The organism is Lelliottia amnigena (assembly GCF_019047465.1).
Classification (GTDB): Bacteria; Pseudomonadota; Gammaproteobacteria; order Enterobacterales; family Enterobacteriaceae; genus Enterobacter; species Enterobacter amnigenus.
This window is the reverse complement of record NZ_CP077236.1, coordinates 3,453,006-3,566,592: the sequence shown is the minus strand read 5'-3', so window position 1 is coordinate 3,566,592 and position 113,587 is coordinate 3,453,006. Positions and strand designations below refer to the sequence as shown.

The window sequence follows — 113,587 nt, the reverse complement described above, 5'->3', positions numbered from 1 at the left end:
AAAGTGGATGCGCGTCTGCATCACATCATGCTGGATATTCACCACGCCTGCGTTGAGTATGGCGGTGAAGATAAGCAGACCAACTATGTGCGCGGCGCGAATATCGCCGGATTCGTGAAAGTGGCTGATGCGATGATTGGGCAAGGTGTGATTTAAGATTAGTTGGTGCGCTCTGATGCACTCACCTCACCCCTCTCCCACCGAGAGAGGGGGAAGACATTAAAAACGGCAGCCGAGGCTGCCGTTTTACTTTTACCTTGGGCGGTCTCGAGCCATCTCCCCAACCCCCTCCCACGGGAGAAGGAGAAGGAGAAAACACTAAAAATGGCAACAGGGATGTCAGGCCGCACTCTTTTTCTTTTTGAACGGTTTCTTCGCGCCGCCCGGCGCTACCATTCCTCTGAAATTTTTCACCGGCGTCGTTCGCGCCTGATTAATCAGGTCAAATAATGTTCCCACCAGCGGCTGCATAAAGTCCTGGTAACGGCACTCTTTTTCACTGATTTTGGTCAGGATCGATTCCCAGTGCGCCGTCATATCCGGTCGTGCGGCCAGCTCCGGCAGGGAATGAATCAGCGCGCGGCCCGGATCCGTTGACTGGATATAGCGGCCTTTCTTGATAAGAAAACCGCGTTTAAACAGCAGTTCGATAATTCCCGCACGCGTGGCCTCAGTGCCTAATCCGTCCGTCGCACGCAGGATCTTTTTCAGATCTTTATCCTGCACAAAACGGGCGATTCCGGTCATGGCGGAGAGCAGCGTCGCATCGGTGAAGTGGCGCGGCGGCTGAGTCTGACGCTCAATCACTTCACCTTTTTCGCACAGCAGCTCATCGTTTTTCGCGACCACTGGCAGCGGCGTGCCGTCGTTTTCTTCGTCGCGCTCTTTATTGCCCAGCAGCGTTCGCCAGCCGGCTTCGGCCAGGAATCGCGCTTTCGCGACAAACTTCGCTTTGGCAATCTCCAGCTCGATAACGCATTTGCGGAACATGGCGTCGGCACAAAACTGCATCAGATACTGACGAGCCACCAGCTGATAAACCTTCGACTCGTTTTCGGTCAGATTAACGTTGCTGGCGCGCGCCGTCGGGATAATCGCATGGTGGGCATCGACTTTTTTATCATCCCAGCAGCGATTACGTGTTTCCAGATTGACAGCAGGCTGCGGGAGCAGATCCGGCGCGTGGATGCCAATCGCATTCAACACCGCGTGACGCCCGGCAAAATGTTCTTCCGGCAAATAACGGCTATCCGAACGCGGATAGGTAATCAGCTTGTGCGTTTCATAAAGCTTCTGGCAGATATCGAGGACATTTTGTGCGCTCATGCCGTAGCGTTTGCCCGCTTCAATCTGTAATGCCGAAAGCGAAAACGGTAGCGGCGCGGGTTCTGATTCCCGTTTATCGTTATAGCTGGTGACGAGCGCAGGCTGACCGGTAATGCGGTTAACCACGTGATCCGCCAGCGGACGATGCAACAAACGCCCTTCTTCATCCTGATACGGCTCACAGGCTTCGCTTGGCTGCCAGACGGCGACAAAACGCTCGTCCTTTGGCGTCACGATATGCGCTTTCACCTCAAAGAAATCTTTCGCCACGAAGTTCTCGATCTCTTCGTCACGGCGCACCACCAGTCCCAAAACAGGCGTTTGCACCCGGCCAACCGAAAGCACACCCTGATAGCCAGCGTTGCGCCCTAAAATCGTATACGCACGGGTCATGTTGATGCCGTACAACCAGTCGGCACGCGCACGGGCCAGCGCCGAGACGCACAGCGGGATAAATTCGTTATTAGAACGCAGGCGAGAAATCGCGCGCTCAACGGCCTGCGGATTGAGATCGTTTATCAGACAGCGCTGCACTTGCTTGCGCTTTTCCGGTGCCAGCTCAAGATAATCGAGCACTTCATCCACCAGCAGTTGCCCTTCGCGATCCGGGTCACCTGCATGGACGATTTCAGCGGCGTCGTGCAGGAAACGCTTGATCACATTGAGCTGTTTTGTAACCGACGGGCGCGGCTGTAAACGCCATTTTTCCGGCACGATAGGCAGGTCGTTAAGGTTCCAGCGCGCGTAGCGGCTGTCATAGGCGTCCGGCTGGGCCTGTTCAAGCAGGTGCCCGATACACCAGGTCACCACCTGCCCGTTTCCGCACTCAATAAAACCGTCACCCTTGCGATGTGGCTTGGGCAGCACATCCGCAATGGCTCGGGCCAGACTCGGCTTTTCCGCAATATACAACCGCATCGAATTAACGAATCTCAATCATCGGACGGCCGCCGCGAGCCGTTACCAGCTCACCGATCGCGGTCAGGGTGATACCGAATTCTGCGGCCGTGGCTTTGACTTCAGCTTCCGATTCTGGCGTCACCGCCAGCAGAAGACCGCCGGACGTTTGCGGATCGCACAGCAGATCGCGCCATTCGGCAGGCATTTCGCCCATCAGATGTCCGTAGCTGGCAAAGTTACGCTGCGTCCCGCCAGGAACCGCGCCTTGCGCGATGTACTCTTCAACGCCCGGCAGCTTTGGAATGTCCTGATACACAATTTGCGCCTGTACGCCTGCGCCCTGACAGACTTCGCTCAGATGACCGAGCAGCCCAAAACCGGTAACGTCGGTCATCGCTTTCACGCCGTCAATATTGGCGAATGCGGCACCCGCGAGGTTCATCTGGCACATCACTTCCGTCGCAAGGCCAACATGTTCTGGCTTGAGCAGCGATTTTTTCTCGGCGGTGGTCAGCACGCCAATCCCCAGTGGTTTGGTCAGGAACAGTTTGCAGCCCGGCTGCGCGGTGCTGTTGCGCTTGACGCGTTCCGTCGGGACGATGCCGGTGACGGCCAGACCAAAAATCGGCTCCGGGGCGTCGATGGAATGGCCACCCGCCAGCGCGATCCCCGCCTGCTGACAGGCAAAGCGCCCGCCCTCAATCACTTCGCGAGCAATTTCCGGCGCAAGGGTGTTAATCGGCCAGCCCAGGATGGCGATCGCCATGATCGGTTTACCGCCCATCGCAAAAATATCGCTGATCGCATTGGTGGCCGCGATGCGCCCAAAATCAAACGGGTTATCGACGATAGGCATAAAGAAATCGGTCGTGCTGATAACGCTTGTGCCATTGCCTAAATCATAAACCGCCGCATCGTCACGCGTTTCATTACCGACAAGCAGGTTTGGGTCGACAAACTTCGCCTGTTCGCTGTGCAGAATGGTCTCCAGCACCTTAGGGGAAATTTTACAACCGCAACCTGCTCCGTGGCTGTATTGCGTTAGACGAATGGTTTGCTCGCTCATGGACATCTCCTGTCATTGCTGTGGCGCTATGGTAGCGCTCATTCCTTAAAGAGGTAAGTCTGACTGTCTGAATTCTGGCGCGGATGCGCAGAATCCAGACAGTTTAGTGTGATTATCAGAAATGGGTGACGAACGGCGTGGCGTCGGGCACGGAAACGGTGGTGGACGCTTTCAACTGTGGCGTGCCGAGATAGAGGAAACCGACGATTTTATCGTGTTCGCCGCAGGACAATCCCTCGCGAACAACCGGGCTGTCGGTCAACGGACCGGTGCGCCAGATGCCGTTAAAACCCTGCGCGACCGCCGCCATTTGCATGGCCATCACTGCGCAACCCGCTGACATCTCTTGTTCCCAGACGGGTACTTTATGTCCGGCCTGACATTTTGCCACCACGGCGATAATCATTGGCGCGCGGAACGGCGCGCTACGGGCTTTATCAATGGCCTTGTCGTCTTGACTGGCGGCGATTGCCCCTTTCTCGAGTAAAGCACTGAAGCGCTCACGCCCTTCACCTTCGATAATAAAGAAATGCCACGGCTGCAGCGTACCGTGGTCCGGCGCGCGCATACCGGCCTGCAGAATGCTGTCCAGCTGCTGACCCGCAGGCGCGGGTTCGGCCAGGCGCGAAGCGCTACGACGGTTAACAAGCAGTTCAAGTGCGTCCATTGGTTAACTCCTGTCTTCAAAATTGCTCACAAAATTAACACGGCAGCAGATTTTGTTACAGCGTAGTGGGCGATTCCTGCTGACAAGTGGCGGTTGGGTCATTACGATAAGCCCACATTGCCGTCCAGTCGCGACGGAACAGTCATTTTCTGGTTAGGGAGTACACATGCGAACCCTTTGGCGAATTTTTGCCGGTTTCTTTAAATGGACGTGGCGGCTGCTCAATTTTGTCCGCGAACTGGTGATGAACGTGTTTTTCATCTTCCTGATTCTGGTCTGTGTAGGCATCTGGATGCACATCAGCAGCAGCAACCAGGCGCAGAATTCCGGACGTGGCGCGCTGCTGCTGGATATCACCGGCGTGATTGTCGACAAACCGTCCGCCAGTAATCGTCTGGGGGTGATTGGTCGCCAGCTGTTTGGTGCGACGTCCGATCGCCTACAGGAAAACTCCCTGTTCGATATCGTTGATACCATTCGTCAGGCCAAAGACGACCGCAACATCACCGGGATCGTTCTGGATCTGAAAAACTTTGCCGGCGCCGACCAGCCGTCAATGCAATATATCGGTAAAGCCCTGCGCGAATTCCGCGACAGCGGTAAACCGGTGATTGCGGTGGGCGATAGCTACAGCCAGGGGCAATATTATCTGGCGAGCTTTGCCAACAAAATTTGGCTTTCCCCACAGGGTACGGTTGATTTGCACGGGTTTGCGACGAACGGCCTGTATTACAAATCGCTGCTCGAGAAGCTGAAAGTGACCACGCATGTCTTCCGCGTCGGCACCTATAAATCCGCCGTTGAACCGTTTATTCGCGACGATATGTCTCCTGCCGCGCGTGAAGCCGACAGCCGCTGGATTGGCGAGCTGTGGAATAACTATCTGACCACCGTTGCCGCTAACCGTCAGGTCACCCCTGAGCAAATCTTCCCGGGCGCGCAAGCGATGCTGGATGGGCTGCAAAAAGTGGATGGCGATACGGCAAAATATGCTCTGGATAACAAACTGGTCGATACGCTCGGATCCAGCGCAGATATCGAAAAAGCGCTGACCAAACAGTTTGGCTGGAGCAAAGAAGACAAGAATTACAGCGCGGTGAGCCTGTATGACTACACCACGAAGAAGCCGAGCGAAACGGGTGATAGCGTCGCCGTGGTCTTCGCCAATGGCGCCATCATGGATGGCGAAGAGACACCGGGCAACGTGGGAGGGGATACCACGGCATCGCAAATCCGTGAAGCGCGCCTCGACCCGAAAGTGAAAGCGATTGTTCTGCGCGTCAACAGCCCTGGCGGCAGCGTCAGTGCGTCTGAAGTGATTCGCGCTGAGCTGGCCGCGGCGCGTGCTGCTGGCAAGCCGGTCGTGGTCTCAATGGGCGGTATGGCGGCATCCGGCGGATACTGGATCTCCACGCCAGCCAACTACATTGTGGCAAACCCAAGCACGCTGACCGGTTCTATCGGCATCTTCGGGGTGATCAACACCGTAGAAAACAGCCTGGATTATCTGGGTGTGCACACGGATGGCGTTGCCACCTCGCCACTGGCCGATGTGTCTGTGACCAAATCGCTGCCGCCGGAAGTGTCGCAGATGATGCAGTTGACCATCGAGAACGGCTATAAGCGCTTTATCACGCTGGTGGCGGAATCACGTAAGTCAACGCCAGAGCAGATCGATAAAATTGCTCAGGGCCACGTCTGGACCGGTCAGGATGCGAAAAGCAACGGTCTGGTCGACAGCCTGGGTGATTTTGATGACGCCGTCGCGAAGGCCGCCGAGCTGGCGAAGCTGAAACAGTGGCACATTGCGTATTACCAGGATGAGCCAACGTTTATTGATATGGTCATGAACGGGATGTCCGGTTCAGTACGCGCCATGCTGCCAGCCGCCATTCAGGCGTATCTGCCAGCGCCTGTGGCGACCGCTGCGAGCGTTGTTAAAGGGGAAAGCGACAAACTCGCCGCCTTTAACGATCCGCAAAACCGTTACGCATTTTGCCTGACCTGCGCAAACGTACGCTAACCTCGTCCCCTCTTCTCACGAAGGGGGGATTTTTCTTTGAAGCTTAAGAACACACCATCATGCAGAAGAAATCGATTTATGTAGCGTATACCGGCGGTACGATCGGTATGCAGCGCTCAGAAAATGGCTATATCCCTGTCTCCGGTCACCTGCAGCGCCAGCTCGCGCTGATGCCAGAGTTCCATCGCCCGGAAATGCCTGACTTCACCATTCACGAATACGATCCGCTGATGGACTCGTCCGATATGACGCCAGAAGACTGGCAGCATATTGCGGACGATATTAAAGCGCATTATGACGATTACGACGGTTTCGTGATCCTGCACGGCACCGACACCATGGCGTTTACCGCGTCCGCGCTCTCCTTCATGCTGGAGAATTTGGGTAAACCGGTGATCGTCACGGGGTCGCAAATCCCGCTGGCGGAACTGCGCTCCGACGGGCAGATCAATTTGCTGAACTCCCTGTACGTGGCGGCAAATTACCCGATTAACGAAGTGACGCTGTTTTTCAACAATCGTCTGTATCGCGGAAATCGCACCACCAAAGCCCACGCAGACGGGTTCGACGCTTTTGCTTCGCCAAATCTGCAAGCGCTGCTGGAAGCGGGTATTCATATCCGTCGCCTTGGCACCCCGCCTGCCCCACACACTGCGGGCGAATTGATTGTCCATCCGATCACCCCGCAGCCGATTGGCGTGGTGACGATTTATCCCGGAATTTCAGCTGACGTGGTGCGCAACTTCCTGCGTCAGCCGGTCAAAGCGCTGATCCTGCGCTCTTACGGTGTGGGCAATGCGCCGCAGAACGGTGAATTCCTGAAAGAGCTTCAGGAAGCGAGCGCGCGCGGTATTTTGGTGATTAACCTGACGCAGTGCATGTCTGGCAAGGTCAATATGGGCGGTTATGCCACCGGCAACGCGCTGGCTCAGGCCGGAGTGATTAGCGGATTTGATATGACGGTCGAAGCCACGCTGACTAAACTTCACTATTTACTCAGTCAGGATCTGGACGTGGATGCGATGCGCAAGGCCATGATGCAAAACCTGCGCGGCGAGCTGACGCCGGACGAATAAGGAGTTTTTAATGAAACAACGAGCCCTGCTGCTGGTCGATCTGCAAAATGATTTTTGCGCCGGCGGCGCACTGGCTGTCGCTGAAGGCGACAGCACCGTTGATGTGGCTAATGCGCTGATTGCCTGGTGTAAAGCGCGCGGTGAGGCAGTGGTTGCGAGCCAGGACTGGCATCCTGCGGATCACGGCAGCTTTGCCAGTCAGCATAACGCGGAACCGTTTTCTCAAGGCGAACTCGACGGGCTGGCGCAAACGCTCTGGCCGGATCATTGCGTTCAGCAAACGGAAGGCGCACAGCTGCATCCGCTGCTCAATCAGCACGCCATTGATGCGGTGTTTCATAAAGGCGAAAATCCCTTAATCGACAGCTACAGCGCCTTTTTTGATAACGAACATCGCCAGCAAACTGCGCTGGATGAATGGCTGCGTCATCATGAGGTAGGCGAGCTGATTGTGATGGGGCTGGCGACGGATTACTGTGTAAAATACACCGTGCTGGATGCGCTAAAGCTCGGTTATCGGGTCAACGTCATTACCGATGGCTGTCGGGGCGTGAATCTTAACGCGCAGGATAGCGCGCTGGCATTTATGGAGATGTCCACGGCTGGCGCGACGCTCTATACGCTGGCGGACTGGCAAGAGACCCAGGCTTAACGTTTAATCCGCGGTGTCGTAATACGATATCGCTGTTTCATTTTTCTATGAGGTATGTCGTATGGCTTTTATCCCAAAAAATTATGCCCGGCTGGAAGTCGGTTATCGGGAAAAGGCGCTAAAACTCTTTCCATGGGTCTGCGGGCGCTGTTCACGTGAATTCGTCTATTCGAATTTGCGCGAGTTGACCGTGCATCATATCGATCACGATCACAGCAATAACCCGGAAGATGGCAGCAACTGGGAGATGTTGTGCCTGTACTGCCACGATCATGAGCATTCGAAATACACCGAAGTGGATCTGTACGGTTCAACGGTTGTGGCAGGAGAAGATGCGCAGAAGGACGTGGGTGAAGCGAAATACAATCCGTTTGCCAATCTAAAAGCGATGATTGACAAGAAATAACCCAGACTGCCTCTCCCTCCCGTCACGTGTCGAAAACCATTCAGGAGGGAGGGATTGCCATATTGGCTGAGTCGTGCGAGGGATCAGGATTTAAAGGTCGCAATCGGTTTTGGCGTAATGCCAAAATCTTCTTTCAGCTCGCGCTTGCTTTTCATCACCATCTGACCCTGCGTGTCAATCGTCATGTGCTGAGCGTCATTGTTGTTGCGCGCCTGCCATAACATCACCAGTTGCAAACTGTTCTCTTTTTGCTCTGCCGTCAGCGCCACGCCGTCCGGCCATTTTCCTAATTCAACTGCCGTCACCAGACGCTGATAAACCTCTGGCGTCATACTGTTGATCATGTCATCGATATTCATGAAAAATCCGCTCTGAAGGAATAATTTGCTGAATCGTTTCTTCAGCCTTTGGTCTGGTCGCCATTTTCATCGTCTGAGAAGCTCATCGAAGCCGAATTGACGCAAAAACGCTCGCCCGTTGGCTGTGGGCCATCCGGGAACACATGCCCGAGGTGCGCATCACAGTTCCCACAGCGGATTTCGGTGCGCTGCATACCATGGCTGGAGTCGGTAAGGTAACGGATGGCTTCGTCACTCACCGGCTCGTAAAAGCTTGGCCATCCGCAGCCAGAATCGTATTTTGTTTGTGAGTTAAACAGCGGGGCATCGCACACCAGACAGTGATACACGCCATCCCGCTTATTGTGCAGCAAACGCCCGGTAAATGGGGGTTCGGTCCCGTGATTCTGCGTCACGTAGAACTGCATTTCAGTCAGATTTTTTTTCAGTTCATCAGGGTTATGTTGATTCGACATTGCTCATATCTCGCTGTTGAAACAGACACGTTTTACCGAGAATTCTAACAAAACATTAACACTGAAGTGTGAACTTTTGTTCTAAACTTATGCGTTGCGGTTCAGCAGTCAGCCAATTGTGATCTTTCTCACATATTTATCCTGATGGCCCTTTAAAATCCCGCGCGCAGCCCCCATGTGGTTGCTAGCTCAAAAGGAAAGTGAGGCGGTCAGTCGCACAAAGGTTATGCGCAGGATTGATTTGTCGCAATGATTGACACGATTCCGCTTGACGCTGCGTAAGGTTTTTGTAATTTTACAGGCAACCTTTTATTCACTAACAAATAGCTGGTGGAATATATGACTATCAAAGTAGGTATCAACGGTTTTGGCCGTATCGGCCGTATTGTTTTCCGTGCTGCTCAGGAACGTTCTGACATCGAGATCGTTGCAATCAACGACCTGTTAGACGCTGAATACATGGCTTACATGCTGAAATACGACTCAACTCACGGTCGTTTCAACGGCACTGTAGAAGTCAAAGACGGCCACCTGGTTGTTAACGGTAAAACTATCCGTGTTACCGCAGAACGTGACCCGGCTAACCTGAAGTGGAACGAAGTTAACGTTGACGTTGTTGCTGAAGCAACGGGTCTGTTCCTGACCGACGAAACGGCGCGTAAACACATCACTGCGGGTGCGAAGAAAGTTGTTCTGACTGGTCCTTCCAAAGACAACACCCCGATGTTCGTTAAAGGCGCAAACTTCGAGAAGTATGCTGGCCAGGATATCGTTTCTAACGCATCTTGCACCACCAACTGCCTGGCTCCACTGGCTAAAGTTATCAACGACAACTTCGGTATCGTTGAAGGCCTGATGACCACTGTTCACGCAACTACCGCTACTCAGAAAACTGTTGATGGCCCGTCTCACAAAGACTGGCGCGGCGGCCGCGGCGCAGCTCAGAACATCATCCCTTCTTCTACCGGTGCTGCTAAAGCTGTAGGCGTTGTACTGCCAGAGCTGAACGGTAAAATCACGGGTATGGCATTCCGCGTTCCAACTCCAAACGTGTCTGTTGTTGACCTGACCGTTCGTCTGGAAAAAGCAGCGTCTTACGAAGAAATCAAGAAAGCAATCAAAGCGGCTGCTGAAGGCCCAATGAAAGGCGTTCTGGGTTACACCGAAGACGACGTTGTATCTACCGATTTCAACGGCGAAGTATGCACTTCCGTGTTCGATGCTAAAGCAGGTATCGCACTGAACGACAACTTTGTGAAACTGGTTTCCTGGTACGACAACGAAACAGGTTACTCTAACAAAGTACTGGACCTGATCGCTCACATCTCCAAATAAGTTGAGATGAGAATCTGATCCAAAAAGGCGACTTCGGTCGCCTTTTTTTATTTCTGAATAAAAGACAGAGGATTGCGTAATGATTCACAAAATTTTTGCTCTTCCGGTAGTCGAACAACTTACCCCTGTGCTTTCCCGCCGTCAGATTGATGAAGCGGATATCATCGTTGTCGACCACCCGCGCGTTAAGGCTTCTGTCGCGCTCAACGGTGCGCATTTGCTCTCCTGGAAACCAGAAGGCGAAGAAGAAGGCCTGTGGCTGAGCGCGGCAACATCCTTCAAAAAAGGCGCGGCGATTCGCGGTGGCGTACCGATTTGCTGGCCGTGGTTTGGTCCTGCTGCTCAGCAGGGTCTGCCCGCTCACGGTTTTGCCCGTAACCAGCAGTGGACGCTGAAAGCGCATAATGAAGATGACAACGGTGCCGTCCTGACGTTCGAACTGCAAAGCAACGAAGAGACCCGTGCGCTGTGGCCGCATGACTTCACGCTGTTTGCTCGCTTCAAACTGGGTAAAACCTGCGAAATCGAACTGGAAGCTCACGGTGAGTTTGAAACTGCCTCTGCTCTGCATACCTATTTCAACGTCGGCGACATTACCGAGGTCAACGTCAGCGGCCTTGGCGATACCTATATCGACAAAGTGGATAACGCGATAGAAGGCAAGCTGAGTGATGGCATCCAGACCTTCCCGGATCGTACTGACCGCGTTTATCTGAATCCAGAAGCGTGCAGCGTGATCCACGATGCGAAGCTGAACCGCGCGATTGAAGTGATCCACCAGCATCACAGCAACGTAGTGGGCTGGAACCCTGGCCCAGCGCTGTCTGTCAGCATGGCGGACGTGCCGGATGATGGCTACAAAACGTTCGTATGTGTCGAAACCGCTTGCGTAACTGCGCCGCAGAAAGCGAGCGCCGACAAGCCGTCTCGTCTTGGTCAGACGATTAAGATCGTGAAACGCTAACGATCGTCCCCCTTACCCGCAAAGTGAGGGGGAAACTGTTAGACCACGTCTAATGACGTTTTGTGGTCTGGGGCTGGAAACGCATGATCCAGTTTTAGTAACTCTTCCGCTGAAAGCGCAATCCTCAACGCTCCCGCATTTTCCGTCACATGTTCAAGAGTTGCGGCTTTCGGGATCGCCATTACGCCTTTATGGCTAATCACCCATGCCAGCAAAATTTGCGCAGCACTTGCTTGATGATTGCGAGCAATATCGTTCACGACGGGATGATTCATCAGACCCGAACGCAAACGCCCGGCCTGAGCAAGCGGACAATACGCCATAACCGGCATGTTCTGCTGCTGACACCAGGGAAGCAGATCGTATTCAATGCCGCGAGACGCCAGATGATAAAGCACCTGGTCTGTTGCGCAGGCCGTACCGCCCGTCACGCTCGCCAACTCCTGCATGTCGTCGTAATCCAGATTCGAAACACCCCAGCGGCCAATTTTGCCCTGCTGCTGCAATGCCTCCATCAGTTCGACGGTTTCATCGAGACCAAAATTGCCGCGCCAGTGCAGCAAGTACAGATCGATATGATCGGTTCCAAGACGGCGCAAGCTGGCATCACAGGCGGCGATCCCTTTTTGTCCGCCGGCATTCCACGGATACACCTTGGAAACCAAATACACTTTTTCGCGCTGGCCTTTGATTGCCTCGCCCACCACCTCTTCAGCGGCGCCGTCAGCGTACATCTCAGCGGTATCAATCAGCGTCAGGCCAAGGTCAATGCCCGCTCGCAGTGCATCCACTTCGTTGCGACGCTGACTGGCATTTTCTCCCATGTACCAGGTTCCCTGCCCAATCGCGGGGACCGTCAAGCCTTCGGCAAAGGTCACGATTTTTTCACTCATTCGTCTCTCCTGTTTTCTCTGCACCACCGTAAAACAAACGGGGCGCAAGCGCCCCGTTGTGATGCATAAAATGCACTGTATAAGTGCGCAATCAGAAACTGTAAGTCACACCCGTTGAGAACAGACCGGACCAGGACTTGTCGACCATTGGGCTGTCTTTAACTTCATCGCTCACACGGGAATAACGAGTGGTGGCGTACACATTCCAGTCACTGGCGAATTTATAGCTCGCGGTCAGTTCCAGGTAAGGGCTCCAGCCGTCGTCCGCATCGTAACTTTTCAGGCCGCTGCGATTCGACTCTTTATGAGACACCCCATAATAGTAGTCGTTGTAGTTTTCGCTGCTGTAATCCACGCCGATGCCTGGCGTCAGCGTCAGGCCGCCGTTCGTATAACGGTAAAGCCACGCCAAATCCCAGATGAAACCGTTGCTATTGTCCAGCGTGTCGCCCGCAATCGAGGTGCGAAGGAAACCATATTGGGTGTTATGAACGTAGGAAAGCCCCGCCATCATGGTGCTTTTGCGTTTATCGAGCTGGCGTAGGGCGCGGCTGTCGCTGTCGCCCGGCTTAAAGTGCATCGGATCAAAGTAGGCCATGACAGAGAGCTTATCCGCCTCGTCATTCCACAGATAGTAACCGCCGCCAAGACCACGGAACCAGAAGTTGTCACCTTCATAGGTAATAACCGGGACCGGGTAAACGTCACGATCATACTGTTTGTATGGGCTATTGATCACACCCACGCCGGCGCCGAGGGACATTTTACCTTCAGCGTGCACGGTGCTCGCAGCGGTGGCGACAAGAACGCCCAATGCAAGAAGTTTGAGTTTGGTCACAATCCATTCTTTCCTGTAGTCAAATAATCAGCGCTTGAAGTGTAACCGCCCTTGCTAAACATCCCAAAATTTTTTGCCTGCTAATGAGTTTGATTAACCGATTATTTTCATTGTTTAAGATGACCGGCTCCTTTCAATTCTGTGACGCCTGGATGAAACCTGACATTTTATGCTTATTTCATCGGCTAATTATTCGGATGAGTTATTGATATGTCATTGAAATTAGTTTTTGCAGGCATGCAAGTTTTGCAAATGCCATCTACGCTTAATTTTAAGAAGATGAATGCCTGAACACCCTGCGGTTGTGAGCGTCAGACCTGGCACACGGGTTGCTGCTTAGACAGTGAGATGCGACGGTTTTTCTTCCAGGAGCCTCCACTATTCATACGAACGGCTCTTTTCCTGTGCTAAAAACGAAAGGACGGCATGCCATGAATATATTCGATCACTATCGCCAGCGCTACGAAGCTGCCAAGGACGAAGAGTTCACACTGCAGGAGTTTCTTACCATTTGTCGGCAAGATCGCAGTGCCTATGCTAATGCGGCAGAAAGGCTATTGATGGCTATTGGTGAGCCTAACATGGTCGACACGGCGCTCGAACCACGGCTCTCCCGTCTCTTTTCGAATCGTGTAGTTGCACGATACCCCGCGTTTGAAGAATTTTACGGCATGGAAGATGCCATCGAGCAGATTGTTTCTTACCTGAAACACGCCGCTCAAGGCCTTGAAGAGAAGAAACAGATCCTTTATTTACTGGGTCCGGTGGGCGGCGGTAAATCGTCCCTGGCGGAACGACTGAAAGCGCTGATGCAGCGCGTACCGATTTATGTGTTGAGCGCCAACGGCGAACGCAGTCCGGTCAACGATCACCCGCTGTGCCTGTTCAATCCGCAGGAAGATGCGCAGATTCTGGAAAAAGAATTTGGCGTTCCGCGCCGCTATCTGGGCACCATCATGTCGCCATGGGCGGCAAAACGCCTGCACGAATTCGGCGGTGACATCACCAAGTTCCGCGTGGTGAAAGTCTGGCCTTCAATTCTGGAACAGATTGCGATCGCGAAAACGGAGCCTGGTGATGAGAACAACCAGGACATCTCTGCGCTGGTCGGTAAAGTCGACATTCGTAAACTGGAACACCACGCGCAAAACGACCCGGATGCCTACGGCTATTCCGGTGCGTTGTGCCGGGCAAACCAGGGCGTGATGGAATTCGTCGAGATGTTCAAAGCGCCGATTAAGGTGCTGCACCCACTGCTGACGGCCACGCAGGAAGGGAACTACAACGGGACAGAGGGTATCTCTGCCCTGCCGTTCAACGGGATCATTCTGGCGCACTCGAACGAATCAGAATGGGTGACGTTCAGAAATAACAAAAACAACGAGGCGTTCCTTGACCGTGTTTACATTGTCAAAGTGCCTTATTGCCTGCGGATCTCCGAAGAGATCAAAATTTACGAAAAACTGCTCAACCACAGTGAGCTGGTGCATGCGCCTTGTGCCCCAGGGACACTGGAAACCCTGTCGCGCTTCTCGATTCTGTCGCGTCTGAAAGAGCCAGAAAACTCCAGCATTTATTCAAAAATGCGCGTCTATGACGGTGAAAGCCTGAAAGACACCGATCCGAAAGCGAAGTCCTATCAGGAGTATCGCGACTACGCCGGTGTCGACGAAGGGATGAACGGATTGTCCACGCGGTTCGCATTTAAAATCCTCTCCCGCGTGTTCAACTTCGATCACGCTGAAGTGGCGGCCAACCCGGTACATCTGTTCTACGTGCTCGAACAGCAGATCGAACGCGAGCAGTTCCCGCAAGAGCTGGCAGAACGCTATCTTGAGTTCCTCAAAGGCTATCTGATCCCGAAATACGCCGAGTTTATCGGCAAAGAGATCCAGACCGCCTATCTGGAATCCTATTCCGAATACGGACAGAACATTTTCGACCGTTACGTCACGTATGCGGATTTCTGGATTCAGGATCAAGAATATCGCGATCCGGATACCGGTCAGCTGTTTGACCGCGAATCCCTGAACGCAGAGCTTGAAAAAATTGAGAAGCCTGCCGGGATCAGTAATCCGAAAGACTTCCGTAACGAAATCGTCAACTTTGTCCTGCGTGCCAGAGCGCATAACAGCGGACGTAATCCGAACTGGACCAGCTACGAAAAACTGCGCACGGTTATTGAGAAGAAAATGTTCTCCAATACCGAAGAGCTGTTGCCGGTCATTTCGTTCAATGCCAAAACCTCAACCGACGAGCAGAAAAAACACGACGATTTTGTCGACCGCATGATGGAGAAAGGCTATACCCGCAAGCAGGTGCGTTTGCTGTGTGAATGGTATCTGCGCGTGCGTAAATCGTCATAACAGTCCAGAAAATTGCCCGGCAGTTCTGCTGTCGGGCTAACAAAATAGGTAAACCGTAAGCCGGACAGACGCCGTTTTTCCGGCCTTACGGGGACCGCATAAAGTTGGCAAATGCAGTACGGGGGGCTTATGACCTGGTTTATTGACCGGCGTCTTAACGGCAAAAACAAGAGCACGGTGAACCGCCAGCGCTTCTTGCGCCGTTATAAATCGCAAATTAAACAGTCGATCTCCGAGGCCATCAACAAACGTTCAGTCACCGATGTTGATAGCGGCGAGTCCGTCTCAATCCCGACGGACGATATTAGCGAACCGATGTTCCATCAGGGACGTGGCGGCCTGCGCCATCGCGTCCATCCGGGCAACGATCACTTCGTGCAAAATGACCGCATCGAGCGCCCACAGGGTGGCGGTGGCGGGTCCGGAAGCGGTCAGGGGCAAGCGAGTCAGGACGGTGAAGGTCAGGACGAGTTTGTCTTCCAGATCTCAAAAGATGAATATCTCGATCTGCTGTTCGAAGATTTGGCGCTGCCAAACCTGAAAAAAAATCAGCACCGTCAGTTAAACGAGTACAAAACCCACCGCGCGGGGTATACCGCCAACGGTGTTCCGGCCAATATTAGCGTGGTCCGTTCGCTGCAAAATTCGCTGGCCCGACGCACAGCGATGACGGCAGGGAAACGTCGTGAGCTGCACGAGCTGGAACTTAGCCTGAAAACGGTTGAGAACACTGAGCCTGCGCAGCTGTTGGAAGAGGAACGGCTCCGCAAAGAGATCGCTGAATTACGCGCAAAAATCGAACGAGTGCCGTTTATTGACACGTTTGACCTGCGTTATAAGAACTATGAGAAACGTGCGGAACCCTCCAGTCAGGCGGTGATGTTCTGCCTGATGGACGTTTCGGGCTCTATGGATCAGGCCACCAAAGACATGGCGAAGCGTTTTTATATTCTGCTTTATCTGTTCCTGAGCCGAACCTATAAGAACGTCGATGTCGTGTATATTCGCCACCACACGCAGGCTAAAGAAGTCGATGAGCATGAGTTTTTCTACTCGCAGGAAACGGGTGGGACGATTGTCTCCAGCGCGCTGAAGCTGATGGATGAAGTGGTTAAGGAACGCTACGACCCGGCGCAGTGGAATATCTATGCTGCTCAGGCCTCCGATGGCGATAACTGGGCAGACGATTCACCGCTGTGTCACGAAATCCTCGCGAAGAAAATTCTGCCCGTGGTGCGTTATTACAGCTACATCGAAATTACGCGCCGCGCGCATCAAACGCTGTGGCGTGAGTATGAGCATCTGCAAACGATGTTCGATAACTTTGCTATGCAACATATCCGCGATCAGGACGATATTTACCCGGTGTTCCGCGAACTGTTCCACAAACAATCGAGTACCAGCAACACATAATATAACAGCCAGCATTGATTGCTGGCTGTTTTCTTAATGACTCACATTAATACAATCCAAGTTTTTATTAATCAGGATCGTGCAATTCCTTCCGCTCTGCTTGCCTTTATAAAGCGCCACATCCGCTCTTTCCATCACTTCTCGCAGTGCTTCACCACGATTGACACGCGTCAGTCCTGAACTAAAGGTAATTTTAACTCTGTGATCGCCTGCTACGGCCTCTGATGCCGCTATTACCCGGCGTATACGTTCTGCCGCCTCAGTTGCCTCTCTGTCACTGCCGGCCTGGAGCAGAATAATAAACTCTTCCCCTCCATAGCGATAAACAGATTCTGCACGCCGGATATTATTTTCCAGATTAAGGGCTAATGACCGCAAAACAGCATCTCCTGTTAAATGTCCGTAGTTATCATTAATCTTTTTAAAATGATCGACATCCAACAGAAGCAAATATAATCCCGCATCACCCAACTCGTCATTCATGCTGTCAAATGACTCATCAAGGACTCGCCTCAAGGGCAGACCGGTCAACGCATCATAGCTGGTACGTAGTTGAAGCAAGTGCCCTTTATAGCGAGACACTGAGGCTGAAAATACCAGTAGTGCCGTCTCGAAATCATCAAATGGTGCATTGCTGTGTCCGCCGTCCTCAATTGTTTTTATAAGCTGGCGACACATCTTATGCACATGAATGTGTTTAGTGTTAATATCAAGAAGATAATTCCTGCCCTCTTTATCATCTTGTAATTGCGTATTTAGCCAATAGCCAAAATCACAAAAATTATGTGCATCATCGCACGTCAGGTCTGATAATAAAACATCTCGCCGGGCAACAAACCGTAGTATATTTACCAACCATTTAAAATGTGCATCCGTCGAATGGTTCAACTCACGAATGGTCGTATCAATCTCTTTGAATTTCCGATTCATCACTACTCCTGGCACAAATTAATAACTGGCCAAAGAGTAACGAACTATGTATTTAGTTTTGTCAGAGCAGGTATATTTATAATTGGTTTTTTATGAATAACCTGTGCTAACGTATGAGTCCTGTATTCAAATATCACAAGCAATATAGCCATGTCGGAAATGATAAAAGATACAACAACCCACCAGCAACTGATCGCACTGCTAACGGAGCATGGCGCTCAATTTCGGGTTGTGGAGCATGAAGCCGTGGGGAAATGCGAAGCGGTGAGTGAAATTCGCGGTACCGATTTGGGCCAGGGGGCAAAAGCGCTGGTGTGCAAAGTCAAAGGTCATGGTGTAAACAGACACGTTCTGGCCATTCTCGCTGCCGATCAGCAGGCAGACCTGAGCCAACTCGCCAGCCATTTTGGCGGGAGTAAAGCATCGCTCGCCAGCCCGGCAGAAGTCGACAACCTCACCGCGTGCGTCTTTGGTGCAATTCCACCGTTCAGCTTTCATCCGCAGTTAACGCTGGTTGCCGATCCGTTGCTGTTTGAACGTTTCGACGAAATTGCGTTTAACGCGGGACTGCTCGAAAAATCAGTGATTATGAACACCGCCGATTACCTGCGAATTGCTCAACCTGAGTTGGTGACTTTTCGTCGATAATCTTGCAACGACTGGCACGTGTGTCAGTCGTGTTTCTCAAGAAATATCACGGAAGCCACAATAATCATCGCAATGGTAAAAAATGAGGACGATATAATCAGCGTCTCAATAAACATTTGATCGTGCATATTGATTCCTCCTTTTTTGCTCTGTCTATCCTTTTTACTGTCCCTTAATGACAGCGGCATGACACTATCAGGTCATTCTGATGAAAAATATGGCCGCAGTAACGATTCCGGAAAAAATAACTTCCTCGTCGCAACCTCAACGCCGATTTCCTTTATTCCGGCCGGTTTCCCGGCAACATGTCCCCTGGCGTTGATGTCCACATCGAAACGGGTAAAGCCCTTTTTTGAGTAAAGCCTCCTGACAGCGCACCGGGGAAAGTGTTAATCACGCATCTTCTGGCAACGGCATAAATAAAACTGATTTTTTGATAAAAGCCTTTTTAATCACGCCGTTGAAGGTAAAGTAAGCAGGCTTACTTTTTTTTGGCAAGGAACCCTTTATGTTTGACCCTACCCTGCTGATCCTGCTGGCTCTGGCCGCACTCGGCTTTATCAGTCACAACACCACGGTCGCGATTTCAATTCTGGTGCTGATTATCGTGCGCGTCACGCCGCTGAATACCTTCTTCCCCTGGATAGAAAAACAAGGCCTCACTATCGGGATAATTATTCTGACCATCGGCGTGATGGCCCCTATCGCCAGCGGCACATTACCGGCATCCACACTTTTACACTCCTTTGTGAACTGGAAATCGCTGATCGCCATCGCCGTGGGCGTATTCGTCTCGTGGCTCGGCGGGCGTGGTGTGACGCTGATGAGTTCCCAGCCGTCTCTGGTCGCCGGTTTACTGGTCGGGACCGTTCTGGGCGTGGCGCTGTTCCGCGGTGTTCCTGTTGGTCCGCTAATTGCCGCCGGACTGGTTTCACTGTTTATCGGGAAGTCGTAGACAGACTGGCGATATAGCGCCCCGGCGTTTGCCCCAGTCCTTTCCTGAACATCGTGATAAATGCCGTGGTGGAGTCATAGCCGAGTGACTGCGCCACCTGCTGGACCGATTTGCCGCTAATCAGCAATTGTAACGCGACGATCAGCTGCAGTTGATGCCGCCAGCGGCGAAAGCTGAGCCCTGTCTCCTTCACCACCAGCCGCGCCAGATTGCGCTCACTCATCGCAAAGTGGCTGGCCCATTGCGCCAGCGTCTGCCATTCGGCGGGTTGCTCCGCCATCGTGTTGCTCATCATGCGGATTTTCGGATGGGGTGAAACAGGGAGCTGCAGCTGCTCCTGCGGCTGCTGTGGGATTTCATCGAAGAGCACATCCGTCAGCCTGGACGTCGCGGGGAGCGCTAGCTGACCCGCTGTTTTGCTCGCCAGCGTCAGGATTAACTCGCGCACCAGCGGAGAGATTTTAAGCGTGCAGCAGCGATCCGGTAGCGTCACCGCGCCGGGTTCAATAAACAGGAAACAGAGCTGAGCCCCTGGCGTTGCCTTGTTACTGTGCACGATCTGGCCGGGTATCCACACCGCGTATTGCGGCGGTACCATCCACATGGCGTTGTCCACTTCGCAGGTAATCGCCCCACGCAGGGCAAGGATCAATTGCCCTTTACGATGCTGATGCCGCGGAATGCGTTGCTCGTCTTCCACGACGCGAATATGAAACGCCACTGCCGCATGGTGCTGGCTGTCTGGATCGTAGCCGTCGAGTCCAAGACCTAACATAATGTTGTCCGATATGAGCGATAATCTGTCATTTTAGCTTGATTCAAACACAACGGGAAACGGGTATGGTGTGCACTCGTTAAGAGGTAAGAGAAAATAATGACTACTGCCATCCCTTCCACCGGTAAAGATCGACTGCTGCTGATCGCCGGTATGCTGATGATCGCCACGACGTTACGCGTGACATTTACCGGTGCGGCCCCGTTGTTGGACACTATTCGTCACGACTATGGCCTGACCACTGCCCAGACGGGCCTGCTCACCACTCTGCCGCTGCTGGCGTTTGCCCTGATTTCGCCTCTGGCTGCGGGCGTGGCGCGTCGTATTGGTATGGAGCGCAGTCTGTTTATCGCTCTGCTGCTGATCTGCGCAGGCATTGGTATTCGCTCCCTGCCCTCATCCACGCTGTTGTTTGCCGGAACGGCAGTGATCGGCTGCGGGATTGCCCTCGGGAACGTCCTGTTGCCCGGCCTGATTAAGCGCGATTTTCCAGGCCAGGTTGCAAAGCTCACGGGCGCGTATTCCCTGACGATGGGCGCGGCGGCAGCGTTGGGATCGGCCATGATTGTACCGCTGGCATTGAGCGGCGCGGGCTGGCACGGAGCGCTTCTGGCGCTGATGATCTTTCCGCTTCTCGCTTTGCTCCTGTGGCTCCCGCAGTGGCGTCAGAAACACACCGCCTCGTTAAGCGGTGCGCGTGCGCTGCATAACCGAGGGATCTGGCGCTCACCCCTGGCCTGGCAGGTGACGATATTTTTGGGAATTAACTCGCTGATTTATTATGTGATTATCGGCTGGCTTCCGGCGATTTTACTCAGCCACGGCTACAGCGAAACGCAGGCAGGTTCCATGCATGGTTTGTTACAACTGGCGACGGCTGCGCCCGGTCTTGCCGTTCCGTTGGTGTTGCATCGGCTTAAAGACCAACGCGGCATCGCTGGATTCACGGCATTACTGTGCGCGGTCAGCGCGGCGGGGTTCTGGTTTGTTCCAGATCAGGCGATACTCTGGACGCTAATTTTTGGATTTGGGTCAGGGGCCACCATGATTCTGGGTCTCACCTTTATCGGGCTGCGTGCCGGATCAGCACACCAGGCAGCAGCGCTGTCAGGAATGGCGCAATCGGTGGGGTATCTGCTGGCTGCATGCGGGCCGCCGTTGATGGGTAAAATTCACGATGCGGCGGGAGACTGGCGCATTCCTCTTATTGCCTGCGCACTGGCAGCTGTGGTGATGGCTATTTGTGGTGTGCTTGCCGGACGCGACAGAGAGATCGCGCCCGACTAAAAACGATAAAAGGCAGGCTAAAGCGTCTGCCTTTTATCCGCGAGCGGCGTAAAGCATTGCCTGAACGAGAGGAACAGGTCGACCGGCCAGCGCACCGCGCTCATGCTGGAACAGCGTCGCCACAAAGAATGGATGCGTAACCAGTTCTACAGCCCGAATTTCTCCCTGCTCATCCCAGCCCGTCACGCGCATATCGCCGCTTTCCAGCTCTTGAGCGAACTCAGGGGATACGCCGTAATTGCAGTGATACCCTTCTTCAATCTCTTCCCGGCCGTAAGCCTTAGCAATCAGCGTATTCGCACGCAATTCAATGGTGTCCGTTTTTTCCACCAGCGAACAGGTCAGCGGCGCGATCATCATTCTGCCCTCACTGTCCGTTTCAGCATGTGCCGCATCATCCCAACCCAACACGTTGCGTGCATATTCAATTAACGCATGCTGGAATCCACCGCAGGTCCCCAGGAACGGAATGCTGTTTTCCCGGGCATAGCGTGCAGCGATAAAGGCGCCATCAACGTTCTTATAGGGGCTTGCAGGAACCAACCAGATTGCGTCGTAGCCGACTAAATCTTCGGGGCTGAGCAGCTCGGTGGTAGCGATCCAGTCGTAATCCGCTGTTATTTCCAGCACAGCGGCAGCATCATCGATGGCTAAAGGGATAGCCTGGTGAGCAATAACATCGTGGTTATAATCGCCAACAAGTGCAATGCGAAGCGTATCTTTTAGCGGGGAGAGTTCCATAAGAGGTTCCATATGCCAGAAAAATATTCAGGTAACATAAGGAACCTCAGCCTACCGATCTTTTGCCCGTATCACAATACCTTAAATTAGAGGGGGAAAAATGTGGTGTTATAGTGTGTTAGCGTATTTTCACCCCTTCTTTGGACCGACTTAAACCCAATGAAAACCATGATTCTGGTGAGCGCATGCCTGATGGGCCACAAGGTTCGCTATAACGGCAGTGAAAAGGCGCAAATTTCTGAAACGCTCCAGCGCTGGCAGCGGGAACACCGGCTGGTAACGCACTGTCCGGAGCTGGCCGCAGGGCTGTCAATTCCTCGTTTACCTGCCGAAATTGTGGCAGGCAATGGAAAAGATGTCATGGCGGAAAACGCGTGTATTCTGGAAAGTGATGGCACCGACGTCACCGGGCATTATCAACTGGCCGCCTGGCTGGCGTTACGCGCCGCACTGGCGTCAGATTGCAGCGCGGCGTTGCTCACGGACGGCAGTCCCACATGTGGCAGCGAGTTCATTTACGACGGCAGTTTCACTGGGCAGAAACACGCCGGAATGGGCGTCGCCGCAGCGCTCTTGCGCGAACACGGTATTCAGGTATTTTCCGATAACCAGCTCATGGAGCTTATCGCCTGGGTTGAGGAGAGAGAAAATGATTCAATGTAAACGCGTCTATGACGCATCGACCGAAGATGACGGATATCGCGTTCTGGTCGATCGGCTCTGGCCGCGAGGGGTTAAAAAATCTGACTTAGCGTATGACGAGTGGTGCAAAACGCTTGCGCCCTCCAGCACATTACGCAAAGCGTTTCACAGCGAGACGATTGATTTTGCGGCCTTCAGCCAGGCCTATCAACAGGAGTTGGCCGAGCATGAGGACGAAGGCAAACGTATCGCCGCGCTGGCGAAAAACCAGACCGTGACGCTGCTTTACGCGGCTAAAAATACCGAACAAAACCACGCACTGGTGTTAGCCGACTGGCTGCGGCACCGGTAATTTAGCCGAGCATAAGCTCGTCGAGCATTTGCGGGGCTTCGTCAGGCGTCAGGGGCATCAAATGTTCAGGGCGGATAAACGCGAAACCGTGTTGCTTATCAAAGGCATAAACATCACCGGTCACCAGCCAAAGGGCACGATCCGCCGTGGCAGGCAGCTCCGTCATGACCCCATTGACAGGATTCAGGAAACGCAGACCCGGCTGACAAAGCTCAAAAAGCTCAACGGATTTGCCGATATTACACCGCCCTGCGGACGTGCGGGCGCCAATAATCATTGCCAAACAACCCGGTTTTAACTGAAACATTCTTCTCTCGTGATGTACTCGCCCGCAGGCTAAGATAATTCCTAAAGAGAATTGTATCGCAATCAATTGCGGGATGTCACCTGGCTGGCGTCGGGTGATCGCGCCGGAACAGATCCCACTCATCCATCACTTCACCGCCCGGCAACTTGCATTCTGTGCGTATGCCCTGCGGACTTTGCACCGGAACCCGCTCTCCGCCTTTCTTCACGCAGTAAACGGCTGCTGGATTTGCCATACCAATTTCCGGCGGTTTTGGGGCTTCTGGCGGGGTAGAACAAGCGGCTAATGGCAGCGCCATTGCCAGTAACAGATATCGCATAAGAGTGTCCTTTCGAAAAAAAGAGCGCTAAGCGTAACGACTGAGCGGGGTTTTCTCCATGATTTCTCCATCAATTCTGCACTTTTTCGCCCTACAGTGAGCGCGTTCTCCCTGACCAGAGAACATCATTCCGTAATCAAGATGTCTTTGCCCCGCCTCACGCGCGGGGCCTTTTTCCCACCAAAAATAGCAGGCTCTTCTGCTGATATATTAAATTCTCTGTATTCATGTTTTACTACACCCACAGTCGAAAAATTCAGCATAGCATGCAGATACTGACGTCTTCTGCATGGGAGTCTACCCACGTCATGTCGGATATTATTCTTGCCCGTGTTTCAGAAACTCTCGCAACCGAACAATCACTCGAAAGCCTGGTACGTCAACTGCTGGAAATGCTTGAGATTGTCACCGAAATGGAATCGACCTATCTCACAAAAGTCGATATCAATGCACGTTTGCAGCACATTCTTTATGCCCGCAACAGTAAACAGATGCAGATCCCTGAAGGGCTGAGCGTCCCCTGGGGAGAGACATTGTGCAAACGGGCTATTGAGAGCCGTTGTTTTTACAGTGATGACGTGGCAGGACACTGGGCAGATTGCGATGCGGCAAAAACGCTGGGCATCACCACCTACATGAGTATTCCCATTCATCTGGCAGATGGTTCACTGTACGGTACACTCTGCGCCACCAGCTCGGAAAAGAAAACCTTGAGCCATCGCGGTGAACAGGTGTTACAGCTGTTTGCCGGTCTTATCGCGCAGTACATCCAAAAAGAGTCGCTGGTCATGCAGTTGCGCGAAGCAAACGCTGCGCTGATCGCCCATTCGTATACCGATGCGCTAACCGGGCTGCCGAATCGCCGCGCGATTTTTGAAAACCTCACCACCCTTTTCTCGCTCGCGCGCCATCTCAAACGCAATGCGATCATCGCCTATATCGATCTGGACGATTTCAAACTCATTAATGACCGTTATGGCCATGAGACCGGCGATCAATTTTTGGTTGAGGTCGGTAAGCGGTTAACCACGGGCCAAACGGAGGATGATATTGTTGGCCGATTAGGCGGTGACGAGTTCCTGGTGGCGTGTCTTAGCAAAGATAATAATGAAGCCGATAACACACAGGTGAATATTCTCAGGAAGCAGGTCAGTGCCTGTATCGCTGGAGAATATTGGTTGGGAAATGTGCATATCGTCTACCCTGGTGCCAGTTTAGGCATCGTCTCTGTCGATCCTTTACACATTGATGCTGACGGTGCATTACGCGCCGCAGATGCTGAGATGTATCGTGATAAAAAAGAGAAAAGCAAAACGCGCTTTCTCCCATCGGATTAACCCCGTAAACTCTGGCGACAAATAAACCCATAAGGTAATGTCATGCGGATTGGAATTGTGTTCCCGGTCGTTATTTTTATAACGGCAGTGGTCTTTTTAACGTGGTTTTTTGTCGGCGGCTACGCCGCTCCAGGGGCATAAGTGAGAAAGACAACCATCATTATGTTAATCATCGCCGTTGTGGCCGTCGCGGGCAGCCAGCTGGGCTGGTGGTGATCCAAACGCAAAAAGGCCGCCTGACGGCAGCCTTTTTGACATGTTCAATGCTTAACTTTTGATTTTTCTGTAGATAAACAGAACAACCAACGCACCAATGACGGCGACAGCAAAGCTGCCGAAGTTGAATCCATCGACTTTACCAAAACCGAACAAGGTGCTGATCCAGCCACCGACCACGGCACCAATGACACCCAGAATCACGGTGACGAAGAACCCACCGCCGTCTTTGCCAGGCATGATCCACTTCGCCAGAATCCCCGCAATAAGACCAAAAATAATCCAGGATAAAATTCCCATAGCTAGCTTCCCTCTCTGTTTGGTTTTTGTTACTAAATCAACAACACAGAAAAGGATAGCACAGGATCTCAGAAAGGAAATTTGTGATAGGCATCACAGTGACTGGTTGCGTATTTTATCGACAACAAAAAAATTATCCGCCACACAAAAGATGGGGTTGCATCTTTGGATGAGAAGAATTATCTTTCTCATTACTGAATAGTTGAGTAAAACACTCAGGTATTTAGTACGACATTGCTCACATTGCTTCCAGTATTTCTTGCCCACTTTTGGTGGGCTTTTTTTTGCCTTACGTTACCGATGTATCTCCCGAGGGTCATCAGCACGATGTCTGGGATGCATGATGTTGCAGATCGCCTCGGTACTGGGATAACGCAGACAAAAACACCTGCAAAACACTATTTAATTGAATTACCTGAAAAAACATAAACAACCCTCATCGTTAATATATACGCGTTAGGATCATCAACTTTTCGTCTCGAAAAGAAACCAAAATAAAACGTTAAACTTCATATTTTGGATTTAGGTGTGTTTTGTGGTCTATCTGAATCAAGCCTCCATTACCGCTGCCGATAATCACGTCAACTAACGTTTCATCGGCAAAGGGTACAAAGGAGTTTATTTTGAAAAATATTAAAATCAGGGTGGGGCTATTAATTGTTCTAGCATCTTTTACTTTAATGCTATTTCTCTCAAGCGGCCTTGGTCTCTATTTCCTGTGGCACAGTAACAGCGATATTCAAACGTTAAACTACAATGCCGCCGAACAAAAAGCGCTTAACTCTGCGCGCGATGCTATTTTGCGTGCGCGTATCATAATCGATACCGTGACTCAGGCAAAAATACATGGCGAGGATATCGACGAACCTGCTGTGAAAGCCAGTATTGAGAAAGAAATGCAATCTGCCGAGATCCAGTATCAGCAATTTGTTAAAATCCCGGGTCTCTCCACTACCCAGCCAGAACTGGGTGAAAGAATGCAAAACAGCTACGACCAACAAGTTAGTGTTATAAACCATAATGCGAGTTCTATTATCAATTCAGCAGGAGCGGAAGATCTTAAGCCAATCTATGCTGCGAACCGTAGTGCAACGCTTAAGGCGCGGCAGTCATGGGATAGCGAATACCAGTCCTATATCGATGCAACCCAGCATAATCTGACTAAAGTGATTAATTACAGCAACCGTTCTTATCATTTTGCGATACTTATAATGGTCAGCCTGCTGGCTATCGCCATCCTATTATTCATCTCTATCAACTTGTGGATGAGGAATGCATTAATTCGCCCTCTCAGTGAAGTGGCCCAACATTTCGAACACATTGGTAAAGGGAATTTAACAGCGGATATTCATGTCACCAGCTCGAATGAAATTGGTTTATTGTTCGCATCATTACAAACGATGCAGGCAGAGCTGAACTCTACCGTTGTCACTATTCGACAGGGGGTGGAGTCTATTAATATTGGTACACAAGAAATTTCTGCAGGAAATAGCGACCTGTCTCGTCGTACTGAAGAACAAGCCGCAGCCGTTGTGGAAACAGCAGCCAGCATGGAGCAGATTACCTCAACGGTGAAAATGAATACCGACAACGCGCTTCAGGCTTCGCATATGGTGCAAAACGCAGCAGGTATCGCAACCGCGGGCGAAGAACAAATGCAGAATATGATGCAGAAAATGGATGCCATCAGCCTGAGCGCACAGAAGATGGTCGATATTATCAGCGTTATCGATAGCATTGCATTCCAGACCAACATCCTGGCGCTGAATGCCGCGGTTGAGGCTGCGCGAGCTGGACAATCCGGTCGCGGATTTGCCGTGGTCGCCGGTGAAGTCAGAAATCTGGCGCGTCGCTGTACCGACTCTGCAAAAGAGATAACCGGTCTCATCAACGAATCCACGCTGTATATTCAGGAAGGGGCTGAGCTGGCAAACAGAACCAGCAAGACCATGCTGGATATCAGCAGTGCCGTCAGTAAGGTCAACGTGATGATGGACAACATTGCTTTAGCCTCACAAGAGCAAAGCCGTGGCGTGGAGCAGATTCGCGTGGCGATCACCCAGATGGATCACGTGACTCAGCAAAACGCAGCGTTAGTTGAGGAAGTGGCAACGACGGCATCGGGTGTGAATAACCAGGCAAACTTACTGACCCAGTCCGTGTCGATCTTTAAAGTTAAACAGACGTTTTAATTAATTTTTAGAAACAAAACGATTAACCCGGGAGCGAGCACGCTCCCGGATTCTCATCAAAAGTAGTGTGCAGTCAAATGGACTCAATGCTGGGCAATCTCTCCGGCGCTGTGTTTGGGTCCTAACCGCCCTGCTTCTATTAAGATTTCTTCGATCAATTCTTCAAGACATTCTCTTCCGTGGTGGTCGCAAATAAGATGCACCTGCCGAGAAATCTCATCCGTTTTCATGCCGTCACACAACGCTGATTTCAACATTACAGACGCCCATCGTTTCGCTTCAGAATGAGTCAGCATAACCCCTCCCACTGTTTGTTACCTCTCTAAGCGTAGCTGGCAGAAAAGGGTTCGGTGAATTTTTACACCGGCCAAGTGTGACACTTCTTTTCAAGCGAAACGCATTTCCAGCTAGCTTCCGTCGCTGCGAAGTGGGTTCATTTTTACCTCCCTGAACGCGTGATGAAATCAGAGGCATTTATCAGAATGATTTTTAAGCCTCATTTATCTGATGCGTTCTTGACTCTTTCAGCGTGACCAGTGAAAATGCTGTATATAAAAACAGTTATTGAGGTAAGTATGTTTGTTGAACTCGTGTATGACAAGCGTAACGTTCAGGGTCTGGTCGGTGCGAGTGACATCATTCTGAATGAGTTAACCAAACGCGTGCATCGTATTTTCCCCGATGCGATTGTGAAGGTTAAACCGATGCAAGCGAACGGCTTAAACAGCGATGCAAGTAAAAGCGATCGTGAAAAACTGAACCGTATGCTTGAAGAGATGTTCGACGAGGCGGACGCCTGGATGGTGATGGAATAGAGGTGACGGTTTGGGGAATTCCGGCGCAAAAAACGGGAACCGAGTCAGGGATGACCAGCCGGTGAGCCAGCTGGTCATCTAGGCGTTATTTCAGGTGTTCTTTCAGCTGGTAACCTGCCTGTCCAATAGCAGTCCGCACGGCAGGAACATCGCTCAGTGCGTTGAGCAGACCGTAATCATGGATTAATCCGTTGTAACGGGTAACCGTCACGTTTACACCGGCGGCATCCAGTTTGCGGCCAAAAGCTTCACCTTCATCACGCAATACATCAAATTCGGCCGTCTGGATCAGAGTGGGCGGCAGACCCTGCAGCTGCTCAGATGTGGCGCGCAGCGGTGAAGCAAGAATGTTATTACGATCGCTCTCTTTTGTGGTGTAAGCATCCCAGAACCACTTCATCATGTTGCGCGAGAGGAAATACCCGTTCTCGTATTGATTATAAGAATCGGTATTGAAATGAGCGTCAGTAACGGGCCAGAGCATAACGTCATAGCGTATTGCTGGCGACTTATGGTGTTTTGCCTGCAGCGCGACAGCTGCAACCATATTTCCACCAACACTGTTGCCAACCAGGGCCAGGCGTTTTCCATCGACGCCTATTTCACTTCCGTGCTCAGCTACCCAGCGGGTTGCCGCATAAGCCTGATTAATCGCAACAGGGAAATGTGCTTCCGGAGATGGCGTGTAGTTCACAAAAACGGCCGCCGCTCCAGACTCATTAACCAGATCGCGAACGAGCCGCTCATGCGTCGCGAAATCACCCAGGATCCAGCCGCCGCCGTGGAAGAACATAAATACGGGCAAGGTTCCCGTCGTGTTGTGAGGCTTCACAATAGTCAGTGATATTTCTTTGCCATCAACGCTGATTGTTTTTTCACTGACATCCGCGGCGGGCAGCTTCGCCCCTTTCTGCGCGTTGATCAACACCTGACGCGCGTCCTGAGGAGACAACTGCTCAATAGGCTTTCCTCCACCGCTGTTCAGGGCATTCAGAAACGCCTGCACGTGACGTTCTGGTTGAGGATCAGCGGCAAAGCTGTTGACTGAAATAGCTGCCATTGCAGCAGTCATTAACGCAGATTTAAGATTCATAGTACCGTCCAATTAAAATTGCTTGCTATTATATCGTGCACTATATATGTGCGCGATTTATCCGTCGTATTTCACCCTGCAAATACTACGCACGTTTAAAATGAAAAAGTGTTCCCCTACTCTGCCATTATTTTATTACATCATCTGGCGGAGAAAGGCCCCGGTCAATACAGAAGCCTTGGGCATCCTGGGAGACAATTGACTGAATTACAGACCCAGATCTGACAGGCTCGGATGATCGTCCGGACGACGTCCCAGAGGCCAATGGAACTTGCGCTCGCTTTCCTTAATAGGCATGTCATTGATACACGCGAAACGATGCTGCATCAGGCCATCTTCTCCGAATTCCCAGTTTTCGTTTCCGTAAGAACGGAACCAGTTACCCGAGTCATCGCGCCATTCATAGGCGTATCGGACCGCGATGCGATTACCGCCAAAAGCCCATAACTCTTTGATGAGACGATACTCGAGTTCTTTTTTCCACTTGCGCTCAAGAAACCCTTTGGCTTCTTCACGATTATTTGCAAACTCTGCGCGGTTACGCCATTTCGTGTCCAGAGAGTAAGCAAGCGATACCTTTTCCGCATCGCGGCTGTTCCAGCCATCTTCAGCAAGTCTTACCTTTTCAATCGCTGATTCGCGAGTGAACGGGGGAAGTGGCGGACGAGTTTGTGAATCAGACATGGTGGTGCCTCCAGTAAAATTGGATATTTCAGTGAGTATTTCATCTGTGGAACTCAGGTCTCTATTGCGAGACCTGTTTTAATAACAGCTGAGCAATATCTCGCGCATCATCTGCGGCGCTGTAATCGCCCATAACACGCGACAGGGTGATGGCACCTTCAATCAGTATCAGCAACTGCCTGGCCAGGGATGAAGACTGCTCGATATTCAGTTGCCCGGTGAGTTCGAGCGTGTAATCCAGTAATTTCTGTTTATGCAGTTTGGCGATCTGGCGAACAGGATCGGCACTGTCACCCACTTCACCTGCAGTATTAATGAACGCGCATCCGCGATAACCGTCTGACTCAAACCAGCCCTTAAGGACGGTGAATATATTCAGGATGCGGTCCTGCGGTGTATCCGCTTTGTCGCATTCAGCCCTGAACCACTCCATCCAGCGGAGATCACGCGCGTTCAGCGCTGCTGCCGCCACTTCGTCTTTGTTGGCGAAATAGCGATAAATGCTTTTTCTGGCCACGCCTGAGGTTTTCACCAGAAGATCCATGCCTGTCGCATGAATACCGTTCTGATAGATAAGCTGTTCAGCGGTAGCGAGAATTTTCTCTCGTGTGTTCATTGTGTTTTTGTTCATAGGATAATAGTAGAACGATCGTTCTACCTAATCAAGCACTCATTAATAAATCTTTTGATCTACAGGTGTGATCATCAATAAATGCGTTTTAAATCAATAGTTATACTGCTGACAGTGAGGCTTCGTATGATGATGCTGTTATAGCGGAGAGGCTGGATAAAAAATCTTGTGAAAAGAAAATAAGAAGAAATGTCGTGATGGAAAAAGGTCATCAACGCTGAGGCATACCCGGCACATAAGGGCTGTCTGAGAACGCCAGACTCTCTCTAACCGCCCGCTCCATCTGCCGTCTGTCGAGAATAATACAGGTACGCTCACCGGGTACGGTTATCTTGAACTCGTCATGTAGCGGCAATGGAGAGATCAAATACCATCGCCCTTTGAATAAAAGCCAGTTCACTTTAAACCTCAAATCATAAGCGCTGAGCGTAACCTGAGCCACAGCGTCCAGACGTTTTATCGGTGTCCTGCTTCGATGCAGGCGAGACGAGCTTTGAGCCCGTCCCATTGGGGGAGCGGTCAGGTTCGCTATGCATTCTTCCTGTTTCTGAAGGCCGCCACTTTCATGCGATTGCCACACGTCGCCATACTGCACCAGCGGCGGCGATGCGATTTACTCAAATCGTGGAAAAGTAAAATACAGTTATGCGCTTCACACTGGCGCACGAATTCAAATTTATCGCCAGTGACCAGTTTCACCAGTGCATCGGCAACGGGCCAGAGAAGGCTTGCGGGGCTATGACTGGCAGCATGAGAATCGACGTGATAGCGCTGAACATCCTCATCCCATTGCAGTCTCGTCAGAGGATGCCCTTTCTCAAGGATCCGGTTAATGACATCCAAATCTACCGCAACAGAGTTCATCGCTGCGTGCACGACAGCCCTTGAGGCATCACGGAGCTGGCGAGCTTCCGTTAATAATCCGGCGGGTGCCTGAGTGCCTTCTGAGACAAGGCCCGTCACGATCAGCCACTCTATGACGCTGTGATCGTTTTCAAAACAATCATGTCGATCACTCCCAGTCCCATATTCGCTGTTGATGAAATCCAGTGCGAGGTTATCGGCCAAAAAAAGAGGCGGGGAAGAAAGCTGTTTGGAATCCATAGTAATCCGTAACTCATAAAATAATTTTGACAGGTTACCAAATTTACTTGTAACCTTCAATTCCACACTTTAATGGTTACAAGAGGTTTGTCATGGCATCTTCCACCACCGGGCTTTCTGCTGCAGATAACGCATCAACCTCACCCGATCTCACTATTCATTACCGATACAAACAGGCAGGCAACGTCAAGGTTTTCTACCGTGAGGCAGGCGATCCGGCATCGCCTACCCTCCTGATGCTTCATGGCTTCGCGGGTTCATCATTTATGTTTCGCGACCTCATTACCCAACTGGCCGACCATTATCATCTGATTGCGCCCGATTTACCGGCCTTTGGTTTTACCGAAGCTCCGGAGAGAGGTGAATATGCTTATACCTTTGACCAGCTTGCTGAGACAATTGACCAGTTCACCCAAGAACTTGATCTCACTACCTATGCTCTGATGGTTCATGACTACGGCGCACCTGTCGGCTGGCGACTGGCGTTAGCACATCCAGAGCGTGTGACCGCCATCATTTCCCAGAATGGCAACGCTTATGAAGAGGGACTGGGAGAAGCCTGGGCGCCCATTCAGACATACTGGCGCGATCCCACACCAGAGAACCGACGTGCTTTGAGTGAATTTCCGACGCCGGCATCAATAAAATGGCAGTATCTGGAAGGCGTTCCAGACCACAGTCTTGTTTCACCTGATGGCTATTCGCTAGAAGGGATGCAGGTATTGCGCCCTGGCAATGCAGAAATCCAGCTCGACCTGCTGCTGGACTACGCCTCAAATGTCATGATGTATCCTCAATTCCAGCGCTATTTTCGTGATAATCAGCCCCCGCTATTAGCCGTCTGGGGAAAACATGATCCCTTTTTCATAGCGGCGGGCGCTGAAGCCTGGAAACGCGATATTCCTGATGCCGTTATTAACTTCTACGATACTGGCCACTTCGCTCTCGAAACTCATGCAAAAGAGATAGGTATTGATGTTCGCGACTTTCTGGACCGGCATATCCGCCTGCCAGATTAACTCTCTTCGTGGAAAAACGGCCTCAGGTACCGGACGGTGAAGGGAATCGCCGAAAACGCAGAAATACGCGTGGAAGCCATCATGGCCTTCGATGAAGGCATGAATTTGTCTGCGGAATAAAAAGTATGAAACCCAGCCAGCGCGATTAGCAATTCGCAATTAAAACGTTGGCTAACGTTATTCTCTGAAGGAAAAATACTCATGTCAGTAACTTCCGGTGTGCAACATATTGGTTTATCCGTATCAAATCTTGAAGAAAGCGCTGAGTTCTTTATCAAAGTATTAGGTTGGGAAGAAATTAAACGACGCGAAGATTATCCGGCCATCTTTGTGAAAGACGATGCACTGACGATCACGCTCTGGAAAACGCAAACAGAAGAGCCAGTAAAATTTGATCGTAAATTGAATATCGGACTCCATCACTTAGCTTTGCGGGTTAAAAGTAAAGAAGCGCTGTTTCAGCTTGTTGATGTATTAAAGGCGAATAAGATTGAAATCGAATTCGAGCCAACCCTTATCAGAGAAGGACCGTCGATGCATATGATGTGCTATGAGCCGAGTGGGATAAGAATTGAATTTTATTATCCTGGATAAGGGGTTTCTGAGACTCGCCATCAGGCGCTTTTCAGTGCCACAGTCCAGCCGTTAGAATAGATTACGGTAAAAAATCGCGCGGCGTAGAATTCAGAATAGTGCGAAATGCCGCTGTAAATGCGGCCGGGCATGAAAAGCCAAGCTGGTTAACTTAATTGGGACAGCTGGCTGGGTGAGTGACTCAACATGAAGATTATCACAGTTAAATCAGGAGCATCTCCCAATGCGAGTTCACTTTATCGTACATGAACATTTTGAAGCCCCGGGCGCCTATGAAACATGGGCCAGAGAACGCGATCATGAAGTCACATTCTCTCGTGTTTATACCGGTGAAAAACGTCCAACTGATGCTGAAGGCATCGACTTATTAATCATTATGGGGGGGCCGCAGGACCCTTCATTCACCGTTGAAAAATGTGCTCATTTTGATTCCAAAGGAGAACAAGCGTTAATCGCCTCAGCAGTGAATGCGGGTAAAGCTGTCATCGGTGTTTGCTTAGGCGCTCAGTTAATTGGCGAAGCGCTCGGTGCGCCGTTTTCCCATAGCCCGGAGAAGGAAATTGGTAAGTTCGCGATTATCCTGACAGAAGCAGGCGCAAAAAATGAGATGTTCTCGCATTTTGGGCAGATTCTTGAGGTCGGTCACTGGCATAACGACATGCCTGGCCTAACTCCTGATGCAGAGATTATCGCTTACAGCACTGGATGCCCACGTCAGATCGTGGCTTACTCGGAGCTGGTGTATGGATTTCAGTGCCATATGGAGTTCACATTAGCTGAAGTTGAGCTTTTGATTGCCCATTCCGAGAACGATCTGAGGCGGGCCGCAGAATATCGGTTCGTCGATACGGCAGAAATACTTCGTGCACACGATTACCATGAAATGAACAAGGCTCTGTTCACTTTTCTCGACAAACTTGTCGCGCGCTATCAGCAAAAGTATCAAACACAGCCATGAGGAGATCTCGTGAGTTTATTTACTCTGCCATCATTTCCAACTTCCGCTCCTGGCACCTGCGCGAAGCAGGATGGCATCAGCCTGTTGGCCGTGGCCGCATCGACTGTCGGATAAGAAACCCCGCACCCGCCGAAGCGGGTCGCGTTTCATAAGCTGATTCTATTTCGTTAGATAAAGTGAACGCGCATAGGCTTGTTCCTGACTACTGATAAAGCTCTTAACGTTATTATCCGTAAAAGACTTAATGTTGGTGCCTTTCGGCATAGATACCTCTTTTTTCTCCAGCGTTAAAGTAAACATTGGCTGGATTTGGAGAGGCAAAAAAAAACGGGAACCCTCAGGCTCCCGTTCTTATATAACCCAAAGAGTGGATTACATGTTCGCGATAATCGCGTCGCCAAACTCTGAACATTTCAGCAGTTTAGCGTCGTCCATCAGACGTTCAAAATCGTAAGTCACGGTTTTGGCGTTAATCGCGCCTTCCATGCCTTTCACGATCAGGTCTGCGGCTTCGAACCACTCCATATGACGGAGCATCATTTCAGCAGACAGGATGATTGAACCTGGGTTCACTTTATCCTGACCTGCGTACTTAGGTGCCGTACCGTGGGTAGCTTCGAACAGTGCGCATTCGTCACCGATGTTTGCACCAGGCGCGATACCGATACCGCCAACCTGTGCCGCCAGGGCGTCGGAGATGTAGTCGCCGTTCAGGTTCATACACGCGATCACGTCGTATTCAGCTGGACGCAACAGGATCTGCTGCAGGAACGCATCGGCGATAACATCTTTAATGATGATCTCTTTGCCGGTGTTCGGGTTCTTGATTTTCTGCCACGGACCGCCGTCGATCAGTTCGCCACCGAATTCTTCAGTCGCCAACTGGTAGCCCCAGTCTTTGAATGCGCCTTCGGTGAACTTCATGATGTTGCCTTTGTGAACAATAGTCACAGAGTCACGATCGTTGGTGATTGCGTATTCGATGGCTGCGCGCACCAGACGTTTAGTACCGTCTTCGGAGCACGGCTTGATGCCGATACCGCAATGTTCAGGGAAGCGAATTTTCTTCACGCCCATCTCTTCGCGCAGGAATTTAATCACTTTTTCTGCGTCAGCAGAGTCCGCTTTCCATTCGATACCTGCGTAGATGTCTTCTGAGTTTTCACGGAAGATAACCATGTCGGTCAGTTCCGGGCGTTTTACCGGGCTTGGTGTACCCTGGTAGTAACGCACTGGACGCAGACACACATACAGATCAAGTTCCTGACGCAGAGCAACGTTCAGGGAACGGATACCGCCGCCGACCGGGGTGGTCAGTGGGCCTTTAATTGCCACGCGGTATTCGCGAATCAGGTCCAGCGTTTCTGCTGGCAGCCAAACGTCCTGGCCGTAAACTTGGGTCGATTTTTCACCGGTGTAAATTTCCATCCAGGAAATTTTACGCTCGCCTTTGTAGGCTTTCTCAACAGCGGCATCAACCACTTTCAGCATTGCAGGAGTAACGTCTACACCGATACCATCACCTTCAATGAAGGGAATAATCGGGTTGTGTGGAACGTTAATTTTGCCGTTTTGCAGGGTGATCTTTTTACCTTCCGCCGGAACAACTACTTTGCTTTCCATTAACCTCTCCTTCGAGCGCTTCTGGTTGTTACTGATCTTATGTTAATAATTTGTAATGAGCCGTCCGATAGTACCTGAATGTCCGGCGCCATGAAAGGCATTCGTTATTAGGCTATAATGCGGCAATTGACCGACGCTGAAAATACCATGAAGAAAACTTCTTTTAGAAATCACCGGGTTGAGCGATTCAGCTCACAACAAGCCACCAGAAGAACACCCGTAAACCAACCAAAACGGGTCATTTTGTTCAATAAACCCTACGATGTTTTGCCGCAGTTTACGGACGAGGCCGGGCGCAGCACCCTGAAAGATTTTATTCCTGTACAGGGCGTGTACGCCGCGGGGCGTCTGGATCGCGATAGCGAAGGTTTGCTGGTGTTAACCAACGATGGCGCATTGCAGGCCAGCCTGACCCAGCCGGGTAAACGCACCGGAAAGATCTACTACGTTCAGGTCGAGGGTGAACCGACGGACGAAACGCTCGTTGCGCTGCGTAACGGCGTGGCGTTAAACGATGGTCCGACGCTGCCTGCTGGCGTTGAGCGGGTCAGCGAGCCGGAGTGGCTGTGGCCGCGTAACCCGCCGATTCGCGAGCGTAAATCCATTCCCACCGCCTGGCTGAAAATCACCCTTTATGAAGGCCGTAATCGGCAAGTTCGCCGGATGACGGCCCACGTTGGCTACCCTACCCTGCGGCTTATCCGCTATGCCATGGGTCATTACACGCTGGATTCCCTGGCCAATGGGGAATGGCGCGACGCACCTGAATAAGGAGAAATCATGTTTAAACCTCATGTTACGGTTGCCACCCTGGTTCATGCGCAGGACAAATTTTTAGTCGTTCAAGAGACGATCAACGGCAAAGCGCTGTGGAACCAGCCGGCCGGGCATCTCGAAGCGGACGAAACGCTGGTTCAGGCCGCCAAACGCGAGCTGTGGGAAGAGACCGGTATTGATGCGCAGCCCCAGCATTTCATCCGTTTGCATCAGTGGATTGCACCCGACCGCACGCCGTTCCTGCGCTTTTTATTCGTCGTCGAACTTAACGAAATGTGCGCCACTGAACCGCATGATGACGATATTGATCGCTGCCTGTGGGTCACTGCTGAGGAAATTCTTAACGCCCCAAACCTGCGCTCGCCGCTGGTTGCTGAGAGCATCCGTTGCTATCAGACGGGCGCTCGCTTGCCGCTTGACATTATTAGCGAATTTAACTGGCCGTTTACAGAGGGTGTCAACGGTGGGGGCGCGTGATAGAATATGCCGCCTTTAAGTTCAATGTCGTGAGTATTCCTATGTCAGTAAGCCCAAAAAAAGTGATCGTCGGCATGTCCGGCGGTGTCGACTCCTCCGTTTCTGCCTGGCTGTTGCAACAACAGGGCTATCAGGTCGAAGGCCTGTTCATGAAGAACTGGGAAGAAGATGACGGCGAGGAATACTGTACAGCGGCTGCGGATCTCGCCGATGCGCAGGCCGTGTGCGATAAGCTCGGCATTGAACTGCACACCGTTAACTTTGCGGCGGAATACTGGGACAACGTCTTTGAACTGTTCCTGGAAGAGTACAAAGCGGGTCGCACACCGAACCCGGATATTCTCTGCAACAAAGAGATCAAATTCAAAGCCTTCCTCGAATTCGCCGCTGAAGATCTGGGCGCTGACTTTATCGCAACCGGTCACTACGTGCGTCGTGCAGATGTTGATGGCAAAAGCCAGCTGCTGCGCGGTCTCGACGGCAACAAAGATCAGAGTTACTTCCTTTATACGCTCGGCCACGAACAGATTGCGCAAAGCCTTTTCCCGGTCGGGGAACTTGAAAAACCTGAAGTCCGTAAAATCGCCGAAGACCTTGATCTGATTACCGCGAAGAAAAAAGACTCCACCGGCATCTGCTTTATCGGTGAACGTAAATTCCGCGAATTCCTGGGACGCTATCTGCCGGCTCAACCGGGTAAAATCATCACCGTAGATGGCGATGATGTCGGCGAACATCAGGGGCTGATGTATCACACGCTCGGACAGCGTAAAGGTCTGGGCATTGGTGGTACAAAAGAAGGCAGCGAAGATCCCTGGTACGTTGTCGACAAAGACGTTGAGAACAATATTCTGATTGTTGCCCAGGGTCACGAGCATCCGCGCCTGATGTCTGTCGGTCTTATCGCCCAGCAGTTGCACTGGGTCGATCGTGAGCCGTTCACTGGCACGCTGCGTTGCACAGTCAAAACCCGTTATCGCCAGGCCGATATTCCCTGCACCGTGACGGCACTGGATGAAGAACGCGTTGAGGTTCGTTTCGACGAGCCGGTTTCTGCCGTTACGCCAGGCCAGTCAGCCGTTTTCTATCGCGGTGAAATCTGTCTGGGCGGCGGCATCATTGAACAGCGTCTGCCTCTGGCAGCGGTGTAAAAGAGCACACTAAAAGGAGCCCGTGTGGCGAAGAATTATTATGACATCACCCTGGCACTGGCAGGAATTTGCCAGTCTGCTCGTCTGGTGCAACAGCTGGCGCATCAGGGGCATTGCGATGCTGACGCGCTGCACGTTTCGCTTAACAGCGTTATCGATCTCAACCCAGGCTCTACGCTTGGCGTGTTCGGTGGCAGCGAAACAAATCTTCGTCTCGGTCTCGAAACGCTCCTCGGCGTGCTGAATGCCAGCAATCGTCAGGGGCTGAACGCGGAATTGACGCGCTATACGCTCAGCCTGATGGTGCTTGAACGTAAGCTGAACAGCGCAAAAGGCGCGATGGATACGCTAGGCGATCGCATCGCGGGATTACAACGTCAGCTCGATCACTTCGATCTGCAATCTGAAACGCTCATGAGCGCGATGGCCGCCATTTATGTCGACGTGATCAGCCCGCTGGGTCCCCGTATTCAGGTGACCGGTTCCCCTGCCGTGCTCCAAAGCGCGCAGGTGCAGGCGAAGGTTCGCGCCTCGCTTCTGGCCGGTATCCGCGCCGCTGTTTTATGGCATCAGGTTGGCGGTGGCCGACTGCAGTTAATGTTTTCTCGTAATCGCCTGACCGCTCAGGCAAAACAAATTCTTGCTCATTGTTAACCTCCCGGAGTTGCGAATTATGGAATTATCCTCACTGACCGCCGTTTCCCCTGTTGATGGACGTTACGGCGATAAAGTCAGCGCGCTGCGCGGGATTTTCAGCGAATATGGTCTGCTGAAATTCCGTGTACAAGTTGAAGTACGCTGGCTGCAAAAACTGGCCGCGCACGCAGCAATCAAGGAAGTTCCTGCTTTTGCTGCCGAGGCAAACGATTACCTCGATAAAGTCGTGGCAGAATTCAATGAAGAAGATGCTGCACGTATCAAAACGATCGAACGCACCACCAACCACGACGTGAAAGCGGTTGAATATTTCCTGAAAGAGAAAGTGGAAAGCGTTCCTGCGCTGCATGCCGTGTCTGAATTTATCCACTTCGCGTGTACGTCCGAAGATATCAACAACCTCTCTCACGCGCTGATGCTCTCTACCGCCCGTCAGGAAGTGGTTCTGCCTTACTGGCGCAAAATCATTGATGCGGTCAAAGATTTGTCCGTTCAGTATCGCGATATTCCACTGCTTTCCCGCACGCACGGTCAGCCAGCGACCCCATCAACCATGGGTAAAGAGATGGCAAACGTGGCGTACCGTATGGAGCGCCAGTACCGCCAGCTGGAACAGGTTGAAATCCTGGGCAAAATCAACGGCGCGGTCGGCAACTACAATGCACACATCGCTGCCTATCCGGAAGTTGACTGGCACCAGTTCAGCGAAGAATTCGTGACCTCTCTGGGCATCCAGTGGAACCCGTACACCACGCAGATTGAGCCGCACGACTACATTGCTGAGCTGTTTGACTGCATCGCCCGCTTCAACACCATCCTGATCGACTTTGATCGTGACGTGTGGGGATATGTTGCGCTGAACCACTTCAAGCAAAAAACCATCGCCGGCGAAATCGGTTCTTCTACCATGCCGCATAAAGTGAACCCGATTGACTTTGAAAACTCCGAAGGCAATCTGGGTCTGGCGAATGCCATGCTGCAGCACATGGCGAGCAAACTGCCGGTTTCCCGCTGGCAGCGCGACCTGACCGACTCCACCGTACTGCGCAACCTGGGCGTGGGGATTGGTTACTCGCTGATTGCTTACCAGTCCACTCTGAAAGGCGTGAGCAAACTGGAAGTGAACCGTGACCGTCTGCTGGACGAACTGGACCACAACTGGGAAGTACTGGCCGAGCCAATCCAGACCGTGATGCGTCGCTATGGCATCGAAAAGCCCTATGAAAAATTGAAAGAGCTGACGCGCGGAAAACGTGTCGATGCTGAAGGCATGAAACAGTTTATCGATAGCCTGGAACTGCCGGAAGACGAGAAAACGCGTTTGAAAGCGATGACGCCAGCGAATTACATTGGCCGTGCTATCACCATGGTTGATGAACTGAAATAAGGCTCCCGCCCTCTTTCCGCCCGGAAAGAGGGTTCCTTCCACAGCGTTTACTCAATGTTTATCCCCACAGCCACATAATCAGCGTTAAACTATTCATACCATTAATTTTAGGGAGAAGAGATGATGCGCGTATTGGTTGTTGAAGATAATGCTTTGCTACGTCATCACCTGAAAGTTCAGCTTCAGGAAATGGGCCATCAGGTCGATGATGCAGAAGATGCAAAGGAAGCCGATTATTATCTCAATGAACATCTGCCCGATATCGCCATCGTCGATTTGGGCTTGCCGGATGAAGACGGTCTGTCACTGATCCGTCGCTGGCGCAGCCATGACGTCTCTCTCCCCGTACTGGTTTTGACCGCACGCGAAGGCTGGCAGGACAAAGTCGAAGTGCTCAGCGCGGGCGCAGATGATTATGTCACCAAACCGTTTCACATCGAAGAGGTCGCCGCCCGTATTCAGGCTCTGATGCGCCGCAACAGCGGTCTGGCCTCTCAGGTGATTTCGCTTCCGCCATTCCAGGTCGATCTTTCTCGCCGTGAATTTTCGATCAACGATGAAGTCATCAAGCTCACGGCGTTCGAATACACCATCATGGAAACGCTGATCCGCAACAGCGGCAAAGTGGTGAGCAAAGATTCATTAATGCTGCAGCTATACCCGGATGCCGAACTGCGTGAAAGCCATACGATTGATGTGCTGATGGGGCGTTTGCGTAAAAAAATTCAGGCACAGCATCCTCACGACGTCATCACGACCGTGAGGGGCCAGGGATACCTGTTTGAATTACGCTAAATGAAAAGACTTCTTCGTCATATTTTGCCGCTTTCTCTGCGGGTCCGTTTTTTGCTGGCGACCGCCGCAGTGGTGCTGATCCTCTCGCTCGCTTACGGCATGGTGGCGCTCGTGGGCTACAGCGTCAGCTTTGATAAAACGACCTTCCGTCTGCTGCGTGGGGAGAGCAATCTTTTCTATACGCTGGCGAAATGGGAAAACAACCACATTAGCGTCGATATGCCCGAGAATCTGAATCGGCAAAGCCCGACGATGGCGCTGATTTATGACGAGAAAGGTAAGCTGCTCTGGGCACAACGCCATGTTCCGTGGCTGGAAAAAAGTATTCGCCCGGAATGGCTCAAAACGAATGGTTTTCATGAAATTGAAGCCGACGTGAATGCCACCAGCAGGCTGCTCGACAATGATGCCTCCATGCAGCGTAAGCTCGCCGAGATCCGTGAAGATGACGACGACAGTGAAATGACGCACTCGGTCGCCATCAATCTCTATCCTGCCACGATAGATATGCCCCAGTTGACGATTGTGGTCATCGACACGATTCCTGTGGAGCTAAAACGCTCCTATATGGTCTGGAGCTGGTTCGTGTATGTGCTGGTCGCTAACCTGCTGCTGGTGATCCCGCTGCTATGGATCGCCGCCTGGTGGAGTCTGCGCCCTATCGAATCGCTGGCTAAAGAGGTGCGCGAGCTTGAAGAACATAATCGTGAAAAACTCAATCCTGAAACCACCCGCGAACTGACAAGCCTGGTGCGGAACCTCAATCGCCTGCTCAAAAGCGAACGCGATCGCTACGACAAATACCGCACCACGCTGACCGATCTGACGCACAGTCTTAAAACTCCCCTCGCCGTAATGCAAAGTACGCTGCGCTCGATGCGCGGTTCAAAGCTGAGCGTAGATGATGCCGAGCCGGTGATGCTGGAGCAGATCAGCCGTATTTCGCAGCAAATTGGTTACTACCTGCACCGCGCCAGCATGCGTTCTGGCAGCCCACTGTTAAGCCGCGAGTTGCATCCCGTCGCACCGCTTCTCGACAGTTTGACCTCCGCGTTGAATAAAGTGTATCAACGCAAAGGCGTAAATATTAGCCTCGATATTTCTCCAGAAATCAGTTTTGTCGGCGAGAAAAATGATTTTGTCGAAGTGATGGGAAACCTGCTGGATAACGCCTGCAAATATTGCCTGGAATTTGTGGAAGTGTCCGCGCAACAGACGGATGACACGTTGCACATCATCATTGAAGATGACGGCCCTGGGATCCCACAAAACAAACGCGATGTCGTTTTTGATCGTGGCCAACGTGCAGACACGCTGCGCCCTGGACAGGGCGTGGGGCTTTCCGTTGCCCAGGAGATTGTCGAGCAGTACAACGGCAGAATTGAAACCAGCGATAGCCTGCTGGGTGGCGCGCGGATGGAGGCCATTTTTGGTCGCCAGCACCCCTCTTCCGACGATAGTTAACGCGGAATGTGAAAAAAGCGAGATTCCCGCACGCAGCCTTGTGAGCTTCCGTTATAATCCGACTCAATAAGAGCCTGCGGAAATAAATAATATGGAATATCACTTAACGCTAAACTGGCCCGATTTTATCGAACGTTACTGGCAGAAACGCCCGGTCGTTCTGAAACGCGGCATCAGCAATTTTGTCGATCCCATCTCACCAGATGAGCTGGCGGGACTGGCGATGGAAAACGAAGTGGACAGCCGACTGGTGAGTCATCAGGACGGTAAATGGCAGGTAAGCCATGGTCCTTTCGAAAGCTACGATCATCTGGGTGAAAACAACTGGTCATTACTGGTTCAGGCCGTCAACCATTGGCATGAGCCCACCGCAGCCTTGATGCATCCGTTCCGTGCCCTGCCCGACTGGCGCATGGACGACTTGATGATCTCCTTCTCTGTACCCGGTGGCGGCGTTGGGCCCCATCTGGATCAATATGATGTGTTTATCATTCAAGGTACGGGCCGTCGTCGCTGGCGTGTGGGCGAGAAAGTGCCGATGAAACAGCACTGTCCACACCCCGATCTGCTCCAGGTAGATCCGTTTGAAGGCATTATCGACGAAGAGCTTGAGCCAGGCGATATTCTGTATATCCCGCCGGGATTCCCGCATGAAGGTTATTCTCTGGAGAACTCGCTGAACTATTCCGTGGGATTCCGCGCGCCAAGCGGACGCGAGATGATCAGCGGATTTGCCGATTACGTGCTGCAGCGTGAGCTGGGCAGTCATCGCTACAGCGACCCTGATGTGCCTGCACGTGAACATCCGGCAGACATTCTGCCGCAAGAGCTAGATAAACTGCGCGAGATGATGCTGGGCCTGATTAACGAGCCGGAGCATTTCAAACAGTGGTTCGGCGAATTTATCAGCCAGTCCCGTCACGAACTGGACGTTGCGCCTGCAGAGCCGCCGTATCAGCCGGATGAGATTTACGATGCGTTGCAGCAGGGTGATTCCCTGGTACGCCTGGGTGGCTTGCGTGTGCTGCGCATTGGCGATGATATTTTCGTCAATGGCGAAAAACTCGATTCGCCGCACCGTCCGGCGCTCGAAGCCCTGGCGAGCCATATGGTATTAAACGCGGAAACCTTCGGTGACGCGCTGGAAGATCCCTCATTCCTGGCGATGCTGGCCGCGCTCGTGAACAGCGGGTACTGGTTCTTCGAAGACTGATACACATCATTCTTCACGCTGCCTCTGCGTTGGCTGCGTCTGTTCATCCCGGTCACTGACTTCAGTAAGCGTCCGGGGATTCTCAGACTTGCCGCCTTGATCCAACTTGAATGATTTCGTGTATGTATAATTGCCCGGCAGTCATCTCGCTGACCGGGCTTTGTTTTACGCCTGCTTTGCCGTGTGAGTTCAACTGATGGACGCAACACACTTATTGAACCGTTCTGCGGGTGATTCATAGTCTAGCGTTTTTCTCGGCCTTTCGTTGAGCTGTCTGGCAACACTGTTAAGTCTTTGCTGGCTGTGAACCGATAAGTCAGTTCCTTTTGGAAAATATTGTCTGAGCAATCTGTTCGTATTTTCATTTGAGCCACGTTGCCAGGGGGATTGAGGATCGCAGAAGTAAACCTGAATATCTGTGGCTACAGTAAACCGGGTGTGGCTGGTCATTTCAGCGCCCCGGTCCCAGGTTAATGTTTTATAAAGTTCAGCAGGTAATTCCCGGGCTTGTCTGATGAGTGCAGATATAACCGTTATGGTCTTGTTGTCTCTGATCTTCGCCAGCATAACAAAACGGGAATGACGTTCTACGAGGGTGATTATATAGGAGTTTTTCGAGCCCTGAATCAAGTCACCTTCCCAGTGACCTGGAATGGCTCTGTCAGCCGCCTCTGGTGGCCTTTCGCTGATAGGTATCGTGTTCGGGATTGACCCTAATCCTTTCCCTTTAAGCGATGACGTTCTGGATCTACGCACTGCTCTTCCGCTTCTGAGGCATTGCTGCAGCTCTTTTTTTAATGCTCCCCGGGTTTGTATAAAAAGCGTTTTATAAATCGTTTCGTGTGACACATGCATTTCCTGATTATCCGGATAACAACGTTTCAGCCAACCGGCGATCTGTTCCGGCGACCAGTCCTGATGCATCTTCTCTGCAATGATTTTACACAATGCGGGGCTTTCAATTAGCTTGCACGGTTTTGGTCTCAGCGCATTTTCCCACGCAGTAGCATCGGCTTTTGCTGCTCGGTATTGTTTTGCACCACTGTGCCTCCTGACCTCGCGGCTAATCGTTGAGGGCGCTCTTGATAATTTGGCGGCGATGTCCCTGATGCTGAGTTTTGCTACCAGCCCTCTGGATATCTCCTCTCTTTCATCAAGCGAAAGCGCTAATCGGTGCCGTTTTCGCACGGGAGGACGGTAGCCGCCTGTCTGGTGGATAGTGGGCATAATGGAAGAATGATATCTGTCGAACATTCTGGCGATATCATGTAGAGAATCACCTTGCTTATATCTGTCCCAGATAATTGCCTTCTGCTCTGGCGTGTAGTTAATCCGAGTTCTTCGTTTCATGACAACGTCCCCCTTGATTAAGGATAGCGTTGCATCGACCCATTGAACTCACACGCAATCTCGGCAATACGTACAATCACTTTCACCGCTTTTTCCATCCCTTCCAGCGTCACAAACTCATGCTTGCCGTGGTAGTTATAGCCGCCGGTAAACAGGTTCGGGCAAGGCAGTCCCATAAAGGAGAGCTGCGAGCCGTCAGTGCCACCGCGAATCGGCTTAAGCTGCGGTTCGATATCGCAATCGCGCATCGCCTGCTGCGCAATGTCCAGAATATGCGGATGCTCAACCACCTTCTCGCGCATATTGTAATAGCTGTCCTCAATGATCAGCTCAATGTAGCAATCCGGATGCAGTCCTTTGCCCACTTTTTTAGCAATTTCCATCATCTTACGCTTGCGCGCTTCAAAGGCTTTACGGTCGAAATCACGCACAATGTAATGCATCTGCGCGCTATCCGCCGTCCCTTTAATACTGGTCAGATGATAAAAACCTTCGTAACCTTCGGTCTGCTCGGGGCTCTCTTCCGCCGGGACTTCCGCATGAATGCGCGTAGCCAGCGACAGTGCGTTCACCATTACCCCTTTTGCTGAGCCCGGATGAACGTTGTTACCAACGATTTTGATGGTAATTGAGGCCGCGTTAAAGTTTTCGAACTCCAGTTCACCCACGCCACCGCCATCGACTGTGTAGGCCCACTTCGCGTTAAACGCGGCGACGTCAAAGTGTTTTGCACCCTTGCCGACTTCTTCATCCGGCGTAAAGGCTACACGAATATCGCCATGCGGCACGTTTTTGCCTTTCAGCACGGCCAGCGCGGTCATGATTTCTGCAACGCCCGCTTTATCATCCGCGCCCAACAAGGTTTTGCCGTCGGTGGTGATCAGCGTTTGTCCCAGCAGCTGATGTAGCACCGGGAACATAACCGGGGACAAAACTTCGTCGCCGATGCCCAGCGCAATATCACCGCCACGGTAATTTTCAACAATTTGCGGGTTGACGTTCTTACCGCTGAAATCGGGCGATGTATCAACGTGGGAAATGAATCCAATGGCCGGAATGTCACCCTGGACATTCGCTGGCAGCGTCCCCATCACCGTACCTTTCTCGCTTAACGTCACATTGACCAGGCCAAGCTCCTCCAGCTGTTCCTTCAGCAGGTGCAACAACTTCCATTGACCCTCAGTGCTCGGCACCTGCCTGACACCCGCTTTAGATTGGGTATCCAGCGAAACGTACTGTAAAAAACGCTCAAGTAATTTATCCATGCAGTCACCCTCACTTTTTGTGACAACATTATCATTAAGCATCAAAACCCAAATATTGCGTCAGGTCACTTTTATCCCGTAAACGAGAATATTTTCGTTTATGTCGTTATTGGTTAATAAATATAGTTTATCAATCAGTCACAAGGATTGGTGATTTCAATGCTTTGCCGTAGAATGGCCGCCCTCATTGCGAATCACCAGGGTGGTTGAACACAAATCCCGCTATCGAAACCCATTCATAGCGCTTATAGGGGACAGAGCCAAAAATTGAATACAGAACTGGGTACGGTGTCGCCTCTGGTGCTTTTATCAGGGATCAGCAAAAGTTTCGACGGTAAAATCGTCATCGACGATCTTAACCTGAGCATCAATGACGGTGAGTTTCTTACGCTGCTTGGCCCCTCCGGCTGTGGCAAAACCACCGTTTTGCGCCTTATCGCTGGATTAGAAAGCGTCGATAACGGCCAAATTCATCTTGAAAATCAGGACATCACCGATGTACCTGCTGAACACCGTCACGTCAATACCGTCTTCCAGAGCTATGCCCTTTTCCCGCACATGACCGTGTTCGAAAACGTGGCCTTTGGGCTGCGCATGCAAAAAACGCCAAACGAACAGATTACCCCGCGCGTCAACGATGCGCTGCGCATGGTTCAGCTAGACGAATTCGCCCAACGTAAACCTCATCAGCTCTCCGGCGGCCAGCAGCAGCGCGTGGCTATCGCGCGTGCCGTGGTCAATAAACCGCGCCTTCTGCTGCTCGACGAATCCCTCTCCGCGCTGGATTACAAGCTGCGCAAACAGATGCAGAACGAGCTGAAAGCGCTGCAGCGCAAGCTCGGGATCACTTTTGTGTTCGTCACGCACGATCAGGAAGAAGCGCTAACCATGTCGGATCGGATCGTGGTGATGCGCGACGGAAAAATCGAGCAGGACGGCACGCCGCGGGAAATTTACGAAGAGCCTAAAAACCTGTTTGTCGCCAGTTTTATTGGCGAGATCAATATCTTTGATGCAACCGTCATTGAGCGTCTGGATGCGCAACGCGTCCGCGCCAACGTCGAAGGGCGTGAGTGCAATATCACGGTGAATTTTGCAGTCGAAAAGGGGCAAAAGCTGAACGTCATGTTGCGCCCGGAAGATCTGCGCGTAGATGAAATTCATGACAGCACGGACGCCGAAGGGCTGATTGGTTTTATCCGCGAGCGCAACTACAAAGGCATGACGCTGGAATCGGTAGTGGAACTGGAAAGCGGCAAAATGGTGTTCGTCAGCGAGTTTTTTAACGAAGACGACCCGGATTTTGACCACCCGCTCGATCAAAAAATGGTCGTGAACTGGGTAGAAAGTTGGGAGGTCGTACTGGCTGATGAAGAACACAAGTAAATTCCAGAATGTGGTGATCGCCACGATCGTGGGTTGGCTTGTGTTGTTTGTTTTTCTGCCCAACCTGATGATCATTGCCACCAGTTTTCTGACTCGCGACGACGCTGATTTTGTCAAACTGGTCTTTACGCTGGATAACTATGCGCGCCTGTTGGACCCACTCTATTTTGAAGTGCTCCTCCACTCGCTCAATATGGCGGTCATTGCCACTCTTGCCTGCCTGGTGCTGGGCTATCCCTTCGCCTGGTTTCTGGCGCGTTTGCCGCAAAAAGTGCGCCCTCTGCTGCTGTTTTTGCTGATTGTTCCCTTCTGGACCAACTCGCTGATTCGCATTTATGGCCTGAAAATATTCCTGAGCACCAAAGGCTATCTGAACGCGTTTTTGCTGTGGTCAGGCATGATTGATACGCCGATTCGCATCATGTTTACCCCCGGCGCGGTGATCATTGGTCTGGTCTATATTTTGCTGCCGTTTATGGTGATGCCGCTCTATTCCAGCATTGAGAAGCTCGACAGACCGCTGCTGGAGGCCGCGAAGGATTTAGGTGCCAGCAAGTTTCAGACATTTATTCGCATTATCCTTCCGCTCACGATGCCGGGCATTATCGCGGGCTGTCTGCTGGTGATGCTGCCTGCGATGGGGCTGTTTTACGTCTCTGATCTGATGGGAGGCGCTAAAAACCTGCTGATCGGTAACGTGATAAAAAGTCAGTTCCTGAATATCCGCGACTGGCCGTTCGGCTCCGCCACCAGCATAACGTTGACGGTGGTGATGGGTCTTATGCTGCTGGTTTACTGGCGCGCTTCCCGCTGGCTGAACAAAAAGGGAGATCTCGAATGACCGGTCGTCTGCTGCGCGGCGGTTTTATGACCGTCATTTACGCGTATCTCTACATCCCGATTATCATTTTGATCGTTAACTCGTTTAACAGTTCGCGTTTCGGCATTAACTGGCAGGGCTTTACGACAAAGTGGTACAGCCTGCTGATGAACAACGACAGCCTGCTGCAGGCGGCGCAACACTCCCTGACGATGGCGATTGTGTCCGCGACCTTTGCGACGCTTATCGGATCGCTTACCGCCGTGGCGCTGTATCGCTACCGTTTTCGCGGTAAGCCCTTCGTCAGCGGGATGTTATTTGTGGTGATGATGTCGCCCGATATCGTAATGGCCATATCACTGCTGGTGCTGTTTATGCTGCTTGGCGTCCAGCTCGGATTCTGGTCGCTGCTGTTTTCTCATATCACTTTCTGCCTGCCGTTTGTGGTGGTGACGGTTTACTCGCGGCTCAAAGGATTTGACGTTCGGATGCTCGAAGCGGCCAAAGATCTGGGTGCGAGCGAAATGACCATTCTGCGCAAAATCATTCTGCCGCTGGCGATGCCTGCGGTGGCCGCCGGGTGGTTGCTGAGCTTCACCCTGTCGATGGACGACGTGGTGGTCTCCTCGTTCGTCACCGGGCCGGGGTATGAGATTCTGCCGTTGAAAATCTATTCCATGGTCAAAGTGGGTGTCTCGCCCGAGGTGAACGCGCTGGCAACCATTCTGCTACTGTTATCGCTGGTTCTGGTCATCGCCAGTCAGCTGATTGCTCGTGATAAAACCAGGAGCTTTAAAGCTCACCACTCAGGGGACGTTAAATGATGAAATGGTCACGCCACCTGCTCGCGGCAGGCGCACTTGCTATGAGCATGAGCGCTGCGCACGCGGACGACAGCAAAACGCTCTACTTCTATAACTGGACTGAATATGTACCACCAGGTCTGCTGGAACAGTTCACCAAAGAGACGGGGATAAAGGTTATCTATTCGACCTACGAATCGAACGAAACCATGTATGCCAAGCTCAAAACCTATAAAGACGGCGCATACGATCTGGTGGTGCCTTCAACCTATTTCGTCGACAAAATGCGCAAAGAGGGCATGATCCAAAAGATCGATAAAACGAAGCTGACCCATTTTTCAAACCTCGATCCGGAGATGCTCAACAAACCGTTCGACCCGAATAATGACTACTCCATCCCTTACATCTGGGGCGCGACGGCGATCGGCGTGAACAGCGATGAGATAGACCCGAAAACGGTGACAAGCTGGGCCGATCTCTGGAAGCCGGAATACAGAGGCAGCCTGCTCTTGACCGACGACGCCCGCGAAGTGCTCCAGATGGCGCTGCGTAAACTGGGTTATTCCGGTAATACAACTGACCCGAAAGAGATCGAAGCCGCGTATAACGAGCTGAAAAAGCTGATGCCTAACGTGGCGGCGTTTAACTCCGATAACCCGGCCAATCCATACATGGAAGGCGAAGTGAATCTCGGAATGGTGTGGAACGGGTCGGCTTACGTTGCGCGTCAGGCGGGGACGCCACTGCAGGTGGTCTGGCCGAAAGAAGGCGGGATCTTCTGGATGGATAGCTTGTCGATTCCGGCAAATGCTAAAAACGTCGACGGGGCGATGAAGTTGATTAACTTCCTGCTGCGCCCGGACGTGGCAAAGCAGGTGGCAGAAACGATTGGTTATCCGACGCCAAACCTCGCCGCACGTAAACTGCTTAGCCCGGAAGTGGCGAACGATAAGTCTCTGTATCCGGACGCGGAAACCATCAGCAAAGGCGAATGGCAGAATGATGTGGGCGACGCGAGCCGCCTTTATGAAGACTATTATCAGAAGCTGAAGGCGGGCCGCTGATTTCGTATTTCCCCTCTCCCACCGGGAGAGGGGATCGTGTTTCATAATCCTTTCAGCAACTTCTCAACAAAGTCCGGCACCACCGCGCTCGCCAGACCGTACTGTTTTTCTTCAAACTCGCTGCCAACCTGACTCGGTTCCAGATTCAATTCAACCGTGTGCGCCCCGTGCAGTTTCGCCTCATGCACAAAACCGGCCGCCGGATAGACATGCCCGGACGTGCCGATAGCAATGAAAATATCGGCCATCGCCAGCGCACCGTAGATATCGTCCATTCCCAACGGCATTTCGCCGAACCACACCACATGCGGGCGCAGCGGTGACGGGAACTGGCAGCAGTGGCACTTGTCATCCGGCGTGATATCACCGGTCCAGTCAAGCACCTGCCCGCTCCACGCGCAGCGGACTTTCAGCAATTCACCGTGCATATGGATAACGTTACGATTACCGGCGCGTTCATGCAGGTTGTCGATGTTCTGCGTGACCAGCAAAAAACGATCGCCCAACTCCTGCTCCAGTTTTGCCAGCGCCAGATGTGCCGCATTTGGCGCAATTTCTGGCGACTGTAACTGACGGCGACGAGCGTTATAAAACGCCTGCACCAAAGCGGGGTCGCGCGCGAAGCCTTCCGGCGTCGCGACGTCTTCAACACGGTGCTCTTCCCACAAACCGTCTGCAGCACGGAAAGTACGAATGCCGGACTCCGCGGAAATACCCGCGCCGGTCAGCACCACAACTCTTGGTTTTTCCATTCCTTCAGGCATCACTCTGTCTCTGAAAAAAATTCGCTGGCGTAAGCGCTCACGCAAGCGACGTTTAGTTTTGCGAAAACGGGTGAGTCGATGTGACCGGCGCGACAGCATAATAACCTCGTCTAACTAGCGGGTGAGATGAAGGAATGCCACACCGCGCATCCCCCCGGCGTCGCCATGACGCGCACGTTCAATACGTGGAACGCGAGCCACCGGCAACAAATGCCGCGGCAAACGCCCGGAAAGCTGCTCGGTGATCGCTGAAAAGTTGGATAACCCACCGCCAATCACCAGCAGATCGGGGTCGACAATGGTCAAAATATTGCCTAAACACACTGCCAGCAGGTCAAGGTAGCGTTCAGCGTGTTCCCGCGCCTGTTCATCCCCCTGCTCCCACAGAGTGATGATCTCCGGAGCCTCAATTTTCTGATGATAGAAGTGTTCATAAAGCCATGCAAACCCACGGCCCGAAAGATAATTCTCGATACAACCGTGTTGCCCACAGCCGCAGCGCGTCAGCGGAAAATCGCGACCCACGACCTCCAGCGCATCCACCGGCAGGCGAATGTGGCCGAACTCGCCGGTAATATAGCTGCGACCGGTGATGGGTTTACCATCAACAATAATGCCGCCGCCGACACCGGTGCCAAGAATCAGCCCCATCACCAGCGGATACGGGCGGAACTCATCGTCCCAGGCTTCTGAAAGGGCAAAACAGTTGGCGTCGTTATCGAGACGGACGTCACGATCAAGAAGTGCAGAGAGGACGGCGCGCAGCGGTTTACCGCTGGCAGCAGGCACGTTCGCGGCATACAGCAGGCCGTCATCGGTTTCTGGCATGCCAGGAATGCCGATGCCGACCGTTCCCTTCACGCCAAAGCGGGTATCCGCTTGCGCCACCAGCGTGGCAATGGCGGTTAAAAATTCGTCGTAGCTTTCTCGCGGTGTGGGAGCGCGGGTTTCCCATTGCAATTTGAGATGTTCATCAAACACGCCGAGTGCAATTTTAGTGCCGCCAATATCAAATCCATAATACATGGTGCATTCCTCTTTAATATTTAGCGGCTCATACACAACATCATTCAAGTTGCATCAAGGCAGCAAGTCTGAGGATCCCCAGGAGCTTACTGAAGTAAGTGACTGGGGTGAACAGACGTAGCCAACGCGGGGGCAGCTTGAAAGATGAAGTGTTTACCCGCTAAATCATGACGTAATTACTGGCCACTTAATACCCTCGCCGGATCAATTCGACTTGCGCGACGCGCCGGATACCAGCTTGCCAGCAGACTCAGTAAAAGTGCTGTAACCAGCACATAAATAACGTCCAGCCAATGTAATTCAGAGGGCAGGAAGTCAATAAAATAGATGTCGCCCGACAGGAACTGGTGTCCGATCAGCTTTTCAATTCCGTTGATAATCGGCGTCAGCTGTAGCGAAACGACCACACCGATCGCCACGCCGCACAGGCTGCCAAACAGACCCGCGAGCAAACCGTACCAGACGAAAATGGCGCGAATAAGGCCGTCTTTGGCCCCCAGCGTACGCAGCACCGCGATATCGCTGCTCTTGTCTTTCACCGCCATCACCAGTGTGGAAACAATGTTGAAACAGGCAACGCCAATCACCAGCACCATCGCCAGATACATAATGGCGCGAATCATCTGGATATCACGGTACATATACCCGTAAGTGCCAATCCAGCTCTTAATGTAAACATAGTTATTGGTGACGCCACCGGCATCACGCACCAGTTTATTGGCGTTAAACACATCATTCACTTTGATGGCGATACCCGTCACGCTGTCGCCCATATCCAGATACTGGCGTGCGTCATCCAGCGGCACCATGGCGAAACTGTGATCGAGCTGGCCGCTCAACTGTAAAATGCCGGTGACATGCAAACGCACGCGTTTGGGCTGCTGAAGCTTATGGTCTGCGCTGGCGTTCGGGATCATGATCGATACCCAGTCGCCCTGCTTCACCTTCAGCGCATCGGCGACACCTTTACCGATAATGATTTGCTGATCGCCCGCTTTAAAGCCCGCCCACGCGCCGTTTTGTACAAACTGCGGCAACGCGCTTAGACGCGCTTCCTGCTGCGGATTCACGCCCTTGACCTGAATGGCGCGCAGGTTCGCCCCGCTTTCAACCAACCCCGTAAAATTGATGTAAGGCGCAGCGGCGGCTATGCCCGGTACTTTTTCAATTTTGGTCAGCGCATCGTTCCAGTTATTCCATGGCTGGTTAACCGGCTCGATTTCACCATGCGGAACGACCGCCAGAATGCGGTTATTGAGTTCACGCTCAAAGCCGTTCATCGCGCTTAAACCGACGATAAGCACCGCGACGCCCAGGGCAATCCCCACGGTAGAAATCACGGAAATCAACGACACCATGCCACCGCGACGGCGGCCCCGGCTAAAGCGTAAACCGATCAGTAAGGATAACGACGACGCCATCACTCGGCTCCCATCAGGGTCAGTTCCGCCGTCAGACGTCCGTCGCGCATCTCAAGCTGGCGACTCATCCGCCCCGCCAGTTGCAGATCGTGCGTCACCACCAGAAACGCCGTGCCCTGCGAGGCGTTCAGCTCGCCAAGCAGCTGGAAAATACTGTCTGCATTACGCGCATCCAGATTACCGGTCGGTTCATCGGCCAGCACCAGACGCGGGTTATTGACCAGCGCGCGGGCAATGGCGACGCGCTGACGCTCACCGCCGGACAGCTCAGATGGACGGTGATTTCCGCGATGCCCAAGCCCCACGGCTTTTAGCATGTCGCTGGCGCGCGCGTTAATTTCAGCCGGTTTCTTTTTGCCAATCAGCAAAGGCATCGCGACGTTTTCCAGCGCGGTGAAGTCCGGGAGCAAATGGTGGAACTGATAGATAAAGCCTAACTCGCGGTTACGCAGATCGGCTTTCGCCGTCGAAGACATCGAACTGAGAGGCGTGCCGGAGAAAATCACATCGCCAGACGTTGGCGTATCCAGCCCGCCAAGCAGATGCAGAAGCGTACTTTTGCCGGAGCCTGAGCTGCCGACAATCGCCATCATTTCACCTTCGCCCACGCTGAAGCTGACTTCATGCAGCACGTCCGTCTGCACGTTGCCTTCCTGATAGCGTTTGGACAGGTTGTCGCATTGCAACAGGATCTTATTCATAACGTAAAGCCTCAGCGGGTTGAGTGGCGGCAGCGCGCCATGAAGGATAAAGCGTAGAAAGCAGCGCGATCGCCATGGCGACCAGCGCGATACCGACAACCTGCAGCGGTTCGATCGCGACCGGGAGCGCCGCACCGTCGAGCAGAATACCGATAATCGGCATCAAATTATTTAACTGGCTGGCAAGCAGCGTCCCCAGTACCGCCCCGAGCAGCGCCCCGATAATCCCGGCACTCGCCCCCTGGACCATAAATACCGCCATAATCTGGCGCGGCGTTAGCCCCTGGGTTTGCAGAATCGCGACCTCGCCCTGTTTTTCCATCACCATCAGCCCAAGCGAAGTGATGATGTTAAATGCGGCGACGGCGACGATCAGGCTCAATAGCAGCCCCATCATGTTTTTTTCCATGCGCACGGCCTGGAACAGTTCGCCTTTGCGCTCGCGCCAGTCTTGCCATTTGGTGCCTTCAGGTAATTTTTGCTCGCTCAGCACGTCCACTTTCAACGGTTCGTTGAGCCACAGACGCCAGCCGGTGATGTTACCCAGCGGATAGCGCATCAGGCGCGACGCATCCTGAATGTTGACCAGCATCTGATAGCCATCGACTTCGCTGTTGGCGGCAAACGTGCCGATCACGTTGAACAAGCGTTGGCTTGGCAAGCGGCCCATCGGCGTAAACTGACTGGCAGACGGCACCATCACGCGCAGCTGATCGCCACGGTTGACGCCAAGCTGTCCGGCAAGCTGTTCGCCCAGGATCACGTTGTATTTACCCGGTGCCAGATCGGTCTGTTTGACGTTCACCAGATACGGCGTGAGCGGATCTTTTTGCGCCGGGTCGATGCCCAGCATCACGCCAACGGAGACGCTACGCGCGCTTTGCAGCACCACATCGCCGGTTGTCAGCGGCGCAATACGATTGACGCCTTGCAGCTTCACCGCGCTTTCGGGTAGCTGTTGTGGATTGATCGATCCGTTAGTAGAAGAGAGAACCGCCTGCGGCATCAGCCCCAGAATGTTGTTTTGCAGCTCGCGTTCGAAGCCATTCATCACGGAAAGTACCGTCACCAGCGCCATTACGCCAAGCGTAATCCCGATAGTGGAAAGCCAGGAGACAAAGCGACCGAAGCGGTCCGCGGCGCGCCCACGCATGTAACGTAAGCCTATGAAGAGTGCGACAGGTTGATACATGAAATCCGTCTGGTGGCTGTTGGCAGACCCACGAGTATATAAGCGAATCCGTTAAGCGTAAATGACTGATACCGTAAGCTTTGGTAATGAATTTTCCGAAAAAACAAGAAAAATCAGAACGCTACTCGCAGATATGCACATCATTCCACCACCTTCACCCTCCACCTTTTCCGAAAATCATCCGGATACAGACTCTTACTGATTACATCCCCTGCCCGTTCGCCCAGGATCAACGTTTCGTTTATGGCAAAACAGGTATCCGTTACCGATGAAACAAAAAGCATTATGGATTAATCAGATAAAAGGATTGTGCATCTGTCTGGTCGTGATTTACCACTCGGTCATCACCTTTTATCCTCACCTCAACGGGCTGCAACATCCGCTCTCCGGTCTGCTCGCCAAATGCTGGGTCTACTTCAATCTCTATCTCGCGCCGTTTCGTATGCCGGTGTTTTTCTTTATTTCGGGTTACTTAATTCGCCGCTATATCGATGACGTTGGCTGGCGCACGTGCCTGGATAAAAGGATTTGGAGCATCGTCTGGGTGCTGGCACTGTGGGGCGTATTACAGTGGCAGGCAATGAGCCATATCAACGACTGGCTGGCGCCGGAGCGCGAGCTCTCAACCTCTTCCAACGCTGCCTACGCGGACTCGTTCTCCGGCTTTGTTCGCGGTATGCTCACCGCCAGCACCAGCCTGTGGTATCTGTATGCGCTGGTCGTCTACTTCACGCTGTGTAAATTGCTGAGTCGCTGGAAGCTGCCGATGCTCGCCCTGCTGGCGCTGGCAAGCGTGGCGATTAACTTCCTGCCGCTGCCGTGGTGGGGAATGAACAGCGTGGTGCGCAATATTGTCTACTACAGCCTGGGCGCATGGTATGGCGCGCAGCTGATGGCGTGGATGAAAGAGATGACGATGCGTCGTTACTGGCTGCCCGTCATGGCCTTTGGCGCGGTTTCGGTGGTGCTGTGGTTTGCTAACGTGCCACTGCTGCTTTCCCTGCTGTCGATTCTGCTGATCATGAAGCTTTTTTACAGCCTTGAGCAGCGTTACGCCGTGCATCCCAATAATCTGCTGAATGTTGTCGGTTCAAACACGATTGCTATCTACGCCACGCATCGGATCCTGATAGAGATATTCAGCCTGGTGCTGATTACCGAACTCAACGCCGCGTACTGGCCGGTGTGGGCTGAGCTGTCGCTGATTCTGGTATATCCGTTTATCAGCCTGCTGGTGTGTACGCTCATCGGGTTAGGTGCGCGCAAAGCCTCCAGCGCCCTGTTTGGTGATGTATTCTTCGCGCCTCCGGCACGTCTTGCCCCCGCTCAACCCGCGCGCTAGCGCGCTTCTGCCCCCTTCACCGGGGGCACGTTTTCCCTCTGTGCGGTTCCAGTTTGCTTATGCAAAACGATCGAGGATAATAAAGACATTGCGTATCAGTGATATGCCCCAATACTGTTGGTATATCCATAAGAGATCCTGAAAGAGCCATGCCTGAACAATATCGTTATTCCTTGCCCGGCAAAGCGGGCGACCAACGTCAGCTAGGTGAACTGACGGGTGCAGCCTGCGCCACGCTCGTGGCGGAGATCGCTGAGCGCCATGCGGGTCCGGTGGTCCTGGTGGCCCCGGATATGCAAAACGCATTGCGTCTGCACGACGAAATTCGCCAGTTTACCGACAGTCTGGTCTTTAACCTGGCCGACTGGGAAACGCTGCCGTACGACAGCTTCTCCCCGCACCAGGAGATCATCTCCTCGCGCCTGTCGACGCTGTATCAGCTGCCGACCATGCAGCGCGGCGTATTGATTGTCCCAGTGAATACGTTGATGCAGCGCGTGTGTCCGCACAGTTACCTGCACGGTCACGCGCTGGTGATGAAAAAAGGTGAACGGCTATCGCGCGACGCCCTGCGTACGCAGCTGGATAGCGCCGGTTATCGCCACGTCGATCAGGTGATGGAGCACGGCGAATACGCCACGCGCGGTGCGCTGTTGGATCTGTATCCGATGGGCAGCGACCAGCCGTATCGCCTGGATTTCTTCGACGATGAAATCGACAGTTTGCGCGTATTTGACGCCGACACCCAGCGCACGCTGGAGGAAGTTGACGCCATCAATTTACTGCCCGCGCATGAATTCCCAACGGATAAAACGGCCATCGAGCTGTTCCGCAGCCAGTGGCGCGACAAGTTTGATGTGAAGCGCGACGCCGAACATATTTACCAGCAGGTAAGCAAAGGCACGCTTCCGGCGGGGATTGAATACTGGCAACCGCTGTTCTTTAGTGAACCCCTTCCCGCGCTGTTCAGCTATTTCCCGGCGAATACGCTGATTGTGAACACCGGGGATTTGGAATCCAGCGCGACCCGTTTTGAAAACGAAACCCGCGCGCGATTCGAAAACCGTGGCGTTGACCCGATGCGTCCGCTGTTGCCACCGGAACAACTTTGGCTGCGGACCGATGCGCTGTTTTCGGAACTCAAAAAATGGCCGCGCGTGCAGCTCAAAACGGAAAATCTGCCCGAGAAAGCCGCCAATACCAATCTCGGGTTCGAGAAACTGCCCGATCTTTCCGTTCAGGCGCAGCAAAAATCGCCGCTGGATAATCTGCGCAAGTTCCTGGAATCCTTCACCGGCCCGGTGATTTTCTCGGTCGAAAGTGAAGGCCGCCGCGAAGCGCTCGGAGAACTACTCGCGCGTATTAAAGTGTCGCCAAAACGCATTTTACGCCTCGACGAAGCGACCGATGCCGGGCGCTACCTGATGATCGGTGCGGCTGAGCATGGCTTCATCGACACGCTGAATAATCGCGCGCTGATTTGTGAAAGCGATCTGCTCGGCGAGCGTGTGGCGCGCCGTCGTCAGGACAGCCGTCGAACCATTAACCCGGATACGCTGATTCGCAACCTGGCGGAGCTGCACGTGGGTCAGCCCATTGTGCATCTTGAGCACGGTGTGGGACGTTACGCGGGAATGACCACGCTGGAAACGGGCGGTATTAAGGGCGAATACCTGATGCTGACCTATTCCGGCGACGCCAAACTCTACGTTCCGGTGTCCTCGCTGCATTTGATTAGCCGCTATGCAGGCGGTGCGGAAGAGAGCGCCCCGCTGCACAGGCTGGGCGGTGATGTCTGGGCACGCGCACGTCAGAAAGCCGCTGAAAAAGTCCGTGATGTGGCGGCAGAATTGCTGGATATTTACGCCCAGCGAGCCGCGAAATCAGGCTATGCGTTTAAGCACGATAAAGAACAGTATCAATTGTTCTGCGACAGTTTCCCGTTTGAAACCACGCCCGATCAGGCCCAGGCGATTAACGCCGTGCTGAGCGACATGTGCCAGCCGCTGGCAATGGATCGTCTGGTATGCGGCGACGTGGGCTTCGGTAAAACGGAAGTCGCGATGCGCGCCACCTTCCTGGCGGTCGAAAATAACAAACAGGTTGCGGTGCTGGTGCCGACCACTCTGCTCGCCCAGCAGCACTACGACAACTTCCGCGATCGCTTCGCCAACTGGCCGGTGCGGATCGAGATGCTGTCGCGTTTTCGCAGTGCCAAAGAGCAGACGCAGATTCTGGAACAGGCACGCGAAGGCAAAATCGATATTTTGATCGGCACGCACAAACTGCTGCAAAGCGACGTGAAGTGGAAAGATTTAGGCCTGCTGATTGTCGATGAAGAGCACCGCTTTGGTGTGCGCCATAAAGAGCGCATTAAGGCGATGCGTGCAGACGTCGATATTCTGACCCTCACCGCCACGCCAATTCCGCGTACGCTGAATATGGCGATGAGCGGCATGCGCGATCTGTCGATTATTGCCACGCCACCGGCGCGTCGTCTGGCGGTAAAAACGTTTGTCCGCGAATACGATAGCCTGGTGGTTCGTGAGGCAATCCTGCGTGAAGTGTTACGTGGCGGGCAGGTTTATTATCTCTTTAACGATGTCGAAAACATCCAGAAAACCGCCGATAAACTGGCTGAACTGGTGCCGGAGGCACGCATTGCCATCGGTCACGGGCAGATGCGCGAGCGCGAGCTGGAACGGGTGATGAACGATTTCCACCACCAGCGTTTTAACGTGCTGGTGTGTACGACGATTATTGAAACCGGCATCGATATTCCAACGGCGAACACGATCATCATTGAACGTGCGGATCACTTCGGTCTGGCGCAGCTTCACCAGTTGCGAGGCCGCGTTGGGCGCTCGCATCACCAGGCTTACGCATGGCTGATGACACCGCATCCAAAAGCGATGACCACCGACGCGCAAAAACGTCTGGAAGCCATTGCCTCGTTGGAAGATTTGGGGGCAGGTTTCGCGCTGGCGACACACGATCTGGAGATCCGTGGCGCGGGCGAATTGCTGGGTGAAGATCAGAGCGGATCAATGGAAACTATCGGCTTCTCTCTGTATATGGAACTGCTCGAAAACGCGGTTGATGCGTTGAAAGCCGGGCGCGAGCCGTCGCTGGAGGATCTCACCAGCCAGCAAACGGAAGTCGAACTGCGCATGCCTTCCCTGCTGCCGGATGATTTTATCCCTGACGTGAACACGCGCCTGTCGTTCTATAAGCGCATCGCCAGCGCCAAAAAAGAGTCTGAACTTGAGGAAATTAAAGTCGAGCTTATTGACCGCTTTGGTTTGCTGCCGGATCCCGCGCGCAACCTGCTCGATATTGCCCGACTCCGTCAGCAGGCGCAGAAGCTGGGCATTCGCAAGCTTGAAGGGAATGAGAAAGGCGGTACGGTTGAATTTGCTGAGAAAAACCATGTCGATCCGATGTGGCTGATCGGCTTGTTGCAGAAGCAGCCGCAGCATTTCCGCCTGGATGGCCCGACGCGTCTGAAGTTCACTCAGGAACTGGCCGACCGTAAAACGCGCATGGAATGGGTGCGCAACTTTATGCGTCAACTGGAAGAAAATGCAGTAGCGTAGTGCGTTTAAGGCCCCGGTAACGCGTGTTATCGGGGTCTGATATTTACACAATCTTTCAATCCCCCTGCGTTTCCCGACACATCCCTTCGCCATAATTATCAATTAACTTTTACCTATCAATAACCTTACTATTACTATGGATTTTGGTGATAATGATGACGTTGCGTTTGACTCGCTGGATAACCTTTTTCGCGCTGGCGGCGGCGGTGGCGATTGCCCTTCCCGCTCGCGCTAACACCTGGCCTCTGCCGCCCGCCGGTAGCCGACTAGTGGGTGAAAATAAATTTCACGTCGTGGAAAATGACGGCGGATCGCTTGAAGCGATCGCGAAAAAATATAACGTCGGCTTTCTGGCGTTGTTACAGGCGAACCCAGGCGTCGATCCTTACGTTCCGCGCGCGGGCAGCGTTCTCACGATTCCGCTGCAAACGCTTTTACCTGACGCGCCGCGTGAAGGGCTGGTGATCAACCTGGCTGAATTGCGCCTCTATTATTACCCGCCAGGGAAAAAAGAGGTGACGGTTTATCCGATCGGCATTGGTCAGTTAGGCGGCGATACCTTAACGCCAACGATGGTGACGACGGTGTCGGATAAACGTGCAAACCCAACCTGGACGCCGACCGCCAATATCCGTGCGCGTTACAAAGCGCAGGGAATTGATTTACCTGCTGTCGTTCCGGCGGGTCCCGACAACCCGATGGGCCATCATGCCATTCGTCTGGCGGCCTTCGGCGGCGTCTATTTGCTGCACGGAACGAATGCTGATTTTGGGATTGGGATGCGCGTGAGCTCAGGCTGTATTCGCCTGCGCGATGGCGATATCGAAACCCTGTTCCGGGTGATTACACCGGGGACGAAGGTCAATATTTTAAACACGCCGATTAAAGTGTCGGAAGAGCCGGGCGGAAAACGTCTCGTCGAAATCCACCAGCCGCTGTCAAAAAATATTGGTGACGATCCGCAAACGCTGCCGATTGTCCTGAACGCCGCTATGCAAACGTTTAAAGCCAGTGCCGATAGCGCGGTCATGGAAAGAGCGATGGAGATTCGTTCAGGCATGCCGGTGGATGTGACGCCGCATCCCGGAGTCACTCAACAACCCCTCTAACGAGTAAACAAAAAAAGGCCCCGCAGTGATGCAGGGCCTTTTTTATTGCAGTGGCAAATATGAGGGTTTCGCCAGGCTTATTTATAAATAACAGCGGTGCCGTGCAGCGTGTTCGGGCCAGTCACTGACGTGATGCGGAAAGATTTTGCGCCCATTTCGTCAGCTTTTTGCGCCAGCTGATCTTCCAGTGAACCCAGGTTAGTCCCTGCGTTAGCGGAAATAATGCCCACTTTTTGCTGGTCTGCAGGAGTGGATTGCACTTCAACAGCCGCAAAGCTTGCGAAAGAGAGTGAGCTTAGAAAAGCAGCAGCGATCAGCGTTTTTACGTTTTTCATGATGAGTAGCCTTTAGCAGATGATTAGGAGGTCGTAAGTTAATTACTTAACGATCGATAGGTAAATGATAGATGTGATCTACGTCACACGTCAACACTATTTTATAATGATCGTTAAATTAATTTAAAACCTCATATTAATCATATTCATATGATTAATTTATTTTTATAAAATCAATGCTGGTCGGCACTGTCTATTATTTTTATAATGGTCATTCAACAAACCAACCGAGGTACAACGGCTATGACAACCGACATCACGAGTTGCGCTAAAAAAAGCCGTGGCCGACCGAAGGTGTTCGACAGGGATGCGGCGCTTGATAAGGCCATGACACTTTTCTGGCAGCACGGCTACGAAGCCACGTCTTTGTCCGATCTGGTCGAAGCCACTGGCGCGAAAGCCCCTACGCTGTACGCAGAATTTACCAATAAAGAAGGTCTGTTCCGTGCGGTGCTGGATCGCTATATCACCCGTTTTGCGGCGAAGCATGAGGCACAGCTTTTCTGCGAAGAGAAGACGGTTGAACAAGCCTTAGAGGATTATTTCGCGACGGTGGCGGCATGCTTTACCAGCAAGGAGACGCCAGCGGGCTGTTTCATGATCAACACTTCCGCCACGCTCGCGGCCTCGTCGAAAGCGATCGCCAACACAGTGAAGTCGCGTCACGCCATGCAGGAAGAGACGCTGGGTGCGTTTTTACGCCAGCGTCAGACGCGGGGCGAGATTCCAGCGGATTGCGATACGGTAGAATTAACTCAGTTCTTGAGTTGCATCCTGCAGGGCATGTCGATCAGCGCGCGTGAAGGTGCGGGAATTGAAAAGCTGCAAAAAATCACTCATACCACGCTGCGGCTCTGGCCTGAGCTGCTCAAAGGCTGAATATATCGTCAGAAATAAGATTTGGCCTGTTGAACAATAGGTCAAATCTATCTCGAAAAGCGCCTCGTTTGCTACTCTTAAATGGTGATTATTGTGCTGCTAATGATTAGCCGCCATTCATGGAGAGTCGTTCACGTCACGAAGACGCTAATAACCGTAGCTTTACCTTTTCCCGACCGATGCGGCGGTACATTATTTCTGTCGATGACAAAGGCACTTTCTGACTGTACACATGCGGAAGGAAAATAAAGATGATTTTGCTATTACCATTATTCAAAGTGCTAATAGTAATTACATTGTTATTTGGTCTGTGGATTTTATGTGGGGGTTCAGTGCTGTTTGCATTTATCTCAGTGCTGATTACAGGATTTCTGCTCCTGCGCCAGCATCATGAATTTGACCTTTAACAACTGTTTTACAGCAAAAAAAGGCTCCTCAGCCTGAGCGCGTGAGGAGCCAAATTCAAAGAACTGCTTTTTTCACACCTTGTTATTCAAAACCAGTTGGCCATTGCCATCCAGTGGAATTTGGGTGCCGGGATCTTTATCCATTCGGATTTTGCCCTGCTGATCGCCGATCTTATAGGTCACGTCGTAACCCAGCATTTTTTCTGACTTATCGTAGACAGTTTTACAACGCTGCTGCGTGGTGGTGTAGGTATCTCCGTCCTGCATCGCGCCCTGGACTTGATTACCCGCATAACCGCCGCCTAATGCACCGACGACCGTGGCAACATCTTTCCCGCGCCCACCGCCAAACTGATGACCAATCACACCACCCGCTACCGCACCCAGAACAGAGCCTGCGATGCGATTTTCATCCTGTACCGGACGACGATGGGTAACGGCCACGTTGCGGCACTCCTGACGAGGCGTTTTCACGGATTCTTTAATGGGTGTTGCTGAAACAACTTGTGCGTATTGCGGGCCACGCTCAAACACGTTAAGACTGGCAACCGCCGCCACGCCAAGCGCAGCAGCCACGCCAATCCCTATACCCGCCAACATTGATTTATTCACGGGACTTCCTCCTTTGTTGCTGTTAGTAACAATTTTGCAATCAAAGACAGACTTCGCCAATCAGAATAAGGATCAAAAACAGAGGGGTTGAGCGACCATGAATACCTTTCGGAGAACTCCTGGACTTTCAGAGGGGATGACAGGACGAGAGGCTAAAAACCCCCTCCGGTGGGACCGAAGGGGGCTGAGATTAGTGCAGTTTAAGACGTGGACGAATCACGCGGTTAATGCTGCCCACCAGCATCATCAAACCGGTTTTGAAATAACCGTGCAGCGCGACCTGATGCATGCGGTACAGCGAGATATACACGAAGCGCGCAATACGCCCTTCAACCATCATAGAGCCACGCATCAGGTTACCCATCAGGCTGCCCACGGTTGAGAAGTTCGACAGTGAAACCAGCGAGCCGTGGTCTTTGTAGACGTATGACTTGAGGGTTTTGCCCTTCGTCTGCGCCAGGATGTTATGCAGCGCCAGGCTTGCCATCTGATGAGCCGCCTGCGCACGCGGTGGTACGAATCCACCTTCCGGGCGCGCACAAGATGCGCAGTCGCCAATCGCATAGATATCCGGATCGCGCGTGGTTTGCAGCGTCGGTTCAACGACGAGCTGGTTGATGCGGTTCGTTTCGAGGCCGCCAATCTCTTTCATGAAATCAGGCGCTTTGATACCCGCAGCCCAAACCATCAGATCCGCTTGAATGTACTCGCCATCTTTGGTGTGCAGACCGCCAGCATCGGCACTGGTGACCATGGTTTGCGTCAGAACACGCACGCCCATTTTGGTCAGCTCGCTGTGCGCAGCGCCTGAAATACGCGGTGGCAATGCAGGCAGAATACGTTCGCCAGCTTCGACCAGCGTCACGTTCAGTGCATCGTTGGTCAACCCTTTATAACCGTAGCTGTGAAGCTGTTTTACCGCATTGTGCAGCTCAGCAGACAGTTCAACGCCCGTCGCCCCGCCACCGACAATCGCGATATTCACTTTGCCGTTCGCGCCAAGATTATTGGAATATTTCAGGAACAGATTGAGCATTTCCTGATGGAAACGACGCGCCTGATGCGGGTTATCCAGGAAGATGCAGTGATCTTTCACGCCCGGCGTATTGAAGTCGTTAGAGGTACTGCCCAGCGCCATCACCAGCGTGTCATACGGCAGTTTGCGCTCAGGCACCAGCAGCTCACCTTTCTCATCTCGCAGCTCAGCGAGTGTGATGGTTTTGCTCTCACGGTTGATGTCCATTACCGAACCCAGCTGGAACTGGAAATCGTGGTTACGCGCGTGCGCCAGATAGCTCAGGGCATCCACACCTTCATCCAGTGAACCGGTTGCCACTTCGTGCAGCAGCGGTTTCCACAGATGGCTGTGGTTACGATCGACCAGCGTAATTTTGGCTTTTTTACCACGACCCAGTTTTTTACCGAGTTGTGTTGCCAGCTCCAGCCCACCTGCGCCGCCGCCTACAATCACTATCTTTTTCAATGGCGTAGTCAATGTGACCCCCTCAAATTATTAACCAATTGTTAATTAAAAGTTATAAAAATAACCCTTAATTAACAACAGGTTACAGCACTGAAACCATTCATTGGTATTGAGAATAACACGCAAGGCGCATTGGTCATACCAAAATTGATATGAATCAAGTTTTGCCGCTTTAAATTTGCACAATTGTAGCAAAGACAAAGCCCGGCAAGCTTTCGCCGCCGGGCCAGAGAAACTTCAGGGAGGGTTAACCCAGAGTCTTGAAGGCTTTGATGCGCTGTAGATGCGGGGAGATATTCTTGAATTTGTGGGTCTGCTCTTCATCCCACACAATCTCATAATAGTGGTGCAAAAACTCCGCCGCGCGATGGCTGTTCAGCGCCTCATCCTGTCGGGAGAGGATCGCGAGGCAGCGATCGCGGTTTTTCTCGCGGAAATTACTGACGCATTTTGTGGCGATATCAACATACTCTTCAGGCCGGTCGATTTTGCCTTCCATGTTCTCTTCAGGGAACAGATTCGGGTTGAAGACGACCTGGCGAATATCGCAGAGAAAACCGATACGCTCCGCCCAATAGCCGCCGAGACCGACGCCACAAATCAGCGGGCGTTCGTCGACGTTGAGCTGCAGCATTTTGTCCACTTCTTTGAGCAGGTGCTGCATGTCATGCTTTGGATGGCGCGTACTGTAGCTAATCAGCCGCACGTCCGGATCGATAAACTGCAGCTGCAGCACTTTCTCATGGTTACCAGGACTGTTCGAGTCAAAACCGTGCAAATAAATGATCATCGTTTCCTCGCCACACTACGTCTTCCGGGATAGTTATTGGCCCGCTTTGTGTGCCTGCCAGCGCTCATTGAGTGCCTCGAGCTGCGCGTTCACCGTTTTCCAGCGAGCGCTGCTCATCAGCTCCTGACGGCTAAATGAATCTTTATGATACAATTGTGTAACACGTTCAGCATTGATCGGCGACAGGTTATCTAACACGCTCACCGCACCTTTACGATTATTGCAGACGAGGATCATATCGCAACCTGCGTCCAGCGACGCTTGTCCGCGCTCCGCGTAGCTGCCCATAATCGCCGCCCCTTCCATCGACAAATCATCAGAGAAAATCACGCCGTTAAAACCGAGCTCTTTACGCAACACCGTTTGCAACCAGTGCGAGGACCCGCTGGCCGGGCGCGGATCGACATCACTGTAAATCACATGCGCTGGCATGATGGCGTCGAGTTTATTGTCGGTAATCAGGGAGCGGAACACTGACATATCCTTGGCGCGAATCTCCGCTTCCGGACGCGGATCGCGCGGTGTCTCTTTGTGCGAATCCGCCGTGACCGCCCCGTGTCCAGGGAAATGCTTACCGGTGGTTTTCATCCCGGCATCATGCATTCCGTCAATAAACCGCGTCGCCATCGCCAGGGCGATGTGCGGATCTTCATGATATGAACGCTCGCCAATTGCGGCGCTGATATGGCCCACATCCAGCACGGGTGCAAAACTGATGTCGATATCCATGGCGATCATTTCGCTCGCCATCAGCCAGCCGGCCTCTTGCGCCAGATTGCCACCCTCTTCTGTTCCCATCAACGCAGCGAATGATTGTGCGGCAGGCAGACGGGTAAATCCGTCACGAAAACGCTGAACGCGCCCACCTTCCTGATCCACTGCCACCACCAGGTGATTGCGCGATGCCGCGCGGATTTGGCGGACAAGCTCGCGCAACTGCTCTGGATCGTGATAGTTGCGGGTAAACAGAATCAGGCCCCCAACAAGCGGATGCGCCAGAATCTCGCGCTCTTCCGCATCCAGTTCATACCCTTCGACATCCAACATTACTGGACCCACACGAACCTCTCTTATCCTTTAGTTTGTAACTGTCGCCAGGCATCGTCTGCCAGCGCAATAAATTGTTTGTCGCCCGACTGGCTAAAGCGAAGCTCGTACCAGCCCGCCATCAGCATCAGCACCCACGGCCGCCAGCGTTTTACCTGTTGCGCCAGCGCATGGACGCTCATATTCGCCGTCTGTGCATAGGCGCGAATCAGCGCCAGCCGGGCATCTTCCGTGGGTGCCCAGACCGCTGCCAGCTCCAGTGCGACATCTCCGTCACCGGCATACTCCCAGTCAATCAGCCTTTCGCCCGTTCGGGTATGCACGATATTTCCGGCGTGAACATCCATATGCAATGGGGCTAGCCGTAGCGGCTGCGGTTCGCCGCGCGTACGCAACCTCTTCAGCGTTACCAGCCAGAAAGGTGTATGCCTGCCGGGTGCCGCCTGCTGCCAGTAATAGTCCAGAAGCGGCAAAACCGTGATACGCCAGCCGAGGAGAGATTGCCGATGCAGATGATACAGCATGCCCGCGAGCGTTGGCGCATCGGGAAGCGCTGATTTAATCTCACCCGCAAGAAACTCAACAGCCATCCAGCCATGCTTGAAGAAGCGCGGATCAGGCACGACATCCGAGGGAAGCCGCTTCAGGGCATTATATTGACGACGAAAATGAAACGCGGGGGCTATCACATCATGATGCTGACGCAAAACCAGACGGTTTTCGCCCTCCTCAATAATGCAGCTCGCGCCGCTAAACCCGGCGTAGGTTTGCGGCGCGATAAGGCGATACGACGGGAAATAGCGCGAAATGAGGTCTTCGCGCGTGACGTTATTGTTGCGAAACGGCACCTTTACCTGACCAGATAATTTCACCTGTCTGAACCAGCATCAGCTGCATTTGCAGCGCTGGCGTATTCACGTTGCCGGTTGCGTTGCAATACAGGACATATTGTGCCCCTACATTACGCGCGATACCCATTGCTTTGCTGCGCGAGCCCAGGCTGTCCTGCGGTGAAAGGCCCAGTTGCTGTTTCGCGACGGCCAGTTGCTGTGCGGACACCAGCGTAAACTTGCCGTTATTCGCCAGCGCATTGCGCAGGGTTTCGGTCGCTTCACCGGCGTTGAGCGTTCCGTTGGTACGGTTATTCACGCTGTCCACCAGCAACACGCTACCTGCCGTTACCCCTTGCGCCTGCAACATTTTGCCAACCATCGGTTGCATCGCGCCGTTCCAGTCATAGTGACGTACGCGTGGCGCAGGCTGCGAGGTTTGATCAGGATGTTCGATTGGGCCTGGCTGCGCAGGAATAGTTGGCACGGACGGCACCGTAGGCACCGGCTGTGTCGGTTGCGCGGGCTGCTCGGTGCCCGGTTTGGCCTCATCCACCGGCGCGGGCTGTTGTTCTGTGCGGGTGATACAGCCCGACAGGAAGAGTGCAAAAGCGGTAACGAGCGCGTAACGGCTCAAATTTCTAATCAAGGTTTACCCCTTACAGATAAAGATACAGTCTGACTTTATGCGCACCCAGATAATTAGCGCTGCCATAAAGCGTAACAGAGGAATTTGCCGGAATAACGGCGGTGCGTGGCGCTTCCAGCGGATGCATCTCCAGCCCTCTCACGTCATACCAGAAAAACCGATAATGGATGGTGACAGGCTCATGTCTTTCGTTATAGAGCGTGGAGGACGCCGATGGCTGGATGTCGCTGAGCGTCAATGTCGGCGCCTCGGCGGTGATCCCCGCAGCCAGAACCGACGATTCCATTACCAGCGTCTGTTCATCGCTGACCGGGATCGCGGGACGCGAGCTACAGCCCGCCAACACAATAGCCAATACCAGAACAGCAATACGCCCTCTTTGCATGTCAAAGACCTTTATGCGCCAGCATCGATCCGAGCGGACGACCGCCCAGGAGATGCATGTGAATATGATAAACTTCCTGCCCGCCATGACGATTACAGTTCATGATCAGACGGTAACCGTCCTCGGCAATGCCTTCCTGCTCAGCAATTTTCGCGGCTACCGTCAGCATACGGCCTAACGCCACTTCATGCTCGGCTTTCACGTCGTTGACCGTCGGAATCAGAATATTGGGGATAATAAGGATGTGTGTCGGTGCCTGTGGCGAAATGTCGCGGAAAGCCGTGACCAGTTCATCCTGATACACGATATCGGCCGGAATTTCGCGGCGGATAATTTTACTGAAAATGGTTTCTTCAGCCATGACGTTTTCCTTGTGTGTTTAGTCTGGTGTGGCAACCACGGTAAGAGTCTTATGGCGACCTGTTGCTCTGTGGCACAACACAAGAGTATGAGCGACTTTCTCCTGTCCTTTCAACCTTATCCCTCGATTTCTTTCCTGAGTGCGAATTTCCTGGTCGCCGAGTGACCTTTCCTGCCTTTCAGCAGGACTAAAACATAATTTCAAGTGAACTAGTTACATCTGTTTACATAGCGAATCCTAATGCGTATATTTCGCATTTGCATTTTCATGCGCATTTTTAACATAGAAATGACCCCCGACCGTTATCGGGACTGGGGCAATAAATTCACACTTCACTCAGAAAGGGTTTGATGATGTCTTTCATTAATCACTCCAGGGATGGGCAACGTCAGCCTGCCGCAACACCCACGTTGCTGGCAGCCTGCATTGCTATGGCATTGATGCCTACCGCAAGTTTCGCCGCACCAACCGAAGATACGGTCATTGTTGACGGCTCTCAGTCTGGTACTGCAAATGACGAGCAGGATTACAGCGTAAAAACGACCACCGTTGGCACCAAAATGCAGATGGTGCAGCGCGATATTCCTCAGTCTGTCACCATCGTTAGCGAACAGCGCATGGAAGATCAGCAATTACAAACGCTGGGTGATGTGATGGATAGCACCATGGGGATCAGCAAAAGCACCGCTGATTCCGACCGTAGCAGCTATTACTCGCGCGGTTTCCAGATTGATAACTACATGGTTGATGGCATCCCGACCTATTTCGAATCACGCTGGAACCTGGGTGACGCCCTTTCTGATACTGCACTGTTTGAACGTATTGAAGTCGTGCGTGGTGCGAATGGATTGATGACCGGAACCGGTAATCCTTCGGCTGCTATCAACATGGTGCGTAAACATGCCACCAGCCGTGAGTTTAAAGGCAATCTTTCTGCGGAATATGGTAGCTGGAACAAACAGCGCTATGTCATGGATATGCAAAGTCCGTTGACTGATGATGGCAATGTTCGCGCGCGTATCGTGGCCGGTTATCAGGACAACGACTCCTGGCTTGACCGATACAATCAAAAGAAAACCTTCTTCTCTGGAATTGTTGACGCAGACTTAGGCGAGACGACGTCGCTGTCCGCAGGGTATGAATATCAACGTATCGACGTTAACAATCAGACCTGGGGCGGCTTACCGCGCTGGAATACCGATGGAAGCGTGAGACATTACGATCGCGCACACAGCACTGCACCGGACTGGGCTTACAACGACAAAGAGTTCAACAAATTCTTTGCGACGGTGAAGCAGCGCTTTGCAGACAACTGGCAAGCCACGCTGAATGCGACCCATACCGAAGCGAAGTTCGACAGTAAAGCCATGTACCTCGATGCCTACGTTGATAAAAGTACCGGTATGTTGACCGGTCCCTACGTCAATTATGGCCCTGACTTTGGTTATGTTGGTGGTACAGGCTGGAACAGCGGCAAACGTAAAGTAGACGCAGTGGATCTGTTCGCGGACGGCGGTTACGAGCTGTTAGGCCATCAGCATACCGTGATGTTTGGTGGCAGCTACAGTCGTCAGACCAACCGTTACACCAACTCATGGGCGAACGTTTTCCCTGATGAACTGGGCAGTTTCTATGACTACGACGGCAATTTCCCGGAGACAAACTGGGGATCACAAAGCCTCGCCCAGGATGACAAAACCTATATGAAGTCGCTGTATGCCGCGACCCGTATCTCTCTGGCTGACCCGCTGCACTTGATCCTTGGCGCTCGTTACACCAACTGGCGTGTCGATACTATGACGTATGGTATGGAGAAAAATCACACCACGCCTTACGCCGGCCTGGTGTTTGACATCGACGATAACTGGTCGACTTACGCAAGCTATACCTCTATCTTCCAGCCACAAAATTATCGCGACAGTTCGGGCACATACCTCTCGCCTGTCACCGGTAATAACTATGAAGTCGGTTTGAAATCTGACTGGATGAACAGCCGCCTGACCACTACCTTGTCCGTGTTCCGTATTGAACAAGATAACGTGGCGCAAAGCACTGGTCGAACGATTCAGGGATCAACCGATACGGCTTATGAAGGTGTTGATGGCACCGTCAGTAAAGGCGTGGAATTTGAACTCAACGGCGCTCTGACCGATAACTGGCAGATGACCTTTGGCGCAACGCGTTACGTCGCAGAAGATAGCGATGGCAAGGCGGTTAACCCGAATCTGCCACGCACGACGGTTAAACTGTTCACCCGTTACCGTCTGCCGGCACTGCCTGCCTTGACCGTTGGCGGTGGCGTTAACTGGCAGAACAGTGTCTACAGCGATGTTGCGACACCTTATGGCACATGGCGTGCCGAACAGGGTAGCTACGCGCTGGTTGACTTGTTCACCCGCTATCAGGTGACGAAAAACCTCTCCGTACAGGGTAACCTGAACAACCTGTTCGATAAAACCTACGATACCAATGTCCAGGGTTCACTTGTTTATGGCGAACCACGCAACGTTAGCGTAACGGCCAGCTATCAGTTCTAAGTTATTAACGGTATGCAAAGGGAGCCAGAGGGCTCCCTTTTTATTTCGGGCAATAAAAATCCGCCTTCATAGAAGCCGGCATTGATTGCGCCCTAAAAGGGCGTACCCAACCCCTTAAAAAGAAGTCTCTACCAGTCCTGTTGGATTTAAATCCAATGACAATAAGTCAGAGCCAAAACCTGTTGATGACCACGCCCACAGGACGTGGTTTTCAGTTGGCAGTAAAAGACCACCTTCTTAGAAGGTGGCTTTTGAGAATGCCCCCTGTAAGGGGGGCGATTATCACCTTCTGTTCCTACTCTAGCAATTCCATCTGCTGTTCATGCGTTTGTTCCGTTTTCTCCTGATGCCGCACGTATCGTCTGATAATTTCTTCATTCACCCCAACCGTATCGACAAAATACCCACGGGACCAAAAATGGTTTCCCCATAATTTTTTCCTGATGTGTGGAAAACGGTTGTAGAGCCTGATTGCACTACGCCCTTTCAGATGCCCCATCAGAGTGGATATTGAGATTTTGGGTGGAACGATTACGACAAGATGTACATGATCTGGCTGAATATTTAGCTCAAGGACCTCACAATCTTTTATTCCACAGAGAATATAGATCGTCCTATACAGTTCCTTGCCAGGCTTATCTTTCAGGATCCTGAAACGGTACTTTGGCGTCCACACTATGTGGTATTTGCAACGCCAATATACATGTGATGAACTCCTGTAAAGCCCCATGTCGGTTTGTCTCCTTTTACTTGTGGTGAGTAAGCAGAGATATTCCGGCATGGGCATTCTTCAGGCTATAGCCTTACAGGATCAATCACCACCTCCCCAGGAGGTGGTTTAGGGGTGACAATAAAAAAGGCAGCCATTCGGCTGCCTTAGTCTCCCCAAATCACCACTTAGTTGCTGCGGATGTACTCATCCATTTCGGTTTTCAGGTTATCGGATTTGGTTCCGAAGATGGCCTGAACACCAGAACCTGCAACAACTACGCCCGCTGCGCCCAATTTCTTCAGGCCAGGCTGGTCGACTTTAGCGATATCAGCAACACTGACACGCAGACGGGTGATACACGCGTCCAGGTTAGTGATGTTTTCTTTACCGCCGAATGCCGCAACGAGTGCTGGAGCCATTTCGCCGGTCGCAGTCGCTTTCACGTCGTCAGACGCATCTTCACGACCTGGTGTTTTCAGGTCCAGTGCTTTGATCAGCACACGGAAGATGGTGTAGTACGCCACTGCGTAGCACGCACCCACGATAGGGAACAGCCACAGCTTGCTGCTGTTACCAGACAGCACGATGAAGTCGATCAGACCGTGCGAGAACGAGGTACCGTCACGCATACCCAACAGGATACAGATTGGGAACGCCAGGCCCGCCAGAACCGCGTGGATGATGTACAGGATCGGCGCAACGAACATGAAGGAGAACTCGATCGGCTCGGTGATACCGGTCAGGAACGAGGTCAACGCTGCGGAAATCATGATACCGCCCACTTTTGCACGGTTCTCTGGTTTAGCAGAGTGCCAGATAGCAATCGCAGCAGCCGGCAGACCGTACATTTTGAACAGGAAGCCACCAGACAGTTTGCCTGCAGTTGGGTCACCTGCCATATAACGTGGGATATCGCCGTGGAACACCTGACCTGCAGCGTTGGTGTATTCACCAATCTGCATCTGGAAAGGAACGTTCCAGATGTGGTGCAGACCAAACGGCACCAGGCAGCGCTCAACGAAACCGTAGATACCGAACGCGACAACCGGGTTCTGGTATGCAGCCCACTGAGAGAAGGTCTGGATTGCGGAACCAATCGGTGGCCAGATGAAGGACAGGACCACACCGGTGAAAATCGCTGCCAGACCAGAAATGATAGGGACAAAACGCTTGCCCGCGAAGAAGCCCAGATATTCTGGCAGCTTGATGCGATAGAAGCGGTTGAACATATAGGCTGCAATAGCACCCGAGATGATACCGCCGAGAACACCAGTATCAGCCAGGTGTTTCGCTGCGATTTCTTCAGCAGGTAAGTGCAGTACCAGCGGCGCAACCACAGCCATGGTTTTCACCATGATGCCGTAAGCCACAACGGAAGCCAGAGCGGATACACCGTCGTTATTGGTGAAGCCCAGAGCGACACCGATCGCGAAGATCAGCGGCATGTTAGCAAAAACAGAACCGCCTGCTTCGGCCATCACGTGAGAGACTACGGCTGGCAGCCAGCTGAAGTTTGCAGAACCGACGCCCAGCAGGATACCTGCGATAGGCAGTACGGATACTGGCAGCATCAGCGATTTACCGACCTTTTGCAGGTTAGCAAATGCATTCTTAAACATATTGAGAGTGCTCCTGAGTATTTGTGCTTTTTTTTACGCTTTCACGCATGGACACGGGGGGAGAACCGCGCCGTGGACAGGACATCTAAGCGCCCTTTATTTATTACACAGGGTAAAATAAATCCCTGAGACTTTGTTTGACGGCTATCACGTTTCAGCTTATGACGATCGAAAAACTTGCAGTTATTTACAAAAAGCATGTCCAGATATGTCAAAAAACACTGTCACCGCCCCAAATAAGGCGGTGAACTTTACTCGCTTTGTTTATTAATTACGAGCCTAAAAAAAACAGGTCTTTCAACGAGATTGCAGGCGGGCAGAGTCGATGTGGAACAGGCTGGCAAAGTTTTCCGTGGTGGCACGAGCCAGCTCTTCAAGGCTCACGCCTTTCAGTACGGCCATATACTCAGCCACGTCTCTCGTCATGGCTGGCTGATTTTCTTTACCGCGATGCGGTACCGGTGCCAGATAAGGAGAGTCTGTTTCCACCAGAATACGGTCGAGAGGCACATAACGCGCAGCATCACGCAGTTGCTCAGCGTTACGAAACGTCACGATCCCCGAAAACGAGATATAAAAACCTAAATCAAGCAGCTTACCCGCCGTTTCTCTGTCTTCTGTGAAACAGTGTAGTACGCCACCGCAATCCGTCACGTTTTCTTCCTGAAGGATGGCCAGTGTGTCAGCGCGTGCATCGCGGGTGTGCACGATAACCGGTTTGTTCAGCTCGCGTCCGATACGGATGTGATGGCGAAACGACTCTTGCTGACGCGGTTTTGTTTCTGGCGTGTAAAAATAATCCAGCCCTGTCTCCCCCATCGCTACAACGCCCTCTTCCGCCGCCATACGACGCAACGCTTCTACGTCATACTCTTCATCCTGATTCAGCGGGTGCACGCCGCAGGAGAAAACAACGTTGTCGCGCTCGCCGACCAGATCGCGCATGGAGCGGTATCCGGGTAACGTGGTGGCGACCGCCAGACAAAATTTCACATCGCGAGCGGCGGCTTTTTCAAGCACGTCATCCACGTTTTTGTGCAGAGATTGATAATCCAGGCCATCGAGATGGCAGTGTGAGTCGACTAAAAACATAATGTCTCTCTCAGAGATGGGAAGCAGGCAGCAGCGCGCCGGGTTGTAAGTAACGTTCGATACGCAGGAAAAGATCGGTGAGCACCAGTTCGCGATTGAGTCCAGTGACCGTCAACAGTTGTTCGCGGCAAGCGCAAATATCATGAAGAATGGCACGCAATTTAGCATCAGAAAGTTGGTTTGCCAGCGTGTTCACCAGCGGCCAGGCATCGGCGTTGCTTAGAAGCGTGGCGCTTTGCTGAAGTTTTAGCGCGTCCAACAGTAAGGAAGCCAGCCAGTGCAACCGTGACGTGGCCTGATCGTGGTTCAGGGTGCTCACCAGACTGAACCAATCACGGGAGTCCAGAGCCTGGCTGAATGCTTGACAGAGCTGCTCACGCTGGTCCCAGCGCTCTTTTTGCAGCAGTTCCAACGCCGCAGCGGGTGCCCCGCTGCTCAATCTAAGCGCCGTTAACGCAGCATCTTGTGACACCGTCACTTCTCGCTCAAGCCAGGTTAATGCCCATGCTTCTGAGGGGGCGGCAAGATGATGCAGCCTACAACGACTGCGCAGCGTCGCCAGCAATCGTCCCGGTTCACGGCACGACATAAAGAACCAGGTTTTTTCAGGTGGCTCTTCCAGCGTTTTTAACAGCGCGTTGGCGGCCGCCTCGGTCAGGAGAGCCGCATCTTTCAGCCAGACGACTTTCGCCCCACCCAGTCTGGCGTGCTCGTAAAGTTTTTCGCTGACTTCGCGCACGGCATCAATACCGAGCGAGCTCTTACCCTTTTCAGGTTCCAGAGTGTAGTAATCTGGATGTGTGCCTGCCTGCATCAGCTGGCAACCACGACACTTTCCACAGCTTTTATGCCCTTCTGGCTGCTGGCACATTAAAAAACGCGTGAGTGCATAAATGAGGGCGTCGTCACCCATACCGGGTAACGCCTGAATCAGTAGCGCATGATGCCCCCGACCGGCCTGATAGCTGCTTATCAGCTGATCAAAGTGCGGACGCAACCATGGATACCATTTCATGCCTGTTGCTCCTGTAACCATGCGGTGATGGTCTCACGAATAGAGCGCGTGACATCCTCAAGCGACTGCGTGGCGTCAATCGTACGAATCGAGTCATCCTGCGCGGCCAATTCTAAATAACGGGCGCGGGTGCGATTAAAGAAATCCAATGACTCTTGTTCGATACGATCCAGCTCACCGCGGGCACGGGCACGCTTCAGACCCACTTCTGGGGTCACATCCAGATAAAGCGTCAGGTTTGGGCGAAAATCACCCAGCACAGCGTTACGCAGTGTTGCCAGCATCTGTTGATCAATACCTCGACCACCGCCCTGATAAGCCTGCGTAGATAAATCATGGCGATCCCCGATCACCCACTGGCCTTCCGCCAGCGCGGGTTTAATCACCGTTTCTACCAGCTGCACGCGCGCAGCGTAAAACATCAGCACTTCGGCTTTCACGTCGATCGCTTCGTCGCCAACGGATTTGATGTCCAGCACCAGGCTTCTGAGCTTCTCGGCCAGTTGTGTGCCACCCGGTTCCCGGGTGAAAACCATCTGCTCGATGCCGAGTTCTTTAAGTGTGTCCACCACCACATTTCGTGCCGTGGTTTTCCCGGCGCCTTCCAGCCCCTCAATGACGATGTAATTACTGCGCATTTTTTTCCTTAAGTGCTTTCAGATAGTCCTGAACCGAGCGATTGTGACTCACCAGGTTGGTGTTAAAGGTGTGCCCACCTTTGCCATCGGCCACAAAATAGAGATACGGTGTTTTTGCCGGATGTGCCGCAGCATCCAGAGAGGCTTGACTCGGCGTGGCAATCGGTCCAGGCGGTAAGCCGCTAATCACGTAAGTATTATACGCGGTTGGCGTCTCCAGATCCTTACGCGTGATCTTGCCCTTGTAGTCTTCACCCATGCCATAAATCACCGTCGGATCGGTTTGCAGACGCATACCGATACGCAGGCGATTGATGAATACCGACGCCACCTGATCGCGCTCGCGTGCGACAGCCGTCTCTTTTTCAACGATTGACGCCATTGTCACAAACTGATTTTTATCCTGATAAGGCAGCCCTTCCGCGCGCCCTTCCCAGGCTTTATCAACGGCCGTCACCATTTTAGTGTGCGCACGTTTAAGAATAGCCACATCGGTTGTTCCGGCGGTGTACATCCAGGTGTCGGGCCAGAACCAGCCTTCGACCCATTCCGGATGTTCCAGCTTAAGGACGTCCGCAACGGTGGCGTAGCTGTCATCTTTCAGCGTATGGCTGATATAAGGCGCGTCGCGGAGCTGTTTCAGGTAGTCACTCAGACGCATACCTTCCACGAATCGCAGGGGGAATTGCGCCTCTTTTCCACTCTCCAGCAGTTCCAGCATCTCTCTTACCGTCATACCTGGCGTGAAGCGATAGGTCCCGGCCTTAAAGTGAGACAGCTCCGGCTCAATACGCAGCAGCCACTGGAATACGCGCGGACGGTTAATCACTTTGTCGCTGTAAAGCTGTTCACCCAGCGCCAGACGCCCGGTTCCTGCTTTCAATGTGAAAACAGTCTCTTCTTTAATCAGAATTTTACTGTCCGCCATCTGGCGAACTTTCCATAGTCCTACCCCGCCTGCAATACCCAGCACAACGATAAGCAGGAGGACAAAACGCAACATTTTTTTCATGACGATTTCACTTGCTCACACAGTGGGGCTAAGAACGAGTACAACTCACGCGACGACCAGCAGCGTTCACCGTAACTGCGAACGGGTACGACCGGCATCAACGCATTGCAAATGACCACCTCATCGGCAGCCAAAAGTGCGTCTTCGCCTGCGTTAATTTCGACAACGCGAAAGCCAGCTTGTGCCAGTTGTTGCAAACAATACTGCCGCATGATGCCATTGACGCCAGCCTGATCGACTTTCGGCGTCAACACCTCATTCCCTTTACGCCAGAGTAAATTGGCCGCACAGCATTCCGTAATGAACCCTTCACTGTCAAGAACCAGAGCTTCATCTGCCCCTGACTGTTCAAGATGAGTACGGATTAAGACCTGTTCAAGCCGATTGAGATGTTTGATTCCCGCCAGCATGGGATTACGGCCGAGTCGAACGGGACTCAATTCTAAGGTGATGCCTTCACGGCGCCAGGCGTCATAATGTGCGGGATAATCAGAAACAGAGAGAATACGCGTCGGCTGATGACAGCTGGCCGCGCTGTATCCACGTCCCCCGCTGCCACGGCTAATGATCACTTTCAAAACACCCTGCTCATTTCCCAGAGCCATTTCACGCATTTCGCGCTGGAGCTCGGGCCACTGTTCGAAGGGGATGAGCAGTCTTTCGCATGCACTCTGCAAACGCTGGAGATGCGCGGCAAGAAAACACACCTCACTGTTGACGATGCGCGCTGTCGTGAAACAGCCATCGCCAAACTGGATCGCCCTGTCGTTTGCGGGAAGAGAATCCTGCATGTGGCCATTAATGAAGAACATGGTCGCTCCTTTTGCATGGCCAAATAGTTTGGCAGGACGAATAATGCAGAACAAGGGGAAAAAACGGAATAAAAAAGGCCCGACAAGCGGACCTTTTCATTTAACGCAATCTGGCAGCGGGCTTCAGATCTTTTTAAAGATCAGAGAACCATTCGTACCGCCAAATCCAAAGGAGTTACACAGGGTATACTCCAGGCCAGTAACCTGACGTGCTTCGTGCGGTACGAAATCCAGGTCGCAACCTTCATCTGGATTATCCAGGTTAATGGTTGGCGGAACAGCCTGATCGCGCAACGCCAGGATGGAGTAGATTGACTCTACCGCACCTGCCGCACCCAACAGGTGACCGGTCATGGATTTGGTTGAGCTCACCATAATGCGGCTTGCTGCCTCGCCAAAGACTGATTTAACAGCCTGCGTTTCGGCTTTATCGCCAGCAGGTGTCGAGGTGCCGTGAGCGTTCACATAGCCAATCTGGCCCGGTTCGATACCGGCATCGCGAATAGCATTAACCATTGCCAGCGCAGCACCTGCGCCATCTTCCGGTGGTGAGGTCATGTGATAAGCATCACTACTCATGCCGAAGCCAATGATTTCAGCATAAATTTTCGCACCGCGTTTTTTCGCGTGCTCATACTCTTCGAGTACGATCATGCCAGCACCGTCACCCAGAACAAAACCATCACGGTCTTTGTCCCACGGACGACTTGCCGCCTGAGGGTTATCGTTACGGGTAGACAGCGCACGCGCTGCACCGAAACCACCCACACCCAGCGGGGTACTGGCTTTTTCTGCACCACCCGCAACCATTGCGTCGGCATCACCGTAAGCGATGATACGCGCAGCCTGGCCGATGTTATGCACACCAGAAGTACAGGCAGTTGCGATAGAGATGCTTGGGCCACGGAGGCCAAACATGATGGTCAGGTGACCGGCCACCATGTTAACAATCGTGGACGGAACGAAGAATGGGCTGATCTTACGTGGGCCACCATTGACCAAAGAGGTATGGTTTTCCTCGATCAGACCTAGACCGCCAATCCCGGAGCCAATAGCGGCACCAATTCGGGTAGCGTTCTCTTCCGTTATTTCAAGGCCAGAATCCTGCATGGCCTGAACGCCAGCGACAATTCCATATTGAATGAAGGCATCCATCTTGCGCTGTTCTTTGCGTGAGATGAATTCTTCACAGTTAAAATCCTTTACTAAGCCAGCAAATTTCGTTGCGTAGGCGCTAGTATCGAAATGGTCGATTAGGCTGATGCCGCTCTGACCGGCAAGGAGAGCTTTCCAGGTGGACTCTACGGTATTGCCGACAGGAGACAACATGCCAAGTCCGGTCACAACTACACGACGCTTAGACACGTATGTCCTCCAGGGAGGGATAAAAAAAGAGAGTGGTGGTTAATGAAAAAGATAAAACTCAGGCGGTCGAATGACCGCCTGGAGATGTTCACTTACGCCTGGTGACCGTTGATGTAATCAATGGCAGCCTGAACGGTGGTGATTTTCTCAGCTTCTTCGTCCGGAATCTCAGTATCAAACTCTTCTTCCAGAGCCATTACCAGCTCAACGGTGTCAAGAGAATCTGCGCCCAGGTCTTCAACAAAGGAAGCGGAGTTCACAACTTCTTCCTGCTTAACGCCCAGCTGCTCGCCGATAATTTTCTTAACGCGTTCTTCGATAGTGCTCATACTCTTAAATTTCCTATCAAAACTCGCTTTCGCGATGGTTTTCGTAGTGTATAAAATGTTGAAAAATTTGCAACTAAATCCCGGCAAGTCTCACCACGATTTTACGTTATTTTGCGGCCTTTCGCCCTAATAACGCAAATTTTTTTCTACACTTCTTCATTCAGGCCGCTTCTTTGTTGGTAGCGCCCTCAGATCCCGGTCACAGAGTAATCTATGCGCCTGGTCTTCCCGGCCATGCCGCCTTGATCCAACCTGAATGATTTTGTGTAATTCGTGGTTAAACCATGTACATCCCGCCGTTGACGTGGAGGGTTTCACCAGTGATGTAACCCGCTTCGTCAGAGGCTAAAAATGCCACCGCACTGGCGATTTCATTTGGGGAGCCTAAACGCCCCGCAGGAACTGCCGCCAGTGTACCCGCACGCTGATCATCAGTCAGCGCACGCGTCATGTCCGTTTCAATAAAGCCCGGAGCAACAACGTTAACAGTAATGCCGCGAGACGCAATTTCACGCGCCAGCGACTTACTGAAACCAATCAGACCCGCTTTCGCCGCAGCGTAGTTGGCCTGACCAGCATTTCCCATGGTACCGACCACAGAACCAATAGTGATAATGCGACCATAACGCTTTTTCATCATAGCGCGCATTACCGCTTTTGACAGACGGAATACTGATGACAGGTTGGTTTCGATAATATCGTCCCACTCATCATCTTTCATTCGCATCAGGAGGTTGTCACGAGTGATACCGGCATTATTTACCAGAATATCAACTTCGCCAAACTCTGCGCGAATATTTCCAAGAACAGATTCGATAGATGCAGGATCGGTCACATTCAGTACCAGGCCTTTACCATTTGCACCTAAGTATTCGCTGATGGCTTGAGCGCCATTTTCACTGGTAGCTGTACCAATGACTTTCGCGCCACGCGCGACAAGTGTTTCAGCGATTGCACGTCCGATACCGCGGCTTGCGCCCGTTACCAGCGCGATTTTTCCTTCAAAACTCATGGTATTCCTCTTTTATTGCGAGAGTGCCGCTGACAGGGCTTCCGGCTCGTTAATAGCCGATGCAGTCATGGTATCAACAATACGTTTTGTCAGACCGGTCAGGACTTTTCCCGGACCGGCTTCAAAAAGATGCTCAACGCCCTGCGAGGCCATAAACTCAACGGTTTTGGTCCACTGCACCGGGCTATAAAGCTGGCGAACAAGCGCATCGCGAATCGCTTCCGGCGCCGTTTCGCATTTCACATCAACATTGTTCACGACAGGCACAGCGGGTGCGTTAAACGTAATTTTTTCGAGTTCTGCCGCCAGCTTAACAGCAGCCGGTTTCATCAGCGCGCAGTGAGACGGAACGCTGACAGGCAGTGGCAGCGCACGCTTCGCGCCCGCAGCTTTACAGGCGGCGCCTGCGCGTTCAACGGCTTCTTTGTTCCCGGCAATAACCACCTGGCCCGGCGAGTTAAAGTTCACCGGTGAAACAACCTGACCTTCTGCTGATTCTTCACAGGCTTTGGCAATAGAAGCGTCATCTAGCCCGATGATTGCAGACATCGCACCGGTGCCTTCTGGCACCGCTTCCTGCATGAATTTGCCACGCATTTCTACCAGGCGTACGGCATCAGCAAAAGCAATCACGCCCGCACAAACCAGCGCAGAGTATTCACCCAGGCTGTGACCCGCCAACAGCGCTGGGGTTTTGCCGCCCTGCTGCTGCCATACACGCCATAACGCCACTGATGCCGTCAGTAACGCAGGCTGGGTTTGCCAGGTCTTATTCAGCTCTTCTGCTGGCCCCTGCTGAGTCAACGCCCAAAGATCATAACCCAGAGCATCAGAAGCTTCACGGAAAGTCTCTTCGATAATAGGGTTGTTTGCCGCTAAATCAGACAACATCCCAACTGCCTGAGACCCTTGGCCCGGGAACACAAAAGCAAATTGCGTCATTTTTAATCCTTAATTAGAAACGAACCAGCGCGGAGCCCCAGGTGAAACCGCCACCAAAGGCTTCAAGCAAGACCAGTTGGCCTCGTTTAATTCGTCCATCGCGTACCGCTTCGTCAAATGCGCAGGGTACGGACGCCGCAGAGGTATTGCCATGGCGATCGAGCGTCACAACAACATTATCCATCGACATGCCCAGCTTTTTCGCCGTGGCACTAATAATACGCAGGTTAGCCTGATGCGGAACCAGCCAGTCGAGCGCTGAACGTTCAAGATTGTTCTCGGACAGCGTTTCATCGACGATATGAGCCAATTCCGTCACGGCAACCTTAAACACTTCATTTCCTGCCATCGTCAGGAAGATCGAATTGTCCGGGTTAACACGATCCGCGTTAGGGAGCGTCAGCAGCTCACCATAACTGCCGTCAGCGTGTAAATGCGTCGAGATAATACCCTGCTCTTCTGACTGACCCAGCAGGACAGCGCCCGCGCCATCGCCAAAAATAATAATCGTGCCACGATCTTCTGGGTTGCAGGTTCGCGCCAGCACATCTGCGCCAATCACTAACGCATATTTTACTGCGCCCGATTTTACATACTGATCGGCAATGCTAAGCGCATAAGTGAAACCAGCACACGCGGCAGCAACGTCAAACGCAGGACAACCCTTAATACCCATCATGCCCTGAATCTGGCACGCTGCGCTCGGGAACGCGTGAGTCGAAGAGGTGGTCGCGACAATGATCAAACCGATCTCATCTTTATCCACACCGGCCATTTCCAGCGCGCGGAGGCCTGCTTCATAGCCCATGGTGGAAACTGTTTCATCAGGCGCGGCGATACGGCGCTCACGGATACCTGTGCGTGTGACAATCCACTCGTCAGAGGTATCGACCATTTTTTCCAGATCGGCGTTAGTTCGCACTTGTTTGGGCAGAAAACTGCCGGTACCTAAAATCTTCGTATACATGTACGCTCAGTCACTTTTTGCTAATACAGATTCCAGGCGAGCGGCAATCCGCTGTGGGACTTGTCGCTGCACCGCCTGCACTGCCTGTTCAATGGCGACGGTAAACGCTCGCTGATTGGCCGCACCATGACTCTTAATCACCGTGCCGCGCAATCCTAACAGACAGGCGCCATTATACTGGTCGGGGTTGAGGTGACTGAATCGCCGCGTCAGGCTCTTTTGTAACCAACGCTTCAATAAAATCAGCCACCAGGCCGTTTTTTTCCCATCCCCCTGCGATTTGAGCAGAGAAAGGAACATTCTCACGACCCCTTCCATCGTTTTTAACGTCACGTTGCCAGTAAATCCATCACACACCAGAACATCAGTCTTACCGGTCAATAATTCATTAGCTTCAAGATAGCCAATATAGTTAATTGAGGGCGCGGATTTTAGCAATTCTGCGGCTTCACGAATGCTATCCAGGCCTTTTGTCTCTTCTTCACCGATGTTTAGCAACGCAACCCGGGGATTTGAAATCCCCACAACTTCTTCAGCTAATACCGACCCCATGATGGCAAACTGGGCCAGCATTGTACTATCACAATCGACGTTGGCCCCCAGATCGAGCACCACCGTTTTGCCCTTTTGTTGATGCGGCAATACCGTCACCAACGCAGGACGCTCAATCCCCTGAATGGGCTTGAGCATTAATTTCGCCAGCCCCATTAGCGCACCGGTGTTACCCGCGCTAACGCAGGCTTCTGCCCGCCCTTCTTTTACCAGTTCCAGCGCAATGCGCATTGACGTTCCGCGACTGTTGCGGATCGCATGCGATGGCCGGGCATCACTGGCAATAACTGACTGCGCAGGAATAATCTGCAGACGTGAACGTTGTTCAAAGTCAGCTTTTGCAAGTAATGGCGTGATTGTGTCGGGATTACCGACTAAAAGAAGTGTGAGTTGAGAATTAGAGTTCAGTGCCTGCAATGCTGCAGGCACTGTCACGGAAGGCCCAAAATCTCCTCCCATGACATCTAACGCCAGGGTTAGACGTGTCAAGGTATCATCGCTGCCCGGTTTGGCGTTTCCCCAGTTTCCTGGGGAAATCCTCACTAAGCTTCATCACGCTTGCGCGTGATTACTTAGTGATAACCTTGCGGCCGCGGTAGAAACCGTCAGCTGTGATGTGGTGACGCAGGTGTTTCTCACCAGAAGTCTTGTCTACAGACAGGCTGGTAACTGCAGTCAGCGCGTCATGGGAACGACGCATGCCACGTTTGGAACGGGTTGGTTTATTCTGTTGTACGGCCATGGACCTTACTCCTTAATTACTTACGCTTTAAACTGGCTAATACGGCAAATGGATTTGGTTTTTGCGCTTCATCAGGCAATTCACCAAAGACCATGTCCGCGTCGGACACTTCACAGTGTTCAGAATCATGCACCGGAACTACTGGCAAGGCGAGGATGATTTCATCTTCAACCAATGCAAGCAGATCGATTTCACCGAATTCGTTAACCTCAATCGGTTCATACGCTTCCGGGAGTGCTCCAGCCTGTTCGTCTGAACGAACCGGACTGAAACAATACGTTGTGTGAACATGACGTATAAACGGTTTCCCGCAACGCTGACATTCGAGCGTTACCGTTACCTTTGCATCGCCGGTTAAAACGGCAAGACGCTGGTTATCGATATCGAACGACATGGAGCATTCTACATCAGTATCCACACTGACCACAGATTCGGCGATACGCTCAGCCTGATCGGGGGTATAAATACCTTCGTAATCGAGGCGTTTCTGAGCCGTACGAACCGGATCAAGAGTCAGGGGTAATTTTACCTTTTGCATAGGGCGCGCATATTAACTTTGTAACGTCATAGAGTCAAAGAAAAAGGCAACCACAGCTGCCTTTTGCCAATTATTCGCACACATTGCGGCCTGTAGTTTAAAATGGCTGGCATCGATACGCTATATCTGGTGAAAAAAATATGCCGAAACTCGTGCTTGCTTCCACTTCTCCGTACCGACGCGCGCTGCTCGAAAAGCTGGGTGTTCCCTTCGAGTGTGCGGCGCCCATCGCTGATGAAACACCACAACCTGCTGAATCGCCACGCCATTTGGTTGTGCGCCTGGCGCAGGAAAAAGCGCAAAGTCTCGCCAATCACTTTCCTAATCATCTGATTATAGGTTCAGATCAAGTTTGCGTATTGGACGGTGAAATTACCGGGAAACCCCACACCGAAGAGAACGCGCGCCAGCAATTAATGAAAGCGCGCGGATCTATTGTCACCTTTTACACAGGCCTGGCACTCTACAACTCTGCCACCGGTCATCTGCAAACAGAATGCGAACCCTTCGATGTGCATTTCCGCCATCTGAGCGAACAAGAGATTGAGGATTATGTCCGCAGAGAGCGCCCGTTGAATTGCGCGGGAAGTTTCAAAAGCGAAGGCTTGGGGATTGCATTGTTTGAGAAGCTGGATGGCCGCGATCCGAATACGTTGGTTGGCTTACCGCTGATTGCACTTTGTCAGATGCTGCGCCGTGAGAACGCTAATCCATTGATGGCGTGATTAGCGGGGGGCGCTGCGCTGTTGTTTTAAGATCAGCGCAGCGTCACCTGCATGCGGTTACCCGCGAAGAATTTTCAGACAACGCTTGAGCTGATTGTCCAGCGGCGCTTCGACTCGCATCTCTGCGCCCGTCCCAGGATGGGTGAACTTCAACGCAGCGGCATGCAAGAACAAACGCGATAATCCGGTGCCCGCCAGCTGTTTATCAAATTCGCGATCGCCATAGCGATCGTCAAATGCGATCGGATGACCGGCATGAAGAGTATGGACGCGAATCTGGTGCGTACGTCCTGTGACAGGGCTGCATCTTACCAGGGTGCAAAATTCGTAACGCTCTTCGACTTTAAAACGTGTTTCAGAGGGTTTGCCTTCGCTGTTGACGCGAACGATACGCTCCCCGCTCTGCAAAATATTTTTCAACAGCGGCGCTTGCACCACTTTGACATGGGATTGCCATTGGCCACGCACCAGCGCCAGGTAATCTTTCTGCATCCCTTTCTCACGCAGTTGCTCATGCAACGAACGTAATGCGGAACGTTTTTTCGCCACCAGCAACACGCCAGACGTGTCGCGGTCAAGACGATGGACCAGTTCCAGGAAACGGGCTTCCGGTCGTAACGCACGCAACCCTTCGATAACGCCAAAGCTTAATCCGCTCCCGCCGTGTACCGCGGTACCCGAAGGTTTGTTCAGCACCAGGATATGATCGTCTTCATATAAAATGGCGTTGGTTAGCGCCGCCACTTTATTGAGATGCGGCGATACCGCTTCTTCTTCGCGTTCTGCGACACGCACTGGCGGGATACGCACTTCATCACCCGCTTCCAGTTTGTACTCAGGCTTGACGCGTTTTTTGTTCACTCGCACCTCGCCTTTGCGCAGGATGCGATAAATCATACTCTTTGGCACACCTTTCAACTGGGTGCGTAAAAAGTTATCGATTCGTTGCCCCGCTTCGTCATCAGCGATAGCAACCATTTTTACGGATGGAGTCTCTGTTTTCATGGTTGGCGATTCTAAATATCGTCAGGCATTAGCGCCACTCATTTTTATATGCTTATATTTACTTTTAATCAGCCTGCTCTCTCTCGACGCAATCGATTTGGTGGTTATTAAACCAATCATCACTTTGAAGTGAAGAAACTGTGAGTAACCGGGTGATAATTGGTAAAAGTCATCTTGCTATAACTGGGTTAGCAATGGAATAATGAAGTCGTTTTCCGTGTTAAATCTGGGTTTTGTAAGGATAACGACGGAATGACCAATTTTGTCTGACCGATCATCCACGCAGCAATGGCGTAAGACGTATTGATCTTTCAGACAGTTAGCGGGCTGCGGGTTGCAGTACTTACCGGTAAATGGAATCTTCTCTGGAGAGTTCTCCCAGGCTGTTCCCCTGATAATTGCGCTGTATTTCCTATGAAAAACAGGCAACCGACACTTTGCGCCTCTTAAACGAGCGACAACCGTGAGGTTGGCGACGTCACAGTCACGAGGCCATCGGTTCATACCCCGGAAAGCGTCACCTTGCCCGCAGCTTAGTCGTCAATGTAAGAATAATGAGTAAGTTACGATGAAAAGAATGTTAATCAACGCAACTCAGCAAGAAGAGTTGCGTGTCGCCCTTGTGGATGGGCAGCGCCTGTACGATCTGGATATCGAAAGTCCTGGACACGAACAGAAAAAAGCGAACATTTACAAAGGCAAAATCACCCGCATTGAACCAAGCCTGGAGGCCGCTTTCGTCGATTACGGCGCTGAGCGTCACGGTTTCCTTCCTCTGAAAGAAATTGCCCGCGAATATTTCCCTGCCAACTATAACTCCCACGGTCGTCCGAACATCAAAGATGTGCTGCGCGAAGGCCAGGAAGTGATTGTACAGATTGATAAAGAAGAACGCGGCAACAAAGGTGCTGCGCTGACAACCTTTATCAGCCTGGCGGGTAGCTATCTGGTACTGATGCCAAACAACCCGCGTGCGGGTGGTATCTCTCGCCGTATCGAAGGCGATGACCGTACCGAGTTGAAAGAAGCGCTGGCCAGCCTTGAATTGCCTGATGGCATGGGTCTGATTGTGCGTACTGCAGGTGTCGGTAAATCTGCCGAAGCGTTGCAGTGGGACTTAGGATTCCGTCTGAAGCACTGGGAAGCCATCCAGAAAGCTGCAGAGAGCCGTCCGGCGCCCTTCCTGATTCACCAGGAAAGTAACGTTATCGTTCGTGCTTTCCGTGACTATCTTCGTCAGGACATCGGCGAAATTCTGATTGATAACCCGAAAGTGCTTGAGCTGGCTCGCCAGCACATCGCCGCACTGGGTCGTCCAGATTTCACCAGCAAAATTAAACTGTACACCGGTGAAATCCCGCTGTTCAGCCACTATCAGATCGAATCGCAGATTGAGTCCGCCTTCCAGCGTGAAGTGCGTCTTCCTTCTGGCGGTTCCATCGTTATCGATTCGACCGAAGCGCTGACCGCTATCGACATCAACTCCGCACGCGCAACTCGTGGCGGCGATATCGAAGAAACCGCGTTCAACACCAACCTTGAAGCAGCAGATGAAATTGCACGTCAGCTTCGTCTGCGCGACCTCGGCGGCCTGATCGTTATCGACTTCATCGACATGACGCCAGTACGCCATCAGCGCGCAGTGGAAAACCGTCTGCGTGATGCGGTTCGTCAGGATCGTGCACGTATCCAGATCAGCCATATTTCTCGCTTTGGTCTTTTGGAAATGTCGCGTCAGCGCCTGAGTCCTTCTCTGGGTGAATCCAGCCATCACGTCTGCCCGCGCTGTAGCGGTACCGGTACCGTGCGTGACAACGAATCACTTGCACTCTCCATTCTGCGTCTCATTGAAGAAGAAGCGCTGAAAGAGAACACCAAAGAAGTTCACGCGATTGTTCCGGTTCCTGTGGCCTCTTACCTGCTGAACGAAAAACGCGAAGCAGTCAGTGCCATTGAATCACGTCAGGCTGGTGTGCGTTGCATCATCGTTCCAAACGATCAGATGCAAACGCCGCATTACTCCGTGCTGCGCGTACGCAAAGGTGAAGAGACATCCACTCTGAGCTACCTGCTGCCGAAACTGCACGAAGAAGAGATGGCAATGCCTTCTGATGAAGAGCCTGCGGAGCGTAAACTCCCTGAGCAGCCAGCATTGGCTACCTTCATCATGCCTGAAGCACCGCCGGCACCTTCTGAGCAGCCAGCGACCGCTAAGCCTGCAGTGCCGAAATCTGAAACCGAAGCTAACGTGACGTCTTCAGAACCTGGTCTGCTGGGTCGTATCTTCAGCGCGCTGAAGAAAATGTTCGCGGGTGAAGAAGCTCAACCTGAAGAGCCGAAAGTTGCTCCGAAAGAAGAGAAAAAAGAGCGTCCGCAGCAGGACCGTCGTAAACGTCAGAACAACCGCCGCGATCGTAACGACCGCCGTGACAACCGCGATAATCGTGATAACCGCGACAATCGTGATAATCGTTCTGAGAACAACAACGAAGGTCGTGAAGCGCGCGAGGACAACCGTCGCAACCGTCGCGAAAAACCGCAGCAAAATGCGGAAGATCGTGAAATCCGCCAGCCAGCGGGCGATGAGTCTGAGAAAACCAGACAGCGTGATGAGCAGCAGCCACGTCGTGAGCGTAACCGTCGCCGTAATGACGACAAGCGCCAGGCGCAGCAGGACGTTAAAGCCGTCACACTGGAAGAACCCGCTGTCCAGGAAACTGAACAGGAAGAGCGCGTCCAGGTCATGCCGCGTCGTAAGCAGCGTCAGCTGTCACAGAAAGTTCGCTTCGAATCTGAACAGACTGAAGCGGCAACTCCCGCTGTGAACGTCCCTGTGGTTGAAGAAACGCCGAATACGCAACTGGCAAAACTGGATCTTCCCGCTGTCGTTGAGCCAACGCATGAGCAAGACGACAATACGGAAGCGCGTGATAACAATGGTATGCCACGTCGTTCCCGTCGCTCTCCGCGCCACCTGCGCGTGAGCGGTCAGCGTCGTCGTCGCTATCGTGACGAGCGTTACCCAGCCCAGTCACCGATGCCAATGACGGTCGCCTGTATGTCACCAGAAATGGCCTCCGGTAAAGTGTGGATCCGCTACCCGATTGCACGTCCTCAGGATCAGCAGTTTGAAGAGCAGACTGCAGTTGAAACGGTTGAGCCAATGGTCGCAGCTCCTGCAGACGTTGCGCCTGTCGCGGTTGAAGAAGTGCAACACGTCGTGGCTGAGCCGCAGAAGGTTGAAGCGGTTGAAGTAGAAACCACGCACCCGGAAGCGATCGCTGCGCCGGTTGATACTCAACCTCAGGTTATCGCGCAAGAAGATACGGCTGTTGCTGCGCAAATCGCGGAATCCGCTGAACCTGTAGAGGCTGTAGAAACTGTCGTGGAACAGCCTGCTGTTGCCGAAGAGAAAGCGGACGTTGTGGCTGAAGTTGAAGCTGAAGTCGTGGCAGATGTTGTCGCTGAAGCTGAACAACCTGCGCCTGCCCTCGTTGCAGAGCAACCTGTTGCTGAAGTGAAGCCACAACCGGCCGCATCTGCTGTTGTCGGTCATCATCACGCGACAGCGCCGATGACGCGTGCTCCAGCACCGGAATATCAGCCAGAAGCGCCACGTCAAAGTGACTGGGTGCGTCCTGCGTTCGATTTCGACGGTAAAGGTGCTGCAGGTGGTCACAGTGCCACTCATCAGGCAACTGCACCGGCAACACGCCCGCAGTCTGTTGAGTAATTTGCAGCCCTAATGAAAAGCCGACCTCAGGGTCGGCTTTTTTATTGCCTGAAATGCTAAGCGAGCGGTTTTCTCATTCCCGCCATTTGCGGCATGATCTCCCGCATCATCTCCAGAAATCGTCTTAATCGCGCCGGGTAATAGCGCGACCACGGATAAACAAGGTGTACCGGCAAAGGTGCAGGTTGCCAGTCAGGTAAAAGATGCACCAGCCTTCCTTCGCGAATATCCTCTTCCACCGTCCAGCTCGATACTGCCGCAATACCCAGTCCCATCAGCGCAGTATTTCGCGCGACATAGAGGCTATCAGTACTCAGGCGAGGCGAAATAGCGACGCGTGTCGGCTCCTTTTCCCCTCGTTTGAAGAGCTCAATATGTTGATGATAAAAAGTGCTGAGCGCCACCCACGGCAACGCGCTGAGATCGTCGGGATGCGCTGGCGCAGTGAACTGTGCGAGCAGAGCCGGGGACGCAACAACGCTGCGGGGAACTTCGGCGAGCAAGACGGACACCGTGGCAGGATCGACTTCAGCGCCCACGCGAATCGCACAGTCGATATCATCGCTGAGAAAATCTACTGACCTGTCATTGAGTTTCCACTCGATTGAGAGCTGCGGATAGCGGGTCAAAAACTGCATTAACGGGGGTAACAGCTGTTCCTGGCCAAACGCATGGGGCGCGCGTACGCGTAAAATCCCCACCGGTTCATCTTCGGCTTGACCCACTTCATCTTCCAGCGCCAGCCAACTGTCGATAACCCGTCGTGCGTGATGGTAGCAGCGCTCACCGTCGTCGGTTAATTTCATCGCGTGGGTGGTACGGAGTAACAGCCGAACGCCAAGCAGCGTTTCCAGGGACTGCAAGCGCCGACTGACGGTCGCCTGCGTGGTGTCGAGCTGTCTTGCCGCCGCCGAGAGCGAACCCGACTCCACGATGCGAATAAATGTGCGCATCAGTTCCACTCTATCTATACGCTCAGTTCGTTTCATTTTCTTCATGGTTATACGCTATACGTATAAATGTTTTACCACCCTACTGGCTACCGCCTCAAGCGAGATTGCGGAAAAATAGCCTCATTCCATGAATGAGGTACACCGAATGAACGCAGTCATCGCTACACAGACCCGCCGCTGGACTATTTTTATCCTTGCCATTGGCGCAGGTTTTAGCGTCGCATCAATTTACTATGCCCAACCGCTTCTGCCGCTGATGGGGACGGATCTCCATCTGAGTATCGCGGGCATGGGGCTGGTCCCCACGTTGACACAGACGGGTTACGCACTGGGTATTTTGTTCCTGCTGCCCCTTGGGGATCGACACGATCGCCGCGCGTTAATCCTTTTCAAAAGTGCGGCGCTGGCGCTGTTTCTTCTCGGCTGCAGCCTGACTGAACAGCTTCACTCGTTACTGTTCACCAGCTTGCTGATCGGCATGGCCGCGACCATGGCACAAGATATCGTACCTGCGGCAGCCATTCTCGCGCCGGAAGGAAAACAGGGCAAAACCGTCGGCACCGTGATGACCGGTTTACTGCTGGGCATTCTGCTGTCTCGTACCGTCAGCGGGGTGGTAGGCGAAGCGTTCGGCTGGCGCGTGATGTATCAGCTGGCGGCAGCAAGCATCGCGATTATCGGCGTTGTGATGTGGGCGGTCCTGCCACGCTTTGCGATTCATTCAACGCTGAGCTATCCGGCATTACTGCGGTCGATGGAACATCTGTGGCGTCGCTATCCTGCCCTTCGTCGTGCCGCGCTGGCGCAAGGATTCCTGTCGATTGCCTTTAGCGCTTTCTGGTCAACGCTTGCGGTCATGCTGTTAGATCGCTATCACCTTGGCAGCGCGGTGGCAGGTGGATACGGGATTGCCGGCGCAGCGGGTGCATTAGCGGCGCCATTGGCAGGTGGCCTGGCGGATAAACTCGGTGCAGGTAAAGTGACGCAACTGGGCGCGGCGCTGGTGACGGTATCCTTCGCACTGATGTTTTTGATGCCGGCGCTTGGCACCAGCGGACAGTTAATCTTGATTGCCGTCTCCGCAGTGGGCTTTGATCTCGGTCTGCAGTCAAGTCTGGTTGCGCACCAGAATCTGGTTTACAGTCTCGAACCTCAGGCCCGTGGGCGTCTTAATGCCCTGTTGTTCACTGTTATTTTTATCGGTATGGCGCTTGGCTCAGCGTTGGGGAGCAAAGTGTATGCGATGGTGGGCTGGTCCGGCGTGGTGGCACTGGCAACGGTTTGTGGCGCAATAGCACTGCTGATCCGTCTGATTGAAAGTGCGCGCGTGGTTGCCGTTCAGGTACAAAATCGATAAAAAAAAGCCCAATCCGAAATTCCGGGTTGGGCAGACAAAACATATCCAGTTTCAAGATATGTTCTAAGAGGTCAATTTTGTTATCTGTTCAGCTGGAACAGAGACATTCCCTGCATGTCAGTAAACGCTTTATATGAAGCCTGGAGCGCCGCCTGTTGCATGGTGTAAGACGAAATCGCCGCGTTCCAGTCAACGTCGACCAGATCGCTCATCTGCTTCGTCTGACCCAGCGCACGATCAACGCCCAATGAATCTAGCGTATCGAGTTCGTTAAGCTTGGTTCCGACGTCTGCCACGACAGTCAGCACGTTGTTTTGGGTGTTTTTAATGCCGACAGCAGCGGTGTCCAGCGCCAGTTTCTGCGTAGCTGCAGCAGCGGAATCCGTGTCTACTGGCACCTTCAACGCCGCGATAGCGCTGTCGAGAATTTTAAACATATTCTGTTCACCGTAACCGCCGCCCGGAACTTCCTGTGCGTTGCTGGTGATGCTTTCAAAGATCTGATTACCGGTATGACTGATCGCCATGGTGCGTGCGGAATCCACTTGCTGCGTAATGGATTCAGTGCCGCCGCTGTACGTTCCCGTCGCAGAGTCGAACGGGGCCGTTTCCGTTTTATAGCCCGCGAAAATGAAGCGCCCGTTACCGTCAGTCGAGTTGGCCAGATTCATCAATTGGTCACGGATACCCTGCAAATCAGACGCCAAAGAAAGACGGTCATCATCGCTCAACGTACCGTTACCGGCATAAACGATTTTTTCCTGCGCGCTGGAGATCGCCGTGTTGACCTGACCGAGCACGTTATCTTCCAGTGAAACTTTCTGTTTCGCAAAGGTACGTCCCAGCTTGTACTGTTCGTTCTGCGATTGCGCCTGAGACAGCACGATGGCCTGCGAGGAGGCAATCGCATCGTCCGAAGGACGGTTAACGCGTTTACCGGTGGACATTTGTTCACCGTAGCTCAGCCACTTGCTCTGGGATTCGGTAATCCCACGCATGTTCTGCTGGTACATCATTTGGGTGCTAATGCGCATTCTTTACCTCGGCCTTAGCGAATATTAATAATGGCGTCGAAAAGGGTGCTGGCCGTTTGCAGAACCTGCGCATTCGCCAGGTAATATTGCTGGAAACGCTGCAAATTGCCGTACTCTTCATCCAGATTCACGCCAGAAATCGACTGCTGCTGATTGCTGAGCTGCGTCACCACGTTGGCTTTCGTCGCGCTGCTGGTCTTCAGTGAAGCTGTCTGGCTACCGACTGTACTGACCAACGAGGCATAGGCATCGTTAAAGCTTTTATTCCCGCCAACAGACTTGCTGTTTTGCAGTTCAAGCAGTGCCTTACCGTTACGGTTATCGCTCTCACCCGCTGTCGCGTCAGACGCCATCGCCAGTTTGGATTCATCTTTGATCAGAAGTTCCATGTTGACGATGGTGTCGACGACCGGCTTAACCACAAAACTGTCTTTATTAGCCGCTGCACCACTCACGTTAATTTTAACGCCATCAAACGTCATATCCCCGCTACCATCTGGCGTTGCGGTGAACGTGGTTTTGTCTGACAGGCGCGTCACGGTCCAGTTGGAACCGTTGTATTCCAGTTTGTAATCTGTCGCCTGAACTTTTGAGCTGTCATCAATGGTGGCTGTAACGGCCGCACTGCCGGTGTTTTTGGCATTTTCCATGACGGCCGGCGTGCCGAAATTGAACAGTTTGCCGCCTGCATCCTGATTGGCATCAAAACCTTTCTCATGCTGCTGGTTCATGGCATCGGCAAACGCAAGCGCCATCTGGTTAAGGTTATTACGCGTCTTATCCAGATCTTCATTACGGAATGTAATCAAGCCACCCAAAGAGCCGGTATTCAGCACTTTATCCGGGATCTCAACATTACCCGCTGAGGCATCCACATACGCCACGGTCATGCGTGAAGGATCGGCACTTGATGGAACAGCCGCCAGCTTATTGGCCGCGCTGCCCTGCACCAGAGTGTAGCCGTTACCGAATGAAACGTTGTACGTGCCACTGTCCTGTACCGCGACTTCGACACCCACAATCTGATTCAGCTCGCTGACCAACTGGTCGCGCTGATCGAGCAGGTTATTCGGGGAAGCCCCTGCACCCACACCGGTCAGACGTGAAATCTGGTCGTTGAGGTTAGCAATCTGCGTCGCATAGGAGTTGATCTGGTCAACGCTTGTCGCAATGGCAGTATTAACCTGCTTATCCTGGTCGCGCAGGTACTGATCGGTCACCTTAAACTGATTGACCAGACCATCGGCTTTTCCAAGCACAGTCTGACGCGCAGCGGGATCTTCTGCGTTACTGACCAGCGTTTGCAGGCTGGTAAAGAAGCTCTGCAACGTTGCAGAAAGGGAATTCGTGGTATCAGACAGCACGTCGTCAATTTTTGACATCTGCTGATAGCGCGTGGTCAACCCGCTGCTTTGGTTCTGCGCAGCGCGCAGCTGATTGGTAATGAACGCATCGTATTCACGCTGTACGCCATTAACGTACACGCCATTACCGACCCAACCGCCGCCCGTCAACGTACTGTTTGCTGCACCCAGCACGGTGGTCTGACGGGTATAACCTGCCACGTTATAGCTGGAAATGTTATTACTGACCGTATTCAGTGAAGCCTGAGCCGCACTGAGGCCACTCATAGCGCTGTTAATCAAACTGGACATTGAGGTTCCTTTTAAACTTTCAGACACGGGTCCTGATAAGGATTATCGACAGCCGTAGCACAAACTTGAGTCTTTAGAATAAATTTTCGAGATCGTTGCTATAGGCTTTGCTGACTTTCTCGCCCATCGATTTAAGCTGTTGAATCATGTTCGTCAGTTTATGGGCATATTGCGGATCGGTGGCATAGCCCGCATTTTGCAATGCCTGCGCGCCCTGCTCTGCCGTCGCAGCATTGGTGACGGCCGCATAGCGCGGATTTCGGCTCAACATGCCCACATAATCTGATAACGCTTCGAGATAAGAGCTGTAGACGCGGAATTTGGCTTTGACCTTCACTGCCGCGCCATTTTCATATTCTGTCGTCGTGATTTCTGTCGTTGGACCTTTCCAGCCAGAGGAGGCTTTAACACCAAAAATGTTAAAGCTCGGCTCGCCATTTTCACGGCGAATTTGTCGCTGACCCCACCCGGATTCCAGCGCTGCCTGCGCCAGAATCAGGTGGTGTGGAACCCCACTCTGTTCGCTGGCCAGACGCGCTGGCAGCGAAAGTTGGGCGAGGAAATCTTTACTGTCGCCGGAGAGCGCCTCATCGTTACTTTCTGCAGGCTTAGGCATCGCCTTACGCACCATCTGCGTAAGCGCCTGATTCTGATAGGTCGTCACCGTTTCCAGATCAAACTTCATCGGAACCTGCTGCGTCTGCTCTTCGGGTTGAATCCCCTGAGCCGCCTGCATCTGTTTCACAATCATATCGGCGAGTCCAAGCCCCTTGCCGGACGTCATTTGCTGAGCAACCTGCTGGTCATACATGCTGGTGTAGAGGCGTGTCGAATCGCTGCTGAACATCCCATCTTTCGGTAACGTTTCACGCATGCTTTTCAACATCATCTGCACAAACATCCCTTCCACCTGGCGGGCAACCGGGCGGAGGTTAGCCGCCTGGTCTTGTCCTGCTTTGGTTTTCAGTTCGTTGAGCGACTGGGCATCCCAGGCCGCACTTGCCATCAGTTTGCTATCGCTCAGCATTAGATGATTTCCAGTTTGGCGCGCAGACAGCCCGCACTTTGCATGGACTGCAAAATCGACATCAAATCCATCGGTGTAGCACCCAGCGCATTCAAGGCACGCACGACGTTGTTCAGGTTGGCACTCGAACGCACGGTTTGCAGTGAACCGCCGCTCTGGCGCATATCAATCTGCGTTTGTGGCGTCACAACCGTTTGTCCACCGCCAAACGGCGTATCCGGCTGGCTGACTTGCGCCGAGCGGTTCACGCTGATCGACAGGTTACCCTGTGCGACGGCACAGCTATCCAGCGTCACTTCTCGGTTCATCACCACCGATCCCGTACGCGAGTTGATGATCACTTTGGCATCCTGAAGCGGAACGTTGACTTCCATATTCTGGATATCCGCCAGCATACGCACCTGATTGCTGCTGCCGCTGGAGGTACGGATCTGCACGGTACGCGCATCCAGCGCAGTCGCGCTACCGTAGCCACGGCTGCGGTTGATGGTGTCGGCAATCTGCTGCGCCATCGTGAAGTCTTCATTATTCAGTTGAAGATTGATGGTGTCGCCTGCGCCAAACTGGGTCGGCAGTTCACGCTCGATAATCGCACCGTTCGTAATACGACCGCCGTTCAGCTGGTTTACCTGCACACTGCTTCCGCCTGCTGATGCCCCCGCACCGCCGACAAGAATGTTACCCTGCGCCAGCGCATAAACCTGGCTATCCACCCCTTTCAGAGGGGTCATCAGCAGCGTCCCGCCGCGCAGGCTTTTTGCGTTACCCATCGAGGAAACCACCACATCGATGGTTTGACCCTGTCGGGCAAACGCCGGGTAAGAGGCGGTGATCATGACCGCCGCCACGTTTTTCAGCTGCATGTTCGTCCCTGTCGGTACCGTAATACCGAGCTGGGAAAGCATGTTATTCAAACTTTGCGTGGTGAAAGGCGTCTGGGTGGTCTGGTCGCCCGTGCCGTCCAGGCCGACGACCAGGCCATAGCCGATCAGTGAGTTTGCTCGTACGCCCTGTACACTGGTGAGATCGCGAATGCGGTCGGCCTGGGCGAACGTCGCCACCAGCACCAACACCATTCCGAAAAGGGATTTAAACATAGGTCACCTTGCTTACATCGGCGATAAATTAAGGAAGAAACGTTGCAGCCAGCCCATATTCTGCGCTTCATTGATATAGCCGTTACCGACGTACTCAATACGCGCATCCGCCACCTGAGTGGACGGCACGGTGTTGCTGCCACTGATGGTGCGAGGGTTAACCACACCGGAGAAGCGAATGAACTCAGTGCCCTGATTGATGGCGATCTGTTTTTCACCCACAACATGTAAATTGCCGTTAGCCAGAACCTGGTCAACTGTTACGGTCAGCGTCCCGCTGAAGGTATTGCTGGCGTTTGCGCCACCTTTACCATTAAAGCTGTTGCCGCCAGATGCTTCGACATCGGCGCGTTCATTGCCAAACAGGCCCTGCAGATAGCGTGGAACGGTATCAAAGCCAAAATTGGTTTTTCCATCTCGGCTGGCGTTCGCCGAGGAGCTTTTGCTCGCACTGACGTTTTCCTGCAGCTGGATGGTCAACGTATCGCCAATGTTACGTGGGCGGCGGTCTTCAAACAGCGGCTGGTAGCCATAGTTGATAGGCTGTGCGGTCTGGAAAATAGAACCATTCACCACAGGCGTAGGGCCTGGGATCGGTTGGGCGGTAGTCGCACCCTGCACCAATGGTTTGGACGGGATCAAGGCGCAACCGCTGAGGGTTACGGCCAGAACAGTCACTATTGGATAACGAAACACCGCGTTTTTTTGCATTACCTTCATCTTCGAAAACAGGGGTCCGATGCAGCGTTTACCGCACCGGACGACCCCTTAGAGTTGCGTCAGTTTTTGCAGCATCTGGTCGGTCGTCGACACTGCTTTACTGTTAATTTCATACGCGCGTTGAACCTGGATCATATTCACCAGCTCTTCCGCCACGTTGACGTTAGACGTTTCTACATAACCCTGATACAGCAAACCTGAGCCGTTCAGGCCAGGCGTACTTTCGTTAGGTGCACCCGAGGACTGGGTTTCCGTGTAGAGGTTTTCCCCAATGCTTTCCAGACCGGTGTCGTTCATAAACGTCGTCAGGTTAAGCTGTCCAACCTGAACAGGCGCTGCCTGCCCCTGTTGCGTCACGCTTACCACGCCATCACGTCCGATGGTAATGCTCAGGGAGTTAGCCGGAATGGTAATCGCAGGCTGAACCTGGAAACCACCCGCCGTCACCAGCTGACCATTCTGATCCACCTGGAACGAACCGTCGCGCGTATACGCTGAGGTACCATCAGGTAACTGCACCTGGAAGAACCCCTGGCCTTTAATGGCGACGTCTTTGCTGTTGTTGGTCTGAGACAGGTTACCCTGGCTGTGCAGACGCTCGGTCGCAACCGGACGCACACCCGTACCAATCTGCAGGCCTGACGGTAGCGTTGTCTGCTCAGACGACTGCGCGCCCGGCTGACGAATGGTTTGATAAAGCAAATCTTCGAACACGGCACGCTGACGCTTGAAACCATTGGTGCTGACGTTCGCCAGGTTGTTGGCGATGACATCCATGTTGGTTTGCTGTGCGTCAAGACCCGTTTTCGCGATCCATAAAGAGCTGATCATAAGAAATCCTGTTAACTCATAGACAGCAGTTGGTTAGCACGTCCGGCGTTTTCATCGACGCTGGTGATAACCTTCATTTGCATTTCGAAACGACGCGCGCTGGCAATCATATCGGTCATGGCGGCAACCGGTTTAACGTTACTGCCTTCCAGTACGCCGGACATCACGCGGATGCTCGGATCGGGCTGCAACGTTGCGCCACGTGCGGCCAGTGCCGACGCGCTGGTGCGGAACAGTCCGTCATCACCGCGCGTCACTTCATTGCCTTCGGCTTTCACCAGCTTCAGTTTGCCAACCGGCGCCACGGTATTCGCTGGATCGCCCGGGTTCAGGGCCGAAATGGTCCCGTCCGCCGCGATGGTGATTTCCGAACCTTCCGGCACCGTCAGTGGACCCGCTTCGCCAATCACCGGGTGACCCTGAATCGTCAACTGACCGGCAGAATCGACCTGGATGTTACCGTTACGGGTATAACCTTCCGTACCGTCGGCCGCTTGCACCGCCAGCCAACCATCCTGCTGAAGCGCCACGTCCAGCGGACGTGAGGTGTAATCCATTTGACCAGGCGTCATATCGGCACCCGGCGTAGAGGCGATAACCAGCGTACGCGTCGGCAGCGTCAGCCCTTCGACCGGTACCGCGCGCATTGCATTAAGCTGCGCACGGAATCCCGGCGTAGAGGCGTTCGCCAGGTTACTGGCGGTCACAGCCTGCTGATTCAGCGTCTGACTGGCTGCGCCCATCGCGGTATATATTGCGTGATCCATTACATCATCCCGTTAGACGATTAACGCAGGTTGACCAGCGTGTTGAGGATCTGATCCTGGGTTTTGATGGTCTGCGCATTCGACTGGTAGTTACGCTGCGCAACAATCATGTTCACCAGTTCTTTACTCAGATCCACGTTTGACGCTTCCAGTGCACCGTTGGTCAATGAACCAAAGTTACCGGTTCCTGCTGTACCCAGCAGCGCAACGCCGGAAGACTGCGTTGCCGTCCACACGTTATCACCTTCGGATTTCAGGCCTTCGTTGTTGGCGAAGTTTGCCAGCACGATCTGACCCAAAACCTGATTCTGCTCGTTAGAGTAGTTACCCATAACGGTGCCATCATCGTTAATCTGGTAGCTCACCAGGTCACCCGGCTTGTAGCCGTTCTGGTTAGTTGCCACGATGTTGTTCGCACCGGTGTTCTGCTGCATGGAGTTAGCAAAACTCAGGGCAAATGTCGCAGGCGTTGCACCAGGGATAGTCGCCGTTGTGACGTTAACCTGACCGCCACCAGTCAACACACCGCTGGCGTTGAAGGTCAACGTGGTCGCCAGTGTTGCTGCACTACCCGGCACGCTCGCATCCTGGGAGTAGACCTTCCAGCTGTTTGCGGCGGTGTCTTTGACGTAGAACAGATTCATGTTGTGTGCATTACCCTGGCTGTCATAGACAGTCACGGTGCCTTTCTTGTTGTAAGAATCTGGGTCAGAGGTATCTGCAACATTAAATGGCTTTGTCGGCGCGGTATCCGTTGAGTTTAGGTTGATCTGCTGGGATGCGGTGTCGGTAGGCTTCGCCGCCATCAGCGTATTCGGGATAGAAATCGCCTGCGGGTTTGCGCCGGTCTGGATGGTCGGTGGCGTACCTGCAACCGGATACCCCGTCAGCTGCAGGCCCTGCATGTTGACGATGTTACGGTTTTCATCCAGCTTGAACTGGCCGTTACGGCTGTAAAAAACAGAACCGTTGGCATCAACCATACGGAAGAAACCGTTCTGGCTGATGGCAACGTCCAGTCCACGACCGGTGTTGGTCGTTGTGCCGTCGTTAAAGTCCTGGGTGATACCAGCAACTTTTACGCCTAAACCGACTTTGGAACCGGCGAACATATCTGCGAAAGACGCAGTACCGGATTTGAAACCATAGGTCGCGGAGTTGGCAATGTTGTTACCAATGACGTCCAGGTTGGTGGCTGCGGCATTCAGGCCGCTGACCGCTTGTGAAAAGGCCATGAGTTACTCCTGATAAGTATTAAGGCTTAAATAATCTGCCGAACTTCGTCGAGCGTGGTGGTACCAGAAGTACCCAAATCCAGTTTGTTACCGTCACTGCCGCGCGTCACGCCCTGAACCAGTGCGAACTTAAGCGGCTGAGCCACCAGCTGATTCGGACCACTGCTGGCAGAAATGGCAACGCTATAAGAACCGTTTGGCGCGGTAGTACCGTCCGTCATCGAGCCATCCCAGCTAAAGGTATGGACGCCTGCTTTCAGCTCACCGATATCGATCGTGCGTACAACGACGCCATCTTTATTGGTGATGGTGGCGGTGACTTTGTCGGCGGCTTGCTGCAACTCAACGCCAAACGGCGTTGTGGTGGTCGTGCTGTTGCCTTCGGTGGTGCTGGTCCCTGCCAGGATCGTCGTCCCTGGGATCATCACACCGTGGCCAATCAGGTTACTGGCTTGCAGTGACTGGCTATCATTAAGTTGACCCGAAACGGAGCCGAGCGTGGTGTTCAGCTTCTCGATACCACTCACGGTACTGATCTGCGCAAGTTGCGTGGTCAGTTCGTTGTTTTGCATCGGGTTGGTCGGGTCCTGGTTTTTCAACTGCGCAACCAGCAGCGTTAAAAAGCTACCCTGTAGATCGGATGCGCTATTACCCGTCAGGGATTTAGAACCGCTGGTACTGCTGGTGCCTGTGACGCCGGAGTTAGTCGGGTCATTCACGTTGACGGCGATGGACATGCGTGTCTCCTTTACTGGCCGAGAGTGAGCGTTTTGAGCATCATGCTCTTGACGGTATTGAGCACTTCAACGTTCGCCTGATAGCTACGGGAAGCGGACATGGTGTTCACCATCTCACCGACTACGTCGACGTTTGGCATTTTGACGTAACCGTTCGCATCCGCCAGCGGATTGCCCGGCTCATACACCAGTTTGTCAGGTGCCTGGCTCTCAACCACACTGGAGACTTTCACGCCGCCCGTTGCCGCGCCCGGCGCAGCATCGACCTGAAAGACAACCTGTTTGGCACGATAAGGCTGGCCGTCTGGTCCGGTCACGCTGTCGGCGTTCGCCATGTTACTGGCGGCAACGTTCAGACGCTGGGACTGGGCGGTCAACGCCGAACCGGCGATATCAAAAATGTTCAGTAAGGCCATGAATTAGTTGCCTCCCTGCAGAACGCTCTGCATGCTTCTAATCTGTCCACCGAGAACGGTCAGGCCCGTCTGATATTTCAGGCTGTTATCGGCAAACTGCGTGCGCTCCCGGTCCATATCAACGGTGTTACCGTCAAGGGATGGCTGATCGGGAATGCGGTAAAGTAAATCGGCAGACGGTGCCGTCATTGCCTGAGCGGGGATATGACGCGAAGACGTCAATGCCAGGGCAACACCGGTCCCTTCCGCGCGGCCACGCTCCATCACTTTTTTAAGCTCACTGGAAAAATCCATATCGCGCGCCTGATACCCTGGGGTATCCGCGTTCGCGATGTTGCTGGCCAACACTTCTTGCCGCTGAGCGCGCAGGTTGAGCGCTTCCTGTTGAAAACGTAACGAGGCGTCAAGTTTATCGAGCATATCTTCTCCGCTGATGGCGAAATTTCAGCATGTAGCTTAAAACTCAACCCGTACACCTTATCGACGGAATACACGCAAAATGCGTCGCTATTTGTCGCGTTGAAGAAAAAGCCTAAGGGGTAGAATCGTCTCAAATCCAGGAACCGCGGGAATGTGTGATGCTGTCGTTCAAAAGTGGCTTAGCCGCTACCCTTTTACTGTTAAGTCCTCTGACGCAGGCTCAGGATCTGAATGCCCAGCTGACGGCTTTTTTTGCCCAGCGTCTGGCAGGCTTTAGTGATGAGGTGACGGTGACCGTCCGTACGCAGCCCAATCTCCTGCCCACCTGCGATCAACCTGCACTCAGCATCAGCGGCAACACAAAACTGTGGGGCAATGTGAACGTGCTGGCGCGCTGCAACAACGAAAAGCGCTTTTTACAGGTGAATGTACAAGCGACGGGCAACTATGTTGTCGCCGCCCAGCCCATTGCCCGCGGTAGCGTGTTGCAAACGACCAGCGTGGAATTAAAGCGCGGCCGGCTGGATCAGCTCCCACCGCGCACTATGCTTGATATTAATCAGGCGCAAGATTCCGTGAGCCTGCGCGATTTAGCGCCAGGACAAGCGATACAACTGTCGATGCTTCGTCAGGCCTGGCGCGTAAAAGCAGGACAACGCGTCATGGTGATCGCTAACGGAGACGGATTTAGTGTGAACAGCGAAGGTCAGGCGTTGAACAACGCCGCCGTCGCCCAAAATGCGCGCGTAAGGATGTCCTCAGGTCAGGTGGTGAGCGGAACCGTCGGATCTGATGGGATTATTCTGATTAACCTATAATCTTTTTAAAGGTTTCACGGCACCTGCCGATAAATAATTAACAAATGATAATGTCAGGCGCCAACGCCGCGAACCTCTATGAGGACAACACTATGAGCATTGATCGTACATCGCCCCTGAAACCGGTTAGCACTGTACAACCTCGTGAAACGAATGACGCGCCAGTGCTGAAACCACGCGCAGAAAAATCGTCCACGGCGAACAGCACCAGCGCCAGCGTCACCCTCAGTGATGGGCAGTCTAAACTGATGCAGCCTGCAACAAATGATATCAACGTCGAACGTGTCGAAGCGCTGAAAGCGGCTATTCGTAACGGCGAATTGAAGATGGACACCAGCAAAATTGCTGATGCATTGCTTCAGGAAACGCAGAGCTTCTTACAGAGTAAATAACCGTATGAGTCGACTGTCAGAAATATTGGATCAGATGACGGTAGTCCTGAACGATCTGAAGACGGTAATGGATGCCGAACAGCAGCAGCTGTCCATGGGACATTTTACCGGTAGCGCTTTGCAGCGTATTACTGAAGATAAAAGCTCGCTGTTGGCAACCCTGGATTACCTGGAACAACAGCGTCGTGCGGAGCAAGACCCGCGACGTAGCGCGAATGATGATATCGCTGAGCGCTGGCAGACTATTACTGAGAAAACTCAGCACCTTCGCGATCTCAACCAGCATAACGGTTGGTTGTTAGAGGGACAGATTGAACGCAATCAGCAGGCGCTCGAGGTGTTAAAACCTCATCAGGAGCCTGGACTGTATGGCGCTAATGGCCAGACGGCCAGCTCGCGCGGCGGCGGTAAGAAGATTTCGATTTAATCGCGATAGCGATTAGACAGACGACGGGGAGCACCAGCAGGTGACTCCCCTTTCGTGGTTTATACCGTTCGGCGGGCGAACTCTTTCACTTTAAAACCGAGTACCGCCAGCGTGGCGAAATAGGCCACAATTCCCACCACGACCACCGCCATCAGGCGCAGCAGACGATACAGCATGGTGCCGTTTGACCATTCAGGCATCACGTACATCATCCCCACCAGCGCACCAGCCATCACCAGAACCGCAATCACCAGACGAATCAGGAAGCGCATCCAGCCCGGCTGCGGCGTGAAGATGTTTTGCTTACGCAATTGCCAATACAGCAAACCGGCGTTCAGGCATGCTCCAAGACCGATCGACAGCGACAAACCGGCGTGTTTCAGCGGACCGATAAAGATCAGGTTCATCACCTGAGTCAGGATCAGCGTCACGATGGCTATTTTGACCGGCGTTTTAATGTCCTGACGGGAATAGAAGCCCGGTGCCAATACCTTTACAACGATCAACCCCATCAGGCCCACGGAATACGCCACTAAGGCGCGCTGGGTCATCAGGGCATCAAACGCGCTGAATTTCCCGTACTGGAACAGCGACACCGTCAGCGGTTTTGCCAGAATGCCCAGCGCAACCGCACTTGGCAACGCCAGCAAAAAGCACAGGCGCAAACCCCAGTCCATCAGGCGGCAATACTCATCGTGATTTCCGCTGGCAAAGCTCCGCGACAGAGACGGGAGCAAAATGGTTCCCAGCGCCACGCCCAGCACGCCCGACGGAAACTCCATCAGTCGGTCAGCGTAATACATCCACGACACCGAACCCGACACCAGGAATGAGGCAAAAATGGTATTGATAATCAGGGAAATCTGGCTAACAGATACGCCGAGAATCGCCGGTCCCATCTGCTTAATCACGCGCATCGCGCCCGCATCGCGGAAATTAATACGCGGCAGCACCAGCATGCCGATTTTTTTCAGATGCGGGAGTTGATAAGCCAACTGAAGCACGCCACCGACGGTGACCGCCCACGCCAGGGCCAGCACGGGAGGGTTAAAGTGCGGCGCGGCAAACAGGGCAAAACCAATCATGCTGACGTTCAAAAAGGTCGGGGCAAACGCCGGGACCGAGAATCGGTTCCAGGTGTTGAGGATCGCTCCCACCAGCGAGGCCAGTGAAATCAGCAAAATATAAGGAAAGGTGATGCGCAGAAGTTGCGTCGTCAGCGCAAATTTATCCGCCGTGTCGGCAAAGCCCGGTGCCGTCACCATAATGACCCACGGGGCGGCCAGCATCCCAACAACCGTCACGATCGCCAGCGCCAGCGTCAGCAGACCCGAAACATAGGAGACAAACACGCGGGTGGCGTCTTCACCCTGCTTGCTTTTGTATTCTGCCAGGATCGGGACAAACGCCTGGGAAAATGCGCCTTCTGCGAAAATACGGCGCAGAAGATTGGGTAATTTGAATGCCACAAAAAAGGCGTCGGTTGCCATGCCTGCACCAAAGACCCTTGCCACAATCGCGTCACGGGCAAAACCCAGCACGCGAGAAAACATGGTCATCGAGCTGACGGCCGCCAGCGATTTTAATAAGTTCATTAACGTGAATTTCCACTACCACACGGCAAAACGCCTGCAATGCAGGCGTTAAAAGAAGCGCTTAGTCTACCCGTATTTATGCGAATTACTATCCGCAGATGCGACGGGGATTAAACCGTTTTCATTCGGTCATCGCCTCGCGCCAGAGCTTTTCAATGATGCGCTGGGCCATGATCGCCTGTTCACCCGACGTTTCAGGAACCGTCTGATTTTGTACGCACTCAATGAAATGACGCGCGCATCCGGCAAAGCCGCGCTGCTCGAGCGTACTTTGCCAGCTGGCTATCGGACGGGTCAGCACGCCGCTGCCCTTTTCTTCACACCATTCCCGCATATCGGTGATGTCATATAACGCGCCATCGGTCACGGCCTGTACCGATTCGCGCTGGCTTCCCGCGCGACGGTGCATGCTGGTCGTCACCTGCACATGGTCCACAGAAAAATGGTGTTCGGCATACACCATCTCCCCTTGATCGTTGGTTTGCAGCGTACCGCTGTTGAGTTGAGCGTTACCGCCGGCCAGCCACAGCGCGGTGTCGATCACATGCAGATAGTCGTCCAGCAGCGTAAAGCGCAAATCGTTCGGGCCAATACTGTCGGTGCGATGCTTATCCATACGCAGCGACGCCGCGCTGCCCAACTGGGCTTTTAAATCCTGATAGACCGGCGAGAAGCGACGATTAAACCCGACCATGAGCGTCAGGTTTTTACGCGCAGCCAGCTCAATCAGCCGCTCTGCATCCGACACGTTTTCCGCCAGCGGCTTATCGACGCAGACATGAACGCCGGCGTTTAAGAGTGCAGTCACGACCTGATAATGCGTTGCCGTGGAGGTGTGGACAAACACCGCATCGCACTCGCGCGCCAGATCGAGCAGAGAAACGGCGTAAGGCATCCGCCAGGTTTCACATATTTGCAGTGCTTTCGCCCGCGTGGGAGACCATGCTCCCGCCAGCGTCCAGTCCGATGCGGCACCCAGAACGGGTAGCCAGGCTTTTTGCGCGATACCACCCAGCCCAACAACACCAATGCGTAGTTTCGTCACGGTTATTCTCCTAAATGTGCCAGCAAGGAATCCAGGCGCTGCTTCAGCTCCGCCACTTCCATTTCGAGCGCGTCAACGCGGGCTGTCAGCGATTCGTCATCGGCGGGCGCCACAGCCTCCACCACGTTGACCAGCGTTTCAACATCCCCACTAAACAAATGCATAAAGCGGCTTTCACGTTTACCCGGTTCTCGTGGCAGACGCATGACAAAGGGGCCGTCTTCACGGGTAGAGAGATTCTCCAGCGTGTTCTCCACTTCCTGCATATCGCTGAATTCATGCATTCTCGAGGCGCGAGAGCGCAGTTCTCCCGGCGTTTGCGCGCCGCGCAGCAGTAACGTTGTGACGATCGCGACCTCGGCGGAGGTGAACTTGAGGTCGCCAAACTCGGAATTGCAAAAACGCTGCTCATATTTGGTGACGCGATTGCCGAATCCGCTGACGGTACGCAGATAATGGCGTTTTACCAGCGCATCCAGATGATCCTGAACATCGTGTTCGCTCAGGTTGAGCACCGGTTCGCGATTGGATTTTTGGTTACAGGCCAGGGTGACAGCATTTACCGACAGCGGATATTGCTCCGGCGTCGTCACCTGTTTTTCCAGCAGACAGCCAATGACGCGCGCTTCCGTGGCGGTTAACTGATATTTCATCTTTTATCCTTATCGACCTGCGGTCCAGTCTTTGGTGGTTAACGCCGTCAGCACGTGGTCACGCCACTCGCCGTCGATCAGCAAATACGATTTTGCATAGCCTTCTTTTTCAAATCCCAGACGCGCCAGCAGATCGCCGCTGCGCTGATTGTGCGGCATGTAATTGGCCATGATGCGATGGATATGCTGCGTCCGCTGCATGTAGCGAATGGCAGAGGTGAGCGCTTCAAACATCAGTCCCTGCCCTTGCCATTTTTGACCAATGGAGTAGCCGAGATAACAGGCGTGAAACGATCCGCGCACCACGTTAGAAAAATTGGCGATCCCGATGATTTCTTTTTCTTCAGGGTCTAGTAATGCGAAATAAAAAGCCGTTCCCTGCTTATGAAACTCGGCAATCATATTCAGTCGCGCCTGCCAGCCAGAAGGAAAGCAGTGACTTTCATCCCTTACGGGTTCCCAGGGTTTTAAAAACTGGCGATTTTCGGCGTAATAATCCGCCAGACGCCAGGCATCACGTTCATGCACCAGACGAACGACCAGTCTGTCTGTTGTCAGGCGCACTTTTGGCACGTTACTGCGATAGCCAAACATCGATACCACTCCTTCCCGTCACATCAACCCTATTACCCGTTAGCTTTACTATACCTGCGCCTGTGCCTTCTGTGAAAACAGTGACATACCATTTTTCGTTGAATTCACAAAATTCGATGAAAAAGCTGAATCAAACCACCCTTTTGATAAAAAAATATTGTCGCAAGCAGGGGTGGGAAAACGCGCGTCAACACCGCAGAATATTAGCGTGCTCACCTTTCTCTACACCGACCCATTCAAACTGCATCACGGCGTGGCTAACGCAGCGGCAGCCTGAAGACTCTGTGTACTTTTCCCTGGAGGGAAAATGTCCCGCGTATCACAGGCCCGTAACCTCGGTAAATATTTCCTGCTCGTCGATAACATGCTGGTTGTGCTGGGCTTTTTTGTCGTCTTCCCGCTGATCTCCATTCGTTTTGTGGATCAGATGGGCTGGGCGGCGCTAATGGTCGGCATTGCGCTGGGTCTGCGGCAGTTTGTACAGCAGGGGCTTGGCGTTTTTGGTGGGGCGATTGCTGACCGCTTCGGCGCAAAACCGATGATTGTCACCGGCATGCTGCTGCGTGCGGCGGGCTTCGCCACCATGGGTATTGCACACGATCCCTGGCTGCTGTGGTTTTCCTGTTTTCTCTCCGGTCTCGGCGGCACGCTGTTTGACCCACCGCGTACCGCGCTGGTCGTGAAATTAATTCGTCCGCGACAGCGCGGCCGTTTTTTCTCGCTGCTCATGATGCAGGATAGCGCGGGCGCGGTTATTGGCGCACTGCTGGGAAGCTGGCTGCTGCAATATGATTTCCGCCTGGTCTGTGCGACGGGTGCCGCGCTGTTTATCCTTTGCGCTGCGTTTAATGCCTGGCTGCTGCCGGCCTGGAAACTCTCGACGGTCAAAGCGCCCGTGCGGGAAGGGCTGGGCCGCGTCATGGCCGATAAACGTTTCGTGACTTATGTGCTGACGCTGACGGGCTATTATATGCTGGCCGTGCAGGTGATGCTGATGCTGCCAATTATGGTGAACGACATTGCGGGCTCCCCTGCCGCCGTGAAGTGGATGTATGCCATCGAAGCCTGTCTGTCACTCACCCTGCTTTACCCCATCGCGCGCTGGAGCGAAAAGCGTTTTCGTCTGGAACATCGCCTTATGGCCGGCCTGCTGGTGATGACGCTCAGCATGATGCCCATCGGTTTAGTGAACAGTCTGCAACAGCTTTTCGTGCTGATTTGTACCTTTTATATCGGCTCGATTATTGCTGAACCCGCCCGCGAAACGCTCGGTGCCGGGCTTGCTGACCCACGCGCTCGTGGCAGTTATATGGGGTTCAGCCGCCTCGGGCTGGCGCTCGGCGGCGCGCTTGGATATGCCGGCGGCGGCTGGCTATTTGATTCCGGTAAGGCCTTGAATCAACCCGAATTACCCTGGGTGATGCTCGGCGTCGTGGGCTTTATTACGCTTATTGCCCTGTGGTGGCAATTTAGCCCAAAGCGAAGCGCGAGCGGTATGCTTGAGCCAGGGGCTTGATTTGAAACATGCTTTTTTCTCCGCCATACTAAAGACTGTTGATCACTAAATGGAGGAGAAACGTGAAGCTCTACATCTACGATCACTGTCCGTTCTGTCTGAAAGCCCGAATGATTTTCGGCCTGAAGAATCTCCCGGTTGAGTTAGTCACGCTGCTGAGTGACGACGAAGAGACGCCCATCCGCATGATTGGCAAGAAAATGGCGCCAATCCTGCAAAAAGACGACAGCCGCTATCTCCCCGAAAGCATGGACATCGTCCACTATGTCGACAAACTTGATGGCGCGCCTTTGCTCACCGGTAAACGCAACCCGGCTATCGAAGAGTGGCTACGAAAAGTGAACGGCTACGCCAATCGGCTGCTCATTCCACGTTTTGCCACTGGTGCTTTTGATGAATTTGCCACGCCGCAGGCGCGTGCCTATTTCGTTGCGAAAAAAGAGGCTGCCATCGGTGATTTTGCCGAACACCTTTCTCACTCGCCGGGCCTAATCAAAAATATCAGTGACGACTTGCGCGCACTCGATAAGCTGATCGTGAAACCAAATGCTGTGAATGGCGAATTGTCGGAAGATGATATTCACCTGTTCCCACTGCTGCGTAATTTGACGCTGGTGGCAGGAATTAACTGGCCGTCGCGCGTCAGCGATTACCGCGACAATATGGCGAAGCAGACACAAATCAATCTGCTTTCCTCGCAGGCTGTATAGCGTCATCAGGGCGGGAGCCCCTCCCGCCTCTTTGATTATCAGTTTTTTCTGCTGGTCTCATGGATATCACCCTGACATACTGACGCGTCAGGACAGAAGCGCCGATATCATGTTGAGGAACCCCATGAAAAAGTTTGTCATTGCTGCTGCGTTTGTTATCAGCGGCCTGCTGGTGGGCTGTAACCAGCTTACTCAGTACTCCGTCAGCGAGCAGGAAATTAATCAGGCGCTGGAAAAACATAACAATTTCTCGAAAGACATCGGCGTGCCCGGCGTCGCCGATGCCCATATCGTTCTGAATCAACTGGTCAGCCAGATTGGACGCGAAGAGCCCAACAAGGTGACGTTGTCAGGTGATGCAAAACTGGATATGAACTCGTTGTTCGGCAGCCAAAAAGCGAATATCAAGCTGAAGCTCAAAGCCTTGCCCGTCTTCAACAAAGAAAAAGGGGCAATTTATCTGCAGGAGATGGAGATCGTCGACGCCGTCGTCACGCCGGAAAAAATGAAGCCGGTTCTCCAGACGCTGATGCCCTATCTGAACCAGTCTCTGCGCAATTATTTTAATCAGCAGCCAGCCTATGTTCTCAGCGAAGACAAGAGCAAGGGCGAAGCGTTAGCCAAGAAATATGCCAAAGGTATTGAAGTAAAACCGGGTGAAATCATCATCCCCTTCACCAATTAATCTCTGAGAGCGCCGATGGCGCTCTTTTTTTTGCACATTTGTTTTACGGAAATGTGTGCAAACGAAAACGTTTACGCCTATGATTTGTGTCCGGCAAAAACAGCCATCCTTATGACTGATTCCTGATAAGCCGGAGCATATCAATGACTGCACAACCCCAGGTTCTGAAAATCCGCCGCCCTGACGACTGGCATATCCATCTGCGCGATGGCGATATGCTCAAAACCGTTGTGCCCTATACCAGCGAACTCTATGGCCGCGCCATTGTAATGCCTAATCTGGCTCCACCCGTTACCACCGTCGATGCGGCTATTGCCTATCGCCAGCGCATTCTCGATGCAGTTCCGGCGGGCCATGATTTTACCCCGCTCATGACCTGCTACCTCACCGACTCGCTCGACCCGAATGAAGTCGAGCGCGGATTCAACGAGGGAGTGTTCACCGCAGCTAAACTGTATCCGGCCAATGCCACCACTAACTCCAGCCATGGCGTTACCCATATTGACGCCATCATGCCCGTGCTGGAACGCATGGAAAAACTGGGGATGCCGCTGTTGGTTCACGGCGAAGTGACGCACGCCGAAATTGATATTTTCGATCGCGAAGCCCGTTTCATCGACTCTGTAATGGAACCTCTTCGTCAGCGCCTTCAGGGCCTGAAAGTGGTGTTTGAGCACATCACCACTAAGGATGCCGCGGAATACGTGCGCGACGGTAATGCATTGCTCGCCGCGACGATCACCCCGCAGCACCTGATGTTTAACCGCAACCACATGCTGGTCGGCGGTGTACGTCCGCATCTGTATTGCCTGCCGATCCTCAAACGCAACATCCATCAACAGGCTTTGCGTGAGCTGGTCGCGAGTGGTTTTACCCGTGCGTTTCTGGGGACAGATTCAGCTCCGCATGCGCGACATCGTAAAGAGGCAAGCTGTGGCTGTGCTGGCTGTTTCAACGCCCCTACCGCGCTGGCAAGCTATGCCACGGTCTTTGATGAGATGGGCGCGCTTGAGCATTTTGAAGCGTTTTGTTCGATCAATGGCCCCCGTTTCTACGGCCTGCCGCTCAATGACACTTTTATCGAACTGGAACGTAAAGAGAGCCAGGTCGAAGAATCTATTGCGCTGACGGATGACACCCTGATCCCGTTCCTGGCGGGTGAAACCGTTCACTGGACGGTTAAACGCTAAATATTTATCGCCCCCTGTTGTAAGCGCCGCTTAATGCCTGTATAAATAAACAGTACATTACACAGGGGGCATTTATGCGTATTGAAGTGACCATCGCCAAAACAACCGTCTTGCCTGCTGGCGCGCTTGATGCGTTGGCGGGTGAGCTATCCCGTCGTATCAATGATAATTTCCCCGACCAGGCCGGAGCCGTAACCGTGCGTTACGCCACAGCCAATAATCTCTCCGTCATTGGCGCAGCGAAAGACGATAAAGAACGCATTACCGAGATCCTCCAGGAAACCTGGGAAAGCGCCGACGACTGGTTCATCACAGATTAATATTGCTCCCTCATTGTTTTTCTTTGCCGGGTCGCCCCGGCTTTTTTTCATCTCATTTAAATAAGTTCAAATTAATTGCTTATCTTCTTAAAAAATCGTGAATGAGACGGCGTTTTAATGTTCAAACATTCTTAAAAAGCGCAAAAATGTGTTGCGACCTGTTTATTTCACCTGCATAACCTGTATTTATTGGTATACTGAAATTGCTTCAGAAAAACACGCATTGAACCTCACAGCCGTTGTCTTT

Annotated in this window: 116 protein-coding genes and 1 pseudogene (1 of these 117 running past the window's edge); 49 read left to right on the top strand and 68 right to left on the bottom strand. The window is 52.8% G+C overall.

The window, feature by feature from the left end:
- Positions 1-156 carry the final stretch of an NADP-specific glutamate dehydrogenase gene (gene gdhA, locus I6L74_RS16740; RefSeq protein WP_059178238.1) on the top strand. Its footprint begins 1,188 nt before the window's first position, so 156 of the gene's 1,344 nt are visible here — the last part of the coding sequence; its start codon lies beyond the left edge, outside the window; the stop codon is at positions 154-156.
- 183 nt (positions 157-339) lie between these two features.
- Here the strand turns inward: gdhA and I6L74_RS16735 are convergent, their stop codons facing one another.
- The 3 genes from I6L74_RS16735 to I6L74_RS16725 form a co-directional block, all read right to left on the bottom strand.
- A complete protein-coding gene (locus tag I6L74_RS16735) occupies positions 340-2,244 on the bottom strand; it encodes a DNA topoisomerase III (protein WP_059178239.1) in 1,905 nt (634 codons plus the stop codon).
- 4 nt (positions 2,245-2,248) lie between these two features.
- Entirely contained in the window at positions 2,249-3,292 is a 1,044-nt protein-coding gene (gene selD / locus I6L74_RS16730; RefSeq protein WP_059178240.1) for a selenide, water dikinase SelD, read from the bottom strand.
- Positions 3,293-3,407: 115 nt separating this feature from the next.
- Entirely contained in the window at positions 3,408-3,959 is a 552-nt protein-coding gene (locus I6L74_RS16725; RefSeq protein ID WP_012017077.1) for an NAD(P)H nitroreductase, read from the bottom strand.
- Positions 3,960-4,125: 166 nt separating this feature from the next.
- Here I6L74_RS16725 and sppA point away from each other — a divergent pair, with 166 nt between their 5' ends.
- From sppA to yajD, 4 genes are all read left to right on the top strand, one after another.
- Positions 4,126-5,982 (top strand): signal peptide peptidase SppA, encoded by a 1,857-nt coding sequence (gene sppA / locus I6L74_RS16720; protein ID WP_059178241.1) that lies wholly within the window; start codon positions 4,126-4,128, stop codon positions 5,980-5,982.
- A 59-nt stretch (positions 5,983-6,041) separates the two neighbouring features.
- The gene (gene ansA, locus I6L74_RS16715) at positions 6,042-7,058 is read left to right on the top strand and encodes an asparaginase (protein ID WP_059178242.1); all 1,017 of its coding nucleotides are present in this window, start codon (positions 6,042-6,044) and stop codon (positions 7,056-7,058) included.
- Between the two features lie 10 nt (positions 7,059-7,068).
- Positions 7,069-7,710 carry a bifunctional nicotinamidase/pyrazinamidase gene (gene pncA, locus I6L74_RS16710; protein ID WP_059178243.1) on the top strand — a complete coding sequence of 214 codons (642 nt, stop codon included), beginning with the start codon at positions 7,069-7,071 and terminating at the stop codon, positions 7,708-7,710.
- Between the two features lie 61 nt (positions 7,711-7,771).
- Entirely contained in the window at positions 7,772-8,116 is a 345-nt protein-coding gene (yajD, locus tag I6L74_RS16705; RefSeq protein WP_012017073.1) for an HNH nuclease YajD, read from the top strand.
- Between the two features lie 83 nt (positions 8,117-8,199).
- On the opposite strand, the gene I6L74_RS16700 is transcribed toward yajD, so the two are convergent.
- On the bottom strand, positions 8,200-8,475 hold the full coding sequence (locus I6L74_RS16700; protein WP_059178244.1) for a YeaC family protein: 276 nt from the start codon (positions 8,473-8,475) through the stop codon (positions 8,200-8,202).
- Between the two features lie 41 nt (positions 8,476-8,516).
- On the bottom strand, positions 8,517-8,930 hold the full coding sequence (msrB, locus tag I6L74_RS16695; RefSeq protein WP_059178245.1) for a peptide-methionine (R)-S-oxide reductase MsrB: 414 nt from the start codon (positions 8,928-8,930) through the stop codon (positions 8,517-8,519).
- Between the two features lie 339 nt (positions 8,931-9,269).
- Between msrB and gapA the strand changes: the two genes are divergently transcribed.
- Positions 9,270-10,265, top strand: coding sequence for a glyceraldehyde-3-phosphate dehydrogenase (gene gapA, locus I6L74_RS16690; RefSeq protein ID WP_012017070.1), 996 nt, complete (start codon positions 9,270-9,272; stop codon positions 10,263-10,265).
- A 79-nt stretch (positions 10,266-10,344) separates the two neighbouring features.
- Positions 10,345-11,229, top strand: a complete 885-nt coding sequence (locus I6L74_RS16685; RefSeq protein ID WP_059178246.1) for a D-hexose-6-phosphate mutarotase — start codon at positions 10,345-10,347, stop codon at positions 11,227-11,229.
- Positions 11,230-11,267: 38 nt separating this feature from the next.
- Here I6L74_RS16685 and I6L74_RS16680 read toward each other — a convergent pair whose 3' ends face one another.
- Positions 11,268-12,122, bottom strand: a complete 855-nt coding sequence (locus I6L74_RS16680; protein ID WP_059178247.1) for an aldo/keto reductase — start codon at positions 12,120-12,122, stop codon at positions 11,268-11,270.
- 91 nt (positions 12,123-12,213) lie between these two features.
- Positions 12,214-12,960, bottom strand: a complete 747-nt coding sequence (locus tag I6L74_RS16675; protein WP_059178248.1) for a MipA/OmpV family protein — start codon at positions 12,958-12,960, stop codon at positions 12,214-12,216.
- A gap of 431 nt (positions 12,961-13,391) precedes the next feature.
- Between I6L74_RS16675 and yeaG the strand changes: the two genes are divergently transcribed.
- Complete coding sequence (gene yeaG / locus I6L74_RS16670; RefSeq protein ID WP_059178249.1) at positions 13,392-15,326, top strand: protein kinase YeaG; 1,935 nt, start codon at positions 13,392-13,394, stop codon at positions 15,324-15,326.
- A gap of 129 nt (positions 15,327-15,455) precedes the next feature.
- Positions 15,456-16,739 (top strand): YeaH/YhbH family protein, encoded by a 1,284-nt coding sequence (locus I6L74_RS16665; RefSeq protein ID WP_059178250.1) that lies wholly within the window; start codon positions 15,456-15,458, stop codon positions 16,737-16,739.
- A gap of 33 nt (positions 16,740-16,772) precedes the next feature.
- Here the strand turns inward: I6L74_RS16665 and I6L74_RS16660 are convergent, their stop codons facing one another.
- Positions 16,773-17,669, bottom strand: a complete 897-nt coding sequence (locus I6L74_RS16660) for a diguanylate cyclase (protein WP_059178251.1) — start codon at positions 17,667-17,669, stop codon at positions 16,773-16,775.
- Between the two features lie 150 nt (positions 17,670-17,819).
- On the opposite strand from I6L74_RS16660, the gene I6L74_RS16655 reads away from it, so the two are divergent.
- Complete coding sequence (locus I6L74_RS16655) at positions 17,820-18,317, top strand: YbaK/prolyl-tRNA synthetase associated domain-containing protein (RefSeq protein WP_059178252.1); 498 nt, start codon at positions 17,820-17,822, stop codon at positions 18,315-18,317.
- Between the two features lie 23 nt (positions 18,318-18,340).
- Here I6L74_RS16655 and yoaI read toward each other — a convergent pair whose 3' ends face one another.
- The gene (yoaI, locus tag I6L74_RS21470) at positions 18,341-18,445 is read right to left on the bottom strand and encodes a small membrane protein YoaI (RefSeq protein WP_096759518.1); all 105 of its coding nucleotides are present in this window, start codon (positions 18,443-18,445) and stop codon (positions 18,341-18,343) included.
- A 380-nt stretch (positions 18,446-18,825) separates the two neighbouring features.
- On the opposite strand from yoaI, the gene I6L74_RS16650 reads away from it, so the two are divergent.
- Positions 18,826-19,272 (top strand): DUF441 domain-containing protein, encoded by a 447-nt coding sequence (locus I6L74_RS16650; protein WP_012017062.1) that lies wholly within the window; start codon positions 18,826-18,828, stop codon positions 19,270-19,272.
- Here I6L74_RS16650 and I6L74_RS16645 read toward each other — a convergent pair.
- Positions 19,256-20,047, bottom strand: coding sequence for an AraC family transcriptional regulator (locus I6L74_RS16645; protein WP_059178253.1), 792 nt, complete (start codon positions 20,045-20,047; stop codon positions 19,256-19,258). The two genes, I6L74_RS16650 and I6L74_RS16645, sit on opposite strands and share 17 nt — an antisense overlap.
- A 99-nt stretch (positions 20,048-20,146) precedes the next feature.
- Here I6L74_RS16645 and I6L74_RS16640 point away from each other — a divergent pair, with 99 nt between their 5' ends.
- On the top strand, positions 20,147-21,334 hold the full coding sequence (locus tag I6L74_RS16640) for a CynX/NimT family MFS transporter (protein WP_059178254.1): 1,188 nt from the start codon (positions 20,147-20,149) through the stop codon (positions 21,332-21,334).
- A gap of 33 nt (positions 21,335-21,367) precedes the next feature.
- Here the strand turns inward: I6L74_RS16640 and I6L74_RS16635 are convergent, their stop codons facing one another.
- Positions 21,368-22,075 (bottom strand): CTP synthase C-terminal region-related (seleno)protein, encoded by a 708-nt coding sequence (locus I6L74_RS16635; RefSeq protein ID WP_059178255.1) that lies wholly within the window; start codon positions 22,073-22,075, stop codon positions 21,368-21,370.
- Between the two features lie 159 nt (positions 22,076-22,234).
- On the opposite strand from I6L74_RS16635, the gene I6L74_RS16630 reads away from it, so the two are divergent.
- Together I6L74_RS16630 and I6L74_RS16625 are read left to right on the top strand one after the other, a co-directional pair.
- Positions 22,235-22,738, top strand: coding sequence for a 2-thiouracil desulfurase family protein (locus I6L74_RS16630; protein WP_059178256.1), 504 nt, complete (start codon positions 22,235-22,237; stop codon positions 22,736-22,738).
- Positions 22,725-23,069, top strand: coding sequence for a DUF488 domain-containing protein (locus I6L74_RS16625; RefSeq protein ID WP_059178257.1), 345 nt, complete (start codon positions 22,725-22,727; stop codon positions 23,067-23,069). The genes I6L74_RS16630 and I6L74_RS16625 overlap by 14 nt, the downstream gene beginning before the upstream one ends.
- 1 nt (position 23,070) lies before the next feature.
- On the opposite strand, the gene I6L74_RS16620 is transcribed toward I6L74_RS16625, so the two are convergent.
- Both I6L74_RS16620 and I6L74_RS16615 read right to left on the bottom strand, forming a co-directional pair.
- Positions 23,071-23,376: a hypothetical protein gene (locus I6L74_RS16620; protein ID WP_059178258.1), complete on the bottom strand. Its 306-nt coding sequence runs from the start codon at positions 23,374-23,376 to the stop codon at positions 23,071-23,073.
- A 76-nt stretch (positions 23,377-23,452) separates the two neighbouring features.
- The gene (locus I6L74_RS16615; RefSeq protein WP_059178259.1) at positions 23,453-23,695 is read right to left on the bottom strand and encodes a putative hemolysin; all 243 of its coding nucleotides are present in this window, start codon (positions 23,693-23,695) and stop codon (positions 23,453-23,455) included.
- A gap of 308 nt (positions 23,696-24,003) precedes the next feature.
- Here I6L74_RS16615 and I6L74_RS16610 point away from each other — a divergent pair, with 308 nt between their 5' ends.
- Complete coding sequence (locus I6L74_RS16610) at positions 24,004-25,032, top strand: sensor domain-containing diguanylate cyclase (RefSeq protein ID WP_059178260.1); 1,029 nt, start codon at positions 24,004-24,006, stop codon at positions 25,030-25,032.
- A 42-nt stretch (positions 25,033-25,074) separates the two neighbouring features.
- A complete protein-coding gene (locus tag I6L74_RS16605) occupies positions 25,075-25,173 on the top strand; it encodes a YoaK family small membrane protein (protein ID WP_041689378.1) in 99 nt (32 codons plus the stop codon).
- A 126-nt stretch (positions 25,174-25,299) separates the two neighbouring features.
- Here the strand turns inward: I6L74_RS16605 and I6L74_RS16600 are convergent, their stop codons facing one another.
- Positions 25,300-25,548 carry a GlsB/YeaQ/YmgE family stress response membrane protein gene (locus tag I6L74_RS16600; RefSeq protein WP_012017053.1) on the bottom strand — a complete coding sequence of 83 codons (249 nt, stop codon included), beginning with the start codon at positions 25,546-25,548 and terminating at the stop codon, positions 25,300-25,302.
- Between the two features lie 623 nt (positions 25,549-26,171).
- On the opposite strand from I6L74_RS16600, the gene I6L74_RS16595 reads away from it, so the two are divergent.
- Both I6L74_RS16595 and I6L74_RS16590 read left to right on the top strand, forming a co-directional pair.
- On the top strand, positions 26,172-27,740 hold the full coding sequence (locus I6L74_RS16595) for a methyl-accepting chemotaxis protein (RefSeq protein WP_082691908.1): 1,569 nt from the start codon (positions 26,172-26,174) through the stop codon (positions 27,738-27,740).
- A 575-nt stretch (positions 27,741-28,315) separates the two neighbouring features.
- Entirely contained in the window at positions 28,316-28,555 is a 240-nt protein-coding gene (locus I6L74_RS16590) for a DinI family protein (RefSeq protein WP_059178263.1), read from the top strand.
- Between the two features lie 85 nt (positions 28,556-28,640).
- Here the strand turns inward: I6L74_RS16590 and I6L74_RS16585 are convergent, their stop codons facing one another.
- The 4 genes from I6L74_RS16585 to I6L74_RS16570 form a co-directional block, all read right to left on the bottom strand.
- On the bottom strand, positions 28,641-29,648 hold the full coding sequence (locus I6L74_RS16585; RefSeq protein ID WP_059178264.1) for an alpha/beta hydrolase: 1,008 nt from the start codon (positions 29,646-29,648) through the stop codon (positions 28,641-28,643).
- A 207-nt stretch (positions 29,649-29,855) separates the two neighbouring features.
- Positions 29,856-30,332: a nuclear transport factor 2 family protein gene (locus I6L74_RS16580; RefSeq protein WP_059178265.1), complete on the bottom strand. Its 477-nt coding sequence runs from the start codon at positions 30,330-30,332 to the stop codon at positions 29,856-29,858.
- 61 nt (positions 30,333-30,393) lie between these two features.
- Positions 30,394-30,963, bottom strand: a complete 570-nt coding sequence (locus I6L74_RS16575) for a TetR/AcrR family transcriptional regulator (protein ID WP_059178266.1) — start codon at positions 30,961-30,963, stop codon at positions 30,394-30,396.
- A 528-nt stretch (positions 30,964-31,491) separates the two neighbouring features.
- On the bottom strand, positions 31,492-32,067 hold the full coding sequence (locus I6L74_RS16570) for a CGNR zinc finger domain-containing protein (protein WP_059178268.1): 576 nt from the start codon (positions 32,065-32,067) through the stop codon (positions 31,492-31,494).
- Positions 32,068-32,159: 92 nt separating this feature from the next.
- Here I6L74_RS16570 and I6L74_RS16565 point away from each other — a divergent pair, with 92 nt between their 5' ends.
- Together I6L74_RS16565 and I6L74_RS16560 are read left to right on the top strand one after the other, a co-directional pair.
- Complete coding sequence (locus I6L74_RS16565; RefSeq protein ID WP_059178269.1) at positions 32,160-33,086, top strand: alpha/beta fold hydrolase; 927 nt, start codon at positions 32,160-32,162, stop codon at positions 33,084-33,086.
- 201 nt (positions 33,087-33,287) lie between these two features.
- Complete coding sequence (locus I6L74_RS16560; RefSeq protein ID WP_059178271.1) at positions 33,288-33,680, top strand: VOC family protein; 393 nt, start codon at positions 33,288-33,290, stop codon at positions 33,678-33,680.
- Between the two features lie 61 nt (positions 33,681-33,741).
- Here the strand turns inward: I6L74_RS16560 and I6L74_RS16555 are convergent.
- Positions 33,742-33,825 (bottom strand): annotated as a pseudogene (locus I6L74_RS16555) (AraC family transcriptional regulator); the annotation flags it as partial.
- Positions 33,826-33,903: 78 nt separating this feature from the next.
- On the opposite strand from I6L74_RS16555, the gene I6L74_RS16550 reads away from it, so the two are divergent.
- Complete coding sequence (locus I6L74_RS16550) at positions 33,904-34,638, top strand: type 1 glutamine amidotransferase (protein ID WP_059178272.1); 735 nt, start codon at positions 33,904-33,906, stop codon at positions 34,636-34,638.
- Positions 34,639-35,010: 372 nt separating this feature from the next.
- On the opposite strand, the gene icd is transcribed toward I6L74_RS16550, so the two are convergent.
- Positions 35,011-36,261, bottom strand: coding sequence for an NADP-dependent isocitrate dehydrogenase (gene icd, locus I6L74_RS16545; protein WP_059178273.1), 1,251 nt, complete (start codon positions 36,259-36,261; stop codon positions 35,011-35,013).
- 117 nt (positions 36,262-36,378) lie between these two features.
- On the opposite strand from icd, the gene rluE reads away from it, so the two are divergent.
- The 8 genes from rluE (at position 36,379) to I6L74_RS16505 (ending at position 44,182) form a co-directional block, all read left to right on the top strand.
- Positions 36,379-37,032: a 23S rRNA pseudouridine(2457) synthase RluE gene (gene rluE, locus I6L74_RS16540; RefSeq protein ID WP_059178274.1), complete on the top strand. Its 654-nt coding sequence runs from the start codon at positions 36,379-36,381 to the stop codon at positions 37,030-37,032.
- A 9-nt stretch (positions 37,033-37,041) separates the two neighbouring features.
- Complete coding sequence (locus tag I6L74_RS16535; RefSeq protein WP_059178275.1) at positions 37,042-37,515, top strand: NUDIX hydrolase; 474 nt, start codon at positions 37,042-37,044, stop codon at positions 37,513-37,515.
- A 41-nt stretch (positions 37,516-37,556) separates the two neighbouring features.
- Positions 37,557-38,666 carry a tRNA 2-thiouridine(34) synthase MnmA gene (gene mnmA / locus I6L74_RS16530; RefSeq protein ID WP_059178276.1) on the top strand — a complete coding sequence of 370 codons (1,110 nt, stop codon included), beginning with the start codon at positions 37,557-37,559 and terminating at the stop codon, positions 38,664-38,666.
- A gap of 24 nt (positions 38,667-38,690) precedes the next feature.
- Positions 38,691-39,320 carry a high frequency lysogenization protein HflD gene (gene hflD / locus I6L74_RS16525; protein ID WP_059178277.1) on the top strand — a complete coding sequence of 210 codons (630 nt, stop codon included), beginning with the start codon at positions 38,691-38,693 and terminating at the stop codon, positions 39,318-39,320.
- 19 nt (positions 39,321-39,339) lie between these two features.
- Positions 39,340-40,710 (top strand): adenylosuccinate lyase, encoded by a 1,371-nt coding sequence (gene purB / locus I6L74_RS16520; RefSeq protein WP_059178278.1) that lies wholly within the window; start codon positions 39,340-39,342, stop codon positions 40,708-40,710.
- A 123-nt stretch (positions 40,711-40,833) separates the two neighbouring features.
- Positions 40,834-41,505 (top strand): two-component system response regulator PhoP, encoded by a 672-nt coding sequence (gene phoP / locus I6L74_RS16515; RefSeq protein ID WP_041689375.1) that lies wholly within the window; start codon positions 40,834-40,836, stop codon positions 41,503-41,505.
- Positions 41,506-42,969: a two-component system sensor histidine kinase PhoQ gene (gene phoQ, locus I6L74_RS16510; protein ID WP_059178279.1), complete on the top strand. Its 1,464-nt coding sequence runs from the start codon at positions 41,506-41,508 to the stop codon at positions 42,967-42,969. It abuts the gene before it with no gap.
- A gap of 91 nt (positions 42,970-43,060) precedes the next feature.
- Positions 43,061-44,182 (top strand): ribosomal protein uL16 3-hydroxylase, encoded by a 1,122-nt coding sequence (locus I6L74_RS16505; RefSeq protein ID WP_059178280.1) that lies wholly within the window; start codon positions 43,061-43,063, stop codon positions 44,180-44,182.
- A 189-nt stretch (positions 44,183-44,371) separates the two neighbouring features.
- Here I6L74_RS16505 and I6L74_RS16500 read toward each other — a convergent pair whose 3' ends face one another.
- Both I6L74_RS16500 and pepT read right to left on the bottom strand, forming a co-directional pair.
- On the bottom strand, positions 44,372-45,532 hold the full coding sequence (locus I6L74_RS16500; RefSeq protein ID WP_000830285.1) for an IS30-like element ISCfr4 family transposase: 1,161 nt from the start codon (positions 45,530-45,532) through the stop codon (positions 44,372-44,374).
- 17 nt (positions 45,533-45,549) lie between these two features.
- Positions 45,550-46,797 (bottom strand): peptidase T, encoded by a 1,248-nt coding sequence (pepT, locus tag I6L74_RS16495; protein ID WP_059178281.1) that lies wholly within the window; start codon positions 46,795-46,797, stop codon positions 45,550-45,552.
- A 234-nt stretch (positions 46,798-47,031) separates the two neighbouring features.
- Between pepT and potA the strand changes: the two genes are divergently transcribed.
- Genes potA through potD form a run of 4 tightly spaced genes read left to right on the top strand, consistent with a single transcriptional unit; the run spans position 47,032 to position 50,870 of the window.
- Positions 47,032-48,183, top strand: a complete 1,152-nt coding sequence (gene potA, locus I6L74_RS16490) for a spermidine/putrescine ABC transporter ATP-binding protein PotA (RefSeq protein WP_174521005.1) — start codon at positions 47,032-47,034, stop codon at positions 48,181-48,183.
- The gene (gene potB, locus I6L74_RS16485) at positions 48,167-49,024 is read left to right on the top strand and encodes a spermidine/putrescine ABC transporter permease PotB (RefSeq protein WP_059178283.1); all 858 of its coding nucleotides are present in this window, start codon (positions 48,167-48,169) and stop codon (positions 49,022-49,024) included. The genes potA and potB overlap by 17 nt, the downstream gene beginning before the upstream one ends.
- A complete protein-coding gene (gene potC, locus I6L74_RS16480; RefSeq protein ID WP_059178284.1) occupies positions 49,021-49,827 on the top strand; it encodes a spermidine/putrescine ABC transporter permease PotC in 807 nt (268 codons plus the stop codon). Before potB ends, potC begins: the two co-directional genes overlap by 4 nt.
- The gene (gene potD, locus I6L74_RS16475; protein ID WP_059178285.1) at positions 49,824-50,870 is read left to right on the top strand and encodes a spermidine/putrescine ABC transporter substrate-binding protein PotD; all 1,047 of its coding nucleotides are present in this window, start codon (positions 49,824-49,826) and stop codon (positions 50,868-50,870) included. Before potC ends, potD begins: the two co-directional genes overlap by 4 nt.
- 41 nt (positions 50,871-50,911) lie before the next feature.
- Here potD and cobB read toward each other — a convergent pair whose 3' ends face one another.
- From cobB to lolC, 5 genes are all read right to left on the bottom strand, one after another.
- Positions 50,912-51,733 (bottom strand): Sir2 family NAD+-dependent deacetylase, encoded by an 822-nt coding sequence (gene cobB / locus I6L74_RS16470; protein WP_072241788.1) that lies wholly within the window; start codon positions 51,731-51,733, stop codon positions 50,912-50,914.
- A gap of 15 nt (positions 51,734-51,748) precedes the next feature.
- On the bottom strand, positions 51,749-52,660 hold the full coding sequence (gene nagK, locus I6L74_RS16465) for an N-acetylglucosamine kinase (protein ID WP_059178286.1): 912 nt from the start codon (positions 52,658-52,660) through the stop codon (positions 51,749-51,751).
- A 176-nt stretch (positions 52,661-52,836) separates the two neighbouring features.
- Positions 52,837-54,081, bottom strand: coding sequence for a lipoprotein-releasing ABC transporter permease subunit LolE (lolE, locus tag I6L74_RS16460; protein ID WP_059178287.1), 1,245 nt, complete (start codon positions 54,079-54,081; stop codon positions 52,837-52,839).
- Positions 54,081-54,782, bottom strand: coding sequence for a lipoprotein-releasing ABC transporter ATP-binding protein LolD (gene lolD, locus I6L74_RS16455; RefSeq protein ID WP_059178288.1), 702 nt, complete (start codon positions 54,780-54,782; stop codon positions 54,081-54,083). The genes lolE and lolD overlap by 1 nt, the downstream gene beginning before the upstream one ends.
- Complete coding sequence (lolC, locus tag I6L74_RS16450) at positions 54,775-55,974, bottom strand: lipoprotein-releasing ABC transporter permease subunit LolC (RefSeq protein ID WP_059178289.1); 1,200 nt, start codon at positions 55,972-55,974, stop codon at positions 54,775-54,777. Before lolC ends, lolD begins: the two co-directional genes overlap by 8 nt.
- A gap of 268 nt (positions 55,975-56,242) precedes the next feature.
- Between lolC and I6L74_RS16445 the strand changes: the two genes are divergently transcribed.
- The 3 genes from I6L74_RS16445 to ldtC all read left to right on the top strand — a co-directional run bounded on the left by I6L74_RS16445 (position 56,243) and on the right by ldtC (position 62,021).
- Complete coding sequence (locus I6L74_RS16445) at positions 56,243-57,316, top strand: acyltransferase family protein (RefSeq protein WP_059178290.1); 1,074 nt, start codon at positions 56,243-56,245, stop codon at positions 57,314-57,316.
- Between the two features lie 149 nt (positions 57,317-57,465).
- Positions 57,466-60,912 (top strand): transcription-repair coupling factor, encoded by a 3,447-nt coding sequence (gene mfd / locus I6L74_RS16440; protein WP_059178291.1) that lies wholly within the window; start codon positions 57,466-57,468, stop codon positions 60,910-60,912.
- Between the two features lie 152 nt (positions 60,913-61,064).
- A complete protein-coding gene (gene ldtC, locus I6L74_RS16435) occupies positions 61,065-62,021 on the top strand; it encodes a L,D-transpeptidase LdtC (protein WP_419720694.1) in 957 nt (318 codons plus the stop codon).
- A gap of 77 nt (positions 62,022-62,098) precedes the next feature.
- Here the strand turns inward: ldtC and bhsA are convergent, their stop codons facing one another.
- Complete coding sequence (bhsA, locus tag I6L74_RS16430; protein ID WP_059178292.1) at positions 62,099-62,356, bottom strand: multiple stress resistance protein BhsA; 258 nt, start codon at positions 62,354-62,356, stop codon at positions 62,099-62,101.
- A gap of 243 nt (positions 62,357-62,599) precedes the next feature.
- Here bhsA and I6L74_RS16425 point away from each other — a divergent pair, with 243 nt between their 5' ends.
- Positions 62,600-63,235: a TetR/AcrR family transcriptional regulator gene (locus I6L74_RS16425; protein WP_059178293.1), complete on the top strand. Its 636-nt coding sequence runs from the start codon at positions 62,600-62,602 to the stop codon at positions 63,233-63,235.
- A 479-nt stretch (positions 63,236-63,714) separates the two neighbouring features.
- Here the strand turns inward: I6L74_RS16425 and I6L74_RS16420 are convergent, their stop codons facing one another.
- The 8 genes from I6L74_RS16420 to hinT form a co-directional block, all read right to left on the bottom strand.
- Positions 63,715-64,254, bottom strand: a complete 540-nt coding sequence (locus I6L74_RS16420) for a glycine zipper 2TM domain-containing protein (protein WP_041689373.1) — start codon at positions 64,252-64,254, stop codon at positions 63,715-63,717.
- Between the two features lie 190 nt (positions 64,255-64,444).
- Positions 64,445-65,749 carry an NAD(P)/FAD-dependent oxidoreductase gene (locus tag I6L74_RS16415; RefSeq protein WP_059178294.1) on the bottom strand — a complete coding sequence of 435 codons (1,305 nt, stop codon included), beginning with the start codon at positions 65,747-65,749 and terminating at the stop codon, positions 64,445-64,447.
- 235 nt (positions 65,750-65,984) lie between these two features.
- A complete protein-coding gene (gene ycfP / locus I6L74_RS16410; RefSeq protein ID WP_059178295.1) occupies positions 65,985-66,527 on the bottom strand; it encodes an alpha/beta hydrolase YcfP in 543 nt (180 codons plus the stop codon).
- A 33-nt stretch (positions 66,528-66,560) separates the two neighbouring features.
- On the bottom strand, positions 66,561-67,586 hold the full coding sequence (gene nagZ / locus I6L74_RS16405) for a beta-N-acetylhexosaminidase (RefSeq protein WP_059178296.1): 1,026 nt from the start codon (positions 67,584-67,586) through the stop codon (positions 66,561-66,563).
- Between the two features lie 11 nt (positions 67,587-67,597).
- A complete protein-coding gene (gene thiK / locus I6L74_RS16400; RefSeq protein ID WP_059178297.1) occupies positions 67,598-68,422 on the bottom strand; it encodes a thiamine kinase in 825 nt (274 codons plus the stop codon).
- Positions 68,403-69,050, bottom strand: a complete 648-nt coding sequence (lpoB, locus tag I6L74_RS16395) for a penicillin-binding protein activator LpoB (protein ID WP_096759578.1) — start codon at positions 69,048-69,050, stop codon at positions 68,403-68,405. Before lpoB ends, thiK begins: the two co-directional genes overlap by 20 nt.
- A 13-nt stretch (positions 69,051-69,063) precedes the next feature.
- Positions 69,064-69,438, bottom strand: coding sequence for a YcfL family putative periplasmic lipoprotein (locus tag I6L74_RS16390; RefSeq protein ID WP_059178299.1), 375 nt, complete (start codon positions 69,436-69,438; stop codon positions 69,064-69,066).
- 1 nt (position 69,439) lies between these two features.
- A complete protein-coding gene (gene hinT / locus I6L74_RS16385; protein WP_059178300.1) occupies positions 69,440-69,799 on the bottom strand; it encodes a purine nucleoside phosphoramidase in 360 nt (119 codons plus the stop codon).
- Positions 69,800-70,152: 353 nt separating this feature from the next.
- On the opposite strand from hinT, the gene fhuE reads away from it, so the two are divergent.
- A complete protein-coding gene (gene fhuE, locus I6L74_RS16380; RefSeq protein ID WP_059178734.1) occupies positions 70,153-72,336 on the top strand; it encodes a ferric-rhodotorulic acid/ferric-coprogen receptor FhuE in 2,184 nt (727 codons plus the stop codon).
- A gap of 295 nt (positions 72,337-72,631) precedes the next feature.
- On the opposite strand, the gene tnpA is transcribed toward fhuE, so the two are convergent.
- The 15 genes from tnpA to yceD all read right to left on the bottom strand — a co-directional run bounded on the left by tnpA (position 72,632) and on the right by yceD (position 85,683).
- Positions 72,632-73,066: an IS200/IS605 family transposase gene (tnpA, locus tag I6L74_RS16375; RefSeq protein WP_059178301.1), complete on the bottom strand. Its 435-nt coding sequence runs from the start codon at positions 73,064-73,066 to the stop codon at positions 72,632-72,634.
- A gap of 167 nt (positions 73,067-73,233) precedes the next feature.
- A complete protein-coding gene (gene ptsG, locus I6L74_RS16370; protein ID WP_059178302.1) occupies positions 73,234-74,667 on the bottom strand; it encodes a PTS glucose transporter subunit IIBC in 1,434 nt (477 codons plus the stop codon).
- Between the two features lie 297 nt (positions 74,668-74,964).
- Complete coding sequence (locus I6L74_RS16365; protein WP_059178303.1) at positions 74,965-75,759, bottom strand: metal-dependent hydrolase; 795 nt, start codon at positions 75,757-75,759, stop codon at positions 74,965-74,967.
- A 10-nt stretch (positions 75,760-75,769) separates the two neighbouring features.
- Positions 75,770-76,774 (bottom strand): DNA polymerase III subunit delta', encoded by a 1,005-nt coding sequence (gene holB, locus I6L74_RS16360; RefSeq protein ID WP_059178304.1) that lies wholly within the window; start codon positions 76,772-76,774, stop codon positions 75,770-75,772.
- Positions 76,771-77,412, bottom strand: a complete 642-nt coding sequence (tmk, locus tag I6L74_RS16355) for a dTMP kinase (protein ID WP_059178305.1) — start codon at positions 77,410-77,412, stop codon at positions 76,771-76,773. Before tmk ends, holB begins: the two co-directional genes overlap by 4 nt.
- Positions 77,402-78,424 carry a cell division protein YceG gene (yceG, locus tag I6L74_RS16350; protein ID WP_059178306.1) on the bottom strand — a complete coding sequence of 341 codons (1,023 nt, stop codon included), beginning with the start codon at positions 78,422-78,424 and terminating at the stop codon, positions 77,402-77,404. Before yceG ends, tmk begins: the two co-directional genes overlap by 11 nt.
- Entirely contained in the window at positions 78,421-79,236 is an 816-nt protein-coding gene (gene pabC / locus I6L74_RS16345; protein WP_059178307.1) for an aminodeoxychorismate lyase, read from the bottom strand. Before pabC ends, yceG begins: the two co-directional genes overlap by 4 nt.
- 123 nt (positions 79,237-79,359) lie before the next feature.
- On the bottom strand, positions 79,360-80,601 hold the full coding sequence (fabF, locus tag I6L74_RS16340; RefSeq protein WP_012017005.1) for a beta-ketoacyl-ACP synthase II: 1,242 nt from the start codon (positions 80,599-80,601) through the stop codon (positions 79,360-79,362).
- 92 nt (positions 80,602-80,693) lie between these two features.
- Entirely contained in the window at positions 80,694-80,930 is a 237-nt protein-coding gene (gene acpP / locus I6L74_RS16335; protein ID WP_003857954.1) for an acyl carrier protein, read from the bottom strand.
- A 277-nt stretch (positions 80,931-81,207) separates the two neighbouring features.
- On the bottom strand, positions 81,208-81,942 hold the full coding sequence (fabG, locus tag I6L74_RS16330; RefSeq protein WP_012017004.1) for a 3-oxoacyl-ACP reductase FabG: 735 nt from the start codon (positions 81,940-81,942) through the stop codon (positions 81,208-81,210).
- A 12-nt stretch (positions 81,943-81,954) separates the two neighbouring features.
- Positions 81,955-82,884, bottom strand: coding sequence for an ACP S-malonyltransferase (gene fabD / locus I6L74_RS16325; RefSeq protein ID WP_059178308.1), 930 nt, complete (start codon positions 82,882-82,884; stop codon positions 81,955-81,957).
- Between the two features lie 13 nt (positions 82,885-82,897).
- Positions 82,898-83,851 (bottom strand): beta-ketoacyl-ACP synthase III, encoded by a 954-nt coding sequence (locus I6L74_RS16320; protein ID WP_059178309.1) that lies wholly within the window; start codon positions 83,849-83,851, stop codon positions 82,898-82,900.
- A gap of 6 nt (positions 83,852-83,857) precedes the next feature.
- Positions 83,858-84,892, bottom strand: a complete 1,035-nt coding sequence (gene plsX / locus I6L74_RS16315) for a phosphate acyltransferase PlsX (RefSeq protein ID WP_174342093.1) — start codon at positions 84,890-84,892, stop codon at positions 83,858-83,860.
- A 79-nt stretch (positions 84,893-84,971) separates the two neighbouring features.
- Complete coding sequence (gene rpmF / locus I6L74_RS16310) at positions 84,972-85,145, bottom strand: 50S ribosomal protein L32 (protein WP_003857964.1); 174 nt, start codon at positions 85,143-85,145, stop codon at positions 84,972-84,974.
- A 16-nt stretch (positions 85,146-85,161) separates the two neighbouring features.
- Positions 85,162-85,683 carry a 23S rRNA accumulation protein YceD gene (yceD, locus tag I6L74_RS16305; RefSeq protein WP_059178311.1) on the bottom strand — a complete coding sequence of 174 codons (522 nt, stop codon included), beginning with the start codon at positions 85,681-85,683 and terminating at the stop codon, positions 85,162-85,164.
- A gap of 140 nt (positions 85,684-85,823) precedes the next feature.
- Here yceD and I6L74_RS16300 point away from each other — a divergent pair, with 140 nt between their 5' ends.
- Positions 85,824-86,408, top strand: coding sequence for a Maf family protein (locus I6L74_RS16300; RefSeq protein ID WP_059178312.1), 585 nt, complete (start codon positions 85,824-85,826; stop codon positions 86,406-86,408).
- Positions 86,409-86,465: 57 nt separating this feature from the next.
- Here the strand turns inward: I6L74_RS16300 and rluC are convergent, their stop codons facing one another.
- Positions 86,466-87,413 carry a 23S rRNA pseudouridine(955/2504/2580) synthase RluC gene (gene rluC, locus I6L74_RS16295; protein ID WP_059178313.1) on the bottom strand — a complete coding sequence of 316 codons (948 nt, stop codon included), beginning with the start codon at positions 87,411-87,413 and terminating at the stop codon, positions 86,466-86,468.
- 568 nt (positions 87,414-87,981) lie between these two features.
- Here rluC and rne point away from each other — a divergent pair.
- Positions 87,982-91,146 carry a ribonuclease E gene (gene rne / locus I6L74_RS16290; protein ID WP_059178314.1) on the top strand — a complete coding sequence of 1,055 codons (3,165 nt, stop codon included), beginning with the start codon at positions 87,982-87,984 and terminating at the stop codon, positions 91,144-91,146.
- A gap of 56 nt (positions 91,147-91,202) precedes the next feature.
- On the opposite strand, the gene I6L74_RS16285 is transcribed toward rne, so the two are convergent.
- A complete protein-coding gene (locus tag I6L74_RS16285) occupies positions 91,203-92,135 on the bottom strand; it encodes a LysR family transcriptional regulator (protein WP_059178315.1) in 933 nt (310 codons plus the stop codon).
- Between the two features lie 109 nt (positions 92,136-92,244).
- Between I6L74_RS16285 and I6L74_RS16280 the strand changes: the two genes are divergently transcribed.
- On the top strand, positions 92,245-93,456 hold the full coding sequence (locus I6L74_RS16280) for an MFS transporter (protein WP_059178316.1): 1,212 nt from the start codon (positions 92,245-92,247) through the stop codon (positions 93,454-93,456).
- 80 nt (positions 93,457-93,536) lie between these two features.
- Here I6L74_RS16280 and flgL read toward each other — a convergent pair whose 3' ends face one another.
- From flgL to flgB, 11 genes are all read right to left on the bottom strand, one after another.
- Entirely contained in the window at positions 93,537-94,490 is a 954-nt protein-coding gene (gene flgL / locus I6L74_RS16275; RefSeq protein WP_059178317.1) for a flagellar hook-associated protein FlgL, read from the bottom strand.
- 14 nt (positions 94,491-94,504) lie between these two features.
- Positions 94,505-96,145 (bottom strand): flagellar hook-associated protein FlgK, encoded by a 1,641-nt coding sequence (gene flgK, locus I6L74_RS16270; RefSeq protein ID WP_059178318.1) that lies wholly within the window; start codon positions 96,143-96,145, stop codon positions 94,505-94,507.
- Between the two features lie 73 nt (positions 96,146-96,218).
- Positions 96,219-97,172 carry a flagellar assembly peptidoglycan hydrolase FlgJ gene (gene flgJ / locus I6L74_RS16265; protein WP_059178319.1) on the bottom strand — a complete coding sequence of 318 codons (954 nt, stop codon included), beginning with the start codon at positions 97,170-97,172 and terminating at the stop codon, positions 96,219-96,221.
- Positions 97,172-98,269, bottom strand: coding sequence for a flagellar basal body P-ring protein FlgI (locus I6L74_RS16260; RefSeq protein ID WP_059178320.1), 1,098 nt, complete (start codon positions 98,267-98,269; stop codon positions 97,172-97,174). The genes flgJ and I6L74_RS16260 overlap by 1 nt, the downstream gene beginning before the upstream one ends.
- A gap of 12 nt (positions 98,270-98,281) precedes the next feature.
- The gene (flgH, locus tag I6L74_RS16255) at positions 98,282-98,980 is read right to left on the bottom strand and encodes a flagellar basal body L-ring protein FlgH (protein ID WP_082691909.1); all 699 of its coding nucleotides are present in this window, start codon (positions 98,978-98,980) and stop codon (positions 98,282-98,284) included.
- Positions 98,981-99,037: 57 nt separating this feature from the next.
- Positions 99,038-99,820 (bottom strand): flagellar basal-body rod protein FlgG, encoded by a 783-nt coding sequence (flgG, locus tag I6L74_RS16250; RefSeq protein ID WP_012016988.1) that lies wholly within the window; start codon positions 99,818-99,820, stop codon positions 99,038-99,040.
- Positions 99,821-99,831: 11 nt separating this feature from the next.
- Positions 99,832-100,587, bottom strand: coding sequence for a flagellar basal body rod protein FlgF (locus tag I6L74_RS16245; protein WP_059178322.1), 756 nt, complete (start codon positions 100,585-100,587; stop codon positions 99,832-99,834).
- A gap of 20 nt (positions 100,588-100,607) precedes the next feature.
- Complete coding sequence (gene flgE, locus I6L74_RS16240) at positions 100,608-101,822, bottom strand: flagellar hook protein FlgE (protein ID WP_059178323.1); 1,215 nt, start codon at positions 101,820-101,822, stop codon at positions 100,608-100,610.
- 26 nt (positions 101,823-101,848) lie between these two features.
- Positions 101,849-102,559: a flagellar hook assembly protein FlgD gene (gene flgD, locus I6L74_RS16235; protein WP_059178324.1), complete on the bottom strand. Its 711-nt coding sequence runs from the start codon at positions 102,557-102,559 to the stop codon at positions 101,849-101,851.
- Positions 102,560-102,570: 11 nt separating this feature from the next.
- Positions 102,571-102,975 (bottom strand): flagellar basal body rod protein FlgC, encoded by a 405-nt coding sequence (gene flgC, locus I6L74_RS16230; RefSeq protein ID WP_059178325.1) that lies wholly within the window; start codon positions 102,973-102,975, stop codon positions 102,571-102,573.
- Between the two features lie 3 nt (positions 102,976-102,978).
- On the bottom strand, positions 102,979-103,395 hold the full coding sequence (gene flgB / locus I6L74_RS16225; protein WP_059178326.1) for a flagellar basal body rod protein FlgB: 417 nt from the start codon (positions 103,393-103,395) through the stop codon (positions 102,979-102,981).
- 158 nt (positions 103,396-103,553) lie between these two features.
- Here flgB and flgA point away from each other — a divergent pair, with 158 nt between their 5' ends.
- The 3 genes from flgA (at position 103,554) to flgN (ending at position 105,032) form a co-directional block, all read left to right on the top strand.
- Positions 103,554-104,213 (top strand): flagellar basal body P-ring formation chaperone FlgA, encoded by a 660-nt coding sequence (gene flgA / locus I6L74_RS16220; protein ID WP_059178327.1) that lies wholly within the window; start codon positions 103,554-103,556, stop codon positions 104,211-104,213.
- Between the two features lie 92 nt (positions 104,214-104,305).
- Positions 104,306-104,605 carry a flagellar biosynthesis anti-sigma factor FlgM gene (gene flgM, locus I6L74_RS16215; protein WP_059178328.1) on the top strand — a complete coding sequence of 100 codons (300 nt, stop codon included), beginning with the start codon at positions 104,306-104,308 and terminating at the stop codon, positions 104,603-104,605.
- A 4-nt stretch (positions 104,606-104,609) separates the two neighbouring features.
- On the top strand, positions 104,610-105,032 hold the full coding sequence (gene flgN, locus I6L74_RS16210) for a flagella biosynthesis chaperone FlgN (RefSeq protein WP_012016980.1): 423 nt from the start codon (positions 104,610-104,612) through the stop codon (positions 105,030-105,032).
- A 59-nt stretch (positions 105,033-105,091) separates the two neighbouring features.
- Here the strand turns inward: flgN and murJ are convergent, their stop codons facing one another.
- The 4 genes from murJ to rimJ all read right to left on the bottom strand — a co-directional run bounded on the left by murJ (position 105,092) and on the right by rimJ (position 108,919).
- Positions 105,092-106,627: a murein biosynthesis integral membrane protein MurJ gene (gene murJ / locus I6L74_RS16205; RefSeq protein ID WP_059178329.1), complete on the bottom strand. Its 1,536-nt coding sequence runs from the start codon at positions 106,625-106,627 to the stop codon at positions 105,092-105,094.
- Between the two features lie 121 nt (positions 106,628-106,748).
- Positions 106,749-107,672: a Gfo/Idh/MocA family protein gene (locus tag I6L74_RS16200; RefSeq protein ID WP_059178330.1), complete on the bottom strand. Its 924-nt coding sequence runs from the start codon at positions 107,670-107,672 to the stop codon at positions 106,749-106,751.
- A 2-nt stretch (positions 107,673-107,674) separates the two neighbouring features.
- A complete protein-coding gene (locus I6L74_RS16195; protein WP_059178331.1) occupies positions 107,675-108,325 on the bottom strand; it encodes a YceH family protein in 651 nt (216 codons plus the stop codon).
- Positions 108,326-108,334: 9 nt separating this feature from the next.
- Entirely contained in the window at positions 108,335-108,919 is a 585-nt protein-coding gene (gene rimJ, locus I6L74_RS16190) for a ribosomal protein S5-alanine N-acetyltransferase (protein WP_059178332.1), read from the bottom strand.
- A 307-nt stretch (positions 108,920-109,226) separates the two neighbouring features.
- On the opposite strand from rimJ, the gene mdtH reads away from it, so the two are divergent.
- The 5 genes from mdtH to dinI all read left to right on the top strand — a co-directional run bounded on the left by mdtH (position 109,227) and on the right by dinI (position 113,340).
- The gene (mdtH, locus tag I6L74_RS16185; RefSeq protein ID WP_059178333.1) at positions 109,227-110,435 is read left to right on the top strand and encodes a multidrug efflux MFS transporter MdtH; all 1,209 of its coding nucleotides are present in this window, start codon (positions 109,227-109,229) and stop codon (positions 110,433-110,435) included.
- 62 nt (positions 110,436-110,497) lie between these two features.
- Positions 110,498-111,145: a glutaredoxin 2 gene (grxB, locus tag I6L74_RS16180; RefSeq protein ID WP_059178334.1), complete on the top strand. Its 648-nt coding sequence runs from the start codon at positions 110,498-110,500 to the stop codon at positions 111,143-111,145.
- A gap of 124 nt (positions 111,146-111,269) precedes the next feature.
- Complete coding sequence (locus tag I6L74_RS16175; RefSeq protein WP_059178335.1) at positions 111,270-111,830, top strand: lipoprotein; 561 nt, start codon at positions 111,270-111,272, stop codon at positions 111,828-111,830.
- Positions 111,831-111,973: 143 nt separating this feature from the next.
- A complete protein-coding gene (pyrC, locus tag I6L74_RS16170) occupies positions 111,974-113,020 on the top strand; it encodes a dihydroorotase (RefSeq protein WP_059178336.1) in 1,047 nt (348 codons plus the stop codon).
- Between the two features lie 74 nt (positions 113,021-113,094).
- Entirely contained in the window at positions 113,095-113,340 is a 246-nt protein-coding gene (gene dinI, locus I6L74_RS16165) for a DNA damage-inducible protein I (protein WP_059178337.1), read from the top strand.
- Positions 113,341-113,587: the final 247 nt, after the last annotated feature.

What these genes read in the sequence shown, in the direction of transcription:
- I6L74_RS16735 (WP_059178239.1), bottom strand. Translation starts at nt 2,244, where the DNA reads ATGCGGTTGTATATTGCGGAAAAGCCGAGTCTGGCCCGAGCCATTGCG.
- selD (WP_059178240.1), bottom strand. Translation starts at nt 3,292, where the DNA reads ATGAGCGAGCAAACCATTCGTCTAACGCAATACAGCCACGGAGCAGGT.
- I6L74_RS16725 (WP_012017077.1), bottom strand. Translation starts at nt 3,959, where the DNA reads ATGGACGCACTTGAACTGCTTGTTAACCGTCGTAGCGCTTCGCGCCTG.
- sppA (WP_059178241.1), top strand. Translation starts at nt 4,126, where the DNA reads ATGCGAACCCTTTGGCGAATTTTTGCCGGTTTCTTTAAATGGACGTGG.
- ansA (WP_059178242.1), top strand. Translation starts at nt 6,042, where the DNA reads ATGCAGAAGAAATCGATTTATGTAGCGTATACCGGCGGTACGATCGGT.
- pncA (WP_059178243.1), top strand. Translation starts at nt 7,069, where the DNA reads ATGAAACAACGAGCCCTGCTGCTGGTCGATCTGCAAAATGATTTTTGC.
- yajD (WP_012017073.1), top strand. Translation starts at nt 7,772, where the DNA reads ATGGCTTTTATCCCAAAAAATTATGCCCGGCTGGAAGTCGGTTATCGG.
- I6L74_RS16700 (WP_059178244.1), bottom strand. Translation starts at nt 8,475, where the DNA reads ATGAATATCGATGACATGATCAACAGTATGACGCCAGAGGTTTATCAG.
- msrB (WP_059178245.1), bottom strand. Translation starts at nt 8,930, where the DNA reads ATGTCGAATCAACATAACCCTGATGAACTGAAAAAAAATCTGACTGAA.
- gapA (WP_012017070.1), top strand. Translation starts at nt 9,270, where the DNA reads ATGACTATCAAAGTAGGTATCAACGGTTTTGGCCGTATCGGCCGTATT.
- I6L74_RS16685 (WP_059178246.1), top strand. Translation starts at nt 10,345, where the DNA reads ATGATTCACAAAATTTTTGCTCTTCCGGTAGTCGAACAACTTACCCCT.
- I6L74_RS16680 (WP_059178247.1), bottom strand. Translation starts at nt 12,122, where the DNA reads ATGAGTGAAAAAATCGTGACCTTTGCCGAAGGCTTGACGGTCCCCGCG.
- yeaG (WP_059178249.1), top strand. Translation starts at nt 13,392, where the DNA reads ATGAATATATTCGATCACTATCGCCAGCGCTACGAAGCTGCCAAGGAC.
- I6L74_RS16665 (WP_059178250.1), top strand. Translation starts at nt 15,456, where the DNA reads ATGACCTGGTTTATTGACCGGCGTCTTAACGGCAAAAACAAGAGCACG.
- I6L74_RS16660 (WP_059178251.1), bottom strand. Translation starts at nt 17,669, where the DNA reads ATGAATCGGAAATTCAAAGAGATTGATACGACCATTCGTGAGTTGAAC.
- I6L74_RS16655 (WP_059178252.1), top strand. Translation starts at nt 17,820, where the DNA reads ATGTCGGAAATGATAAAAGATACAACAACCCACCAGCAACTGATCGCA.
- yoaI (WP_096759518.1), bottom strand. Translation starts at nt 18,445, where the DNA reads ATGCACGATCAAATGTTTATTGAGACGCTGATTATATCGTCCTCATTT.
- I6L74_RS16650 (WP_012017062.1), top strand. Translation starts at nt 18,826, where the DNA reads ATGTTTGACCCTACCCTGCTGATCCTGCTGGCTCTGGCCGCACTCGGC.
- I6L74_RS16645 (WP_059178253.1), bottom strand. Translation starts at nt 20,047, where the DNA reads ATGTTAGGTCTTGGACTCGACGGCTACGATCCAGACAGCCAGCACCAT.
- I6L74_RS16640 (WP_059178254.1), top strand. Translation starts at nt 20,147, where the DNA reads ATGACTACTGCCATCCCTTCCACCGGTAAAGATCGACTGCTGCTGATC.
- I6L74_RS16635 (WP_059178255.1), bottom strand. Translation starts at nt 22,075, where the DNA reads ATGGAACTCTCCCCGCTAAAAGATACGCTTCGCATTGCACTTGTTGGC.
- I6L74_RS16630 (WP_059178256.1), top strand. Translation starts at nt 22,235, where the DNA reads ATGAAAACCATGATTCTGGTGAGCGCATGCCTGATGGGCCACAAGGTT.
- I6L74_RS16625 (WP_059178257.1), top strand. Translation starts at nt 22,725, where the DNA reads ATGATTCAATGTAAACGCGTCTATGACGCATCGACCGAAGATGACGGA.
- I6L74_RS16620 (WP_059178258.1), bottom strand. Translation starts at nt 23,376, where the DNA reads ATGTTTCAGTTAAAACCGGGTTGTTTGGCAATGATTATTGGCGCCCGC.
- I6L74_RS16615 (WP_059178259.1), bottom strand. Translation starts at nt 23,695, where the DNA reads ATGCGATATCTGTTACTGGCAATGGCGCTGCCATTAGCCGCTTGTTCT.
- I6L74_RS16610 (WP_059178260.1), top strand. Translation starts at nt 24,004, where the DNA reads ATGTCGGATATTATTCTTGCCCGTGTTTCAGAAACTCTCGCAACCGAA.
- I6L74_RS16605 (WP_041689378.1), top strand. Translation starts at nt 25,075, where the DNA reads ATGCGGATTGGAATTGTGTTCCCGGTCGTTATTTTTATAACGGCAGTG.
- I6L74_RS16600 (WP_012017053.1), bottom strand. Translation starts at nt 25,548, where the DNA reads ATGGGAATTTTATCCTGGATTATTTTTGGTCTTATTGCGGGGATTCTG.
- I6L74_RS16590 (WP_059178263.1), top strand. Translation starts at nt 28,316, where the DNA reads ATGTTTGTTGAACTCGTGTATGACAAGCGTAACGTTCAGGGTCTGGTC.
- I6L74_RS16585 (WP_059178264.1), bottom strand. Translation starts at nt 29,648, where the DNA reads ATGAATCTTAAATCTGCGTTAATGACTGCTGCAATGGCAGCTATTTCA.
- I6L74_RS16580 (WP_059178265.1), bottom strand. Translation starts at nt 30,332, where the DNA reads ATGTCTGATTCACAAACTCGTCCGCCACTTCCCCCGTTCACTCGCGAA.
- I6L74_RS16575 (WP_059178266.1), bottom strand. Translation starts at nt 30,963, where the DNA reads ATGAACAAAAACACAATGAACACACGAGAGAAAATTCTCGCTACCGCT.
- I6L74_RS16570 (WP_059178268.1), bottom strand. Translation starts at nt 32,067, where the DNA reads ATGGATTCCAAACAGCTTTCTTCCCCGCCTCTTTTTTTGGCCGATAAC.
- I6L74_RS16565 (WP_059178269.1), top strand. Translation starts at nt 32,160, where the DNA reads ATGGCATCTTCCACCACCGGGCTTTCTGCTGCAGATAACGCATCAACC.
- I6L74_RS16560 (WP_059178271.1), top strand. Translation starts at nt 33,288, where the DNA reads ATGTCAGTAACTTCCGGTGTGCAACATATTGGTTTATCCGTATCAAAT.
- I6L74_RS16550 (WP_059178272.1), top strand. Translation starts at nt 33,904, where the DNA reads ATGCGAGTTCACTTTATCGTACATGAACATTTTGAAGCCCCGGGCGCC.
- icd (WP_059178273.1), bottom strand. Translation starts at nt 36,261, where the DNA reads ATGGAAAGCAAAGTAGTTGTTCCGGCGGAAGGTAAAAAGATCACCCTG.
- rluE (WP_059178274.1), top strand. Translation starts at nt 36,379, where the DNA reads ATGCGGCAATTGACCGACGCTGAAAATACCATGAAGAAAACTTCTTTT.
- I6L74_RS16535 (WP_059178275.1), top strand. Translation starts at nt 37,042, where the DNA reads ATGTTTAAACCTCATGTTACGGTTGCCACCCTGGTTCATGCGCAGGAC.
- mnmA (WP_059178276.1), top strand. Translation starts at nt 37,557, where the DNA reads ATGTCAGTAAGCCCAAAAAAAGTGATCGTCGGCATGTCCGGCGGTGTC.
- purB (WP_059178278.1), top strand. Translation starts at nt 39,340, where the DNA reads ATGGAATTATCCTCACTGACCGCCGTTTCCCCTGTTGATGGACGTTAC.
- phoP (WP_041689375.1), top strand. Translation starts at nt 40,834, where the DNA reads ATGCGCGTATTGGTTGTTGAAGATAATGCTTTGCTACGTCATCACCTG.
- phoQ (WP_059178279.1), top strand. Translation starts at nt 41,506, where the DNA reads ATGAAAAGACTTCTTCGTCATATTTTGCCGCTTTCTCTGCGGGTCCGT.
- I6L74_RS16505 (WP_059178280.1), top strand. Translation starts at nt 43,061, where the DNA reads ATGGAATATCACTTAACGCTAAACTGGCCCGATTTTATCGAACGTTAC.
- I6L74_RS16500 (WP_000830285.1), bottom strand. Translation starts at nt 45,532, where the DNA reads ATGAAACGAAGAACTCGGATTAACTACACGCCAGAGCAGAAGGCAATT.
- pepT (WP_059178281.1), bottom strand. Translation starts at nt 46,797, where the DNA reads ATGGATAAATTACTTGAGCGTTTTTTACAGTACGTTTCGCTGGATACC.
- potB (WP_059178283.1), top strand. Translation starts at nt 48,167, where the DNA reads ATGAAGAACACAAGTAAATTCCAGAATGTGGTGATCGCCACGATCGTG.
- potC (WP_059178284.1), top strand. Translation starts at nt 49,021, where the DNA reads ATGACCGGTCGTCTGCTGCGCGGCGGTTTTATGACCGTCATTTACGCG.
- potD (WP_059178285.1), top strand. Translation starts at nt 49,824, where the DNA reads ATGATGAAATGGTCACGCCACCTGCTCGCGGCAGGCGCACTTGCTATG.
- cobB (WP_072241788.1), bottom strand. Translation starts at nt 51,733, where the DNA reads ATGCTGTCGCGCCGGTCACATCGACTCACCCGTTTTCGCAAAACTAAA.
- nagK (WP_059178286.1), bottom strand. Translation starts at nt 52,660, where the DNA reads ATGTATTATGGATTTGATATTGGCGGCACTAAAATTGCACTCGGCGTG.
- lolE (WP_059178287.1), bottom strand. Translation starts at nt 54,081, where the DNA reads ATGGCGTCGTCGTTATCCTTACTGATCGGTTTACGCTTTAGCCGGGGC.
- lolD (WP_059178288.1), bottom strand. Translation starts at nt 54,782, where the DNA reads ATGAATAAGATCCTGTTGCAATGCGACAACCTGTCCAAACGCTATCAG.
- lolC (WP_059178289.1), bottom strand. Translation starts at nt 55,974, where the DNA reads ATGTATCAACCTGTCGCACTCTTCATAGGCTTACGTTACATGCGTGGG.
- I6L74_RS16445 (WP_059178290.1), top strand. Translation starts at nt 56,243, where the DNA reads ATGAAACAAAAAGCATTATGGATTAATCAGATAAAAGGATTGTGCATC.
- mfd (WP_059178291.1), top strand. Translation starts at nt 57,466, where the DNA reads ATGCCTGAACAATATCGTTATTCCTTGCCCGGCAAAGCGGGCGACCAA.
- ldtC (WP_419720694.1), top strand. Translation starts at nt 61,065, where the DNA reads ATGATGACGTTGCGTTTGACTCGCTGGATAACCTTTTTCGCGCTGGCG.
- bhsA (WP_059178292.1), bottom strand. Translation starts at nt 62,356, where the DNA reads ATGAAAAACGTAAAAACGCTGATCGCTGCTGCTTTTCTAAGCTCACTC.
- I6L74_RS16425 (WP_059178293.1), top strand. Translation starts at nt 62,600, where the DNA reads ATGACAACCGACATCACGAGTTGCGCTAAAAAAAGCCGTGGCCGACCG.
- ycfP (WP_059178295.1), bottom strand. Translation starts at nt 66,527, where the DNA reads ATGATCATTTATTTGCACGGTTTTGACTCGAACAGTCCTGGTAACCAT.
- I6L74_RS16390 (WP_059178299.1), bottom strand. Translation starts at nt 69,438, where the DNA reads ATGCAAAGAGGGCGTATTGCTGTTCTGGTATTGGCTATTGTGTTGGCG.
- hinT (WP_059178300.1), bottom strand. Translation starts at nt 69,799, where the DNA reads ATGGCTGAAGAAACCATTTTCAGTAAAATTATCCGCCGCGAAATTCCG.
- fhuE (WP_059178734.1), top strand. Translation starts at nt 70,153, where the DNA reads ATGTCTTTCATTAATCACTCCAGGGATGGGCAACGTCAGCCTGCCGCA.
- tnpA (WP_059178301.1), bottom strand. Translation starts at nt 73,066, where the DNA reads ATGGGGCTTTACAGGAGTTCATCACATGTATATTGGCGTTGCAAATAC.
- ptsG (WP_059178302.1), bottom strand. Translation starts at nt 74,667, where the DNA reads ATGTTTAAGAATGCATTTGCTAACCTGCAAAAGGTCGGTAAATCGCTG.
- I6L74_RS16365 (WP_059178303.1), bottom strand. Translation starts at nt 75,759, where the DNA reads ATGTTTTTAGTCGACTCACACTGCCATCTCGATGGCCTGGATTATCAA.
- holB (WP_059178304.1), bottom strand. Translation starts at nt 76,774, where the DNA reads ATGAAATGGTATCCATGGTTGCGTCCGCACTTTGATCAGCTGATAAGC.
- tmk (WP_059178305.1), bottom strand. Translation starts at nt 77,412, where the DNA reads ATGCGCAGTAATTACATCGTCATTGAGGGGCTGGAAGGCGCCGGGAAA.
- yceG (WP_059178306.1), bottom strand. Translation starts at nt 78,424, where the DNA reads ATGAAAAAAATGTTGCGTTTTGTCCTCCTGCTTATCGTTGTGCTGGGT.
- pabC (WP_059178307.1), bottom strand. Translation starts at nt 79,236, where the DNA reads ATGTTCTTCATTAATGGCCACATGCAGGATTCTCTTCCCGCAAACGAC.
- acpP (WP_003857954.1), bottom strand. Translation starts at nt 80,930, where the DNA reads ATGAGCACTATCGAAGAACGCGTTAAGAAAATTATCGGCGAGCAGCTG.
- fabG (WP_012017004.1), bottom strand. Translation starts at nt 81,942, where the DNA reads ATGAGTTTTGAAGGAAAAATCGCGCTGGTAACGGGCGCAAGCCGCGGT.
- fabD (WP_059178308.1), bottom strand. Translation starts at nt 82,884, where the DNA reads ATGACGCAATTTGCTTTTGTGTTCCCGGGCCAAGGGTCTCAGGCAGTT.
- I6L74_RS16320 (WP_059178309.1), bottom strand. Translation starts at nt 83,851, where the DNA reads ATGTATACGAAGATTTTAGGTACCGGCAGTTTTCTGCCCAAACAAGTG.
- rpmF (WP_003857964.1), bottom strand. Translation starts at nt 85,145, where the DNA reads ATGGCCGTACAACAGAATAAACCAACCCGTTCCAAACGTGGCATGCGT.
- yceD (WP_059178311.1), bottom strand. Translation starts at nt 85,683, where the DNA reads ATGCAAAAGGTAAAATTACCCCTGACTCTTGATCCGGTTCGTACGGCT.
- I6L74_RS16300 (WP_059178312.1), top strand. Translation starts at nt 85,824, where the DNA reads ATGCCGAAACTCGTGCTTGCTTCCACTTCTCCGTACCGACGCGCGCTG.
- rluC (WP_059178313.1), bottom strand. Translation starts at nt 87,413, where the DNA reads ATGAAAACAGAGACTCCATCCGTAAAAATGGTTGCTATCGCTGATGAC.
- rne (WP_059178314.1), top strand. Translation starts at nt 87,982, where the DNA reads ATGAAAAGAATGTTAATCAACGCAACTCAGCAAGAAGAGTTGCGTGTC.
- I6L74_RS16285 (WP_059178315.1), bottom strand. Translation starts at nt 92,135, where the DNA reads ATGAAACGAACTGAGCGTATAGATAGAGTGGAACTGATGCGCACATTT.
- I6L74_RS16280 (WP_059178316.1), top strand. Translation starts at nt 92,245, where the DNA reads ATGAACGCAGTCATCGCTACACAGACCCGCCGCTGGACTATTTTTATC.
- flgL (WP_059178317.1), bottom strand. Translation starts at nt 94,490, where the DNA reads ATGCGCATTAGCACCCAAATGATGTACCAGCAGAACATGCGTGGGATT.
- flgK (WP_059178318.1), bottom strand. Translation starts at nt 96,145, where the DNA reads ATGTCCAGTTTGATTAACAGCGCTATGAGTGGCCTCAGTGCGGCTCAG.
- flgJ (WP_059178319.1), bottom strand. Translation starts at nt 97,172, where the DNA reads ATGCTGAGCGATAGCAAACTGATGGCAAGTGCGGCCTGGGATGCCCAG.
- I6L74_RS16260 (WP_059178320.1), bottom strand. Translation starts at nt 98,269, where the DNA reads ATGTTTAAATCCCTTTTCGGAATGGTGTTGGTGCTGGTGGCGACGTTC.
- flgH (WP_082691909.1), bottom strand. Translation starts at nt 98,980, where the DNA reads ATGCAAAAAAACGCGGTGTTTCGTTATCCAATAGTGACTGTTCTGGCC.
- flgG (WP_012016988.1), bottom strand. Translation starts at nt 99,820, where the DNA reads ATGATCAGCTCTTTATGGATCGCGAAAACGGGTCTTGACGCACAGCAA.
- I6L74_RS16245 (WP_059178322.1), bottom strand. Translation starts at nt 100,587, where the DNA reads ATGGATCACGCAATATATACCGCGATGGGCGCAGCCAGTCAGACGCTG.
- flgE (WP_059178323.1), bottom strand. Translation starts at nt 101,822, where the DNA reads ATGGCCTTTTCACAAGCGGTCAGCGGCCTGAATGCCGCAGCCACCAAC.
- flgD (WP_059178324.1), bottom strand. Translation starts at nt 102,559, where the DNA reads ATGTCCATCGCCGTCAACGTGAATGACCCGACTAACTCCGGCGTCACA.
- flgC (WP_059178325.1), bottom strand. Translation starts at nt 102,975, where the DNA reads ATGGCCTTACTGAACATTTTTGATATCGCCGGTTCGGCGTTGACCGCC.
- flgB (WP_059178326.1), bottom strand. Translation starts at nt 103,395, where the DNA reads ATGCTCGATAAACTTGACGCCTCGTTACGTTTTCAACAGGAAGCGCTC.
- flgA (WP_059178327.1), top strand. Translation starts at nt 103,554, where the DNA reads ATGCTGTCGTTCAAAAGTGGCTTAGCCGCTACCCTTTTACTGTTAAGT.
- flgM (WP_059178328.1), top strand. Translation starts at nt 104,306, where the DNA reads ATGAGCATTGATCGTACATCGCCCCTGAAACCGGTTAGCACTGTACAA.
- flgN (WP_012016980.1), top strand. Translation starts at nt 104,610, where the DNA reads ATGAGTCGACTGTCAGAAATATTGGATCAGATGACGGTAGTCCTGAAC.
- murJ (WP_059178329.1), bottom strand. Translation starts at nt 106,627, where the DNA reads ATGAACTTATTAAAATCGCTGGCGGCCGTCAGCTCGATGACCATGTTT.
- I6L74_RS16195 (WP_059178331.1), bottom strand. Translation starts at nt 108,325, where the DNA reads ATGAAATATCAGTTAACCGCCACGGAAGCGCGCGTCATTGGCTGTCTG.
- rimJ (WP_059178332.1), bottom strand. Translation starts at nt 108,919, where the DNA reads ATGTTTGGCTATCGCAGTAACGTGCCAAAAGTGCGCCTGACAACAGAC.
- mdtH (WP_059178333.1), top strand. Translation starts at nt 109,227, where the DNA reads ATGTCCCGCGTATCACAGGCCCGTAACCTCGGTAAATATTTCCTGCTC.
- I6L74_RS16175 (WP_059178335.1), top strand. Translation starts at nt 111,270, where the DNA reads ATGAAAAAGTTTGTCATTGCTGCTGCGTTTGTTATCAGCGGCCTGCTG.
- pyrC (WP_059178336.1), top strand. Translation starts at nt 111,974, where the DNA reads ATGACTGCACAACCCCAGGTTCTGAAAATCCGCCGCCCTGACGACTGG.
- dinI (WP_059178337.1), top strand. Translation starts at nt 113,095, where the DNA reads ATGCGTATTGAAGTGACCATCGCCAAAACAACCGTCTTGCCTGCTGGC.